The following is a 115343-nucleotide window of genomic DNA, read 5'->3' on the forward strand; positions in this document are numbered from 1 at the left end:
GGGCGGCAGCCCGGATTTGGGGACGGGGAGGCCGTGAGGTACAGTGGATGCAACCGAAGACCGCTGGTCGTCGTCGTGTGCGCAAGCACATGGTGATCGAAGCTCTGCAATGCAGGGGCCCGCGCAGGTGTCACGAACTTTCAGAGCTCCGTGCGCTTGCGCCGGAGCTCTTTTCATTTTCAGAGCGAGTGGTCGAGGCGGCGTCTCACCTCCGTGAGGCGCCTCGTACACACCAAGGAGTGACCATGGCGCAGAAGGATGCATCGGTTGCCGAGCTCACGAAGTCATTCGAGAACTCGTCCGCCGTTCTGCTGACCGAGTACCGCGGTCTGACGGTTGCCCAGCTCAAGGAGCTGCGCAACAGCATCCGTCAGGACGCTGAGTACGCCGTGGTGAAGAACACGCTGACCAAGATCGCCGCCAACAAGGCAGGCATCACCGCGCTGGACGACGACCTCAAGGGTCCGTCGGCCGTCGCGTTCGTGCACGGTGACTTCGTCGCCACTGCCAAGGCTCTTCGTGACTTCGCCAAGGCCAACCCGCTTCTCGTGATCAAGTCCGGCATCTTCGAGGGCAACGCCCTCTCTGCCGACGAGGTCAACAAGTACGCCGCGCTCGAGAGCCGTGAGGTTCTGCTGGCGAAGGCTGCGGGCATGATGAAGGCGACGATGGGCAAGGCTGCCGCCACCATCGACGCTCTTCGCGAAAAGCTGGAGACCGCAGAGGCCGCGTAAGCGACCAGCGTTCTCGTTCTACAAAAACCATCTATCTAGGAGATAAATCATGGCGAAGCTCACCACCGAAGAGCTGCTCGAGCAGTTCGCTGGTCTGACCCTCATCGAGCTCAACGACTTCGTGAAGGCGTTCGAGGAGAAGTTCGAGGTCACCGCTGCTGCCCCCGTCGCCGTCGCCGGTGCCGCTGGTGGCGCAGGCGCTGCCGAGGCCGAGGAGGAGAAGGACTCGTTCGACGTCGTTCTCGAGGCTGCTGGCGAGAAGAAGATCCAGGTCATCAAGGTCGTCCGCGAGCTCACCTCGCTCGGCCTGGGCGAGGCCAAGGGTGTCGTCGACGGCGCTCCCAAGGCTGTCCTGGAGGGCGCCAACAAGGAGACCGCCGAGAAGGCCAAGGCTGCTCTCGAAGAGGCCGGCGCGACGGTTACCCTCAAGTAATCTCGTCTGACGCTTCTGCGAAGGCCCCGGGTTCTCCCGGGGCCTTCGTGCGTTCCGGCAGGGTCAGGGACGAGGTGCGGATGTCGAGTTGCGCACCACGAGAGCGGATGCCGTCACCACCCGCTCGATGCCGGCATCCGGCCTCTCGATCTGCTCCTGCAGAAGTCTCACCGCTTCATGCCCCTGTTCGCGGGGCGACTGCCTGATCGTCGTGAGGCTGAACATCGCCGCATGCTGGTGGTCGTCGATGCCGACGACGCTGAGCTCGGCCGGAACGGAGATGCCCAGCCGGCGTGCGGCGATGGTGGCGCCGATCGCCGCCTCATCGCACACCCCCACGATCGCCGTCGGGCGCCGGCGTCGGTCTCCGAGCAGCTCCACAGCCGCGTCGTATCCTCCGGGCATGGTCGGGCCGGCGTCGATCAGCCGTGCGGCGTCGGCCAGGCCCGCCGCGCGCAGCGCTTCGAGATAACCGTCGGCGCGCCGCGCATCGCCGAAGCTCAGCGACGCCGCATCCGGCGCTCCGCCGATGAACGCGATATCGGTGTGGCCGAGGTCGATGAGATGCTCCGTGGCGATGCGGGCCGCGGCCGCGTCGTCTATCGAGACGGCGCTCGACCCCTCGCTGTACGGACCCACGCTCACGAGCGGGCGCTCCGATCGCTGCAGGCGCTCGAGCTCGTGAGCGCTGGGTTGGATGCCGACCGCGATGATCCCGTCGAAGCGCCGACGGGGGAGGACGGTGTCGAAGAGCCGATCCCTGGTCGTCGTGCCCTCGCGGATGCCGTACAGCGCGAGTTCGTAGTCGAGGTCGAACAGCGCCTCCTGGATGCCCGCGAGCAGTTCGGAGAAGAACCAGCGGTCGACCGCCGGCATGATCACGCCCACGGTCTGCGTGCGCCCGGTGGCGAGGCTGGTCGCCGAGGAGTGCGCGACGTACAGCAGCTCCGTCGCGGCATCCGTCACCCTCTTCCGGGTCGCCTCCGAGACGTATCCGTTACCGCTGAGAGCGCGGCTCGCAGTCGCCTTCGACACGCCTGCGCGTGCCGCGACGTCCGCGATCGTGCTCATCCGGTCCTCCTCGACCTTCTGCGACGTATGCCGTTGGACATCGTAGTGTGCGCGGGCGCAGAAGGGAACCGGTTCCACACTAAAGCCGAGGGAGCGCTCCCATAAGAACGTGCCCGATCGTGGAAGAGGATGCGAACTTGTGACCCTGAGGCATTGTGCCGGGGGTGGGGCCGCCGGTAGGTTGGCCTGGAATCGGTTCCCGATCGCGTCGCTGAGGGGCGCCGAGACTTGGGGACAGTTACTCGAAGAGGAGGAACCACATGGGTCTGTCACAGCGTTCACGGCGGCTGGTGCCGCTCGCATTCCTGGGGGTCGCGGGTATCGCGCTGGCCGGATGTGGAGCACCGGGTGGAGCGAGCGGAGGCGGTGGAGGGTCGAGCGACTCCAAGACCGTCACCATCTACGGCACGATCGTCGATGACGAGGCGAAGCTCCTCGCGGAGTCCTGGGCGGACTTCGAGAAGGAGAACGACATCACGATCAAGTACGAGGGCAGCCAGGACTTCGAGACCCAGCTCGGAACCCGTGCTCAGGGCGGGAACCCGCCCGACATCGCGATCTTCCCGCAGCCGGGATTGTTCGCCGACTACGCCTCTCGCGACCTGCTGAAGCCGGCTCCGGATGCGGTCAAGAAGAACGCGGAAGAGGGCTGGACGCAGGGCTGGGTCGACTTCGGCACGTACGACGGCACCTTCTACGGCGCGCCGCTCATGGCCAGCGTCAAGGGCTGGGTCTGGTACTCGCCGAAGAAGTTCGCCGAGTGGGGCGTCGAGGAGCCGACGAGCTGGGAAGAGCTGCTGACGCTCACTCAGACCATCAAGGAGAAGAGCGGCGCGGCGCCGTGGTGTGCCGGCTTCGAGTCGGGCGTCGCGACGGGCTGGCCCGGCACCGACTGGATCGAGGACCTCGTGCTCCGCAATGCCGGGGCTGACGTCTATGACCAGTGGGTCAAGAACGAGATCCCGTTCACCGACCCGCAGATCAAGGCGGCCTTCGACGAGACCGGCAAGCTGCTGCTGAACCCCGAGTACGTCAACGGCGGCTTCGGCGATGTGCGCTCGATCAACTCGACCGCGTTCGGCGATGTGGCGCCCAAGGTGGCCAGCGGTGAGTGCGCGCTGACCCACCAGGCATCCTTCCTCTCGGGCTTCTTCCCGAAGGAGACGAACATCGCCGAGGACGGCGACGTCTGGGCGTTCCTCCTTCCGAGCAAGAGCCCGGACGAGACGTTCATCACGGGTGGCGGCGAGATCGTCGGCGCGTTCAGCGACTCCGAGGCGACGCAGAAGGTGCTCGAGTACCTGTCGAGCCCTGAGTGGGCTGACAGCCGCCTGGCACTCGGCGGCGTGACCTCTGCGAACAAGGGCGTCAACATCGACGCCGTCGAGAACCCGATCCTGCAGGAGTCGATCAAGCTGCTTCAGGACGATTCGGTGACGTTCCGCTTCGACGGCTCGGACCAGATGCCGGGTGCGGTCGGCTCCGGCACCTTCTGGAAGGGCATGGTCGCCTGGATCAACGGGACCTCCACGGATGAGGTCCTCACGCAGATCCAGACCGGCTGGCCATCCAGCTGATCGGATGAGGAGGGCCGCCCGACGGGCGGCCCTCCTTTCTCACACCCGGTCCGCGCCTCGTCGCCCGGACTGCTGATTGGCTCCGTCTCATGAAGGGGAATCCGTGAACGCGACTGTGTTCTTCCAATGGATCGGGGCGCTCCCCCCGATCCTCCAGGCCGTCGCCGTGGTCATCGCATTCGCGGTGGTCGTGGTGGTCATCCTGTTTTTCGTCGACATCGCGCCGCGAAAGGGCGCTCTCTACACCGGCATCCGCCTGGCGATGTGCCTGCTCATCCCGTTCGCGGTGATGTGGTTCTTCAACTCCTACTACTGGGCGATGGGAGTGGCGGTCGCCGTCGGCGCTCTGTTCTTCTTCCTGGACTACCGATCCCGCGATGGCGCGGGATATCTGATCCAGCTGGTCGCTTTCATGGCTCCGGCGATGCTCCTGCTCCTGGCCGGTCTGATCCTGCCGTCGATCCAGACCGTGTACGCATCGTTCTGGAACTCGACGGGCCAGGAATTCGTCGGCTTCTCCAATTACCTCTGGATCTTCACGCAGTCCGACGGCGTCAGCTCGGTCGTGAACACGATCGTGTGGGTGCTGCTCGTCCCGACGCTCTCCACGCTGATCGGCCTCGCGTACGCGGTCTTCATCGACAAGACCCGCGGCGAGAAGGTCTACAAGCTCCTGGTCTTCATGCCCATGGCGATCTCGTTCGTGGGCGCCAGCATCATCTGGCGCTTCGTGTACGCGTACCGCGGTCCCGAGTTCGAGCAGATCGGCCTGCTCAACCAGATCTTGGTCTGGTTCGGCGGTCAGCCGCAGCAGTTCCTGCTGAACGGCCCGTGGAACAACCTCGCCCTCATCGTGGTGCTGATCTGGGTGCAGACCGGTTTCGCGATGGTGGTGCTCTCGGCATCCATCAAGGGCGTTCCCGCTGAGCTTCTCGAAGCAGCGGAACTCGACGGTGCGAACGCCTGGGAGCGCTTCCGGTCGGTGACCGTCCCGTCGATCCGGCCCGCGCTCATCGTCGTGCTGACGACGATCTCGATCGCCTCGCTGAAGGTCTTCGACATCGTCCGCACGATGACCGGCGGAAACTACGGGACGTCGGTGCTGGCGAACGAGATGTACACCCAGTTCTCGAAGTTCGAGGCGGGACGCAGCGCCGCGCTCTCCGTCATCCTGTTCATCCTGGTGCTGCCGATCGTCATCTACAACGCGCGCCAGATCAAGAAGCAGCGGGAGATCCGATGACCGACACCATGAAGTCAGACGCCGGCAGCAGCACGCGAGCGATCACGACAGGCGGCCGGTTCGAAGCATCGGCCGGACGTGCGCGCAAGCGCCTCAGCCGGCCTTGGGCCACCGTCGCATCGATCGTCATCGCCGTGGTGTGGACCATTCCGACGGTCGGGCTGTTCATCTCGTCGTTCCGCAACCGGGACGCGATCGAGACCACAGGCTGGTGGACGGTTTTCACCGATCCGCAGTTGACGATCGACAACTACGCTGCTGTGCTGCAGTCCGGCACCACTCAGCTGACGATCCTGGAGTCCTTCTTCAACTCGATCGTGATCACGATCCCCGCCACGATCATCCCGTTGATGATCGCGGCCATGGCGGCGTATGCGTTCTCGTGGATCGAGTTCAAGGGGCGCAACGCGTTGTTCATCTTCGTGTTCGCGCTTCAGATCGTGCCGATCCAGATGGCGCTGGTTCCTCTGCTGTCGTCGTTCTCTCGAGGAATCAACCTGTTCGGCGTTCAGGTGACGCTGGGCCTCGACGTCGCAGGCGGCTACGCGCAGGTCTGGATCGCCCACACGATGTTCGCGCTGCCTCTTGCGATCTATCTGCTGCACAACTTCATGTCCGAGATTCCGGGCGAGATCATCGAAGCCGCGCGCGTCGACGGTGCTTCCCGCGGACAGATCTTCTTCCGCGTGGTGTTGCCGCTCACGATGCCGGCGATCGCATCGGTGGCGATCTTCCAGTTCCTCTGGGTCTGGAACGACCTGATCGTGGCGCTGGTGTTCGCAGACGGCGCCGCCTCGCCGATCACGAAGGTGCTCGCGGAGATCACGGGCCGTGGTGAGGGCTGGTACCTGCTCACCGCCGGCGCCTTCGTGTCGATCATCATTCCGCTGATCGTGTTCTTCTCGCTGCAGCGGTATTTCGTGCGCGGCCTGCTCGCGGGATCGACGAAGGGCTGACCACCGGCGTAACCCTGGATCTCGGGTGGCGAGCGCGGACCTAGTCTGAAAGACATGTCCGATCACGCATTCGCCACCCGAGCCATCCACGCCGGGCAGGCGCCAGACCCCACGACGGGTTCGATCATTCCGCCGATCCACCAGGCCTCCACGCATGTGCAGGACGGCATCGGCGGGTTCCGCAACGGCTTCGAGTACAACCGCGGGGGCAACCCGACGCGGTCGTCGCTCGAGACGCAGCTCGCGGCCCTCGAAGGCGCCGAGAACGCACTGTCGTTCGCCTCGGGGCTCGCGGCCGAAGACGCGCTGCTGCGCGGCATCCTGAAGCCCGGCGACCATGTCGTGATCGGCAACGACGCCTATGGCGGCACCTACCGTCTCCTCACCCGGGTGTTCGCACCGTGGGGAGTCGCGACGACGACCGTGGAGATGTCGGATGCCGACGCGCTGCGCGCAGCGATCCGGCCCGAGACGAAGATCGTCTGGGTCGAGACCCCGAGCAACCCGCTTCTGAAGATCGTCGACATCGCGGCCATCGCCGAGATCGTCCAGGCCGCCGGGGCCGTGCTCGTGGTCGACAACACCTTCGCCTCGCCGGCTCTGCAGCAGCCGCTCGCGCTGGGCGCCGATCTCATCGTGCACTCGACGACGAAGTACCTCGGCGGACACTCCGACGTGCTCGGCGGCGCCGTGGTGTTCGGCGACGACAGTCTGTACGAGCAGGTCAAGTTCCAGCAGTTCGCGGTGGGCGCCGTGTCGGCGCCCATGGACGCATGGCTCACGACCCGAGGCATCAAGACTCTCGCGGTGCGGGTGCGCCAGCACTCCGCGAACGCACAGGCGATCGCCGAGTGGGCCGAGGGGCGCCCGGAGTTCGAGCGCGTCTACTATCCGGGGCTCGCCTCGCACCCCGGTCACGAGATCGCCGCCCGCCAGATGAGCGGATTCGGCGGGATGCTCTCGCTCGCTCTGGCCGGAGGAGCGGATGCCGCGCGCGGCTTCGCGGAGTCGACCGAGCTGTTCCAGCTCGCCGAGTCGCTCGGGGGAGTGGAGTCGCTCATCGGCTACCCCTCTGACATGACGCATGCCTCGGTGCGGGGCACCGAGCTCGCCGTACCCGAGAACGTCGTGCGCCTCTCGGTCGGCATCGAAGACGTCGACGATCTGATCGCCGACCTCGAGCAGGGACTCGCGAAGATCACGCGCTGAGCTGCGCCGATACGGATGTCGGCCGAGAATACGGATGTCGGTCGGCATCCGTCATCTCGGCCGACATCTGTCTTCTGAGCCGACATCTGTCAGACCGGCGCATGTGAGGTCGTGCGATCGCGGTAACATGGATGCTTCAGTCGAATCGATTCGACGGCATCCGCTCCTCTTCTGAAAGCTCTTTGTGTCTGACGCGCCCACGACCGATCCCCTCCTGACCGTTCCCGAACGCACCGCCACCGGCAGCATCCGCGTGCCCTCGGCGACAGGCGCGATCCGCACCCTCGGCTCGAACCCGGCGACCGCGCCGATCATGCTGCACCCCGGCGACTCGATCTCGAACGGGCGTCGCATCCTCTACATCGTGCTGCTGGGCGCGCTCACAGCTCTCGGCCCGTTCACGATCGACCTCTACCTTCCGGCATTCCCGGTGCTCGAGAAGGACTTCGACACCTCGGCGGCGGCGATCCAGCTGACCCTGACCGGAACCATGATCGGCTTCGCCCTCGGCCAGCTCGTCGTGGGCCCCTTGAGCGACAAGGTCGGGCGGCGCATTCCGCTCATCGTCGTGACGGCCCTGCACGTCCTGGCGAGCGTTGCCGCCGCCCTCGCGCCGACGCTGCCGCTGCTCAGCGGAGCCCGCGTGCTCATGGGCGTCGGCGCCGCAGCCGGCGGTGTCGTGGCGATGGCCGTCGTCCGCGATCTCTTCGGCGGCCGCCGGCTGGTCGTGATGCTCTCGCGCCTCGCCCTGGTCTCCGGCGTCGCGCCGGTGGCGGCGCCGCTGATCGGCTCGTGGCTGCTGACGCTCATGCCGTGGCGAGGGATCTTCGTGTTCCTCGCCGTCTACGGCGTGATCATGCTGATCTCGACGATCGTGTTCATCCCCGAGACCCTCCCCGCCGCTCGACGGCAGGACAAGGGCGGGGCGACTGTCCTGCAGCGGTACCGCTCGGTGTTCTCAGATCGCGTCTTCATCGGCGTGCTGATCATCGGCGGCATGACCTTCTCCGGACTGTTCTCGTACTTGTCAGCCTCGCCGTTCCTGTTCCAGCAGACGCACGGACTCGACGCCCAGCAATACGGCCTGCTGTTCGCCGTGAACTCCCTCGGCGTCGTCACCGGCGTGCAGTTCGCCTCGCGGCTCGCGGCGCGCTTCGGCCCGCAATGGGTCATGGCCTACTCGACCGCCGTCCTGCTGCTCGCGGGCGTCGCCATCATCGTCACCGATCAGCTGGGCCTCGGACTGTGGGGCACCGTCATCCCGCTGTTCGTGTTCATGACGGCGTGCGGCTTCACGTTCCCCAACGTGCAGGTGCTCGCCCTCGACCGCCACGGCAAGGCGGCGGGCACCGCGGCCTCCGTCATCGGAGCGACGAACTTCGGCGTCGCCGGCCTCATATCGCCCGTGGTCGGATGGATCTCGAAGGGCGCCGGTATCACCGCGACCACCATGGCCTCGGTCATGGTGGGCTGTGCTGTGATCGGCCTGCTGTCCCTGTGGCTGATCGTGCGTCCGCGCACGGTCGGCATGCTCGCACCCTGAAATAGGGAGAATGGAGCGATGAGACGACGGATGCTGTGGGGCTGGGGGGCCGGTCTGCTCACCGCCTCGGTGGTGCTGGGCGCGTTGATCGTGTTCGGCTTCTCCGAGCCGCCCGCCTTCGACGCATGGTGGAACGAGTTCGTGTCCGCCCATCGCGCTGACGCCATGGTGCACTTCGCCCTGGTGCTCAATGCGATCGGAGGCGGATGGATCGCAATCCTCGGGGTTCCTCTGCTCGCCATCACGATTCTGCTCCTCGCCGGGCGCTGGCGCGCGGCCGTGTTCGCGGCGATCTGCTTCGCGGCCAGTGCAGGGGCCGTGCAGATCCTCAAGCACCTGTTCGGCCGCGCGCGTCCTGACGACATGATCGTGGTGAGCGATTTCGGATCATTCCCCTCGGGACATACAGCGAACGCTGCGACGATCGCCCTCGTCGTCTGGGTCCTGTTCCCCCGGGTGTGGACGGCCGTCGCCGGTGCCGTGTGGATCATCGCGATGGCCCTGTCGCGCACGTTCTTGTCGGTGCACTGGGCCACAGACACTCTCGGGGGTGCACTCGTCGGCTCGGCCGTGGTGCTGCTCCTGGCCGCCGGCATGCTGCCGTGGGTGCGCGGCATCCGTACTTCGTCACACCCCCGAGGAGCTTGAGATGCCGATCATCCGTCCCTATCGCCCGAGTGATAGAGCCGCCATGTACGAGATCTGTCTCAAGACGGCCGATGCCGGGAAAGATGCCACCGGCATCCTCTCCGACGACTCCTTGTGGGGGGATCTCTTCGCGGTGCCGTACGTCGAACGCCACCCCGATCTCGCGTGGATCGTCGAGGCCGACGACGGACGGGCGATCGGCTACATCGTCGCGACGGAGGACACCGACGCGTTCTACACGTGGTTCCGCGACGAGTGGTGGCCTGGATTCCACGCGCGATATCCACGGCCGGCCGAGGCCGGCACGCGCGAGGAGCGCATGATCGAGTACGGCTACACCCGCGGTCCCGGAGCGGATCAGAACACGGCGGCCTATCCGGCGCACCTGCATATCGATCTGCTCCCGGAGACGCAGGGTCAGGGGCTCGGGCGCCGGCTGATCGAGACGTTGTTCGCCGAGCTCGAGCGACGGGGAGTGCCAGGGCTGCACCTCGGCATGGATCCCGACAACACGGGAGCCGCGGCCTTCTACGAGCGGTTGGGAATGGTGGAGCTGCCAACGGCACCGGGCGGAAAGAGCTACGGTGTCGCGTTCGGCTGATCTGCCGGCGTCCATTGCGGACCCGAACTCGCGGGCCGGGTTTGACCGTTGCCGTGCTGCGCGGCGATCATGAACATCAACGCGCCGATGGAGGCGCACGGGTGAGGAGCGGGATATGCAGCGTGGGTCGAACCTCCCTGCTGTCGGCGTCTACAACCAGGCGCTCGTCTTCGACCTCATTCGCCGGTCCGAGGAAGGGCTCAGCCGCAGCGAACTCGCCGAACGCACGGGCCTGTCGACGCAGACGCTCAGCAATGTCACGCGCCGACTCGCCAACGAGGGACTGATCGAGGAGACCGGCAAGGTCATCTCCGGGCCCGGAAAGCCCCGGACGCTCCTCGCGCTGCGGTCGGATTCGCGCTACGCGGTCGGCGTGCATCTCGACCCGGCCGTCGACACCGTGGTGGTGGTGGATGCCGCCGGCGCTGTCGTCGCTCGGACCGAGCAGACCCCCGGGGGCGCCGATGCGTCGCCAGATGAACTGGTGGCTCGTCTGGGGGACAGCGTCCGACAGCTCATCGTCGAGGCGCGCCTTCCGGCCGAGCGCGTGCTCGGGATCGGTGTGGCGGCACCGGGGCCGTTCGACCGTGACGCGGGTCGCCTGCTGAATCCGCCGCTCCTGCCCGCCTGGCACAACGTGTCGGTGCGCAAGGAGCTGGAAAGGGTCAGCGGGCTGCCGACCCTGCTCGAGAAAGACGTCGTGGCGACCGTCGTCGGGGAGCAGTGGTTCGATGCAGGGCAAGAGCTCGCCGACGCGATGTTCCTCTACTACGGCGCCGGACTCGGGCTCGGGCTCTCCGTCTCGGGGGCGCCGGTGCACGGCAGGACTGGCAACGCCGGCAATATCGCGCACATCGTCGTCGACCCCGAGGGGCCGGTCTGCACCTGCGGATCGCGCGGCTGCATCGGAGTGATCATGGAACCGCGGATGCTCCTTGCCCAGGCGGAGCGGGCGACTCCGCCGAGCGACATGGGAGATGCGCGGAGGCAGCTCGAGCTGCTGTCGTCCTTGGCCGCCGCCGGCGACGGGGGAGTGCTTGCGGCCTTGGAGCGCGCAGGGAGGCATCTCGCGACGGCGATCGTCGAGGTGAACAACCTCCTCGATCTCGGCATCGTCGTCCTGGGGGGTCCCGCGTGGTCGAGGCTCGGTGAGCGGCTTCTCCCGGTGCTGGACCACTGGGTGCACACCACTGCGGTGAGCACCTCCACGGAGCCCGTGCTTCTGCGCCCTTCGCAGATCGGCGCGGACTCCGCCGCTGTGGGGGCCGCCTGCCTCGTACTCGATGACGCGCTCACCGCGCGGGCGTCGCGGCTCATGATCAGCCACTGACGGCGGTCTGCCGTCATCGCCGAACGGCATAGCGTTCTGTGACGGAACTGTTATAGGGTCGTATCGACCTATTTATCCCATTTGATAGGATTATCCGTCTGAGGGCCTCAACAGCGAGGTCCGCATGCAAAGGAGCAAAGCAGATGCGAACGAAGCCCCTCGCCGCCATCGGCGCGATCGCCGTCGGCGCGGTCGTCCTCTCGGGATGCAGCGCGTCCGGGGACGCGGAGACGTCCGACAGCGGAGACCGCACCATCACGGTCGCCTATCAGATGACGTCCGCGTTCCACCAGCTCGACGACCTCTTCCAGAAGGTCAAACCCGAGTTCGAGGCCGCCAACCCCGGTGTGACGGTGAAGCTCCAGCCGATCGAGTCCGAGGACGAGTACTTCACGAAGCTCGCCCTGATGAACGGTTCGCCCGACACCGCACCCGACGTGATCTACGAGGACACGTTCCAGCTGCGCTCCGACGCCGCCGCCGGCTATCTGCTCCCGATCGACGACTACCTCGCCGACTGGGACGACTGGGACCAGTTCTACGACGCCGCCAAGGAGGCGGGGCTCGGTGGAGACGGCAGCACCTACGGCGTCTCGATGGGCACCGACACCCGCGCGATCTACTACAACAAGGAGATCTTCGCCGCGGCAGGACTCCCCGCAGACTGGCAGCCCACCTCGTGGCAGGACATCCTCGACGCCGCCGAAGCGGTGAAGGCGTACAACGCCGACCTGATCCCGCTGAACATCTACGGCAGCAAGAGCGCCGGTGAGCAGACGTCGATGCAGGGGCTCGAGATGCTGCTCTACGGCACCGAGTCCACCCTGTACGACGCCGACTCCGACAAGTGGGCCGTGGGCTCCAAGGGCCTCACCGACGCTTTCGGCTTCTACGACACGCTCTACAAGAACGATCTGGCGACTCCGCTCGATCTCGCCCTCGATGCGACCATCGGCAGTCGCGTCTCCACCGAGCTGCTGCCCGAGGGGAAGCTCGCCATGGCGATCGACGGATCGTGGCTGCCCGGCGGCTGGATCAGCGGCGACGGCGCCTGGGACGGCTGGGAGGACAAGATCGGTCTCGCCAAGATGCCGACGCAGGACGGCGGCGACCCCGGCTACACGTCGATGTCCGGGGGCTGGACTCTCGCGGTCGGCTCTCAGACGAAGCATCCGCAGACGTCCTTCGACTTCATCGCGATGGCGCTGAACCAGGAGAACTCCCTCAAGTACGACACGGAGAACAGCCAGATCGCCGTCCGGGAGGACGTCGCGACCGACGACGCGTACCTCTCGTACAACCCGACGTTCGCGTTCTTCTCCGACCTCGTGAAGTACACGCATTTCCGTCCGACCACACCGGACTACTCGCAGATCACCAGCGCGCTTCAGCAGGCGACCGAATCGGTGATCACCGGAGAAGCCACACCCGAGGACGCGGCGAAGACCTACGACGATGCGCTCACCCAGATCGTCGGCACGGACAAGGTCGAGTAGGAAACCCGCAGTGACCTCCGCCTCCGCAACGCGCAGCCCGGTCCCGGTGCATACCGGGCCCGGGCGGCGCGCCCGCTTCCGCGACCTGATGCGCTCCGTCCCGCTGCTGCCCGCCGTGGTGCTGCTGGTCGTGTTCCTGCTCGGGCCGATCATCTATGCGATCTGGGGCTCGCTGACCAACCGAGCCCTCACGGGCTATCGGGCGGCGAAGCCCGAGTTCGTCGGACTCGAGAACTACTTCTCGCTGTTCACCGACCCGAATTTCTGGACGGCGCTGGTTCTCACGGTCGTCTTCGTGCTGTTCTCCGCGATCATCGGTCAGAACGTGCTGGGCCTCGGCGTCGCCGCGCTCATGCGCATCGGCTCGAAGTCGGTCAACAGCGTCGTCGGCGCGCTCGTCGTCGTCGCCTGGGTGATGCCCGAGATCGTCGCCGCTTTCGCCCTCTACGCCTACTTCTCGAAGGACGGGACGCTCAACGCGCTGCTGGAGGCCGTCGGTATCCCTGCGGTGAGCTGGCTCATCGAGTACCCGATGTTCGCCGTCATCCTCGCCAACGTCTGGCGGGGCACAGCCTTCTCGATGCTCGTCTACGGAGCCGCTCTCAACGAGGTGCCGCCCGAGGTGATGGAGGCCGCGCAGATCGACGGCGCGAACGCCGCCCAGCGCTTCTTCCTCATCACCATCCCGATGATCCGCCGCTCGATCTCGACGAACCTGATGCTCACCACCTTGCAGACGCTCGGGACCTTCGGTCTCATCTGGGTGATGACCAAGGGAGGGCCGGGCGTATCGAGTTCGACCCTTCCCGTCCTCGCCTATCAGGAGGCGTTCCAGTACTCCCAGATCGGCTACGGCACGGCGATCGCCGCGGTGACTCTCGTGCTCGGCGCGATCTTCGCGATCTTCTACATCCGCATCCTCAAGCCGGAGGTCGACTGATGACCGCCACTGAAGCACTCGTCCGCCCCGTCGTCGGGCGCGGCCCGCGGATCTCCGTCGCCTCTCCCGCGAAGCGCCGCTCGACGTGGCTCGCCAACACCGTCCTGATCGTGATCGGGATCGTGTTCCTCGTGCCGATCGCGTGGATCGTGTTCTCTGCGGTGTCCCCGTCGGCCACGGTGTCGATCTCGGTGCCGGAGAGCCTCACCTTCGACAACTTCGTCTCGGTGTTCGACTGGTCCATGACGCTGCTGCCGCTGTGGAACTCGGCGCTGATCTCGTTCGGCACGGCCCTCATCACCGTCGTCGTCGGCGTGCTCGCCGCGTATCCGCTCTCGCGGCACAACTCGCGCTTCCAGCGCGGCTTCATGTACTCGGTCCTGTTCGGCTCGTGCCTGCCGATCACGGCCATGATGGTGCCGGTGTACGCACTCTTCGTGCAGTTGAAGATGCTCGACTCGCAGGTCAGCGTGATCCTCTTCATGGCCGCGACGTCGTTGCCCATGGCGATCTGGATGCTGAAGAACTTCATGGACTCGGTGCCGGTCTCGCTCGAGGAGGCCGCATGGGTCGACGGAGCCTCCGCCATGCGGGCGCTGTGGACCATCGTCCTGCCGCTCATGCGCCCCGGCATCAGCGTCGTCTTCATCTTCGTGTTCACACAGGCGTGGGGGAACTTCTTCGTCCCGTTCGTCCTGCTGTTCAGCTCGGAGAAGATGCCGGCGGCCGTCGCGATCTTCACGTTCTTCGGCAACCACGGCGCCGTCGCCTACGGGCAGCTCGCCGCGTTCGCCACCTTGTACTCCGTGCCGATCCTCGTCCTGTACCTGCTCGTGCAGCGCCTCTCCGGCAGCAGCTTCGCGCTGGCCGGCGGCGTCAAGGGCTGATCCTCACCTCCGCGCACAACCCCACGATCCAGAAAGCACCACACATGCACGACCGCACCGCGCTCATCGAGATGCGCATCGACCGATTCATCCGCGAGCGCCTCCGTCCGGCGCGTCACCGGCTGAGCCACCCGCTCGAGGTTCGCGCCTGGGAGGTGCCGGGGGAGCCGGTGCCCTTCGCCGATGCACTCCGGGCTGACTACGCGCCCACCGCAGTCGGAGCCCCGTGGGGGCGCCCCTGGGGTACGACCTGGTTCCGTGTCAGCGGGGAGATCCCGACCGAGTGGCGCACGGCATCCGGCGATCTTCCCGACGGCACCCGGGCAGAGCTCGTCGTGGACCTCGGCTTCACGGCCGGACAGAGCGGCTTTCAGGCCGAGGCTCTCGTCTGGGGTCTCGACGGGAATCCGATCAAGGGCATCTCGCCGTTCAACAACACGGTGGCCGCGGCGGTCCAGCCGGACGGCCGCATCGACGTGCTGCTCGAGGCGGCCTCCAACCCCGACGTGGGCAGCATCTTCACGTTCGACCCCACCGACCTCGGCGACCCCGAGACCGCCGGTGTCGATCCGGTCTACGTGCTCCGCGTCGTCGATGTGGCCCTGCGCGACCTGACCGTCGAGTCCCTGCTCGACGACACCGTGATCCTGCGCGGACTCGTGGCCGAGCTGGATGCCTCGTCTCCACGACGCGCGGAGATCGTGCAGGCGCTGGATCGGATGATCGACCTCGTCGACCCGCATGACGTCGCGGGCACGGCGGCAGAGGGTCGCGAGGCGCTGCGGGCGGTGCTGGCGAGCCCCGCACATGCGAGCGCACATGTGCTGCATGCCGTCGGTCACGCGCACATCGACTCGGCCTGGCTGTGGCCTGTGCGCGAGACGGCCCGCAAGGTGTCGCGGACCTTCTCGAACGTGCTCTCGCTGATGGACGAGAACCCCGACGTCGTGTTCGCCAGTTCGTCAGCGCAGCAGTTCGCCTGGATCAAGGAGCGCTACCCGGAGATCTGGGAGCGTCTGGTCGAGCGCGTGCGCGAAGGACGCTTCGTTCCGGTCGGCGGCATGTGGGTCGAGTCGGACACGAACATGGTGGGCTCCGAAGCCCTCGCTCGTCAGCTCGTCGAAGGGAAGGGGTTCTTCCTCCGAGAGTTCGGGATCGACACCCCCGAGGTCTGGCTGCCCGACTCCTTCGGGTACAGCGGTGCTCTTCCGCAGATCATCAAGGCCTCAGGATCGAAGTGGTTCCTCACCCAGAAGATCTCCTGGAACGAGACGAACCGGATGCCGCACCACACGTTCCTCTGGGAGGGACTCGACGGCACGCGCGTGTTCACGCACTTCCCTCCGGTGGACAAGTACAACTCCGATGCGTCGCAGGCCGATCTCGCGCACGCGCAACGGAACTTCCAGGACAAGGGACGTGCCCGGGTCTCGCTGCTGCCGTACGGCTACGGCGACGGCGGGGGCGGGCCGACCCGAGAGATGGCTGCGCAGGTCGAGCGCGCGGCGTCGCTGGAAGGATCGCCGATCGCCCGGCACTCCACGCCGCGGGCGTTCTTCGAGCAGGCCGAGACCGAGTACCCGTCGCCCGAGGTGTGGAGCGGTGAGCTGTACCTCGAGTTCCACCGCGGCACCTACACGAGCCAGCTGGGCACCAAGCAGGGCAACCGTCGCAGCGAGCATCTGCTCCGCGAGGCCGAGCTCTGGGCCGCCACGGCGTCGGTCCGAACCGGACGCGCCTACCCGGCCGAGCATCTCAAGCGCCTCTGGCAGCTCGTGCTCCTCCAGCAGTTCCACGACATCCTGCCGGGGTCGTCGATCGCCTGGGTCCATCAGGATGCCGAACGCAACTACGCGGCGATCGCCGTAGAGCTCGAGCAGATCATCACCGACTCGCTGCGCGCGCTGGTCGGCGAGGGCACGCGCAGCCTCGTGGCCAACGCGGCCCCGCACCGGCATGCCGCGGTCGGCGCCTTGGCGATCGGCGAGGCGGATGCCGTCGCTCCCGTCGAACCGGTCGCCGTGGACGGCGGGTTCGTGCTCGACAACGGGCTCGTGCGCGTGACGATCGACGCGCGGGGTGCGCTGACGTCGATCGTCGACCTGGCGAGCGGCCGCGAGGTCGTGCCCGCAGGGCAGAGCGCCGGGGTCTTCCAACTGCACCGGGACACCCCGACGCAGTGGGACGCCTGGGACATCGACGAGCACTACCGCCGCAACGTCACCGATCTCCTCGACGTGGACGTCATGGAGGTCGTCGACGGCGCCGTGGTGATCTCGCGCTCATTCGGAGCATCGACGCTGGTGCACAGCATCCGCCTCGATGAGGGGTCGCGGACCTTGAAGCTCGCCGTCGACATCGACTGGCACGAGCGGCAGAAGCTGCTCAAGCTCAGTGTGCCCGTCGACGTGCACACCGATCACGCCGCCTCCGAGATCCAGTTCGGGCACATCGTGCGTCCGACCCACACGAACACCTCGTGGGATGCTGCGCGCTTCGAGACCGTGGCGCATCGGTGGGTCAGAGTGGGGGAGAGCGACTTCGGCGTCGCGGTCACCAACGACTCCACCTACGGCCACGACATCACCCGGCACCCGCGTGAGACGGGCGGCACGTACTCGACCGTGCGGCTCTCGCTCGTCAGGGCGGCGCTGTTCCCCGATCCGCAGCAGGACCAGGGCCGGCACCATCTGGAGGTGGGCATCGTCATCGGCGGCGAGCTCGTCGACGCGATCGCCGAGGGATACCGCACGAACCTCGCGGAGCGCCGCATCGAGGGCGCCGACGATGTGCAGCCTCTCGTCTCGATCGACCACCCGGGCGTGGTGATCGAGGCGGTCAAGCTCGCCGAGGACGGCAGCGGCGACGTCGTCGTCCGACTGTACGAGGCCCTCGGGCGTCGTGCCGAGGCGACCGTCACCGTGGGCTTCCCGAGCGGTGACGCCAGCGAGGTGGACCTGCTCGAGCGCGAGATCGAACGGGCCGCCCTGACGAGTCAGGATGCCGATGGCATCCGGCTGGCGCTGCGTCCGTTCCAGCTCGTGACGCTGCGACTGCCGCGGGTCTGACACAGCCGAAGGGCCTCCGTCCGCGCGGGGCCCTTCGGCTGTGCAGTGGTGACGGCGGGACTCCGCTCTTCGCTGCGCTCAGGGCTCCCCGAATCCCCCAGCATCAGATAAACGTCAAACGGCCCCCGCTTCGCGAGGGCCGTTTGACGTTTGGCGGTGACGGCGGGATTCGAACCCGCGGTTGCTTGCACAACACACGCTTTCCAAGCGTGCTCCTTCGGCCGCTCGGACACGTCACCAAGGAACAACCTGAACAGTCTATCCGATCGCCCGGGCGTCCTTTGACATGGGCCTAGGCCGCGGGGACCTCATCCAGCGAGAAGTACACGGGCAGGCCGCGCTCGCGGGCGATCTTCACGTCGTTGTCGGCACCCGAGGAGGCGCCGGGAAGTCTGAGCACCGCGTCGCAGTGCTGCAGCAGTCGGGCCGCGACGTCGTACATGACGTCCGACTGCCCGGTCTCGCCCGGTGTCAGGCCGCGCAGAGTCGGCAACGCGACCCACTCGCCGATCATCGGGACATGGCCGAGGCGGTGCAGAGGCGCCGCCGCTTCTTCGAGGCGCTCGAGGTTGCGCGCGATCGCGGCGGGGTCTCCGCCGGTGCCGGAGCGATAGGGGCCGGCGATGAGAATGAGAAGTGGATTGTTCATGTCGGACACTGTAGCGTTAACCGTGCAACAACATGAAAGAACAGGAAGAAACGAGATGCTGAGCGCGCAACGCAAAGAACACCTCATGGCTCTGCTCGCCGCCGACGGCAGAGTCGTGGCCAAGGCCGTCGCCGCCGACCTCGGCATCTCGGAGGACTCGATACGCCGGGATCTGCGCGAACTGGCCGATGAGGGCCGATGCATCCGCGTGTACGGCGGCGCCCTGCCGGTGCCCGCGGCAGACGCGCCCGTCGCCCAGCGACTGGGCATCGCCACCGACAGCAAGGACCGTGTGGCCCGAGCGGCGGTCGCGCTGATCGGGCCGGCATCCACGATCATCCTGGATGCGGGAACGACGACGCTCACCATGGCGCGGATGCTCCCAGACGACGTCACCGTCCTCACGCCGAGCCCTGCTGTCGCGCTCGCCGCGATGGAGAGCTCGAGAGCCCGAGTGATCATGATCGGCGGCGAGCTCAGCCGGCACTCGGCGGTCGTCGGAGGAGCCTTCGCGCAGGAATCGATAGCCCGGCTCGCCGCTGACGTCCTCTTCCTCGGCGTCACCGGCATCCACCCCGAGCACGGACTCACCACAGGAGAGCTCGATGATGCGGTCACCAAGCGTGCGCTCGCCGCGCGCAGCGCCGACACCTACGTGCTCGGCAGCGCGGAGAAGATCGGTGCGGTCTCGCGCTTCCCCGTGCTCTCCCTCGACGAGGTCTCCGGCATCATCACCGATCGCGAAGACCGCAACCCGCTCATCTCACAACTGCGCACCGCGTAAAATCCTTGGGTGGCAACACCCAAGATCATCCTCTTCTACGTCTTCACCCCGCTCGCCGATCCCGAGGCGATCCGGCTGTGGCAGCGCGACCTCGGCGAATCGCTCGGGCTCCGCGGGCGTCTGCTCATCTCGAAGGACGGGATCAACGGCACGCTCGGCGGCGATGTGATCACGCTGAAGAAGTGGGTGCGCAAGTTCCGCGGATACGCGCCCTTCAAAGACGCCGACATCAAGTGGAGCGAGGGCACCGGAGTGGATGCCGAGGGCCGCAGCCTCGACTTCCCCAAGCTCAGCGTCAAAGTGCGCGACGAGATCGTGTCGTTCGGCGCACCGGGTGAGCTGCAGGTCGACGAGAACGGCGTCGTCGGCGGGGGCACCCGGCTGACCCCGGAGGCTCTGCACGAGCTGATCGACGAGCGGGGCGACGAGGTGGTCTTCTTCGACGGCCGCAACGCGCTCGAGGCGCAGATCGGCCGGTTCCGCAACGCGGTGGTGCCCGATACCGAGACCACGCGCGACTTCGTGTCGCTGCTCGATTCCGGGGCCTACGACGACCTCAAAGGCAAGCCCGTCGTGACCTACTGCACCGGAGGGATCCGCTGCGAGGTGCTGTCGAGCCTGATGACCTCCCGGGGGTTCGGCGAGGTGTACCAGCTCGAGGGCGGCATCGTCCGCTACGGAGAGCAGTACGGCGACGACGGCCTGTGGGAGGGATCGCTGTACGTCTTCGACAAGCGCCGCTCGATGGACTTCTCCGACCACGCCGCCGTCATCGGGGTGTGCGCGGGATGCGGCGCGGCGACGAACCGCACGGCCAACTGCCCCGATCCTTCGTGCCAGACTCAGGCCGTCGTATGCGAGTCCTGCGAGGCCGTGCGCTGCAACGCACACGCTGCCTGACCACCGGGCACGCCGGCCTGACCACAGCGACAGGAGTCAGGCCAGCAGAGGAGCGTCACCGGCGCGTCCGGCGACGAGTGACCTCGGCATCAGCAGCGCTCTGACTCGCGCGGGCCGGTCGACGCTCGCGCGCAGACGATGCAGCACGTCTCCGAGCGCCGGCGCCAGATCGGCCGGCTCGGCCGATCTCGCGTAGCTCGCCCGCTCGACGGCATCCGTCAGCGTCTTCATCGCCTGCCCGTCAACGCCGTTCTCCGTCACGAGCCCGCGGGCTCGTCGACGCGGCGAATCGGCATCCGAGACCGCGATCTGCAAGTCGATCAAGGTCGCACGCAGCTCGGTCCAAGCCGCTCCCGCGTCTCCACGGCGCGCTCGTCCGAGCCGCATCGCACGGACCGCGAGGCGGATGAGCATCGGCAGCAGGACGATCAGCAGCACACCGAAGCCGCCGAGGACCACGGGCGTCGGGTCCAGACGCCGCAGTCCGTCGGCACCCGTCGCGCCGCCGCCGGCGTCGTTCCGATCGACCTCGGGAGCCGGGGTCTCCTCGTCGTCGGGTCGTGTGGTCGGCGCGGGCGTCGCCGAGCCTCCTGTTCCTCCGGAGGTCGCGGCGGAAGAGAAGGCCGTCGGCGTGCCCAGGGTCGCGGTCGGCTCGAACGGCACCCACCCGATGCCGGGGAACAGCACCTCGGGCCAGGAGTGCAGCTGATCGCTGGAGACCGAGTAGACGGCCTCGTCTCCGCGCTTCTCCTGCGTGCGTGTGCCGGGCAGATAGCCGACGACGATGCGGGTCTCCATGCCCAGGCTCTGCGCCATGAGCGCGAACGCTCCGGCGAAGTGGACGCAGTAGCCCGAACGCACCTCGAGGAACTTCGCCACGGCCTGCGCCCCGGTGCCGTCGAAGTCCTCCTCGACCGGAGTGTCGAGCGAGTAGATGAACTGCGTGCGGAACCAGCTCTGCATGGCGATCAGCCGGTCGTAGTCCGTCGTCGCCGTGGCCGTGACCTCCGCAGCGGTCTGCGGGATGATCTCGGGCAGCTCGACCTCGTCGTCGGCGGCGGACGTCTCCGCTGCCGACAGCGCCCGGATCTGCTCGAGCGACGGGGTGATGCTCGAGGACGCGACCGTGTAGTCGTTGCCGACGGCATCCGCGTTGCGCGAGACGAGCGTGCGGTTCTCGGGCATCACCATCCACGCGGCCCCCACGCCCTGCACGCTCGTGGCCGGATACGGCACCGGCAGCCACGAGCTCGACATGCGCAGCACCCTGATCGACGTGGTCTGCTCGGCGACCGAGACGTCCTCGCCCCATTCCGCAGGACCGAAGCCGGTGCTGGTCGACTGCAGCTCACCGCGATCGGGTACCCAGGTGCGGCCGTTGAAGTCCGACAGCGTCGTCAGGCGCAGGTAGGGGGCGGTCTTGCCGCTCGTCGCGAGCGTGAGCACCTCGACCGGGTTCGGCTGGCGCAGGTCTTCACCCAGGCGCAACGAGGCGTCGACCGTGACGCCGATGCCGCTGCCAGCCAGTGTCGCCGACACCGGGACGGCGGGGGCGACGACGAGAGCGGCCACGACGGCCGCGGCTCCCGCTGCGATGGCGGTGAAGGACGAGTCTCGGCGCGGTGCATCGGGGTGACGGCGGGCCGTGCTGCGGAACAGGAGGAGCACGACGATCGCCAGCAGCACGAACCAGACGATGTTGGCTTCGCCGAGCGTCACGATCATCGGGACCGCGCCCACCACCGCGACGAGCAGACTCGCGAGCACGGCTCCGCGTGTCGCGATGAGCTGATCGAGCAGGATCGTCAGGATCGCGAATCCGGCACCCATCAGGAGGCGGAGCCCCGGAGTGCTGTCGAGGGGCGCCGATCCGAAGAGCACCTGCTCCCAGGCCGTCGCGGTGAGCGATTCGAACATCCTCAGGGAGGTGGGCGTGGGCACGAGTCCGAACACGGCGGTGTCGCCGGCGACCAGCAGCGTCACCACGCCGATCGAGGCGAGCACCTGTGCGACGAGGGCCGAGAGCTCGCGGACCCACATGGGTCGGTAGCGCAGCGCTATGCGCATTCCGAAACCCACGAGCGCGACCGTGAGCACGACAGAGAGGACGGTGAACGACCATGTCCCGGGCGAGATCACCGAGGTGTAGGGCCACAGCGCAACGAGAGCGGATGCCGTCGCGAGCACAGCCGGGGCGAAGAACGCCTCGTGGCGCTCGTCATCACCGTGCCAGCTCAGGGTGGGCGGCCGTCGGCGCCGTCGCGGTCCGCTCGAGCCCAGTGCGACCAGCGCATCGAGGGTCTGTGCGGCCTCTGCAGCCGGCTCGGCGATCGTGTCAGTGCGGGACATCGCCGACTCCGATCCCCTCGGGAGAGGCTTCGGCCCAGGCGTCGGCGACGTCGGCGCCGAGTGTGGCGACGCGCCACCCACGGCGGGCGGCGGCCTGTGCGGCGCCGTCGCCGAGCCCCGTGGCGAACAGCATGGCGGCCGCGGCGCCGGCCGGACGCAGGGTCTCGGCGCCGTCTTCATCGAGGGCTCCCGTGATGTAGACGAGGGGGCCGGGTGGCGTGCCGCCGACGAGCGTGGTGATGTCTCGTGCACCGCCTCGGGGAGACACCATCGCGAGCGCCACGAGCAGCCCTTCGCGGTCGTCTTCGTGTCCACGCAGGGTGCCCAGCGCGTTGCCCGCGCTGTCGATCACGTCGACGCCGTAGCCCTCCTGCACCAGGTGCACGGCGACGGAGGCACACAGCGACACCGCCGCCTCGAACGCGGGATCCGCGTCGTCGCCGGGATTCTCCCAACGAGGGGAGCTCCGATCCAGGATGACGAGAGCGTCGGGGCTGGACTCCTCTTCCTCCTGCCGGACCATAAGCTGTCCGCGGTGCGCAGTGGCCCGCCAGTGGATGCGGCGCATCGAGTCCCCCGAGACGTAGCGACGCGGGGAGAGGTTGTCGCTGCCCTGCCCGAGTCGGCTCGACGACGTGTGCGCCGTGCCGCCCGAGGCGCCCACCTTGACGGCCAGCGGGGCGAGGGCGAAGACCTCAGGCACGACGGTGATCGTGCGCGTCTCGCCGAAACTCTGCTCGCGCTGCGCGAGGCCGAAAGGATCGACCGTCCGCAGCATCAGAGGGCCGATCGCCCAGACCCCGCGCCGAACGCCCGTGATCGGATAGCTGAGCCGCCCGTCCTCGCCCGGGTACTCGCCCGCCGCATCACCCGACACAGCGTCCGGCAGCACATCGCGCCAGAGACCGTGGGGGACCCGCAGCGCTCGCAGGTCGAATCGCACCGTCACCAGCGAGGTCTCGGACACCGTGAGCAGGTCGGTGGAGATCTGACGCGCGACGCTGCCGCTGCGACGGGGAAGCCGCACGACGAGCAACGCGATCAGCGTGACCGCGACGAGCAGGATGCCCACGTAGACGAGGATCGGCGCGCCGATGAGGTTGGCCGCGATCAGGCAGCCGATGCCCGCGAGCAGCGCACCGGTGCCTCGGAAGGTGAGGGCACGTCGACGTCGCATGAGATGACCGCTTCAGACGCGTGCGGCGACCGGGACTCGCACGCGCACCGCGATCTGCCGCAGCGCGGCCTCGACGGGCTGGGCTCCAGCTCGGTGTGCACCCCGCGCCGGAAGCAGACGGTGCGCGAAGACGGGGATCAGCAGCGAGGAGACATCGTCGGGGATCACGAAGTCGCGGCCGTCGAGCGCGGCCCGCACCTTGGCGGCACGGATCAACTGCAGGGTGGCTCGGGGGCTCGCGCCGAGGTGCAGACTGGGGTCGGCCCTGGTCGCCTGCGAGAGAGCGACCGTGTACTCCTCGATCGCCGGGGCGACGTGCACGGAGCGGGCGAAGGCGATGAGCTCCGAGACCGACGCCGCGTCGGTGACGGCCGCGACGCCGGCGAGCGGATTCACGGTGTCGCGCTGCCGGATCATGAGGGCCTCGGCAGCGGCATCCGGGTATCCCATCGAGATCCGCATCATGAAACGGTCGCGCTGTGCTTCGGGCAGCGCGTAGGTGCCCTCCATCTCGAGCGGGTTCTGAGTCGCCACCACGAGGAACGGCTCGGGCAGCATGTGGGTCGCGCCGTCGACCGTGACCTGGGCCTCTTCCATCGCCTCGAGAAGCGCCGACTGGGTCTTGGGGGAGGAACGGTTGATCTCGTCGGCGATCACGATGTGCGCGAACACGGCACCCGGCTTGAACACGAACTCCTGGTCGACGGGGTTGTAGACGCTCACCCCTGTCACGTCTCCCGGCAGCAGATCAGGGGTGAACTGGATGCGGCGGACCGTCGCGTCGATGCTCGCCGCGAGGGCACGGGCGAGCATGGTCTTGCCGACGCCCGGCACGTCTTCGATGAGCAGATGCCCTTCGGCGAGCAGGCAGATGAGGGCGCTGCGCACGGCTTCGGGTTTGCCGTCGATGACCTGGCTGATCGAGGCGGCGATCGCGTCGGTCCGCGCGGCGAACTGATCGGCCGTCATCGGAGACGAGTGGGAGATCTCTGACATGCGTTGCCTCTCGCGTGGGCGCAGCGGTGCGCGCGTGAACCGATCGTAACCCGATCGGGTGCGTGTCACCCCCAGATTCGGGTGCGGGATTCGGTCCCGTCGAGGCGGCCCTCGCTGCTGCGTGCGACGCGCAGGAGCGCGAGTCCCGCTGCGCCCTGGAGTTCGTGCAGCGCGCACGGGCCGATCAGGCGCTGCCAGTGCCGGTGCAGGAGTTCGGCGTCCGCTCGACGTCGGGCGATCGCGCGGGGGATGGGGAGCAGCGTCCGCCCGGGGGAGAGACGGTCGGCGATGCGCTCGGACAGGCGCATCCTGCCGGATTCCGCGCGTCCGGTCTGCAGCAGGAACCGGGGTGTGCGCACCGGTCCGAACAGCTCCTCGACGGCGCCGGCGACCATCGCCCGATCCCGTTGCTCTCCGCCCACTTCGATGCGTACACGATCACCGTCCTGGCGGAGGGCACGGATCGTTGACTCGTCGATCGGACTGATCCGGCCGGCTTCATGCAGGGTGCGCGCGATCGCGACCGCCGCGTTCCGGTACACCTCGGCCGGTCTGCGACGATCGCGCAACGCCCGACCGAGCACCGGCACCGCGGCGGCCACGGCCGCCCCGACACCGCAGAGGAGCGCGAGTGCGAGGCCGCCGACGAGCGGGATGCTCAGGGCGCCGAGAACGTCCACCAGCGCGACGAGCCCTCCGGCGATCGCCGTGCCCGTGATGAAGGCGCCGATGGAGCCGGCGCCGGCCGCCCGAGCGGTGTGCAGCAGCGGCGCGTGCGGGACGCGCTGAATCCTCACGCTTTCGCGCTCGTGAGAGAGGTACGGCTCGCCGATGCGCCATTGCCGCCGCGTCTGCGTGCGCGTCGGCCGGCTCTCGGCGAGGAACGCCTCGACGTCGGCGACGGACGCGGCCGGGTCCTTGTCGAGGACGCGGTCGAACGCCTGCATGGCGGACGGCGGGAGCGCGTGTCCGAGACCGCTGACGATGCTGCCGTCCCCGTCGGCGCTCGGCCCCCACAGATGGGAGTGCTTGCGACGGAGCCGTCGCGGCTCTGTCGTGTCGTCCAGGTCGACCTGCGAGGGAATGAGGCATGCGACGGACCAGTTGTGAGCGACCTTGTCCGGCCACTCCGGATCGAGACGCAGCGTGCGTCCGCGCAGCTGCTGAGTGGCCGACGAGGTCGCGACGGCCGTGAGGTCGATGAGGGTGTTCACCGCCGGGCAGTCCCAGCCCTCGCCGAGCAGCCCGCGGGTGCCGACCAGGAGCCTGATCCGGCCTCGTCGGATCAACTCGGAGAGCGCGGCGACCATCCGTCCGCTCCCGATGCCGGGGCCGCGCAGTTCGCGCGTCGGGCCCGAGCCCTCCCGCACCAGGACGGGTTCGGCGAGCAGGTCGGTGAGCTCTGCGGCGAGATCCGCGGCATCACCTGCCGAGGCGCGCAAATGCTGCGCGGTGACGAGCACCGGGTTCAGCCTCACCGTCACGGGGTCGGCGGCGAGGAGTTCGAATGCGCGCAATGCGCCTGCCGCAGCATCCCCGATCATCCCGCGGCTGTTGCCGTGCTCGACGAAGTCGGTGACCACGACCGCGCGGACGCGGTCGGCGTCCTCGGACTCGAGCTCGAGGCGGAGGATCTCCACGGCGGCATGATCCTTCGCGGCCGAGTAGGCGAGCGTCGTGTCGAGGGGATCGCGTCCGCGGCGCAGCCCCCGGTCGGTGAGCATGTATCCGAAGTCGGCGAGGGCGCGGCGCACGTAGTCCCACTGGCGATGCGCATCCGGATCCCCGAGCAGTCGGGTCTGCGCGAAACGGGTGAGCACGGTGAGCAGGTCTTCGCTCGTGCAGCGGTCCAGCAGCAGAGGCGGAATCACGGCGAGCAGCGGATGCTGCGGCTGCACGACACGGAGCACCACCGCGCACGAGCGCGTCAGCGGGAAGTCGTTCGCGAAGGCGCGCTCGAGCAGGGCCTCCGCGCCTGCACCCTGCTCGTCCTCGTCTTCGTCTTCGGGTTGCAACTGCCTCTCGAGGTACGACACGGCGTCGGGGGTGGTGAGCAGCTGCATGACGAGGTCGTGCAGTCGTTCCTCGTGGTGACGGATGAACGAGATCTCGGCCGGCGTCGGCTCGATCACCATCACGTGGTCGCGGTAAGGGGCGAGATGGCCCTCCTTCACGACGGCCGGAGTCGGTACCTCATAGTCGACCTCGCCGAGGAGCTGGGTGTAGTTCTCGTACTCCGCCTCGTCGTCGGGCGAGGGCAGCGTCGCCGTGAGCCCGATCAATCGCGGCGATCCGCCTCGCTCGCGGATCCGTCCGGCCAGATAGGCGACGACGAGAGCCCAGTGATCGAGCAGATGGTGGCACTCATCGAGGATCACGGTGCGGACGCCGGCGTCGACGAGCCGGTCGATGAGTGCGACGGCATTCGGGTGCAGCACGCGGGCGAGTTCGTCGGGGTTGCGTCGGGCGAATCGCCTGCGCAGCCGGCGGACCCGGCTGCGGATGCCCGAACGGTAGGCGGCGGGACTGTCGACGGCGAGTTCGGCGAGCCAGGTCGCGGCATCCGCTTCGGTGCGGCCGGTCGCGATGAGCTCCTCGGCCCAGACGGCCCTCGCCAGATCGTCGAAGGGCGAGCCGTCTCCCGTCACACTGAGCAATTGGTACGTCATCACGGTGAGGTCCGAGATCCGCTCCGGGTCGTCGGACACGCTCGCCGGCGTCGGGGCCAAGGACTCCGCCGTGCGCACCCACTGTTGACGGATCGTCACGGTGGGGGCGAGCACGAGAGCGCGATCGCCCTCCCGCGTCGCGAGGAGCAGACCGAGCAGCGTCTTCCCCGAGCCGGGAGGGGCGACGACATGCAGAGGACCGACCGTGCCCACGGGGATCCGCTCGAGCACCTCGGTCTGATAGGTGCGCAGAGTCCCGTCGAACGTCCATCCGAGCAGCGGGGCGGAGGTCGTCGGCAGGTCCATGGCTTCCCCAGTCTGTCAAAGAGCAGGTCCCGGGATCGGCTAGACTTGTCGACGGCTCTCCGCGTGGCGGCATCCAGGCCAATTCCCCCAGGGCGGAAACGCAGCAAGGGTAACCGGGCTCTGCTGGGTGCGCGGAGGGTCATTTTCTTTGCCCACGGGTTTCCGAGCCTGTCGCCTGTGGGCGTCTGAGCCTGTCGAGGGACTCACAGACGCCCCTGGAAGAATCGACCCGTGACCGTCACCGAGCAGCAGGCAACGCCGAGCGCACTCCGCAGATTCGGTGCGCCGATCGCCCTGCTCGCGGTGATGTGGGCCGTGCAACTGGCTGACAGCATCCTGCCCGGGTCCTTCTCCGGCTTCGGGATACGCTCCTGGGATCCGGCCGGTCTGGTCGGCATCCTGTTCGCTCCGCTCCTGCACGCGAGCTGGCCGCACCTGATCGGCAACTCCGTGCCGTTCCTCGTGCTCGGCTGTCTCGTCGCGGCAGAGGGCGCACGTCGGTTCTGGGCCGTGACGGGGATCATCGTCGTGATCGGCGGGGTCGGCACCTGGGTGGTCAACGCCCCGGGGACGCTGACGGTCGGGGCTTCCGGGCTCGTGTTCGGCTACTTCGGCTATCTCGTCGCACGAGTCTTCGCACCGGGGCGGGTCGCGCACCGCGTCCTCTACGCGATCGTCGCGCTCGTGGTCATCGGCGTCTACGGCGCCACCATGCTCACCGGGGTCTTCGCGGCCGGTGCAGGCGTCTCCTGGCAGGGGCACCTGTTCGGTGCGATCGGGGGCGGTTTCGCCGCCTTCGCCGCTCGACGCGCGCCACGACGGGAATGACGGCGCGTCGGCGCCGGGCCGTGAGCAGGCGAAGGCGGCCGAGCAGCCGGCAGCGGGCGCGGAAGCGGATGCAGAGGCGCCGGATGCTGCGTCGCATCGGCGTGTCCGCCGCCGTGGTCGCCGTCGTCGCGGGCGTCGCGGTGCTCGCGGCACCGGGACTGGCATCCTGGGCTCCGGAGCTGATGGCGGCGCCGACCTATTGCGCCGCCGACCCCGCCGAGCTCGCCGACGCCGACATCGAGGGCTGGGGCGGCGAGCAGCTGCAGAACGCCGCAGCGATCATGACGACGGCATCCGCTCTGGGCTTCGGGAGGGACGGACAGATCCTCGGCGTGATGACCGCGATGGGCGAGAGCAGCCTGCGCAACATCGACTACGGCGACTGGGAGACGACAGGGTTCACGAACCCCGACGGCTCCCGGACCACGAGCATCGGCCTGTTCCAGCAGCAGGACTGGTGGGGGAGCGTCGAGGAGCGGATGGACCCCGCGACGGCGGCCACCCTGTTCTACCGGAAGCTCTCGACCCTGCCCGACTGGCCGCAGCTGCCGCCTTCGCACGCGATCCACCGCGTGCAGGTGAACACCGATGCCGACTACTACTCGCGGTACCAGGATGACGCGGCGGCCGTGGTCGACGCGCTGACGAGCGGATGCTGAGCCCCCGCAGGCCTTCCGGGCGCAGTTTCTGCCGCTCGCACAGCCAATCGGCGGCGCGAACTGCGACCGGAACGCTGAGGAATCCCGCGACGGCGGCACGACGTGCGACGGGAGCGTCGCAGGGCCGGGCCGCCTAGGCTGAACCCATGGCGCGGAGCATCTACATCACCTCGGCCGAAGGTCACACCGGCAAGTCGACGATCGCGCTCGGAGTGCTCGACGCGCTCATGCGGGTGACACCGCGAGTCGGCGTGTTCCGCCCGATCGCCCGGTCGGTGGTGGAGCGCGACGAGATCCTCGAGCTGCTGCTCGCCCACGACGGCGTGCAGCTCGACTACGACGACTGCGTCGGCGTGAGCTACGACGACGTGAGAGACGACCCCGACCGCGCGTTGTCGACGATCGTCGCTCGTTTCAAGGCCGTCGAAGCCCAGTGCGATGCGGTCGTGATCGTCGGCAGCGACTACACCGATGTCGCGAGCCCCGCCGAACTCGGATTCAACGCGCGCATCGCCGCGAACCTCGGGGCCCCGGTGCTGCTGGTGCTCTCCGGCCGAGACCAGCAGCGGCAGGCCGAGCAGCTCGGCACCACGACGGCGCGCACAGCATCCGCCGTCGGCCAGATCGCCTCCCTCGCGCTCGCGGAGCTCGAAGCGGAGCGCGCCGAGCTCTTCGCGGTCATCGTGAATCGGGCGGCCCCTGATGCGCTCGCCGAGGTCTCCGCCGCGGTGGCGTCCGTGCGTCCCGCCCGCGACATGTCGGTGTGGGCGATCCCCGAAGACCGCACGCTCGTGGCGCCCTCGATCCGCGGCATCCTGGCGGCCGTGGACGGCCGGCTCCTGAAGGGCGATCCCGACCGACTCGACCGCGAGGCTCTCACGATCGTGGTCGCCGGCATGTCGATGGTGAACGTGCTGCCGCGCATCACCGAGGAGGCTGTCGTCGTGATCCCCGCCGACCGCACCGAGGTGCTGCTGGCGACGCTCCTCGCCGATGCCTCCGGCACCTTCCCCCGCGTCGCGGGCATCATCCTCAACGGTCCGTTCCCGCTGCCGGAGCCCATCGTGCAGCTCCTCGACGGGTTCGCCTCCACCGCCCCGATCATCACGACCGATCTCGGCACCTACGACACCGCCGTCCGCGTCATGAACGCCCGTGGCCGCATCTCGCCCGAGTCGCGCACCCGCTACGACCGGGCGCTCGGTCTCTTCCAGGCGCACGTCGACATCACCGATCTCACCACGCAGCTGGGCCTCGCCGAGTCGACCGTCGTGACGCCGCTCATGTTCGAGTACGGCCTGATCGAGCGCGCCCGCGCCGATCGACGGCGGATCGTGCTCCCCGAGGGCGACGACGACCGCATCCTGCAGGCTGCGGCCACGCTGCTCGCCCGAGAGGTCGCCGACCTGACGATCCTCGGCGACGAGGCGGCGATCCGCGCGAGGGCGGTCGAGCTGGGGGTCGACATCAGCGCGGCGCAGGTGCTGAGCCCCAACGACCCCGCCATGGTCGAGCGCTTCGCCGCCGAGTATGCGCGGCTGCGAGCGCACAAGGGCATCACTCTCGCTCAGGCCGCCGACACCGTCACCGACGTCTCGTACTTCGGCACGATGATGGTGCACCTCGGGCTCGCCGACGGCATGGTCTCGGGTGCCGCGCACACCACCGCGCACACGATCCGTCCCTCGTTCGAGATCATCAAGACGAAGCCGGGCGTGAACGTCGTGTCGAGCGTGTTCCTGATGGCGCTCGCCGACCGCGTGCTCGTGTACGGCGACTGCGCGGTCATCCCCGACCCGACCAGTGAGCAGCTCGCCGACATCGCGATCTCGTCGGCGGCGACCGCTCGGCAGTTCGGCATCGAACCACGGGTCGCGATGCTGTCGTACTCGACGGGGGAGTCGGGAACGGGAGCCGACGTCGACAAGGTCAGGGCGGCGACCGCACTCGTGCACGAGAGGGCGCCCGAGCTCCTGGTCGAAGGGCCGATCCAGTACGACGCCGCCGCAGACGCGGCCGTCGCCAAGGCGAAGCTCCCCGGATCCGAGGTCGCCGGACGCGCGACCGTGTTCGTCTTCCCCGATCTCAACACCGGCAACAACACGTACAAGGCGGTGCAGCGGTCGGCCGGGGCCGTCGCGATCGGGCCGGTGCTGCAGGGACTCAACAAGCCGATCAACGACCTGTCGCGCGGCGCTCTCGTCGACGACATCGTGAACACCGTGGCCATCACCGCCATCCAGGCACAGGGGCAGGAATCGTGAGCGCCATCCTCGTCATCAACAGCGGTTCGTCCTCGTTGAAGTACAGCCTGATCGACATCGCGCACGAGCACGAGCTCGCGAACGGTCTGATCGAGCGGATCGGCCAGGACCTCAGCCCGGTCGAGCACAAGGTGCGACCACAGGCGGGGGCGGATGCCGTCGTCACGATGCTCGATGCGACGTACCCCTCCGAGCGCGCGGTCGCCGATCACGATGCTGCCTTCGCGGTGATGCTGGAGCAGTTCGCAGAACACGGGCCCTCGCTCGAGGAGCATCCGCCCGTGGCCGTCGGGCATCGCGTCGTGCACGGCGGGGCGCGCTTCTTCGCTCCCACCCTCATCGACGACGACGTCGAGCGCCAGATCGCGGAGCTCTCGGTGCTGGCCCCGCTGCACAACCCCGCCAACCTCGCGGGTATCGTCGCGGCACGAGCGGTGTTCGGCGACGTGCCCCACGTCGCCGTGTTCGACACGGCGTTCCATCAGACGCTGCCGCCCGCCGCCTACACCTACGCGATCGACGCCGAACTCGCCCGCGAGCACCGGGTGCGTCGCTACGGGTTCCACGGCACCAGCCATCAGTACGTGAGCGAGTCGGCCGCCGCGTTCCTCGATCGCGATCTCTCCGAGCTGCGCCAGCTCGTGTTCCATCTCGGTAACGGCGCTTCGGTCACCGCGATCGACGGCGGCCGCTCGGTGGAGACCTCGATGGGGCTCACTCCGCTGGAGGGATTGGTCATGGGCACGCGGTCGGGCGACATCGACCCCGCAGCCTTGGTGCATCTCTCCCGCCGTGCGGACCTCTCGATCGACGATCTCGACGCGCTTCTGAACACGAGCAGCGGGCTCAAGGGCCTCGCCGGGCGCAGCGACATGCGAGACATCCTCGCCGGGCGAGAGCAGGGGGATGCCGCTGCGACGCTGGCCTTCGACGTCTACGTCCACCGGCTGCGCGCATACGCCGGCGCGTACATCGCTCAGCTGGGCGGGGTGGACGTCATCTCGTTCACGGCGGGGGTCGGCGAGAACGCGGCAGCCGTGCGTGCGGAGGCTATGGCGACGCTGGGCTTCGCCGGCGTGGAGATCGATCACGACCGCAACACGGCGCGAGAGCGCGGAATCCGCAGAATCTCGACCGATGCCTCGCGCGTGACCGTGCTCGTCGTGCCGACCAACGAAGAGCTGCAGATCGCCCGGCAGACCGCTTCGCTGCTCTGATCGCGCGGCATGGTGCCTCCGCCACTGGTGCGACTGCCTTCGGTGGGCGGTTGCGCGTGAGGCGGGGTCGACTCGCGGATGCTCGCCTGAGGCGCGACCGCGCGGCCGGGTCGGTCACAGAAGTGGTGGAATGCGGGGTACGAAGTCGCCACTCATGTGACCGCGCAGCGAGGCTGGTCGCGAAAGTGGTGGGGATGCCGGGCGTAGGGCCGCCGTTCATGTGACCACATGGGGTTACCTCCGCACGCGCCGCGCGACTACGCTTGCACCGTGGCACGGAGAGGTGCCGAACCCCCCTCGTCCTTCTCCCGGAGGTTCCTGTGCCTGACGCTCTTCCCGATCTGCTCGGCGCCGAGGGCGTGCTCTTCGATCTCGACGGTGTGCTCACGCCCACTGCCGAGGTGCACATGCGAGCGTGGAAGGCCGTCTTCGACGACGTCTTCGCCGCCTGGCAGATCGAGCCCGCCTACACGGATGCCGACTACTACGACTACGTCGACGGCAAGAAGCGCTACGACGGCGTCGCGAGCCTGATGCACAGCCGCAACGTCGAGGTGCCGTGGGGGAGCGTCGACGATCCGCCCGAGGCGCAGACGATCTGCGGCATCGGCAATCGCAAGAACGCCGCCTTCGCCGCCTCGTTGCGCAGCCAGGGCATCGCCCCCTATCCCGGTTCGCTCGCGCTCCTCGAGAAGCTGCGCTCGGCCGGGGTGCCGCTCGGCGTCGTCTCCAGCTCCAAGAACGCCGAGGAGGTGCTGGCCGCTGCCGGCATCCGTTCGTTCTTCTCCGTCGTCGTCGACGGAGTGGTCGCCGAGAACGACGGGCTCGCATCGAAACCCGCCCCCGACATGTTCGCCGCCGGCGCCGCCGCGCTCGAGGTCGACCCCGAGCTCAGCGCGGCTGTCGAGGACGCGACCTCCGGAGCGGCCTCCGCGGCCGCCGCCGGCTTCGCCACCGTGGTCGGCGTCGACCGCGGCACCGGCGCCGATGCGCTGCGCGCCGCAGGCGCCACCGTGGTCGTGAACGATCTCGACGCCTTCCTGACCGCATCCGACTCCGCATCCGACTCCGAGGAGACCGCATGATCGACCGCGACCGCTTCCCCGTCGACCCCTGGCGCCTGATCGAGACGCGCTACACCGAAGACGGGGTCGGCGAGACGCTGTTCGGCGTCGGCAACGGCTACCTCGGGCTCCGCGGCAACCACATCGAGGGCCGCGGCGCGCACGAGCACGGCACCTTCATCAACGGCCTGCACGAGACCTGGCCCATCCGCCACGCCGAGCAGGCCTACGGCTTCGCCGAGGTGGGGCAGACGATCGTCAACGCCCCTGACGCCAAGGTCATGCGCGTGTACGTCGACGACGAGCCGATCTCGTTCGACGATGCGGACGTGCGCGAGTACCGCCGAACCCTCGACATGCGCACGGGAGTGCTCGAGCGCGTCGTCGTGTGGGAGACGCCGTCTGGCAAGCGCGTGCGCATGCGCGACGAACGCATCGTCAGCTTCGCCGAGCGGCATCTGGCCGTCCTGAGGCTGGAGGTCGTGGTCGAGAACTCCGACGCCCCTGTGACGATCAGCTGCCAGCTGCTGAACCGTCAGGACGGCGCGGGCGTCTACGCCGGCACGCCCGTCGAGGCCCAGGGAGCCGGGTTCGACCCGCGGAAGGCAGAGAAGATCGCCGACCGCGTGCTCCAGCCCGCCGAGCACTGGCAGGACGGCCTCCGCTCGGCTCTGTCGTATCGGGTCGCGGCATCGGGGATGACGGTGGCGGTCGTCGCCGATCACGTCATCGAGACCGAGAACGAGTACAGCGCCCGCACCCTGATCGAGGCGGACATCGCGAAGAACGTGTTCCGTGTGCAGGCGAAGGCCGGCGTGCCGATCACGGTCACCAAGCTCGTCAGCTATCACACCTCGCGCGGTGTGCCGCCGCGGGAGCTCGTCGACCGCTGCCGCCGCTCCCTCGACAGGGTCGTGGTCGAGAGCGTCGACGTGCAGTTCCAGCGCCAGGCCGAATGGCTCGCGGAGTTCTGGGAGCGCAGCGACGTGCAGATCGACGGCCACGACGATCTGCAGCAGGCGACCCGCTGGTGCCTGTTGCAGCTCGCGCAGGCCTCCGCCCGCTCGGACGGCACCGGAGTGGCGGCCAAGGGCGTCACGGGTTCCGGCTACAGCGGACACTACTTCTGGGACACCGAGATCTACGTGCTCCCGTTCCTCACCTACACGTCGCCGCAGTGGGCGCGCAACGCGCTCCGCGCCCGGGTGCTGATGCTGCCGGCCGCCAGGCGACGTGCGGCGCAGCTGAACGAGGCGGGGGCCCTGTTCCCGTGGCGCACGATCAACGGCGAAGAGGCCTCGGCGTACTACGCGGCGGGCACGGCTCAGTACCACATCAACGCCGACGTGAGCTTCGCGCTCGGCAAGTACGTGCGGGCGACCGGCGACGAGGAGTTCCTGCGCCGCGAGGGTGCGGAGATCGCGATCGAGACCGCCCGGCTGTGGGCGACCCTCGGATTCTGGCGCACCTCGAGGGATGTGACGAACCGAGCGGATGTCGACGGCATCTCGACGTTCCACATCCACGGCGTGACCGGCCCCGACGAGTACACGACGGTCGTGAACGACAACCTGTACACGAACGTGATGGCGCGCTACAACCTCCGCTACGCGGCCAAGGTCGTGCACGAGATCGCGGAGAGGCACCCGGAGGACTTCGCCCGGCTCGTGGAGCGCACAGGGCTCCGCCCCGAGGAGGCCGACGAGTGGGAGCGGGCGTCCGAGGCGATGTTCATCCCGTACAGCGAAGCCCTCGGCATCCATCCGCAGGACTCGCTGTTCCTCGAGCGCGAGGTGTGGGATCTCGCCCACACGCCCGACTCGCAGCGCCCGCTGCTGCTGCACTTCCACCCGCTCGTGATCTATCGCTTCCAGGTGCTCAAGCAGGCCGACGTCGTGCTCGCGCTCTTCCTGCAGGGCAACCACTTCACGGCTGAGGAGAAGCGTGCCGACTTCGACTACTACGACCCGCTGACCACGGGCGACTCGACCCTGTCGGCTGTCGTCCAGTCGATCCTCGCGGCGGAGGTGGGCTACCAGGATCTCGCCCTCGAGTACTTCGCCCAGTCGATCTTCGTCGACCTGCACGACCTGCACCACAACGCCGCAGACGGTGTGCACGTGGCATCGGCCGGCGGCGTGTGGACCGCGCTGGTGAGCGGGTTCGGCGGCATGCGCGATTACGCGGGGGAGCTCAGCTTCGATCCGCGCCTTCCCGCCGACTGGCCGAGGCTGTCTTTCCCGCTGCAGTGGCAGGGCTCGGCCGTGCAGGTCACGGTGACCCGCGGCGCGCTGACGGTCGAGGTGCGCTCGGGGGAACCGGTGCCGTTCACGGTGCGCGGAGACGCCTACATCGCCGTCGCGGGCGACCCCCTGGTCGTCCCGCTCGCAGACCAGGGTCCGGTCATCCCCGGCCGTCCCACGCTGCGCCAGTTCGAGGACGCGCTGCGCGAGGACGGCACGCCGCTGTCGGCATCCGTCCCCGTCATCACGACCGCGATCCCGATCATCGGGGCTGACCCGATCGACTGACCTGCCATGTCGCCGAGACCCCGTCCTGTGGCCGAGACCCAGTCTCAGCAACGCCACAAGGGCGGGGTGTCGGCGCCGACCAGGGGTTTCGGCGAGGTGGTGGGAACTGTCGTCTCCCGGGCCGACCGCAACGTCGGCGGCACGCCGTAGGCTGTCATGGTGACTACAGCCCTCTACCGCCGCTACCGGCCCGAGTCCTTCGGCGAGATGATCGGGCAGTCCCAGGTGACCGATCCGCTGATGACCGCGCTGCGCGGAGACAGGGTCGGTCATGCGTACCTCTTCTCGGGCCCTCGCGGCTGCGGCAAGACGACCTCGGCGCGCATCCTCGCGCGGTGCTTGAACTGCGCCGAAGGTCCGACCGACGTGCCCTGCGGCACCTGCCCGAGCTGCGTCGAGCTCTCACGCGCCGGTGGCGGATCGCTCGACGTGGTCGAGATCGATGCCGCGAGCCACAACGGCGTCGACGACGCCCGCGACCTGCGCGAGCGGGCGACCTTCGCCCCCAGCCGTGATCGCTACAAGATCTTCATCCTCGACGAGGCTCACATGGTGACGCCGCAGGGATTCAACGCCCTGCTGAAGCTGGTCGAAGAGCCGCCCGAACACGTCAAGTTCATCTTCGCGACGACCGAGCCCGAGAAGGTGCTCGGCACCATCCGCTCGCGCACGCACCATTATCCGTTCCGGCTGGTGCCGCCGGCAGCGATGCTCGAGTACGTCGAGAAGCTGTGCACTGAAGAGGGCGTGGTCGTCGAGCAGGGCGTGCTGCCGCTCGTCGTGCGCGCCGGTGGTGGCTCTCCCCGTGACACCCTGTCTCTGCTCGACCAGCTGATCGCAGGTTCCGATTCGCCCGCAGGTTCCGACGTCGTCGAGGTCAAGTACGAGCGCGCAGTCTCTCTGCTGGGGTACACCCACGCGACCGTGCTCGACGAGATCGTCGACGCGCTCGCTGCCGGCGATGCCGCCGCGGCGTTCCCCGCGATCGACAAGGTCGTGCAGACCGGTCAGGACCCGCGGCGATTCGTCGACGACCTGCTCGAACGGCTGCGCGACCTCATCGTCATAGCCGCCGTGGGGGCAGGCGCCGCCGCCGTTCTGCGCGGTGTCGCCGCCGACGAGCTCGAGCGCATGCGCGGGCAGGCGGCGGTCTTCGGAGGTGCGCGGCTCTCGCGCACAGCCGACATCGTGAGCGCCGCGCTCGACGACATGTCGGGGGCCACGTCGCCGCGCCTGCATCTGGAACTGCTGGTCGCGCGCGTGCTCGCCTCGGGAGCAGATGCCTCCTCCGCGCCTGCTGTCGCCTCTTCCGGGGTCACCTCTCCCGTCGACGCGCCTGCTGCCTCTCCGGTCGCCCCGCGAGGGAGCGCAGCGACCGATACGGAACGCGCCGTTCCTGCCGCGACTCCCTCGTCGACGGCTCCGGCATCCGCGTCCGGTGAGCCCTCACCCGCTTCGCCTGCACCGGCACCGGCTCCCTCCGGCCCGGTGACGCTCGACCGCATCTCGGCGTCGTGGTCGGCCATCCTCAAGCGCCTCGAAGACATCAGCCGCACGTCATGGTTGCTGGCGACCGCGGTTCAGCCGCTCGCGTACGACACCGAAGGCGAGGTGCTGACGCTCGGATTCACGAGCCAGCACGACGTCCAGAAGTTCAAGGGCACGGTCCCGGGTTCCGGGCCATCCGATCACCTGCGCACCGCGATCGAGCACGAGCTCGGCATCAAGGTGAAGTACCGTCCGGCCCCGATGCCGGCCGGGGGCGCACCGCGCCAGCCCTCGGCGTCCGCGCCCTCCACAGGTGACGCGCCCTCCACATCGGAGCCTGCGTCAGCGCGGTCTCCCCGCCCGCAGTCCCGTTCCGAGTCTTCAGCGCCCGTGACGGAGTGGGCGGTCGCGTCGATACCGGCGGCCATGCCGACTGCCGCGACTTCCGGGCGGTCGGCGGAGCCCAGCGCCGACTCTGCACCGATTGCAGGCGCGGAATCCGGCGTGCCTGTCAGCACGTCTGCGGGTTCGGGGTCCGCGTCTGCGCCGGAGACCTCGCTCCCGTCGGGCACCGCTGTGCGGTCGGATGCTTCCGCCCCGGCCGCCCCGCGGAGTGGCGAACAGGCCGCGGCGCAGCCTGCCTCCGTCGTCGTCGACGATGCGCCGCCCTTCGACGATGAACCGCCGTACTTCGACGACGAGCCGCCATACGATCCCGCATACGAGCCGGCTGCCGTGCCATCCGCTCCGGCGGCCTCTGTTCGGGCGGCGGCTTCGACACCAGCATCCGCTCCGGCGACAGCATCCGCCCCTGCGCCTTCTGCGCCGGCCCGCCCGCAGTCCGCTCCGGTGCTGACCGAGCGCACCCCGGCAGGGGGAGTGCAGCGTTACGGCGAGGCCGTGATCCGCCAGGTGCTCGGCGCGACCTTCGTGCGCGAAGAGCCCTACGAGCCCCCGACGAGGTTCTCCTGATGTACGACGGAATCGTCCAAGAGCTGATCGACGAGTTCGGCCGGCTCCCCGGCATCGGACCGAAGTCGGCACAGCGCATCACGTTCCACATCCTGCAGACTCCGACGTTCGATGTCGCGCGTCTCGCCGAGCTCCTCTCCGACATCCGCACGCGCGTGCGGTTCTGCGAGGTGTGCGGCAACGTCGCCGAGCAGGACCGGTGCGCGATCTGCCGTGATCCTCGGCGCAACCCCGCACTGATCTGCGTCGTCGAGGACGCGAAGGACGTCGCGGCGATCGAGCGGACCCGCGAGTTCCGCGGGCTCTACCACGTGCTCGGCGGCGCGATCAGCCCGATCGCGGGCGTGGGCCCCGACGATCTGCGCATCGCCCAGTTGATGACGCGCCTGGCCGACGGAACGGTGCAAGAGGTCATCCTGGCGACGAACCCCAATCTCGAGGGCGAGGCGACCGCGAGCTACCTCAGCCGCCTGCTGACCACCATGCAGATCACGGTCTCCCGACTGGCATCCGGACTCCCCGTCGGCGGCGATCTCGAATACGCCGACGAGGTCACCCTCGGCCGTGCCTTCGAGGGCCGGCGCGTCCTGTGATCGCGCAGTCCGGCTTCACGCGCCGAGGCTGGTTGCTCTTCGCGGCCATGTGCCTGCTGTGGGGCGTTCCGTACCTGTTCATCAGTGTGGCCGTCGAGTCGTTCTCGCCGCCCGCCATCGTCGCGGGCCGTACTCTCATCGCCGCCCTCCTGCTGCTGCCCTTCGCGATCCGTTCCGGGGCGCTGCGGCCTGCTCTCAAGATGTGGCCCTGGGTGCTCGCCTTCGGACTGGTCGAGATGGCCGGACCCTTCGTGCTGCTCGGGCACGCCGAGATGACTCTGCCCTCGGGTATGACGGGACTGCTCGTCGCCACCGTGCCGTTGTTCGCGGCGCTGATCGCCCTCGGGGGCGGCGACAGGGCAGTGCTTCGCCCGGCTCGCGCGATCGGCCTGGTGATCGGCTTCATCGGCGTCGCGATCGTCGTCGCGGGCCCCGGACTGTTCGGCGGAGATGTGAGCCTGCTCGCGGCCGGAGAAGTCCTGCTCGTCGCCGTGCTCTACGCGATCGCGCCGTTCATCGTCGCTCGCAAGCTCGGCGACGTGCCCTCGCTCGGCACGATCACGCTGTCGCTGATGATGATCGGCATCCTGTATCTGCCCATCGGCCTGCTCACCCAGCACCAGGTGCCCACTCTGCCGTCGATCGGAGCGATGCTCACGCTCGCGGTGATCTGCACGGCCGTCGCGTTCCTCGTGTTCTTCGCCCTGATCCGCGAGGTGGGGCCGGTGCGCGCCCCGCTGTTCACATACGTCAATCCGGTCGTCGCGATCATCCTCGGCGCGATCGTGCTCGCCGAGCCGCTGACACCGGGCCTCCTGATCGGATTCCCGCTGATCATCGCCGGATGCTGGTTCGCCGGCACCGGCGGACGGCTCCGCCCCACAGCATCCGCTCCGGCACCGCTGCCGCCCGCGCCCTGACGCGCGACGCCGCGCACCCGTTCGCCCTCGGGCCCGCAGCCCCCGCCGTCATGCCTGCCCACCGTCACATGCGCATCGACGCATATGCGGCCTCCGTAGAATGAGCGTGGGCGGATCCGCCCGACATCCCAGGGAGTGAACGTGGCCCTCATCGTGCAGAAGTACGGCGGCTCCTCCGTCGCCGACGCAGAGAGCATCAAGCGCGTCGCCAAGCGCATCGTCGACACGCGTCGCGCCGGTCACGACGTCGTCGTCGCCGTGAGCGCGATGGGCGACACCACCGACGAACTGCTCGACCTCGCGAACGAGGTCGCGCCGATCCCCGCCCCGCGTGAGCTCGACATGCTGCTCTCCAGCGGTGAGCGCATCTCGATGGCGCTGCTCGCGATGGCGATCCACTCGATGGGATTCGAAGCACGCTCCTTCACGGGCAGCCAGGCCGGAATGATCACCGACTCGCAGCACGGCGCCGCGCGCATCGTCGATGTGACCCCGGTGCGCCTGCGCGAGGCTCTCGACGAGGGGGCGATCGTCATCGTCGCCGGTTTCCAGGGCTTCAACCGCGACACCCGCGACATCACGACCCTCGGCCGCGGCGGTTCCGACACGACCGCCGTCGCGCTCGCGGCGGCCCTCGACGCCGATGTCTGCGAGATCTACAGCGACGTCGACGGGATCTTCACCGCAGACCCCCGCGTGATCCCGAAGGCGCAGAAGCTCGATCACGTCTCGAGCGAAGAGATGCTCGAGCTCGCCGCGAACGGCGCCAAGGTGCTCTACATCCGCGCCGTCGAGTACGCACGCCGTCACGGCGTCCTGATCCACGCCCGTTCGACGTTCTCGTCGTCCGAGGGCACCTACGTTCTGGGTGAGGGCATGAAGAACCCTCGCGAATCCAAGGGAGCAGCCATGGAAGAACCGATCGTCGCCGGCGTCGCCACCGATTTCGGCCAGGCGAAGATCACCGTCGCCGGAGTCCCCGATGTGCCGGGCAAGGCCGCAGAGATCTTCAAGATCGTCGCGAAGTCCGGCGCCAACGTCGACATGATCGTGCAGAACGTGTCGGCGACCGGGCGAACCGACATCTCGTTCACGGTTCCGAAGGCTGACGCTCCGGCGGCGCTGAAGGCTCTCGCGGGTGAGCAGACCGAGGTCGGCTTCGCCAGCCTCGTGCACGACGATCAGATCGGCAAGCTCTCGGTGGTCGGTGCAGGAATGCGCACCCACTCCGGCGTCTCCGCGACGCTGTTCGAAGCGCTGTCGGATGCAGGAATCAACATCGAGATGATCTCGACCTCCGAGATCCGCATCTCCGTCGTGCTGCGCGATTCCGACCTCGCTGACGCCGCTCGCACGGTGCACACCGCGTACGGGCTCGACGGCGAGGCCGAGGCGACTGTGCACGCCGGCACCGGTCGCTGAGGGTCGTCACCACGACCCAGGCGCCGTTCGCGGCACGGTAGACTCACCGAAACCCTGACATCGGCGCCAGGCGCGGCATCCGCACCCCGACGTCGCGCCTCGCGTCTCGCAACGCAGCATTCGTTCGACGCCAAGGAAAAACCTCATGACCCGCATCTACGACTCAGGACTCTCCGTCGCCATCGTGGGCGCCACCGGCCAGGTGGGCACCGTGATGCGCGAGATTCTCGCCGAGCGGTCGTTCCCGATCCGTGAGCTGCGGCTGTTCTCGTCGTCGCGCTCGGCGGGTACGGCGATCGAGTTCGGGGGAGCGACCGTCATCGTCGAAGACGTCGAGACGGCGGATGCCGCGGGCATCGACATCGCCCTCTTCTCCGCCGGTGCGACAGCCAGCCGCGCGTATGCCCCGCGCTTCGCCGAGGCCGGCGCCGTCGTGGTCGACAACTCCAGCGCATGGCGCAACGATCCCGAGGTTCCGCTCGTGGTCAGCGAGGTCAACCCGCACGCGATCGACGATCGCCCCAAGGGCATCATCGCGAACCCGAACTGCACCACGATGGCCGCGATGCCGGTGCTCAAGGCGCTGCATGCCGAGGCCGGCCTCGAGCGGCTCATCGTGTCGACGTACCAGGCCGTCTCCGGCTCAGGGCTCGCCGGCGCACAGGAGCTCCTCGGCCAGGTCGAGGGCGTGCTCGCTCAGGGCGACACCCTCCGTCTCGTGCACGACGGCTCTTCCATCGACTTCCCGCAGCCCGAGAAGTACGTCGCTCCCATCGCCTTCGACGTGATCCCGTTCGCGGGCAACCTGGTCGACGACGGCGACAACGAGACCGACGAGGAGAAGAAGCTCCGTAACGAGAGCCGCAAGATCCTCGAGCTGCCGGGCCTCCGCGTGGCGGGCACCTGCGTGCGCGTCCCGGTCTTCACGGGCCACTCGCTCTCGATCCACGCCGAGTTCGCGAACGACATCACGCCCGCTCGCGCGACCGAGATCCTCGCCTCTGCTCCCGGAGTCGAGCTCGAAGAAGTCCCCACGCCGCTGTACGCCGCAGGCAAGGACCCGAGCTTCGTCGGCCGCATCCGTGCAGACCAGTCCGCACCCGAGGGCAAGGGTCTCGTGCTGTTCATCAGCAACGACAACCTGCGCAAGGGCGCTGCGCTCAACGCGGTCCAGATCGCGGAGATCCTCGCGGAGCGCCTGAGCGTCACCGTCTGAGCGTCATAGCCGGAGCGCATCCGCCCGATGCGGATCCGCTCTGGTGGCGCCTGTGGGCGTGGTCAGTCGTGCCGTGCCCTCGAACTAGAATGGTGCGGTGACTGAAAACGTCGATGTCGTCCTGATCGGCGGTGGCATCATGAGCGCCACCCTGGGTACGCTGCTGCACGCTCTGCAGCCGGATTGGAAGATCGTCGCCTTCGAGCGGCTCTCCGATGTGGCGCAGGAGTCGTCCAACCCGTGGAACAACGCCGGCACCGGTCACGCCGCCCTGTGCGAGCTGAACTACATGCCGCAGGTGAAGGGCGAGCCGCTCGACCCGGCCAAGGCCGTCAGCATCAACGAGCAGTTCCAGCAGAGCCGTCAGTTCTGGTCGTCCCTCGTCGAGAAGGGCGTGCTCGACGAACCCAAGACGTTCATCAACGCGACTCCGCACATGACGTTCGTGCGTGGTGAGAAGGACGTGGCGTACCTCAAGGACCGCTACGAGGTGCTCAAGAAGCAGCCCCTGTTCGAGGGCATCGAGTACAGCGAAGACTCTCGCGTCATCAACAAGTGGGCGCCGCTGCTCATGCAGAAGCGCCGCAAGGGCGAGCCGTTCGCAGCCACTCGCGTGCCCGCGGGCACCGACGTCGACTTCGGAGCCCTCACTCACCAGCTCTTCGACCACCTCACGGCCTCGGGTGTCGATCTGCGCCTGAACCACGAGGTCAAGAACCTCAAGAAGCAGAAGGACGGCGGCTGGCTGCTCAGCTACCGCAACACGCTCGGTCACACCCCGAACCAGATCAAGGCGCGCTTCGTCTTCGTCGGCGCGGGCGGCTGGGCGCTGAAGCTGCTGCAGCGCTCGGGCATCCCCGAGATCAAGGGCTATGGCGTCTTCCCGATCGGCGGCCAGTTCCTCAAGACCACGAACCCGAAGGTCGTCGCGCAGCACAAGGCCAAGGTGTACTCGCAGGCGTCGGTCGGCGCTCCGCCCATGTCGGTGCCGCACCTCGATACGCGCGTCGTCGACGGCGAATCGTCGCTCATGTTCGGTCCGTTCGCGACGTTCAGCCCGAAGTTCCTGAAGAAGGGGTCGATGCTCGACATCGTCACCCAGGTGCGCCCGCACAACCTGTGGCCGATGCTGCGGGTCGCGTTCGCGAACCCCGACCTGATCACGTACCTGGTCAGCGAGCTGCTGAAGAACCATCGCAAGAAGGTCGATAGCCTTCGCACCTTCATGCCGACCGCGAAGGACGAGGACTGGACCCTCATCGACGCCGGTCAGCGGGCGCAGGTCATGAAGAAGGACCCGAAGAAGGGTGGCGTCCTGCAGTTCGGCACCGAGGTCGTCTCTTCGGCCGACGGCTCGATCGCAGGCCTTCTGGGCGCATCGCCGGGCGCGTCGACGGCAGTGCCGATCATGCTCGATCTGCTGAAGAAGTGCTTCCCGAAGGAGTACCCGAGCTGGGAACCGGAGTTGCGCTCTCTCATTCCGACCTTCGGCAAGAAGCTGAATGCGGATGCTGCCGCAGCCGCGACCTCGACCGCGGCCACCGCCGAGGTCCTCGGCATCAACGCCTGACCGCATCGTGGCCAAGCTCTATTTCCGCTACGGAGCGATGAACTCGGGCAAATCGACGTCGTTGCTGCAGGCGGCGTACAACTACGAAGAGCGCGGCCAGCACGTGCTGCTCGCGAAGCCCGCGATCGACACCAAGGGCGCGTCCGAGATCTCCAGCCGTCTGGGCATGACGCGAGAGGTCGACTTCCTGGTCGAGGCGGATGCTGACGCCAGAGTGCTCTTCGCCGAACACGCCGAGGGCAAGGACATCGCGTGCCTGCTCATCGACGAGGCGCAGTTCCTCACGCCCGCCCAGATCGACGATCTCTTCCGCATCGCGGTGGAGGACGGCATCCCGGTGATCGCCTACGGCATCCGCAACGACTTCCTCACGCACGCCTTTCCCGGCTCGGCGCGGCTGCTCGCGATCGCCCACTCGCTCGAGGAGCTGAAGACGATCTGCCGCTGCGGCCGCAAGGCCGTGTTCAACGGCCGCGTGGTCGGAGGGCGATTCGTCTTCGACGGCGATCAGGTCGCGATCGACGAGGGTGCCGAGGGCGAGGCGGCCCCCGAGGTCACCACCTACGAGTCGCTCTGCGGCTCGTGCTACCTGCAGGAATCCGGCGGCCGTCTGGGCTGAGCCCGCCAACCCGCGCCGACGGGTACGGTAGCCGGTCCCGCGCCCGGTCGTTGAGCGAGGAGCGGAGCGACGAGACGAAACGCGGAACCGATCTCTCGACTTCTGTCGTACGGTCGATCGCGCGTTTCGTCTCGCTGCGCTCGCTCAATGACCAGAGACTGTTGCGTGGTCTGACCACACACGCTACTGTGGTCAGACCACAGAGTCGAGGGGGAGCGGATGCCGGAGCAGCCCCGTGCATGGCGCATCGTGCTTGAGCACATCGAGCGCGACCTTCTCGCCGGCCGGCTCGGACCGGGCGACCGTCTCGCCTCCGAGCGCGATCTGTCGGCCGATCTCGGCGTCGGCCGCTCCAGCGTCCGGGAGGCGCTGCGGGTGCTCGAGGTCATGGGTCTCATCCGCACGGCGACCGGTTCCGGACCGCAGTCCGGGGCGATCGTCATCGCCACACCCTCCGGTGGCATGTCCGCCCTGCTGAGGCTCCAGATGGCCGCTCAGGGATTCCCGCTGACCGACGTCGTGCAGACACGACTCGTGCTCGAAGACGCGGTCGTGACCGCGCTGGCGCAGTCCGTCGATCGAGACACGTCGAGCGTCCACCGTCTGCTGGATGCGATGGATGCAGAGGGTCTCGCGCCAGAGGAGTTCCTCGCCCTCGATGCGCAGCTGCACCTCACCCTCGCCGAGGCCAGCGGCAACTCTGTGATCTCGGCGATGATGGCGGGGCTGCGCACGGCGATCGAATCCTACGTGCAGGCGGGCGCGGCATCCGTCGTCGACTGGGAGGCCATGGCCGCCCACCTGCGGGCTGAGCACCGCGCGATCGTCTCGGCCGTCGACGCCGGCGAGGCCGAGGTCGCCGGCACTCTGGTCCGACGCCACATCACCGGCTATTACACCGCCACGGGCCTGACCCGAGAAACCCCCACCACGCACTGAAGGAGCGCCATGGTCCAGCGCCAGGTACCCAATCCCGCTGAGCTGCTCGAACTGATGAAGTTCAAGAAGCCCGAGCTGAACGGCAAGAAGCGCCGTCTCGACGCCGCCCTGACGATCGCCGACCTCCGCACGATCGCCAAGCGTCGCACGCCCAAGGCCGCCTTCGATTACACCGACGGTGCGGCCGAGGGAGAGCTGTCGCTGTCACGCGCCCGCCAGGCTTTCCAGGACGTGGAGTTCCACCCCGGCATCCTGCGACCGGCGCCTCATGTCGACACCTCCGTCGACATCCTCGGCGGACCATCGGCGCTGCCCTTCGGCATCGCGCCGACCGGTTTCACCCGCCTCATGCAGACCGAGGGCGAGGTGGCTGGCGCGGGAGCCGCGGCCGCTGCCGGCATCCCGTTCACCCTGTCGACGCTCGGCACGACGTCTATCGAGGGCGTCAAGGCCGTCACCCTTCGAGAGCCTCAGGGACCCATTCCAGGAAGGAACTGGTTCCAGCTGTACGTCATGCGCGATCGCGAGATCTCCTACGAGCTCACCCGGCGCGCTGCGGCAGCCGGTTTCGACACCCTGCACTTCACGGTCGACACTCCGGTCGCCGGTGCGCGTCTGCGCGACAAGCGCAACGGGTTCAGCATCCCGCCGCAGCTGACCCTCGGCACGATCGTCAACGCGATTCCGCGGCCGTGGTGGTGGTACGACTTCCTCACCACTCCGAAGCTGGAGTTCGCCTCGCTCAGCACCACGGGCGGCACCGTCGGCGAACTGCTCGACGCCGCCATGGATCCCACGATCAGCTACGACGACCTCGCCGTCATCCGCGACCTTTGGCCCGGCAAGATCGTGATCAAGGGCGTACAGAACGTCGAGGACTCGCTGCGATTGAAAGACGCCGGTGTCGACGGCATCGTGCTGTCGAACCACGGCGGGCGGCAGCTCGATCGCGCGCCGATCCCGTTCCACCTCCTGCCGAAGGTCCGCGAAGCGGTCGGCGGCGACTTCACCGTCATGATCGACACCGGAATCATGAACGGCGCCGACATCGTCGCCTCGGTCGCGCTGGGCGCGGACTTCACGCTCATCGGCCGGGCATACCTGTACGGCCTGATGGCCGGCGGACGCGAGGGAGTCGACCGGACGATCGCGATCCTGCGCGGCGAAATCGAGCGCACCATGCGCCTGCTCGGCGTCTCGTCCCTCGCAGAACTCGAGCCCACGCACGTCACGCAGCTCACCCGACTGGTGCCGGTGTCGCGTTCGGTGTCGGAGATCGCGGCGCGCTGATCCGGCAGGAGAGCCGTCAGGCGTCTCGGGATGCAGCCCGGCGTGGCAGCCAGGGCACCAGCATCGATGTGGTGCGCCGGTAGGACGCGTAGTCGGGGTACTTCGACGACGTGATCGACTCGGTGAAGATCGTCGAGCCGATGAAGAGCACTGACAGCAGCGCGGGGCCGACGATCGTCGGGTTCACGACGCCGAGGGCGCCGGCCCCGGAGACGACCGCCGCTGTCGCACCGATCGCGTACAGCGCCCACCACTGGGCTTGCTCGAAGAAGAAGTTGGGGTGGCGGCTGTAGCGGAACAGCCCCTGAGTGGCGAAGCCGGGCGGGAGAACGCCTCCCGCCTGCTTCTTGCGCTGATGGAAACTCCATTGCTGCTGGTCGGCCACCGTCTCGCCCAGGAGGAACAAGATAAACGCGGCGGCGAACAGCAGATCCCAGATCGTCAATGCGCTCGGGTGCCGCGCGGCGACATCGACCGGCAGGGTGATGAGCACCAGGAGCGTCATCTGGTACCCGACGATGAAGAGCAGGTTGAAGATCTGGAACTGCCAAGGCCTCATCCTTTTGCGCAGGATCGCCCAGCGGTAGTCCTCCATGCCCGTGTAGCCGCCCTTGCGCGCGAAATTCGCGGTGAGGCGGATGCCCCAGGCGGTGATCAGCACGGCCATGACCACGATGCGGGCCGACCCGTCACCGCGGGAGAACCCGCCGACGACGAAGATCCAGGCGTAGACGACCGGAACGATCGACCATGCGCGATCGACCCATGAGGTGTCTCGGGTGATCAGAGAGAGCACCCAGCAGGCGATGCTCGCGACGGCGGCTGTGATGACGACGATGAGCAGAGCATCCATGACGCCATGCTAGAGGTCGAGGCCCCTACGAGTTCAGAGGGCCTTCAGCAGCTCGTCGAGCTTGTCGGCCGTGTCTTCCCAGCCGTCGACCGCCACCGAGGGCACGCCGAGGGCGAGCACCGGATAGTCGTTGCCGCCCTCATCGAGACGGTCGCCGTAGAACAGCATCGAGGAGAGGGGGATGCCGGTGAACTCGGCCAGCTGCGTCATACCGTAGGCTTTGTCGATGCCCGCGCGGGTGATGTCGATCGACGTCGAACCGCCGGCGCGCACCTCGAGGTCGGGTACGCGGGCCGCGACGGCGTCGCGCAGAGTCAGACGCTTGGCGCCGCTGGGATCCCATGCGTGCTTGGCGTCGCCCGGGGCTTTCTGCCCGAGGGCCGAGAACGTGATCTGTGAGCCGCGGTCCTCGAGGATCTCGCCCCAGGGCTCCGTCTCCCACAACCCCAGCCGATCGGCTTCCTCGCGCAGTGCGGTGAGTGCTCTCGTCTTCTCGTCGTCGGTGAGATCGTGCGCATAGAGCGGTGCGAACGAGGTGCCGTCGTGGCGCAGATAGCGTGTGCCGCAGGTGGGGAGCAGGTGCAGGCGGCCGAGGCGCGCGGCATCCGTCTCTCCGAGCTGAGCGATGACCTGTGTGCGGAACTGGGCCTCGTTGCCGCCCGAGATGATCGCGACTTCGACCTGATGCAGCAGCGCACGCAGCAATTCGGCAATGCGGGGGCTGATGGGACTCTTCGAGAGAGCGAGCGTGTCATCGAGGTCGAAGGCGACGAGGGCAGGCGTAGTCATGATGCTTCCAGAGTAGGAGATGCGGATGCGGGGGAGTTGAGAACTCTGCTCGCCAGTGCGCACAGGGCGACGCCGATCGTCGCCCCGAGCACGTTCTCGGCGACGTCGGCGATCGAAGGGACGCGGTTCGGCAGCGCGAGCAGCTGGACGAGCTCGATGGACACGGATGCTGCAGGACCCGCCAGCAGCGCCAGCCACCGGAGTCTGCGCGGTGCGAAGACGTAGGCGATGATGCCGACCGGGATGAACACGAGAACGTTCGCGAGGATCTCGAGGGTCATGAAATCGAGAGACGTCCAGCCGAGTCGATGCGCGGTCGCGAGCACCAGGTCGAGCACGTTCGGGATGCGCTCCTCGATGCGCCGTGGAGTCAGGGCGAGGAAGGCGATCACGGCGAGGAACGGAACGCCGATGGCGATCGTCGCGATGCGGACGAAGCGTCGTCGTGAGCTCATCGCCACGTTCTCCTCTCACACATCCCGGTACAGAGAAGGCCGCCCCTGAGGGCGGCCTTCCGGTCTTACTGGTCGGGGTGACAGGATTTGAACCTGCGACCTCTTCGTCCCGAACGAAGCGCGCTACCAAGCTGCGCCACACCCCGTTTTGCAACCCTCCGAGTCTACAAGAGAGGAGGGCGAAAGGGCGAATCGGGGGAGAGGATGAGAGTCGGAGCTCGTCCGCCGAGGTTAGTAGCAGGCGTAGGAGAAAGCCCAGTTATAGTCGTTGATCAAGCTTTGCGTCGGAGCGTAGACACCACCGTTGCAGAGCTTGTACCATGTGTTGGCGCCGACTATCCCGTCGGCAGTAAGTCCGTTGTACGACTGGAATCGGACGACTGCGTTACGAGTCGCGGGTCCGAAGGAACCATCCCGCGTAATTGGTGCTCCGATGTCGATTCGGCCAGGAGTCCCGCTGTGATTAGACGTACTGATCAGCGCCTGAATCGCCTTCACACAGTCGCCGTTGCCTCCCTGACTGTAGTTGTACTGACGGCAAGCGGCTTGTGGAGCCGCCTGCGCAGGCTCCGCCGCGACGCCGCCTGCTAATGCTGCGCTTGCCAGCGCAACTCCTGCGACCAGCAGGGCAACCTTGCGTCTGATACGGGCAATACTCATTTTTGCTCCTCCGAGGGTTACGCACGGTTCGAATCGGCGTTGTTTTCGAATCCGTTCGTAAAGCTACCGGCGCGGATAGGCCCTGTCTGTAGGTACTTCGGGGGACAATCGATTGAGGACGCGGGATGCTTGTGCGCCTCAGGGCAAGCGCAGACAACAGCCAGGGATAAGCCACGAAGGTTCAGCGGTCGGTCAGTGTCAGCAATGTCGCTTCTGGTCGGCATGCGAAGCGCACGGGGGCGTAGATCGAGTGACCGCAGCCGGCGCTGACGTTCAGCGGCACGGTGCGGTGCTCGTGGGTCCAGGTGCTGAGGCCCTTCGCCTGCTTCAGCGGGATGTCGCAGTTCGCGACGAGGGCACCGATACCGGGGAGGCACACCTGGCCGCCGTGCGTGTGGCCGCCGAAGATCGCCTCGGCACCGAGATCGATGAACCTGTTCAGCACCCGCTGGTATGGCGCATGCGTCACGCCGATGACCGAGGCGCCGTCGGGACGAGGGCCGAGAGCATCGATCGCGGCGGGAAGATCGTCGAGGCGATCCCAGTCACGATGCGCGTCGTCGACGCCGAAGAAGTCGACGGTGTTGCCGCCGACCTGTAGGCGGGCAGCCGTGTTGTTCAGACCGGTCCACCCGAGCTCGTCGGTGAAGAACGCGTCCATCGCGGCGGTGTCGAGTTCGGGGGCCTTGTGGTGCTTCTTCGAGGGGCCCGAGAAGTACCGCAGGGGATTGCGGGGAGACGGCTCGGTGACATCGTTCGATCCGTGCACGAACACGCCGGGGATGCCGGCGAAGGGCTCGAACGCCCGACGGATTCCCTCGAGCCCGTCACGATGCCCGAGGTTGTCGCCGGTGTTGACGATCAGATCCGGCTGCAGCTGCGCCAGCGACGCCAGCCAATCCTGCTTGCGGTGCTGCCAGGGCGCCATGTGTGCGTCGGAGATGTGCAGCACCTTGATCGGCGTCGAGCCGGGAGCCAGAGCGGATGCCGTCGCCTCCCGCACCGTGAACAGGTAGCGCTCGATGCCGATGCCCCAGACCGCAGCGGCAGCGCCAGCGGCCCCCACCGCGCCGAGCGCGATGAGGGCCGGGTGGGCCGAGCGGGTCGAGGTCACTGGCACGTGATCTGGATCGTCGTGCTCTTGTTCGCGGCGGTGCCTGCGGCGGGATCGGTCGTCGCCACCTTCGCGTTCGGCGGGTTGCACGAGTTGTCGAACGCTATCGAGGTGAAGCCAGCCCCGAACAGGGTGTTCTGCGCGGCTGCCTTCGATTCTCCGATGACGGATGCCGGGATGGTCGCGCCGGAGCCGTTGCTCGGCGAGATCGTGATGGTCGTCCCGGTGGCTGCCTGGCCTGACGGGTCCTGCGCGACGATGATGTTCGTCGGCTGGTCGCTGTCGACCGGGGCGCCGACCGTGGCGGTGAAGCCTGCGCCCTCGAGCGTGGCGGTCGCCTGCTCGATCGTCTGCCCTCTGACATCCGGCACGTCAGCCATCACGGTCTTGGTGAGCTTGTCGTCGGGCTTCGGGAACGCGTTGCCGCCGTAGACCGCGTTCGCAGCTGTCTGCACGGCCCTGGCGAGGCCGTAGCGGATGTTGTTCAGCGGGGTACCCTCGTTGTTGCGGAAGCGGCTGAGGTTCTCGAGGCCGGTGATGTTTCCGACCCAGACGGCGGTGGCCACGTTCGTGCTCGACTCGACGAGCATCGTGTGCTCCTTCTCGGCGGTACCCGTCTTGCCGATGACGGGGATCCTGTCGTTGGGATGGGCGTTGGCGCCGGTGCCGCCGCCCTCCATCACTCCGCGCAGGGCGTACGCGGCGGTCGCCGCCACCTCGGGGCTGATGACTCCGGGGGTGCACTTCGTCTCGGGGATCCGGCGGTCCTGCCCGTCGCTGCCGACGACCCGGTCGATAGCCTTCGGTTCGCAGACGGTGCCGCCGTTGGCGACGGTGGCATAGGCGCCGGCCATCTGCAGAGGGGCGACGCCCTTCGACCCGAGCACGCTGCCGAACACGCCGTTAGGGTCGGGGCTGTCAGGGCCGCCGACGGTGATGTCGTCACCGTTGCCGTAGTGCACGCCCAGGCTCTTCGCGGTTTCGTTGATGTCGCAGAGGTCGAGCTGCTGCGCCATCGCCAGGAATCCGGTGTTCAGCGATGCGGCGGTGAACTCCCGCACGCTACCGATCCGTCCGCCACCGTTGCCAAAGTTCTCGATCTTCTTTTTGACGACGACCTTGTCACCGCACGCCGTGAAGGGGCTGATCAGCCGGGAGCGGCCGTCGAGGACCTGGTTCACCGAGTGCCCCGTCTTCAGCCACTCGAGCAGGGTGAACAGCTTGTACGTCGATCCGGTCTGCACACCGAACGTCGTCCCGTTGTGAGCCTTGTCGGCGGCGAAGACCTGCGAGGTCTCGCCGGCGGCGAGATTGGCGGTCTGAGTCTCATTGAAGGCGGTGTTCTGTGCCATCGCGAGGATGCGCCCTGTTGTCGTCTCCACCGACGTCACCGTCCCGCCGACGTAGATGCCGGGGATCGACTGAGGAACCTGCGCGTGCACTGCGTCGATCGCGGGCTGCTGCACGCGCATGTCGAGCGTCGTGTAGATCTGCATGCCGCCGCGGCGGAGGTTGGCGCGGCGCTCTTCGACGCTGTCACCGAACACCGGGTCGTTCTCGATGACCGACTTCACGTACTGGCAGAAGTACGCGTTGTCGCCGGCCGTGGTGCAGCCCTGCGTCGTCGTCTTGATCGCCGGTGTGATGGGCGTCGCGTAGGCCTCGTCGTACTGGGCCTGGGTGACCTTGCCGTCGATAAGCATGCGCTCGAGCACGTAGTTGCGGCGCTCGAGAGTCTTGGCATAACCGTCGGCTGCGCTGTTGTGCGCAACGCCGTCCTTGTCGGTCCAGGTCCCATCGGGCAGGTCGATGCGGAGGGTGTTCGGCTCCTGGACCATGCCGGCGATCGTCGCCGCCTGCGCAAGGGTGAGGTTCGCAGCCGTGGTCGAGAAGTAGCGGTTGGCTGCGGCTTCGATGCCGTAGACCTGGCCGCCGAAGCTCGAGATGTTCAGGTAGCCGAGCAAGATGTCGTTCTTCGAGTAGTCCTTCTCGATCTGCAGCGCGTAGCGCATCTCCCGCAGCTTGCGCTCGATGCCCTCGCTGCCGGTGGCGACGGCGTAGTCGCTCCAGCACTTTCGGACCTGCGCGTCGTAGTTCTCGGCGTTCTTAGAAGAGGTGTCGACGTTCTGCTCGCACTCCTGGATCTGCACGTTCTTCACGTACTGCTGCGTGATCGTCGAGGCGCCGCGGTCGGTGGAGCCGACCACGTTGCCGAACGCGGCCTTGATGGTCGCGCCGAGGTTCACGCCGCCGTGAGAGTAGAAGTTCTTGTCCTCGCTGGAGAGAATCGCGTCGAACATCACGGGAGCGACCTGGTCGAAGCTCAGCGGGACGCGGTTCTGCTCGTAGAACGACGCCAGTGCGACGGGATTGCCGTCGGTCCCTGTGGCGTAGATCGTGGACTGCTCCATCGGAGCGTTGACCTTGAGGTTCTCCGGCAGCTTCTCGAAGAGCGAGAAGGCGGTCGAACCGGTGATGCCCGTCATTGCGAGGACGGGGGTGACGCTGGCCGTGACGAGGAGTCCGGCGACGACGCTGAGGCCGACGAGCCCGACGAGGCCGCCGAGCACGCTCTTCACCGTGCGATTCTTTTGGGGCATACGCTTGATCGTAAGGGAGTTCCCTGAGTAACCGCTTTCGACGGACCGACCGCGCATAGGAGTGCCATGACCACGTGGGAATACCTCACCACGCCCCTGCTGATCCACAACACGGCTGCGATCCTCAACAACTGGGGCAAGCAGGGCTGGGAGCTCGTGCAGGTCGTGACCGGACCGGAAGGCGGACTGGTCGCCTACTTCAAGCGCCCCGTGGTCGCGGATTCTTCGGCCAACGCGGGGCTCGCGGCCGCCGCCGAGGCGGCTCGTCAGTTCGAAGGCGGTGCGGCATGACCACCGTCTCCGATCGTCTCGCCGAGCTCGGCATCGAGCTGCCCGCTGTCGCGGCGCCCGTCGCCGCCTACGTTCCCGCGGTCGTCCACGGCGACCTCGTCTACACCTCCGGGCAGCTGCCCTTCTCCGGTGGATCATTGCCGACCACCGGCAAGGTCGGCGCCGAAGTCTCCGCAGAAGACGCGAATCTCTACGCTCGCACCTGTGCGCTGAACGCCCTCGCCGCCGCCGCAGATGCCGCCGGAGGCCTCGACCGCATCGCCGGTGTGCTGCGCGTCGGCGGCTTCGTGGCGTCCACTCCCGACTTCACCGGCCAGCCCGGCGTCATCAACGGCGCCAGCACCGTGCTCGGCGAGATCTTCGGCGACGCCGGTCGGCACGCGCGTGCGGCCGTCGGGGTCTCGGCGCTGCCGCTCGACAGCCCGGTCGAGGTCGAGGTCACCTTCATCCTCGCCTGACAGCATCCGAGATCCAGACGAAACGCCTCATGTTCTACGGAACATGAGGCGTTTCGTCTCGCTTCGCTCGCTCGACGACCGGTGGTCGAGCGGTGGCGGCTACTTCACCTGCGCCGAGATGATGCTCATCACCGCGGTGTCGGCGAGCGTCGTGGTGTCGCCGACCTCTCGTCCCTCCGCGACGTCGCGCAGCAGGCGCCGCATGATCTTGCCCGAGCGCGTCTTCGGCAGCTCGCCGACCACGTACACGTCGCGGGGGCGGGCGATCGCGCCGATCTGCTCACCGACCCATAGCCGCAGCTGCTGCGCGAGGCCCGCAGGGTCGTGCGCGGCGAGGTAGCTCTCCTTGATGATGACGAAGGCGACGACCGCCTGCCCGGTGGTCTCGTCAGATGCCCCGACCACAGCGGCCTCTGCCGTCGCCTCGTGCGCGACCAGCGATGACTCGATCTCGGCGGTCGAGAGCCGGTGCCCTGAGACGTTCATGACGTCATCCACACGTCCGAGCAGCCACAGGTCGCCGTCGTCGTCGAGTCGCGCGCCGTCTCCGGCGAAGTAGTAGCCCTGGTCCTCGAACTTCTCCCAGTAGGTCTCCTTGTAGCGCTCGGGGTCTCCCCAGATGCCGCGGAGCATGCTGGGCCACGGCTCGGTGATCACGAGCAGCCCGCCGTTGCCGTTGCCGACCTCTGAACCCGACTCGTCGACCACATCGATCGAGATTCCGGGAAGGGGGACCTGAGCGGATCCCGGCTTGGTGGCGGTCACACCCGCGAGAGCCGACACCATCATGGCGCCGGTCTCGGTCTGCCACCAGGTGTCGACGATCGGCGTCTTGCCTGCGCCGATGACCTCGCGGTACCACATCCACGCCTCGGGGTTGATGGGCTCGCCCACCGAGCCGAGCACGCGCAGCGACGTCAGATCGAACTTGTTCGGCACCGCCCGCCCGATCTTCATGAACGAGCGGATCGCGGTCGGGGCGGTGTAGAAGATCGACACCTTGTACTTCTCGATGATCTCCCACCAGCGACCGGGGTGAGGAGCATCCGGCGTGCCTTCGTAGAGCACCTGGGTGGCGCCGTTCGCGAGCGGGGCGTAGGCGACGTAGCTGTGTCCGGTGATCCAGCCGATGTCGGCCGTGCACCAGTAGACGTCGGTCTCGGGGTGCAGATCGAACACGTACTTGTGCGAGTAGGCAGCCTGAGTCAGATATCCGCCGGACGTGTGCAGGATGCCCTTCGGCTTCCCGGTCGTGCCCGAGGTGTAGAGGATGAAGAGCGGGTTCTCAGCGGGGAACGGCTGCGCCTCGTGATCGGCGGATGCCGTCGGCACCACGTCGTGCCACCACAGATCGCGATCGTCGTTCCATTCCACCTCGTTGCCGCCGCGCTTGACGACGAGGACGTGCTCGACGGTCTGCTGCTCTCCTTCCCCGCGGTCGGCGAGCGCCTGATCGACCGCCGGCTTGAGGGGCGACACCTTGCCCTTGCGGTAGCCGCCGTCTGCCGTGATCACGACCTTCGCCCCGGCGTCGTCGATGCGGGAGCGCAGGCTGTCGGCGCTGAAGCCGCCGAAGACGACCGAATGGATGGCGCCCAGCCGCGCGACGGCGAGCATCGAGGCGATCGCCTCGGGGATCATCGGCAGATAGATCGCGACGCGGTCGCCCTGACCCACCCCGAGACCCTGCAGGACGTTGGCCACGCGCTTGACCTCGTCGGTCAGCTCGGCGTAGGTGATGGCGCGCGAGTCACCCGGCTCGCCCTCCCAGTGCAGCGCGATCCGCTCGCCGTTGCCCGCCTCGACGTGCCGGTCGAGGCAGTTGTACGAGACGTTCAGCTCGCCGTCGTCGAACCACTTCGCGAACGGCGGTGCCGACCAGTCGAGGACCTGCGTGAAGGGCTTGTGCCAGTGCAAGAGCTCGCGGGACTGGTCAGCCCAGAATCCTTCGCGATCCGCGGCGGCGCGCTCGTAGAGCGCGGGCGAGGCGATGGACTGCGCCACGAACTCCTCCGACGGCGGGAACTGACGGGTCTCATCGAGAAGATGATCGATCTGGCTGCTCATCGGCAGGCGCTCCTTTGCGGCGATGGGGTGTCGTGCGCGCCGGACCACGAGGAGATCGGGTCCCGGCAGGCGCCAATCTAGTCTCGGGCGCGGGAGTCGCATACTGCCGAAAGTAGGTAGTGCTGCGGGTTTTGTCAGGACGGTCGCCTTGCGTACACTCGACCACAGCCGAATTCTCATTCCGGCCTTGGCGCGCCCGATTCCCCCGATCGGCAGCCGCCGTGGGCGGCATCTCGTTCCCCCCGCGAGGTGCCGCCCTTCTCTATGTGGGAGCGGTCCCCGGGCTCGGCCTGCACAATCAGTCTCGATGAGAAGTTGTGCACACGTCGGGGGATTCGCGGCCGATCTCCTGACGCCGTGAGAGTCCATCCGCCTACCGTCAGGGCATGCCCGAATCCTTCGTCATCCGACCTCGAGGGCAAGGCCCTGACCTCGCCCAGACGAACGCACCGCTCACCGTCGATCCCGCGTTCGGCCCGCTCGCCGTGCACTGCGCAGACGACGAGGTGACGGACATCTTCGTGAACGGCGCCGCCGGACTGTTCATCGACCGCGGCCACGGTGCCGAAGCGGTGACCGACTGGGCGGCATCAGAGCGCGAGGTGCGCGATCTCGCCGTCGCACTCGTGGGACTCGGCGGGCGGCACCTCGATGATCAGGCCCCGTGCGTCGATGTGCGGCTCGAGTCGGGCATCCGCGTGCACGCCGTGCTGGCGCCGGTGTCGACCTCCGGGACGGCGCTGTCGATCCGCATCCCGCGGGTGCGCGCGGCCGATCTCGACGCGCTCGCCGCACTGGGCGCGTTCGACGCTCGACAGCAGGCGTGGCTCCTGCAGCTGGTCGCCGAGAGGGCGAACATCCTGATCACCGGAGGGACCGGTACGGGCAAGACCACTCTGCTGTCGGCGCTGCTGTCCGAGGCGCCGACGGCGGAGCGGATCGTCACGATCGAAGATGTCGCCGAGCTGAGACCGCGCCATCCCCACCACGTGGCGCTGGAGGCGCGACAGGCCAACCTCGAGGGCGCCGGAGGGATCAGCCTCGCGCGGCTCGTCCGCGAATCTCTGCGCATGAGGCCCGATCGGCTGATCGTCGGCGAGTGCCGGGGCGAAGAGGTGCGCGAACTCCTGACCGCTCTGAACACCGGACACGACGGGGGAGCCGGCACGCTCCATGCCAGCGGCCTGCTCGACGTGCCAGCCCGGCTCGAAGCGCTGGGTGCGCTCGCCGCGATGGACGCGACGGCTCTCGCCCGGCAGGTGGTCAGCGCGTTCACGATCGTGCTGCACCTGGCGCGGGCACCCGGTGGCACGCGCCGCATCGCCCAGGCGGGGCGGTTCACCCTGGTCGGAGACCGGCTCGGCATCGAAGAGGTGCAGCCGTGGTGAGGCTGCGTCGTCGCGCCGCGGTCGACCAAGGGGCGGATGCGGCGACCAGCGTGCAGACCCTCGCCGTGCTGCTTCAGGCCGGAGCGGTGCCGCTCGTCGCCTGGAAGCACCTGGCCGAGACCGGAGATGCCCATGCGGCAGCCGTCGTCTCCCGCGCGCAGGAGGGGATGCCACTGACGGCCGCGATCGAAGCCGAGGGTGGAGCATGGCTCGATCTCGCCGCCGCCTGGGAGATCGCGACGACGGTGGGTGCGCCGCTTGCGGAGGTGCTGCGCATGATCGCCGAAACGCTGCGCGACGCGGCCTCGGCCGCCGACGATGTGCGCATCGCGCTGGCGGAGCCTGCGGGTACCGCGCGGCTGCTGCTGCTGATGCCGTTCGCCGGGCTCCTGCTTGGGTTCGCACTCGGGTTCGACACGATCAGCGTGATCGTGGGCAACCCGATCGGCGCCGTATGCGTGGCGCTGGGACTCCTGCTCATGCTCGCCGCGCGGATGTGGACGAAGAGGCTGCTCGATCGCGCGAAGCCCGCCCCCGGTACTCCGGGCATGCAGGCCGAGCTGGTCGCGGTGGCGCTGGCCGGCGGGGCGTCAGTCGAGCGCGCGCTGCGCCTGGTCGCCGAGAGCCCGGCGTCGCGGCACGGCGGACGAGAGCGCATCGACACCGTGCTCGAGCTGTCTCGTGCCGCCGGTGTTCCCGCGGGCGAGCTGCTGCGCGCATCGGCCGCCCAAGATCGGCACGCAGCTCGCATCGCCGGACGGATGCGGGCCGCCGCTCTCTCGACTCGCCTGCTGATCCCGTTGGGCGTGTGCACGCTGCCGGCCTTCATGCTGCTCGGCGTGGCTCCGCTGCTGCTCAGTGTGCTCACCTCCACCTCCCTCCCGCTGTAACCGACCGGAACCACCCACATAAGAAAGAAGGAACGACCATGAACACCATCCCCACCCTCACCCGCCGTCGTGCCGCACAGCTGTTCGGAGACGACACCGGGGCAGCGACCGCCGAGTACGTCATCACGACCATGGCGGCAGTGGCCTTCGCAGGCGCTCTCGTCTTCGTCCTGCGCTCCGACGAGGTGCGAGGCATCCTCACCGACATGGTGCGCCGGGCTCTCACGGTCTCATGATGCGCCGTCGCGTCGGGTGCGACAGAGGATCGGTCGCGGCCGAGCTCGCGCTCGCGCTGCCCGCCGTCGTCCTCACGCTCCTGCTCGGCGCGGGCGCCCTCGGCGCGGCCTCGCGCCAGGTATCGCTGCAAGACGCAGCGGCAGACGCCGCGCGCCTCCTCGGACGAGGGGAGGGGGCGGATGCCGCATCGGGAGTGGTCGCGGCAGCGGTGCCCGGTGCGGGCCTCAGCAGCCGCAGCGAGGGCGATCTGGTCTGCGTCACTGCGAGCGTCGACATCGCGATCGGCGGGCTCATCACGCTGCCGATGCGAGCGTCGAGCTGCGCGCTCAGCGGAGGACTCTGATGGCGGGCTCGGCGCTCGCCGCCGGAGTCCTCGTCGTCGCCGGGGCGCTGTCGATCGGTCTCGCGGCTGTCGGCGGAGCGGCCGTCACCGCACAGCGCGCGGCCGGTGCGGCGGATGCGGCGGCCCTGGCGGCGGCGGATGCCGCGAGCGGCGCGATCGCCGCATCCGACGACCCCTGCGTGCTCGCCGCCAGGGTCGCCGCTGCCTCAGGAGCCTCGCTCACCGGCTGCGTGCTCGAGGGCTTCGTGGCGACCGTGCAGGTCGAGGCGGCGTACGCTGGACTCGCTGCCGTCTCCCGAGCCCGAGCAGGGCCACCCGAGGGGAACTGACGGCGGCTCGTACACGGATCACTGCGGCAGGCCCATCACAGTGGTGTGTATGGTGTGCTTCGAAGAAAGGATGCACCCTTGGCTCAAGGCAAGAAACTCGTCATCGTCGAGTCCCCGACGAAGATGCGGTCTATTCAGGGGTACCTCGGCGACGGCTACGAGGTGCTGAGCTCGGTCGGGCACATCCGCGACCTCGCAGACAAGAAGGACATCCCGGCCGCCGACAAGGAGGCCTACGGGAAGTACTCGATCGACGTCGAGAACGGCTTCGATCCTTACTATGTGGTGTCCGATCGCAAGACCAAGACCGTCGCCGAGCTCAAGCGCGCACTGAAGAGCGCCGACGAGCTCCTGCTCGCCACTGATGAGGACCGCGAAGGCGAGGCGATCGCCTGGCACCTGCTCGAGACGCTGAAGCCGAAGGTCCCTGTGAAGCGCATGGTCTTCCATGAGATCACCAAGGACGCGATCCAGGCAGCGGTCGGCAACACCCGCGAACTCGACATCGACCTGGTCGACGCGCAGGAGACCCGACGCATCCTCGACCGTCTCTACGGCTGGGACGTCTCGCCGGTTCTCTGGTACAAGGTGAAGACCGGCCTCTCCGCCGGACGCGTCCAGTCTGCAGCCACGCGCATGATCGTCGACCGTGAGCGCGAGCGCATGGCCTTCGTCTCGGCCGAGTACTGGGACGTCGAGGCTCTCGCGTCATCGGCCTCCGCCTTCAAGGTCCGTCTGGTGCGCGTCGACGGCGGACAGCTGGCCCGTGGCACCGACTTCGACGACCTCGGAAAGCTGAAGAAGGCCGTCGTCATCCTCGACGAGAAGAAGGCGGCAGCCCTTGCGCACGCCGTCGAGGCGACCGGCGTCGGCACGGTCACCAAGGTCGAGGCGAAGCCCGGCACGCGCAGCCCTTACGCCCCGTTCACGACCTCCACGATGCAACAGGAGGCAGGCCGCAAGCTCTCGATGAGCGCGAAGCAGGCGATGAGCGTCGCCCAGCGCCTCTACGAGAAGGGGTACATCACTTATATGCGCACCGACTCCACGGCGCTGAGCACCCAAGCGGTGCAGGCGGCGCGGAGTCAGGCCGTATCGCTGTACGGCGACAGCGCGGTGCCGCTGAAGCCGCGCGTCTACAAGTCGAAGAGCAAGAACGCGCAGGAGGCCCACGAGGCGATCCGTCCGTCGGGCGAGAAGTTCCGCACCCCGGCATCCGTCTCCTCCCAGCTCGATCGCGAAGAGATGCGTCTCTACGACCTGATCTGGAAGCGCACCGTCGCCAGCCAGATGGCAGATGCGAAGTACGAGACCACGACGGTCACGATCTCCGTCGACGCCGCCGGGCAGAACGTCGAGTTCACGGCATCCGGAACCGTCTACACCTTCAAGGGCTTCCTCGAGGCGTACGAAGAAGGACGCGACGAGAAGCGCAACTCGCAGGACGCGTCGGACGACCAGTCGCTGCCCATCGTCGCCGTGGGCGACGAGCTGCGGATGTCGGATGCCGAGGCCAAGGGCCACCGCACGACTCCGAAGCCCCGCTACACCGAGGCGTCGCTGGTGAAGGCATTGGAAGAGCACGGCATCGGCCGTCCGTCCACGTTCGCCAGCATCATCGGCACCGTCATCGACCGCGGCTACGCCACCAAGCGCGGGCAGGCCCTCGTGCCGACCTGGCTGGCCTTCAGCGTCGTACGTCTGCTCGAGGAGCACTTCGCCGATCTCATCGACTACGACTTCACCGCCGCTCTCGAAGACGACCTCGACGCGATCGCCCGGGGCGAGCAGAAGCGCGTGGAATGGCTCAAGTCCTTCTACTACGGATCCGACTCACACGTCGGGCTGCGTCAGGTCGTCGACAACCTCGGAGAGATCGACGCCAGGGCGTTGAACTCCACGCCGATCACCGAGACCGCGACCCTGCGCTTCGGCAAGTACGGGCCGTACCTCGAGGTGGCCAACCCCGACGCGCCCGACGAGAAGCCGCGCATCGTCAACGTGCCCGAAGACCTCGCTCCCGACGAGCTCACCGCCGAGAAGGCGCAGGAGCTCATCGATGCTCCGGTCGCTGGCGACCGCGTGCTCGGCGAGAACCCCGAGAACGGCAAGATCATCGTCGTCAAGGACGGCCGATTCGGGCCGTACGTGCAGGAGAACGACCCCGTCTCCGACGACGCGGCTGTCGACGAGACCACGGGCGAGGTCGTCGAGGCGCCCAAGCCGAAGCGAGGCGCGAAGAAGGAAGCGGCCCCCAAGCCGCGCACGGGCTCGCTGTTCCGCTCCATGTCGGTCGACACGATCGACCTCGAGACCGCGCTGCAACTGCTCAGCCTGCCGCGGGTCGTCGGCAAGGACCCCGAATCGGGGGAGGAGATCACCGCGCAGAACGGCCGGTACGGTCCCTACCTGAAGAAGGGCACCGACTCCCGTTCTCTCGAGAGCGAATCCCAGATCTTCGACGTCACGCTCGAACAGGCACTCGAGATCTACGCGCAGCCGAAGTACGGCGCCGGCTCTCGTCGTGCGTCGAGCGCGCTCGCCGAGTTCGAGGCAGACCCGGTGAGCGGCAAGCCGATCCGCATCCGCGACGGGCGCTTCGGCGCCTACGTGACCGACGGCGAGACGAACGTCACGATCCCGCGGGGCCAGCAGGTCACCGACATCACGTTCGAGATCGCGGCGCAGATGCTGGCTGACAAGCGTGCGAAGGGGCCGGCCCCCAAGCGCGGAGCCGCAGCCAAGAAGGCTCCCGCGAAGAAGGCTCCCGCGAAGAAGGCGCCTGCGAAGAAGGCTCCCGCCAAGAAGGCGGCTGCGAAGAAGGCGCCGACGGATGCCGAGAAGGCCGCGGCCCGCTCGGCGGCGGCCAAGAAGGCCGCAGCGACGCGTGCGGCCAACGCTGCGGCGAAAGCCGGCTCGTGACGCCGAGCCGCGGTTCGTGGATCACGCTCGAGGGTGGAGACGGCTCGGGGAAGACGACGCAGGCGAACCTGCTCGCGGACTGGTTGACGGATGCCGGACGCACCGTCGTCCGCACGCGTGAACCCGGCGGCTCCGAGGTCGGCCAGCTCATCCGCGACATCGTGCTGCACCACCGCGGCGACATCGCACCGCGAGCGGAAGCACTGCTGTACGCGGCCGATCGCGCGCACCACGTCGCGACGGTCGTCCGCCCCGCGCTGGAACGCGGCGAGATCGTGCTGCAGGATCGCTACCTCGATTCCTCGGTCGCGTACCAGGGAGCAGGTCGCGTGCTCGACGGCACCGAGATCCGCGACTTGTCGCTCTGGGCTGCAGAGGGTGCGCTGCCCGACCTGACGCTGCTGCTCGACCTCGACCCTGCCGCGGCCCGCGAACGACTGGACTCGGCCGATAAGCCTTTCGATCGTCTCGAAGCCGAGAAGGCCGAGTTCCACGGGCGCGTCCGAGACGCGTACCTCGCCCTTGCGGACGCCGAACCCGAGCGGTTCCTCGTGCTGGACGCGGCCTCGTCCGTCGAGGACATCGCCGCCGCGATCAGAGCCCGGGTCGAAGCGCTCCTGAGCTGAGACGGGCGCCTGCGGGTCGCAACGCCCGGTCCCGGCCGCCAGCTGTTTCGGCACGCCACCACGATCTCGGCGCGCCACCATGTTCTCGACGTCGCAAGCGGGGTGGCGCGTCAGCAACGTGGTGGCGGACCACGCCCGCACGGGCGCAGCTTCCCGCGAGAGGCGACGTCCGTCCCGCAGGTTACGCTGGGTGCATGACCCAGACCGTCGCCGCCGCATTCCCGTGGGGCGATGTCTGGGGGCAGGATGCCGCTGTCGAGACGCTGCGCGACGCAGCATCCGATCCCGCGGCTCTCTCGCATGCGTGGCTGATCACAGGCCCTCCCGGGTCGGGACGGTCGACCCTCGCGTACGCCTTCGCGGCCGCGCTGGTCGCCGATCGACCGGACGATGAAGCGGCGATGCGCCAGGTGCTCGCGGGCACTCATCCCGACGTCACGGCGCTGCGCACCGACAAGGTCATCATCACGATCGCCGAGGCCCGCTCGCTCGTCGAGCGCTCGTATTTCGCTCCTTCAGCCGGCCGGTACCGCGTGATCGTCGTGGAAGACGCCGACCGCATGGTCGAGCGCACCTCGAACGTGCTGCTGAAGGCCCTCGAAGAGCCGCCGGAGCAGACCGTGTGGATCCTGTGCGCTCCGAGCGAAGCCGATCTGCTCCCGACTATCCGCTCGCGGGTCCGTTCGCTGCGACTGCGTGAGCCCGATGTCGCCGACGTCGCGCGGCTGATCAGCCTGCGCACGGGCGTCGACGAGGAGGTCGCCGAGCAGGCGGCGCGTCACGCGCAACGGCACATCGGCATGGCGCAGCGGCTCGCGACCGATGATGCGGCCCGCCGTCGCCGGGATCAGACGCTCCGCTCCGTCATCGGGGTGCGCGGAGTCGGCGACGCCGTCGAGGTCGCGGGGCAGATCATCCAGGCCGCGACCGAAGACGCGAAAGCTCTCACCGCCGAACGCGACGCCTCGGAGCGGGCATCTCTGCTGCGCACGGTCGGCGTCGCCGAAGGCCAAGCCGTGCCACCCGCGCTGCGATCGCAGCTGTCGGCTCTCGAAGATGATCAGAAGAAGCGGGCCACGCGCAGTCTGCGCGACGGCATCGACCGCGTTCTCACCGATCTGCAGTCGATGTTCCGCGACGTCGTGATGCTGCAGTTCGGACGCCCAGAAGATCTGATCAACCGCGAGCTTCGCGCCGAGCTGAGTTCGCTCGCCGATGCCTGGTCGCAGACCCGTACTCTTGTCGTACTTGATCACCTTGCCGAGACGCGCCAGTCGCTGGAGCGCAACGTCGCACCACTGCTCGCCCTGGAGAGCTTGCTCGTGACTGTCACGAGCGGGAGGACCCCGTGAACACTCGACCGACTTCCCGCCTTCGCCGCGCCGTGGCGGTGATCGCCGGCCTCGCCGCGGCATCCGTCGCCCTGACCGGCTGCCTGTACTCGATGATCCCCGAGCAGAGGCCTTCGGCGACCAACGCGCCCGACACCGACGGCGTCGCCGACGACCTCCTTCCGTTCTACGGGCAGGCGCTCGCGTGGGAGAACTGCGGCGCCGGCCTCGACTGCACGGAGGTGACCGCTCCGCTCGACTGGGAGAACCCTGCCGACGGCGAGATCACCCTCGCCGTGGTACGCCACCAGGCCTCGGGTACCGCGAAGGGCTCTCTGCTGACCAACCCCGGCGGGCCGGGCGCGAGCGGCTACGATCTCATCCACGACAGCCTCACGTTCGCGGTCGGCCAGGACCTGATCGACAACTTCGACGTGATCGGGTTCGACCCGCGCGGGGTCGGTCGATCGACCGCCGTGAAGTGCTACGACGCGGCCGACATGGACGAGTACCTGTACTCGATCCCGTCTTCGCCGCGAGGATCGGCGGAGTGGGAAGCCGAGCTGCTCGATGCCCACAAGAAGTTCGCAGAGGCCTGCGACGCGAACAGCGGAGGCATCCTTCCGCACATCACGACCATCAACTCGGCGCGCGACATGGATCTGATCCGCGCGGTGCTGGGCGACAAGAAGCTCAACTATCTCGGCTACTCCTACGGCACCTTCCTCGGCGCGACCTATGCCGAGCTGTATCCCGACCGCGTCGGCAGCCTGGTGCTCGACGGAGCGATCGACCCGGCGGTCTCCGGGCTCGAGGTCGGCACGACGCAGGCGCTCGGCTTCGAATCGGCACTGCGCGCCTACATGCAGAGCTGTCTCGATTCCGGTGACTGCCCGTTCAGCGGCACGGTCGACGAGGCTATGACCGATCTCGGAGCGCTGCTCGCGAGCGTCGACGCGACGCCGCTCAAGAACGGCGACGGACGGATGCTGGGAGCCGATGCCCTCATGACGGGCATCATCGCCGCGCTCTACTCCGAAGACAGCTGGTCGTACCTCACGCAGGCGCTCGACGAGGCGCTCCAGGGCGACCCGTCGACGGCGTTCGTGCTCGCCGACTTCTACAACGGCCGCGAGAACGGCGCCTACACCGACAACTCCAGCGAGGCGTTCCGCGCATACAACTGCATGGACTATCCGGTCGAGGACGACCCCGACGCCGAGGCCGCCCAGAAGGCGAAGATCGCCGAGGGCGCGCCGACGATCGCCCCGTACTGGGAGGGCCCCGACTCCTGCGAGGTGTGGCCGTATCCGCCGACGGGAACGCGTGGGGAGATCCACGCCACGGGCGCGGATCCCATCGTGGTGGTCGGGACGACGAACGACCCGGCGACGCCCTACGAGTGGTCGGAATCGCTCGCAGGACAGCTCGACGAGGGTGTTCTGATCACCCGCGTCGGCGAGGGCCACACCGGCTACAACAAGGGCAACACGTGCGTGGACAGCGCCGTCGAGGCCTACCTCGTCGAGGGCACGGTGCCCGAAGACGGCTTGCGTTGCGAGTGACCTCGGCTCGATTCGCGAGCACGCTCCGAACCATGTAATATCGGAGATCGCGCCGCTTTAGCTCAGTCGGCAGAGCATTTCACTCGTAATGAAAAGGTCGTCAGTTCGATTCTGACAAGCGGCTCCAGCAGGCCCCGTGATGAAGATCACGGGGCCTTTTGGTTTCCCCCGGAATGGCCCCGTCCGGGCGTACGCTCGAAGCATGAGCAGAGCGCTTCTCATCGTCGACATCCAGAACGACTTCACCGAAGGCGGCGCCTTGGGCGTCGCAGGCGGAGATGCCGTGGCATCCGCCGTGTCCGCCTTCCTCGAGGTCCACGCCGCCGACTACGAGGTGATCATCGCCTCGCGTGACTGGCACGACGCGACGGGCGACAACGGCGGGCATTTCGCCGAGAACCCCGACTACGTCGACACCTGGCCGGTGCACTGCGTCGAGGGCACCGACGGAGCCGACTACGACCCGCTGCTCGTGACCGACGCCGTCACCCACCACGTCCGCAAGGGACAGGGGAAGCCCGCTTACTCGATGTTCGAGGGCGTGACGGATTCCGGTGGCAAGGTGGGGGCGGTGCTGACGCAGGCGGGCGTGCTGAGCGCCGACGTCGTCGGCATCGCGACGGACCACTGCGTGCGGGCCTCCGCACTGGATGCGCTCGCGCACGGCGTGCGGGTTCGAGTGCTGACCGACCTCATCGCGGGTGTCGCCCCCGAGCCCAGCGAGGCCGCTCTTGCCGAGCTTGCACACGCCGGGGCAGAGCTCGTCGAGAGCTCGGAGGCATGACCTCTGAGCGCTGCGCGCTGCTGCTGCGCGCGGTGAACGTCAGCGGGCGCAACCGGGTCCCGATGGCCGAGCTGCGCACGCTGCTGAGCGAGCGCACTGCGCTCACGGGGGTGTCGACCTTCATCGCGAGCGGCAACATCATCTGCGATGACCCGGGAGACATCGACAGCGCCCGGTCCGAGGTGCGAGCGTTGATTGCTGCTGCCTTCGGAGTGGATACGCCGGTGATCGCGCGCACCCACGCCGAGCTGGTCGCGGCCCTCGAAGAGAATCCGTTCCCGGATGCCGCGGCCGACAAGCTCCTGCACGTGATGTTCCTCGAGGGCCCTGCCTCGCCGGGTGCGATCGAGGCGCTCGAGCAGCGGCTGCTGCCGGGGGAGAGGATCTCTCTCGTCGGCGATGACCTCTGGATCGACTACGCCGAGGCGGGTGTGCACAGCTCGAAGCTCACGAAGGCCGTGCTCGACAAAGCGCTGGGAGTGGCAGGAACCGCGCGCAACCTGCGCACGGTGCGGACACTGGCAGAGCTCACGGAGTGAGAGGGCGGCTCAGCGCAGTCGGCGGAGCCATCGGATGCTGTTGCACGTCGATGCGGCGGACGCCGCAACCTCCGCAACGGACGTAGAGCACCGTGCCTTCGCTCGCCGGATGCCTCGACTCGACCGACCATGCATGCTCGTGCGCGGAGGCGGCCTGGTGGGGGATCGGGCGAGTGTGCAATGCGGTCATGTGTCCAGCGTGATGTAATGGCCTTATGCATCTCAACCCTTACGGCGAGTATGCGGTCCTGCTGGCCGCATCCCTCGCCAACGACTGGCCCGCCGACCGCGACGGGATCGAGGCGCGAACACTCGACGGTGGCATGACGATGGTGTTCCCGCCCGAGCCGCACGATCACGCGCAGGTCCGCGAGGTCATCGACGACTGGTTGCGGATCGTGGACGAGAGCGATCCGGCGCGGCGGGCTGAGATGCTCAACCTGCAGATGGCATCGGTGGGCGCTTACCCGCGGCTCACCGATCACGATGGTGAAGGCTGGCACCTGCACTACCGCGACGACGTGCAGTCGCTGCCGCACGTTCTGCGAGCGGTCATCAACGTCGGAACATCACTGCACCTGGTCACGCGTGGCATGGACCGCTTGTCGCGCTGCGAGGCCTCTCCGTGCACGAACGTCGTGGTCGACGTGACGCGGAACGGCCGACAGCGGTTCTGCTCCGTCCGCTGCGCGAACCGAGCAGCCGTGCGCCGACATCGCGCGCGCGCCGCGGATCATTCAGCTGTTTGAGCTTCACACGCGGCCGACCGCCAGTTCGCCCCCATGCGAGCGTAGGTGACGATCGCATGGCAGTTCCGGCATCGCACATCGCATTTCTCGACCTCGCTCGTGATGACGGCGATGCTGTGGCCGTTGCGCACGAGCCGCATCACGTCGTCTCGCTTGGGTGAGCCGGGGCGATGATCGAAGTCCAGAACACGGAGGTCCGCTTCGCCGCAGTCCACGCACGGATGCGCGGACAGGTACTCGGACACGAAGGAAATGCTCGCCGCCTGCTGCGCCCTGGTGCGCGCACGGATCACGGCGATGTGATGCTCGCGATTTCGCGCGTAGTAGCGACGAGAGGATTCTTGATTGCAGTCCCGGCACACGGCTTGACGCCCGTCGGCGCTCGAACTCTTCCGATTGAACTCATCGAGCGGCTTGCTGACACCGCATGTTCCGCAGCGTTTCATGGATCGAAACCTAGCTGCCGGTGCCGACATCCTGCTCTTCACGGTGGGCCCCGAGGGGCTCGAACCCTCGACCCGCGGATTAACTTGCCACTTCGGCTTTCGCCGCCGCCCCGAAGGGCGTTCGTGGTCTGGACTGTCCCTTCACCATGGCTTTCGCTGTAGGTGCCACCCGTCCAGTCTCTACACCTTCCGGACTCGCGTCCGGCTTGGCTCGGGATTGCCAACTGGTCTCCCAGCGAGGGTTCCCCGACTTTGAGTGGTGTCATCCTCGGGGTTTCCCCCGAGGCGCTCCTATTTTGTTGAAGTCCGATGCTCTGCCAACTGAGCTAGAGGCCCGTGTGGTTCCAGTCTAGTGGGAGAGAAAAGTGCCGTCAGCGACACGATGGTCGCCGACGGCACTCTTTCCCTCTCGCCGTCATCCCCCGATGGGCGAGATCGCCGAGCTCCCCAGCCCGGCACCCCGCCTCACTGGGCCGGGGGCATGAGCACGGTGTCGATGAGGTACACCGTGGCGTTCGCGGTCTGTACGCCGCCGCAGACGATCTTGGCGTCGTTCACCATCCAGTCGTCTCCGCTGCCGGTGACCTCGAGATCGGCTCCTTGGACTGTGGTGTGCGTCCCTGCGATGTCGGAGGGCTCGATCTGACCGGGCACCACGTGATACGTGAGGATCGAGCTCAGGGTCGCGCTGTCGGTCTTGAGAGCCTCGATCGTGGCGGGATCGATCTTCGCGAACGCGTCGTCGACCGGCGCGAACACGGTGAACTCGCTGCCGTTGAGGGTGTCGACGAGGTTCACGTCGGGGTTGAGCTGCCCGCTCACCGCAGCGACGAGCGTCTTGAGCATCGGGTTGTTGGATGCTGCGACCGCCACCGGGTCCTGCGACATGCCCTGGATCGAACCGGCGCCGTCCGGAACAGCCTCCGCGTACGCCGCGCACCCGGGGCCGATGAGGTTCGCGGCCGGGTCCATCGTCTCCGGTGTCGCTTCAGACGACTCGGCAGCCGACGGCTTCGGCGACTCCGCCGACGGGGCTCCGCCCATCGAACACGCGGACAGCAGGAATGCGCTCGCCAGCGTGAGTGTGAGTGCCGCAGTGACCTTCTTCTTGGTGCTGAACATCTCGAGCTCCTTCAGAACTGAGCCACGGCCTCTCCGTGGCGTCGACCTCTGTTCGGAGCCCCCGACGCATCGGATGGGAAATCCCTGAATCCAATCCGTCCGGCGGTCGGACGCGAACAGGAGAGGACAAGAAGCGAGGACCTCATGGACCTGATCATCATCGGCCTGCTCGGCGGGCTCATCACCGGAATCTCGCCGTGCATCCTGCCCGTGCTCCCGGTCATCTTCCTGACCGGGGGAGCCCAGTCGGCGAAGTTCGACGGACAAGTCGTGCCGGCGAAGCGCAGCCGGCCGTACCTGGTGATCGCGGGACTCGTCCTGAGCTTCACCCTCGTGACCCTGGGCGGCTCGCTGCTTCTCGGGCTGCTGAACCTGCCGCAGGACATCATCCGCTGGGTCGGCATCGCGGTGCTGGTGATCATCGGCACGGGACTGATCGTGCCTAGGCTCGAGCGAATTCTGGAACGGCCCTTCCAACGCTTCGGTCAGCGCGAGGTGAAGAACCGGGGAAGCGGATTCGGTGTGGGCCTGGCCCTGGGCGCCGTCTTCGTCCCCTGCGCAGGTCCGGTGCTCGCCGCGATCATCGTCGCAGGGTCCACGGGGCGGATCGGTCTCGGCACGATCGCGCTCACGGTGTCGTTCGCGATCGGAGTCGCTGTGCCGCTCCTCGTCTTCGCGCTGGCTGGGCGGGGAGTGATCGAGCGCATCCGCGCCTTCCGCTCCAAGGAGCGCGCGTTGCGCATCGCCGCAGGCATCGCGATGATCGCTCTCGCCGTCGGGCTCGTCTTCAACGTGCCGCAGGCACTGCAGCGTCTGCTTCCGGACTACACCTCTCCGTTGCAGCAGGAGCTCGCGGACTCGGAGGAGGTGTCGGACGCCCTCGATCTCGGCGGACTGGTCACCGACGAGAACAAGGACCTCGACAAGTGCACCAACGGCGCAGAAGAGCTCGAATCCTGCGGCACGGCGCCGTCGATCAAGGGCATAGAGCAGTGGCTCAACACTCCTGACGGCCAGGCCGTCGATCTGGCGAGCCTGCGCGGAAAAGTCGTGCTCATCGACTTCTGGGCGTACTCGTGCATCAACTGCCAGCGCTCTCTCCCGCACGTCGTCGCCTGGGATGAGACCTACCGTGACCTGGGGCTGGACGTCATCGGCATCCACTCGCCCGAATACGCCTTCGAGAAGTACCCGGGAAACGTCGCCGCGGGGATCGCCGACTTCGGAATCGAATATCCGGTCGCACTCGACAACAACCTCGCCACCTGGACGAACTATCGCAACAGGTACTGGCCGGCGCACTACCTCATCGATGCGGAAGGCACGGTGCGGCACATCTCGTTCGGCGAGGGCAACTACGCCGCCACAGAGCAGCTGATCCGCGAACTGCTCCAGGACGCCGATCCCGATGTGCAGTTGCCGGGCGCGACGGACGTCGTCGATGAGACGCCCGACGTGGGGTCGACCACGAGGGAGACCTTCCTCGGTTCGTCCAAGGACATCAACTTCGGCGGCGAGGCGGCGTATCGCGCGGGCACTCACGAGTATTCGTTCCCGCAGGCGCAGCCCGATGACAGCTTCGCCCTCGACGGCGAGTGGACGGTCGAGACGCAGTTCGCCACTCCCACGGAAGGCAGCGCGAGGATCAGGCTGAACTACCACGCCGCCGAGGTGCGGATGGTCGTCGCGGGAGAGGGCGAGGTGATCGTACGCGATGAGAACGGCCGGGAGCAGAGCATCCGCGTCGACGGGACGCCGCGGTCGTACGGTCTGCAGCAGGCCGATGCGGTCGCCGCAGGGTCGTTCACACTCGAGATCCCCGCGGGTGTGCAGGTCTATTCCTTCACCTTCGGGTGACGCCTGCAACGGATCGTGAGGGGATGCGGCATGCTGGTGGAGATGGTCATCGACGGGATGGACGTACCCGAGGACGGCACGGCGCGCGACGCCGTCGCCGATCTCCTCGTCGGCATCGCCTCGGGTGATCAGAGCGCTTTCGCCCGGCTCTACGACATGATGTCCTCCCGCGTGTTCGGTCTCATCCTGCGGGTGCTCGTCAACCGCTCTCAGAGTGAAGAGGTGCTGCAGGAGGTCTTCCTGGAGATCTGGCAATCCGCTGACCGCTTCGCTCCGAACAGAGGACAGGGAAGAAGCTGGGTGATGACCATCGCCCACCGCCGGGCAGTGGACAGGGTCCGCGCCTCGCAGTCCAGCACCGATCGCGATGTGCGAGCGGGGCTCAAGGACATCGGGGTGGCGCACGACAGCGTCGCGGAACAGGTGGAGCTGGGCATCGAGGGTGAGAAGGTCGTCGATGCGCTGGCGGGGCTTCCCGAGGCGCAGAGGGAGGCTCTCGTCCTCGCCTACTACGGCGGATACAGTCAGAACGAGATCGCGGTGCTCGTAGGGGCGCCGCTGGGAACGATCAAGACGCGGATGCGGGACGGACTGATTCGTCTCCGCAGTGCGATGGGGGTGACGGCATGAACGAGCAGGAGTTCGCGGAGCTCTCCGCAGGGGCGGCGCTGCACGCGCTGTCGCCTGACGACGAGCGCCGGTTCCGCGCGGCGCTGGCCGTTCACCCCGAATGGCGAAGCGTGGCAAGACACGACGCGGATGCCGCAGCTGCTCTCGCTTCGGTCGTCGAGCCGGTGTCTCCGCCCGACGGCATCCGCTCCGCACTGCTCGCCCGCATCGCAGAGACTCCCCAGACCGACGGGGAGTCACCGACCGCCGACGGCGAGGCGCCTCGCGGGTCGGTGCGCCCGATCCCGAAGGACGACGACCGAGACGCCGGCGCCGGGACTCTGAGCACGAGCGGCGTCGCCGAACCGGCTGCACCATCTCCCTCCTCGTCGGACATCGACAGCGCGCCTGCAGGAAGCCGTCGAGGACGCCGACTTCTCTTCGTCCTCGCCGCCTGCATCGTGCTTCTCGTCGGAATCGGGGTGGGAACGGTCGTTGTGAACGGAATACTCGACCGGCCGGCTCCGGTTGTCGCTCTCGAGCAGATCGAGGGCTCGGACGATGCGCAACAGGCCTCCGTCTCGCTCGACGGGGGAGGGACCGCGATCGCCCATTGGTCGGCCTCGCTGGGCAGAGCGGTGCTGGTCACCGAGGACATCGCCGCTCCTGCCGACGGCCACACCTACGAGCTCTGGTTCGTTCGGGGCGACGGAGCCGTCTCCGCCGGCACCTTCTCCGTCGAGGGCGGCCATGCGATCGCCGAGCTGAAGGGCGAGATGCGACCGGGCGATGCGATCGCGGTGACGGTCGAGCCGGACGGCGGATCGCCGACGGGACGGCCGAGTTCCGACCCCTTCATCGTCATCCCCACGGCCTGACTCCTCGTAACGCGCGTACCCTGGTGTGATGCCTGAGCACCACCGCCCGATCCGCCGACCGACCACGGCGTTCGACAACATCGTCGGCTCGCACGACCCCGCCGAGGAGACGCGGATCGCGCATGCCACTGCATCCGCTCTGCTCACCCGTGTCCGCGCGGACGACAGCGGTGCGAGCGCTGACCGTCTGGTCGCCTTCACGGCCGAGCACGGCATCGACGAGATCGCGGAACTGTGGTCGAAGGCTCCCTCGCGCACACTCCCGGGAGCCCTCTGGCGCCTGTACGTGCTGCAGCTCGCGATCCACAGCGATCCCCAGACGGCTGCGCTGCTGTACGAGCGCGGGCGGGTCGAGTTGACGTCACCGGATGCCGTCGTCGCCGGCGCTCCGGTGCCTGCCGACCCCGACGAGCTCGTCGTGCTGATCGACACGATCCTTCGTGGCGCGTTCCGCGGAGATTTCGCCGTGGCCCTCGACCGGGCTGCGGCCTTCTGCCGCGTGCAGGCGTCCGGCGCGACGCACGTGGCCGACGACTACGAGGCGACCGAGCCTCGGCGGGCGAGCGAGTTGACCACACGCGCCCTGCGGCTCAGTTCCTTCGCGCAGGACCTGTCGGCAAGCGCAGTCCTGTGGCGCATCGACGGCCTGGTCTGAGTCCGACGACACTACCGAGCCGGACATGGAAAGACCGGGCCGCAAGAACGCCTCTCGGCGGAAGGCCGCTCGCAGCGGCAAAAATTGGAGCCCGGGGTTATGCGGCCCGGCCACTCAATTGTAACGCGATCATGCCGAGGCTATTCCCGACCTCTAGGCTCGGAACATGACCCGGCGCTTTGCTCTGATGATCGATCCCGTGGCCGCCTTCGAGGAGCGGGCGGACTTCTCCGGCACGTTCACGATGGTGGATGCCGCCGCTCCGGCTCTCAGCGTCGGCGAGCTCAGCACTCAGCGCGGAGACGGTGTGTTCGAGTCGATCGGCGTGGTCGATTCGCACGCGCAGGAGGTCGTTCCGCACCTCGAACGTCTGGCGCACTCCGCGCGGCTGTGCGATCTGCCCGTGCCGCATCAGGAGCAGTGGCTCCAGGCGATCGCAGTCGGTGCGGCCGAGTGCGGCGAGGGGGAGTGGGTCATCAAACTGATCCTGAGCCGCGGTGTCGAGCACGGCCCCAGCCCGACGGCCTGGGTGACGGCGTCGCCGGCATCCGACTTCACCGCCGCTCGGGTCGACGGCATCCGCGTCGTGACGCTCGACCGCGGCTACGATCTGCACGTCGCCGAACGGGCGCCCTGGCTTCTGCTGGGCGCCAAGACGCTCTCGTACGCCGTGAACATGGCCGCCTTGCGCGAAGCGCATCGCAGGGAGGCGGATGACGCCATCTTCCTCTCCAGCGACGGATTCGTGCTCGAGGCGCCGACCGCGTCGCTCATCCTCCGCGTCGGCGACCGGTTCGTGACGCCCGCGCCGAACGGCGGAATCTTGCACGGCACCACGCAGCTGAGCGTCTACGAGCACCTCTCCGCGCGCGGGTTCGAGGTCGGATATGCAGAGATCCCTGCAGCCGAACTGCCGAAGGCGGATGCCGCGTGGCTGGTCTCGAGTGTGCGCCTCGCCGCTCCGATCACCACCGTCGACGGTGCGGCCCTGCCCGTCGACCACGTCCTGACCGCCGAGCTCAACGCCTACCTACTCTCGCCGCGCGACTGAGGCGCTCCCGCTCCGGCCCCGCCCGGCGTGCCCGCCCCATCCCGGCCCCGCGTGCGCGAAAAGTCGGAGCCTCGGGCCGACACGCCGTGCCGTGGCATCCGCCACCGGCGTGTCGTCGGGAGACTCCGACTTTTCACACGAGAAGTGCTGCAGGGGAAGCCCCCGGCCGTTACCCGAAGCGGCCGGAGACGTAGTCCTCGGTGGCCTGAACGCTCGGGGTCGTGAAGATGCTGGTCGTGTCGCCGTATTCGATGAGCTTGCCGGGCTTGCCGGTGCCGGCGATGTTGAAGAACGCGGTCTTGTCGGAGACGCGGCTCGCCTGCTGCATGTTGTGCGTCACGATCACGATCGTGTACTCGCTCTTCAGCTCGCCGATGAGCTCCTCGATCGCGTAGGTCGAGATCGGGTCGAGGGCCGAGCACGGCTCGTCCATCAGGAGCACGTCGGGGGAGACGGCGATCGCGCGGGCGATGCACAGACGCTGCTGCTGACCGCCGGAGAGGCCGGATCCGGGCTTGTCGAGGCGGTCCTTGACCTCGTTCCACAGGTTCGCACCCTGCAGCGACTTCTCGACCAGCGCGTCGGCATCCGACTTCGTGATGCGGTTGTTGTTCAGCTTCACGCCGGCCAGGACGTTCTCGCGGATCGACATGGTCGGGAACGGGTTCGGGCGCTGGAAGACCATGCCGACCTGACGGCGGACGGTCACCGGGTCGACGGACGGACCGTACAGGTCGTCGCCGTCGAGCAGCACCTGGCCCTCGACGCGGGCGCCGGGGATGACCTCGTGCATGCGGTTGAGGGTGCGCAGGAATGTGGACTTGCCGCAGCCCGAGGGGCCGATGAACGCGGTGACGCTGCGCGGCTCGATGTCGAGGGAGACGCCCTCGACGGCGAGGAAGTCGCTGTAGTAGACGTTGAGGTCGTTGACTTCGATGCTCTTGGACACAGGATGATCCTTCGGGTTGTGGCTCAGCGGCCGGTCTTCGGGGCGAACACTCGGGCGACGAAGCGCGCGACGAGGTTCAGCACCATGACGATGACGATCAGGGTGAGGGCGGAAGCCCAGGCGCGGTCGACGTAGGCCTCGGCGGGGATGCCCTGATAGGCGTACTGCGAATACGTGAACACGGGAAGCGTCTGCATCCGACCGCTGAACAGGTTGTAGTTCATCGCGTCGGTGAAGCCGGCGGTGAGCAGCAGCGGCGCGGTCTCGCCGATGACGCGCGAGACCGCGAGCATGATGCCGGTCGTGATGCCCGCGATCGACGTCGGCAGCACGACCTTGACGATCGTGAGCCACTTCGGCACACCCAGGGCGTACGACGCTTCTCGCAGGTCGTTCGGCACGAGCCGCAGCATCTCCTCGGTGGAGCGGACGACGACCGGGATCATCAGCACCGACAGCGCGACGGAGCCCATGATGCCCATGCGCACGCCCGGTCCGAAGATCAGCGCGAACACCGCATAGGCGAACAGACCGGCGACGATCGAGGGGATGCCTGTCATCACGTCCACGAGGAAGGTGATGATGCGCGACATCCGCGTGCCTTGCCCGTACTCGATCAGATAGACGGCGGTCATCAGGCCGATCGGGACGGAGATGACTGTCGCGGCGAGCGTGACCATCAGCGTGCCGATGATGGCGTGCAGCGCTCCGCCGCCCTCACCGAGCACACCGCGCATCGACGAGTTGAAGAACAGCGGATCGATGCGCGCGATGCCGTTCGAGATCACGGTCCAGCCGACCGACACGAGCGGGACCATGGCGATGAGGAACGCCGAGGTGACGATGCCGGTGACGAAGCGATCGAGCGCCTTGCGCGACCCCTCGACGATCCGCGAGGTCACGTAGATGATGACGAGGTACAGCAGGGCGCCGACGATGAGGCTGCCCGCGATGTTGAACTCGGAGCCGGATGCTGCGGCCGACAGGCCGAACGGCGCCGCAGCGATGAGGAGAGACACGCCGAGGAGCGCCCAGGGCGCCCAGCGCGGAAGATGGCCGGACGACAGGGGGGCGCGCGACGTGGAGATCGTGAGCGGTGTTTCGGGGGCGAGAGTGGTCATGTCAGTTCGCTCCCGAGAATTCCTTGCGGCGGTCCACGAACCACCGCGCGATAGCGTTCACGGCGAAGGTCACGACGAAGAGGATGAGACCGGTCGCGATGAGGACGTTGATGTTCGTCTTGTAGGCCTCGGCGAAGGTGAGCGCGATGTTCGCGGCGATCGTCGAGGGGTTCGCCGAGGTGAGCAGCTCGATCGTGATGGTCTTGCTCACCGAGAGCACCATGGCGACGGCCATGGTCTCGCCGAGCGCACGACCGAGGCCGAGCATTGCGCCTGAGACGATGCCGGAGCGGCCGAACGGCAGCACGGCCATGCGGATCATCTCCCACCGGGTGGCCCCGAGGGCCAGGGCGGCTTCTTCGTGCAGGCGTGGTGTCTGCAGGAAGATCTCACGGCAGATGGCCGTGATGATCGGCACCACCATGACCGCGAGCACGATCGCTGCGGTCATGATCGTGCGACCGGTCGGGGAGACGACGCCGCCGAAGAACGGGATCCAGCCGAGGTTGGCGTTCAGCCAGACGTAGACCGGCTGGACAGCGGGGGCGAGCACGAAGATGCCCCACAGGCCGAAGACCACAGACGGCACCGCGGCGAGCAGGTCGACGATGTAGCCGATGGTCTGCGCGAGCCTGCGCGGCGCGTAGTGGGTGATGAAGAGTGCGACGCCGAGCGACAGAGGCACGGCCATCACGAGAGCGAGCAGGGCGGCCCACAGGGTGCCGAAGAGAAGCGGACCGACGTAGTCCCAGAAGTTGCTCGTCAGCAGCGACGCGGTCTCTTTGTCGGCGGTGAAGGCGGGGATGGACTGCACGATGAGGAAGATCGCGACCGCGGCGAGCGTGATCATGATCATGGAGCCGGCGGCGACCGCCGTGCCGGAGAACCAGATGTCTCCCGCGCGCCTCTTCGCGACGATGGGAGCCTTGGCCTCCACTGTCGTGGCTGTCATTGGAGCTGCTTCCTGCTCGATGGATCGGGTATCGGGTGCGGACAGACGGTGTCCGGGGAGCGGATCGCACCCCGGACACCGTCCACAGGAACTACTTGATCAGGTCGATCGCGGCCTGCGCCTTGGTACGCAGGTCGTCCGAGATCGGGGCGCTGCCGGCGTTGGTCGCGGCGGCGTCCTGGCCCTCGGCGCTGATGGCGGTGGTGAAGAACGCCTTGGTCAGAGCGGCGACGTTCTCGTCCTCGTACTCGGCGCAGGCGATGAGGTAGCTGACGAGCAGAACCGGGTATGCGCCCTTCTCGGTGGTCGTGCGGTCGATCGCGAATGCGAGGTCGCCCTCGGTGCGGCCCTCTTCGACCGTCGAGGCGTCGAGTGTGATCGCAGCGCCCTCGGCCGAGTGACCGACGAACTCGTCGCCGACCTTCACGTTCACAGCCGAGAAGTCGGCGGCCTGCGAGGAGTCGATGTAGCCGATGAGGCCCTGGCCGCCCTTGACGGCGTTCGCGACGCCCGAGGTCTTCTCAGCGGACTCGCCACCCAGCTCGCCCGGCCACTCCTCGACGCTGCCGAAGGTCCATGCGTCGGGAGCCGTCTGTGCGAGGTAGTCGGTGAAGTTGCCCGTGGTGCCCGATTTGTCGGAGCGGTGCACCGGCGAGATGGCGAGGTCGGGGAGGTCGACGCCGTCGTTGGTGGCGGCGATCGCCGGGTCGTTCCACTTGGTGATCTTGCCGGCGAAGATGCCGGCGATGGTCTCGGCGTCGAGGTCGAGCGAGTCGATCCCGTCGAGCGTGAAGACGATCGCGATCGGCGAGACGTACGCGGGGACCTCGACCAGGTCCGAGCCGTCGACACAGGCGCCGAAGCCGCCGGCCGAGATCTCGTCGGTCTTGAACGCGCGGTCGGAGCCGGCGAAGTTCACAGCGCCCTGCTGGAACGACTCGCGTCCGGCGCCGGAGCCTGCGGGGTCGTATTCGATGACGGCGTCAGGGTTGGTCTTCTGGAACTCCGCCGTCCACGACTGGATGGCGACCTGCTGCGCCGACGAGCCGGAGCCGACCAGCGAGCCCGAGAGGGCGGCTTCGGAAGAGGGAGCGTCGGTGGAACCGCCGGTGCCGCCTTCGTTCGCGGCACAGCCGGCGAGAGCGAGGGCAGCGACGGCGCCGATGGCGCCGATACGGGCGATGCGGGAGATCTTCACTGTGGATCCGTTCGATCGGGAATGGGAATGGGCCCGGTGCAGGGCACACAGTGACGCTATGCGCGGCGGTTAACGAGATTCTCCCGGTCAGGTGAACGGAAGGTGAACGACGGACGTCTCTCTGGATTCGCCTGCCGGCGCGCCTGAGGCGCATCGGAGCACGCCGTCGCCCGAGCGGGACCTCCGCCGCGAGGGTCAGACCTTGGGGATGTGCGTCTCGATCGCGATGATCCCGGAGCCCGGGTTGGAGGCGGACAGATGCACGACCGAGAACGCGGCGGGTTCGAGATCTGCGGCGCTGTCGATGTAGGAGCCGTGGATCGTGCCGGTGGCGAGCGCGAGCTCCGAGAGGATGCCGGGAAGCACCGGGCCGTGGCTGCACACGACCGCCGCCTTGCCGCTTCTCACCCGTCGGCCGATCACCGAGCGCAGGTCAGCTGCGTCGTCGTCCCACGAATCCTGGCTGATCTTCGTGGTCTGAGTGATCTTGCGACCCAGCGCACGCGACAGCGGGACGACGGTGTCGACGCACCGCACCGCGTCGCTCGTGACGATCCGTCTGACTCCGAAGGCGCGGAGCGGGCCGACGATCGACTTGGCCTGCCGGCGCCCCCGCTCGGCGAGCGGGCGAGCGGCATCCGCTCCCTCCCAGTCCGAGCGCGAAAGCGCCTTCGCGTGCCGCAGCGCGATCACGGGGAAGGTGCGCAGGACACCGTCGTCGACGAGATTCTGGAAGAAGTCGATGATCTCGAGATCGACGGGGTAGCTCAGCCGCGCGCGGGCCTTCTTGAGGCTCACCCATTCGAGTGCCGCGATCTCGCGGTTGGGAACGAACGTCGACTCCCGGATCGCGTCGTCCGTCGCCTCGGCCGCCCAGTAGTGCACGACCTTCTGCTTGTTCGAGGCCATGTGGTAGCGGCTGACTCCGACCGGAACGCCGAGGACCACGCGGATGCCGGTCTCCTCGTGCACCTCGCGCACCGCCGTCTCGGCGAGCATCTCGCCGGGATCGACCTTGCCCTTCGGCAGGGTGACGTCACGATATTTGCCACGGTGGATCAGCAGGATCCGCAGTTTCCCGTCGACGATGCGCCACACGACGGCCCCGGCCGCGTACACGGCCTTGTCCGTCCATTTGGCGCGCGACGCCTGGTCTTCTCGCTTCGCGCGCTCGGGGGCCGCGCCGGTCGTCGAGGTCATCGCACCGCCCGTGCGCGGCGCCGCCGCTGGATCAACCCCATGGTCTTATCCTGCAGGTCGACGAGGGGGTTGCCCTCGGCGTCCTCGGCGTGGCGGTACCAGACGCCCTCGGCACCGAGGTGCCACGAGCTCGTACCCGGGTCCATCGCGAGGTCGAAGAACGACAGGAGCTCCTGCAGGTGGCTCGGATCCGTCACGCGCACGAGGGCCTCGACGCGGCGATCGAGGTTGCGGTGCATCATGTCGGCGCTGCCGATGTATACCTGCGGGTCGCCGTCGTTCTCGAAGGCGAAGATGCGGGAGTGCTCCAGATAGCGTCCGAGGATGCTGCGTACGGTGATGTTGTCGCTGATGCCCTCGAGGTCGGTGCGCAGGCTGCAGATGCCGCGCACCCACACTTCGACCTTCACGCCCGCCGCGCTCGCACGGTACAGCGCGTCGATGATCTCCTCGTCGACCATCGAGTTCACCTTGATGCGGATGCTGGCGGGCTTGCCGGCCTCGGCGTTCTTGCGCTCGTGGTCGATCTGTCGGATCAGTCCCTTGCGCAGGTGGAGCGGCGCGACGAGCAGACGCTTGAACTTCTTCTCGATCGCGTACCCGCTGAGCTCGTTGAACAGGCGGGTGAGGTCTTTGCCGACCTGCGCGTCCGCGGTGAACAGACCGAAGTCCTCGTAGATCCGGCTCGTCTTCGGGTTGTAGTTTCCGGTGCCGATATGCGAGTAATGACGCAGCATCCCGTCCTCCTCGCGGATCACGAGAGCGAGCTTGCAGTGCGTCTTCAGGCCCACCAGACCGTACACGACGTGCACGCCTGCCTTTTCGAGCTTGCGGGCCCAGACGATGTTGTTCGCCTCGTCGAAACGGGCCTTCACCTCGACCAGCGCGAGCACCTGCTTGCCGGATTCGGCGGCGTCGATCAACGCCTGCACGATGGGGCTGTCGCCCGAGGTGCGGTACAGGGTCTGCTTGATGGCGAGCACGTGCGGATCGCGGGCCGCCTGCTCGAGGAAGGCGACGACGCTGGTCGTGAACGACTCGTACGGGTGGTGCACGAGCACGTCGGCCTTGCGGATCGCCTTGAACATGTCAGGGCGGGAGTTGCTGTCTCCCGGCTGGAACGACACCGAGGTGGTCGGCAGGTGCGGCGGGTAGCGAAGATCGGGGCGGTCGATCCGCCCGAGGTCGAATAGACCGCGCAGGTCGAGCGAACCGGGGAGGCGGTAGACCTCCTGGTCGGTGATGTCGAGTTCCCGCACCAGCAGGTCGAGGGTCAGGTCGTCCATGTCGTCGGTGATCTCGAGTCGGATCGGCGGGCCGAAGCGGCGTCGCATGAGCTCTGCTTCGAGGGCCTGGATGAGGTTCTCGGACTCGTCCTCCTCGATCACCATGTCTTCGTTGCGGGTGAGGCGGAAGGCGTGGTGGTCGAGCACCTCCATGCCGGGGAACAGATCGCCGAGGTGGTTCGCGATCAGATCCTCGAGCCGGATGAATCGCGTGATCTTGCTGGTTCCGCGGACCTCGACGTAGCGGGGGAGCATCGGCGGCACCTTGAGGCGCGCGAACTCCTGGCGTCCGGTGCGGGCGTTGCGGATGCGGATCGCGAGGTTGAGCGACAGGCCGGAGATGTACGGGAACGGGTGGGCGGGGTCGACCGCGAGCGGCATGAGCACGGGGAAGACCTGCGCCTGGAAGTACTCCGACAGCGCGGCTCGCTCGTCTGTCGTCAGAGCGTCCCAGTCGGTGATCTCGATGCCGGCATCCGCCAGAGCGGGGCGCACCTTGCTGGTCCAGGCATCCGCATGACGCAGCTGCAGCGCGTGCGCCTCGCGAGAGATGTCCGCGAGCGCGTCCCCGGGGGAACGGCCGATGTTCGTGGGAACGGCGAGGCCGGTCATGATGCGGCGCTTGAGTCCGGCGACGCGGACCATGAAGAACTCGTCGAGGTTGCTCGCGAAGATCGCGAGGAAGTTCGCCCGCTCGAGTTCGGGAAGACTCGGGTCCTCCGCGAGCTCCAGCACCCGCTGGTTGAAGGCGAGCCAGCTCAGCTCACGATCGAGATAGCGGTGGTCGGGGAGCAGAGCGTCGGGGGCCTCGACGGCATCGAAGTCGTCGTCTTCGGCGTCACCGAGACCTGCATCGGCGAGTGCGGGATCGATCATGGGGTACATCTAAGCACCGCAAGGTGTCACGTGTGTGAACGGCCGCGGTTCCGTTACCGCGATGCGACGGTCTCGTCCTCGTAGACGTTGAAGCGGTAGCCCACGTTGCGCACGGTGCCGATGATCTGCTCCTGATCGCCGAGCTTGGCGCGCAGTCGTCGCACGTGCACGTCGACCGTCCGCGTGCCGCCGAAGTAGTCGTACCCCCACACCTCGCTGAGCAGCTGCTCCCTGGTGAAGACACGGGAGGGGTGGGTCGCGAGGAAGTGCAGGAGCTGGAACTCCTTGTACGTGAGGTCCAGCGGGCGACCGTGGAGCTTGGCCGAATACGACTGCTCGTCGATCGTGACGCCGGACGCCTGCACGCGGGAGGGCTCTGCCGCCGCCTCGTGGCGAGCGAGCGCGAGCCGCAGCCTCGCGTCGATCTCGGCGGGTCCCGCCGTGGCGAGCAGCACATCGTCGATGCCCCATTCGCCCGAGACCGCGCTCATGCCGCCCTCCGTGACCACCAGCAGCAGCGGAGCATCCTGCCCCGCGGCACGCAGCAGCCGGCACAGCGACTTCGCCCCGACCAGGTCGGTCCGCGCATCCACGATCACGATGTCGTACTCCGGGGCGTTCACGAGCTGAGCAGGCTCCGCGGGAATCTGGCGGACGCCGTGGCTGAGCAGCTCGAGCGCGGGGAGCACCAGTTCCGTGATCGGAGCGTTGGTCAACGCCAGCACCTGGGCCACACGCTCTCCTCTCGGCCGACGGATGTCGCCGTGACGCAATGATACCGGCACCGGATAGGTGACAATGGAGACATGTCGGAACCCGCACTCGCCCCGCGCAACGCCTTCGTCGGTGTTTTCGTCGTGTGGGCCGTGGCATTCCTCGCCTCGATCGCCGTCGGAGTGTTCGTCCCTGAGGAGTGGCGCGTCTCGTGGATGCTCGTCGTCTTCGGCGGTCTGGTACTGCTCTCGTTCGCCGTACAGCTCTGGTACGGCAGCACGCAGGGATTCATCTTCCGGGTCGCTTGCAGTGTCACGGGCGCCCTCGTGCTGACCGGGCTCATCGCGACGGGGTTCGGCCTCGCCGCTCTCATCCCCGCCTGACCACCCGCATTCGGGGGGTAGGCTGGAGGCATGGATCTCGTCGCCCTCGAATTCTTCTTCATCGGCCTGCTGGGTCTCGCGAGCCTCTCGATCGCCTTCGTCTCGGTCGTGGTGCTGCGCAACCTCTTCCGCGGCCAGCGCTGAGCGCATGCTCGAGCTTCCTGCGGATCTTCCCGCAGACCTCGCCCCTCTCTCCTGGCTGATCGGCGTCTGGGAGGGCACCGGGGTCATCGACTACCCCGTCGGCGACGAACGGCTGCAGGGCGAGTTCACGCATCGGGTGAGCTTCAGCCACGACGGCGGCCCCTTCCTCAACTACGCGGCCACTGCGACGTTCGTCGGCGATGACGGATCAGCGTCCGTTCCCCTGGTCGCGGAGAGCGGATTCTGGCGCCTGTCGCGCCCTGCGGGGGAGTCGGATGCCGGTCCCGCTCTGCTTCCTCCCACCGCCCCCGCCGTGATCCGCGACGTCCACGACGTCGAGGCGCTGCGCAGCACCGCGGGGGGATTCCCTCTCGAAGTGTCCCTCGCGCACGCCGACGGCACCCTCGAGCTGTACCTGGGGGAGATCAACGGTCCGCGCGTCGACATCGCCTCGGATGCGATCGTGCGTCCGGCGGGCGGCAAGGCCTACGGCGCAGCATCACGCATGTACGGCCTGGTCGACAACCACCTGCTCTGGGCGTGGGACATCGCCGCGCTCGGCACGCAGCTGCGCTCGCACGCCTCGGCGCGCCTGGCGAGGGTCTGATGGCCGGGTTCGCGGACATCGACGGCGCCGTCTCGAGCGACGGCGTCATCTCGCACTTCGGCGACGTTTTCCGCGAGCAGCGTCGACTCGCTGCGGCTGAGGCGCTCGTTCCGCTCGGCGACCGTGCCGTGATCGAGGTCGCCGGCCCCGAACGACTCGGCTGGCTCGACTCGATCACCTCGCAGGCCGTCGGTCACCTGGCCCCGGGCGAGAGTACGGAGCTTCTGGTTCTCGACCCGCAGGGACGCGTCGAGCACGCCGCGGCCGTTCTCGACGACGGCGCGTCGACCTGGCTGATCGCGGACGCCGCGGACGTCGAGCCACTGGCCGCCTGGCTCACCCGCATGAGGTTCCGCACCCAGGCGACAGTCGCGGTCCGCGACGACCTGCAGCTGATCGGCTTCGTCGACGGCGGTTCGGCGGCCGAGCTCGCGGGCGCGGCGGCATCCGCTCCTCACGGCGTCGCCCTGGTGTGGAGCGACCCCTGGCAGCGGGTGAGCGCGGGCGGGCATCAGTACGCCGAGGTCGCCGAGCACCCCGGTTCGGCTCTCGCGTGGCGGGTCGCCGTCGTGACGGCTGATGCTGCTGCGGCGCTCGCCGCGTCGACGCCTGTCGAATCGCTCGCGGGCCTTCTCGCCGCCGAGGCTCTCCGCGTCGCGGCGTGGCGTCCGCGCTGGGCCGCGGAAGTGGACGATCGCTCGCTGCCGCACGAATCCGACTGGATCCGCACCGCCGTGCACCTGAGCAAGGGCTGCTATCGCGGCCAGGAGACCGTTGCGAAGGTGCACAACCTCGGTCATCCGCCACGGCGGCTCGCCGCTCTGCATCTCGACGGCAGCGATGCGGTCCTCCCCGCGCCGGGGGATCCCGTGCTCCTCGGCGACGACGAACTCGGGCACATCACGTCCGTGGCACGGCACTTCGAGGACGGCCCGATCGCACTCGCGATCCTGTCGCGACGTGCACCGGAGGGCGACCTCGTCGTCCGCACGGCCGAAGGCGACATCGCCGCAGCGCAGCAGGTGATCGTGCCTGCGGACGCCGGCGCGACCGCCGACATCCCTCGACTCACTCGGCTTTCGCGACGCCCCTCCGCCCCCGATCCTCGCGGTTAGGCGAGCGGCGCCACCGCGTCCCACGGCAGGCTGAGCTCGCCGAGCTTCCACCGCGTCCGGCCGCCCTGCACGGGCCACCCCTGAGCCTTGAGCCCCGCGACTGCGGCGAGGAAGCGCTGGGTCGCGCCGAAGGCGGACAGAGGTGAGGCGCGCTCCCATTCCCGGTCGAGGTCGACGAGCAGCGCGTGGATGCGCTCCCCGGGCACGTTCCGATGGATCAGCGCCTTCGGCAGCCGCTCGGCGACGATGCCGGGCCGATCGAGGTCGGCGAGCCGCAGCGAGAGCGTGAAGCGCACCGGCGTACCGTCGGGTCCGACGTCGACCCAGCTGGAGATGCGACCGATCTCGTCGCACGTCCCCTCGACGAGCAGACCCCCCGGCGCCAACCGTGCCGCCGTCGTGCGCCAGGCTCCTGCGACCTCGGACTCGTCATACTGGCGCAGCACGTTCATGGCGCGGATGACGGCTGCCCGCCGTCCTGTCGGAAGAGGCACCTCGAAACCGCCGCGGGCGAAAGACACTCTCAGATCCGGGGGAAAGGGCGTCCTGCCCGCCCGGACCTCCTCGAGCTGCGATGTGGCGAGCGCGACCCGAGCGGGGTTGATCTCGAGACCGAGCACTTCGGCATCCGGCCTGACCCGGCGGAGCCGGGCGGCGAGCTCGAAGGCGGTCACGCCGCTCGCCCCGTACCCCAGGTCGACGACGAGGGGGTCGGCAGCGGTGCGCAAGGGTTCGGATGCCGCGATCCAGCGGTCGTTGCGCCGCAGCCGGTTCGTCCCCGTGGTGCCGCGCGTGGGCCTGCCGAGGGGAGATGACGCCATATGTCAATCCTTGCAGTCCTTCGCCCTGCTAAGGACGCCCAGGCCGAACGGCCGACGCCTCTGTCGATAAGCTGGGACCATGACCCGCACCCTGATCCTGCTCCGCCACGGCCGGAGCGAGTGGAACGAACTGAACCTCTTCACCGGCTGGGTGGACGTCCGCCTGAACGAGCAGGGCAAGGCCGAGGCCCAGCGCGGCGGCGAGCTGCTCGCCGAGGCAGGCCTCCTTCCCGACGTCCTGCACACGTCGCTGCTGAGCCGTGCCATCCAGACCGCGAACATCGCCCTCGACGCCGCCGACCGGCTGTGGATCCCGGTGACCCGCTCATGGCGACTCAACGAGCGTCACTACGGTGCCCTGCAGGGCAAGGACAAGGCCGAGACGCTCGAGGAGTTCGGCGCCGAGCAGTTCCAGCTGTGGCGTCGGTCGTTCGACGTGCCGCCGCCCGTGCTCGACGATGCGAGCGAGTTCAGCCAGGTGAACGACCCGCGCTATGCAGGCATCGACGGCGAGGTTCCGCGCACCGAGTCGCTCAAGCTCGTGATCGACCGCCTGCTGCCGTACTGGGAGAGCGCGATCGTCCCCGACCTGGAGGCCGGCAAGACGGTGCTCGTCACGGCGCACGGCAACTCGCTGCGCGGCCTGGTGAAGCACCTCGAGGGCATCAGCGACGACGACATCGCCGAGCTGAACATCCCCACCGGCATCCCGCTGGTCTACGAGCTCGACGACGACAACGTCCCGACCCGACCCGGTCGCTACCTCGACCCTGAGGCCGCGGCCGCCGGCGCGGCAGCGGTCGCCGCGCAGGGCAAGAAGTAGCCGATACGCAGAACGGGGCGGATGCTGACAGCATCCGCCCCGTTCTGCGTATCAGGCCGGGGTTCAGGCGTGCCCGTGCTCCTGCTGACCGAGCTCCTGCTGCTCGACGGCGAGGGCGATGTCCTCTTCGTCGACGTGCCAGTCGCCGGTGGCGAGGTAGACGACCTTCTTGGCCACCGCGACCGCGTGGTCGGCGAAGCGCTCGTGGTACCGGCTGGCCAGAGTGGCGTCGACCGTCGCGGTCGCCTCACCCTTCCAGTTGTCGCTGAGGACCTTCTCGAACACGCTGGCGTGCAGCTCGTCGATGTCGTCGTCGGTGTTGCGGATCGCATCGGCGAGTCGCAGATCCTGCGTGCGGAGCAGGGCCGACAGCGTGCGGGCGATCTCGACGTCCAGCTCGCCCATCTTCGTGAAGGTGCCCTTGAGGCCCTTCGGGACGGCCCGCTCGGGGAAGCGCAGGCGCGCGAGCTGGGAGATGTGCTCCGACATGTCGCCCATGCGCTCCAGGGAGGCGCTGACACGCAACGCCGTGACGACGATGCGCAGATCGCGGGCGACCGGCTGCTGGCGGGCGAGGATCTCGATGGCCTGCTCGTCGAGGGCCACAGCCAGTTCGTCGATCTTCGCGTCGTCTGCGATGACCTCCTCGGCGAGGGCGACGTCGCTCGTGGCGAACGCGCGGGTCGCCTTGTCGATCGAGACCGTGACGAGGTCCGCGATCTCCACGAGGCGGTTCTGCAGGTCCTCGAGGGACTGGTGGAAGACTTCGCGCATGGTGGGCGCAACCTTTCATTCGGATCTCGTCGGAAAGGTCCGCGAGAGGGTAGGGCCGCGCTCCGCACAGGCCCGATGCGATTGTGTGCCCCGAAGGTTAACGAACGGTGCCCAGCACGTGAATAGTACTTCGCGGGATGCCGCCGAGCACCGGAAACCCGCCGGAGCGCAGGTGAACGCACTCTACTCTTGAGGCATGACCCTGCCCCAGATCGCTCTGATCTCGCTCGCCATCGGCCTGCTGATCGGCATCGCGCTCTCGCTGGTCGTGGTCTGGGCGTACCGGGCGCGGGCGCGGTTGGACGAGGAGACCTCGACGATCGTCCCTGAAGGCGTGACGGATGTGCTCGGCAGCATGGATGACGCCGCGTGCGTCATCGACACCTCCGGCCTCGTGCTGGCGGCGTCGCTCGCGGCTGCCCGCTTCGGCATCTCGGTCGGCTCGACGCTCGACAACCCCGAGCTGCGTCAGCTGGTGCGCGGCGTGCGCGCGACGGGCGGCACCGCCACCGAGTCGCTGCGCATCACCAGGGGAGGGCTGAGCCTCGACCCGCGGCTCGTCTCGGCCCGTGCCAGCGTGATCAGCCCTCGTATGGCGCTCCTCATCATCCGGGACGTGACCGAGCAGGAACGTCTCGACCAGATGCGCCGCGACTTCGTGGCGAACACCAGCCACGAGCTGAAGACGCCGGTGGGCGCGGTCACGCTGCTCGCCGAGGCGATCGAGTCGGCCGCCGACGACCCCGCGCAGGTGCGCATCTTCGCCGCCCGCATCTCGGCGGAGGCCGCCCGGCTCGGCCAGCTCACGGGGCGCATCATGAGCCTCTCTCGCCTGCAGGCCGACGACGGGCTCGGCGACGTGCGCCCGGTGTCGATCGACGAGGTCATCGCGGCGTCGATCGAAGCCCACGCGGTGCAGGCCGACTCCGCCGGAGTCGATCTCGCCCGCGGCGGCGACCGCGGCGTATGGGTGCGCGGCGACGCGCAGATCCTCATCGAGGCGATCGGCAACCTCGTCGCGAACGCGATCGTGTATTCGCCGAAGGGATCCCGCGTCGGCATCGGCGTGCGGGCAGACGGAGACCTCGTCGAGATCGCCGTGTCCGATCAGGGCATCGGCATCGCAGAGGCCGACCGGGAGCGCATCTTCGAGCGCTTCTACCGCGCAGACGAAGCCCGCTCGCGCCGCACCGGTGGTACGGGGCTCGGCCTCTCGATCGTCAAGCACGCCATACAGCGTCACGGCGGCGAGGTGCTGCTGTGGTCGCGCCCCGGTCGTGGATCCACTTTCACCGTCCGACTTCCCCGCATCGACTCGCCGGTCGCAGGCGAGGGCAAGAAGGAGAAGAAGCGCAAGAAGAAGCGCGAGAAGAAGGCGGCCAAGACGGCCGTCGCTGCTCGCGTCCGAAACGGAGAGACAGCATGACCCGCATCCTTCTCGTCGAAGACGAGCCCGACCTCGCCGACCCGCTGGCGTACCTGCTGCGCCGAGAGGGATACGAGGTGGAGATCGCCGAAGACGGACCCGGCGCGCTCGCGGCGTTCAGGGAGCGCGGGGCCGACATCGTCCTCCTCGACCTGATGCTCCCGGGTATGCCGGGAACCGAGGTGTGCCGCCAGATCCGCTCGACCTCCGCCGTGCCCATCATCATGCTGACCGCCAAGGACTCGGAGGTCGACATCGTCGTGGGGCTGGAGCTCGGCGCCGACGACTACATCACCAAGCCGTACTCTTCGCGAGAACTGCTGGCGCGCATGCGCGCCGTGCTGCGCCGCGTGGTGCAGGCCGACAGCGAGCTCGACGAGCGCGTGCTCGACGGCGGACGCGTCTCTCTCGACATCGACCGCCACACGGTCTCGGTCGACGGCGAGCAGATCAACATGCCCCTCAAGGAGTTCGAGCTTCTCGAGGTGCTCATGCGCAACTCGGGCCGCGTTCTCACGCGCGGGCAGCTGATCGACCGCGTGTGGGGGAGCGACTACTTCGGCGACACCAAGACGCTCGACGTGCACATCAAGCGCATCCGCTCGCGCATCGAGCAGAACCCGGGTGAGCCCGTGATGCTCGTGACCGTGCGGGGTCTCGGCTACCGCTTCGAGGGCTGACCCCTCCAGGCCGGCCCGGGGGCCGCACGCGAAGAAGGCCAGCACCCCTCGGGGTGCCGGCCTTCTTCGTATGAGGTCAGTTCGACGGCGCGGGAGCTGCGGTGTCGGTCGGAGTCGGTTCCGGCGTGGCCGTGGGCTTCGGCTTCTCCTCCGACGGCACCAGATCGGCGTAGTAGGGGAGGGCGCCGTCGAGCACGGGGACGCTGGCCTTCACGCCCGAGCTGTCGCCCGACTGGAAGTGCACCTCGACCGTGGCGCCAGGCATCGTGTCGAGATCGACGAGACGCAGCGGAGCCTCGTCGGCGCCGAGGCTCACGGTTCCGCCTGCGGGCACCGTCACGGCCATCGGGTCGATGCCCTCGACCGTGATCGTGAGGGTGGCCTTCTCGTCGCTGGGGTTCACGATCGCGGCGACGAAGTTGCCCACAGAGCCGTCTTCGTTCGCGACGATGAACGCGTTGCGGACGACGACAGGGCCGGATTCATCGGAGACGTTCACGCCGTCGGACGCCGAGTAGTTGATCGTCGTCGCCTGGGGCGAGATGAAAGTGCATCCGGTCGTGCCCAGCAGCACGAGGGCGCTGACGGCAGCAGCTGCGACGAGGCGCGAATTCACTGGTCCTCCTGAGGTCCGGCGGGATATCCGCATCCATTCTATGGGTACGGGCGCGCGACTCCCGGACGCAGGGGCGCGAACCTTAGCGCATATCCCCTGTGGTATCCTTGAGGTTGCCGAAAGGACACGTTTTTATGCTTTTTGAGGTTGGCGAAACAGTCGTCTATCCGCACCATGGCGCTGCGACCATCATCGAGGTCAAGGAGCGCATCATCAAGGGCGAGGCGAAGAAGTATCTGAAGCTCAACGTCACCCAGGGCGATCTGATCATCGAGGTTCCGGCCGAGAACGTCGACCTGGTCGGCGTTCGCGATGTGATCGGCAAGGAGGGCCTCGATCACGTCTTCGAGGTTCTGCGTGCGCCGTTCACCGAGGAGCCCACCAACTGGTCGCGTCGCTACAAGGCGAACCTTGAGAAGCTCGCCTCGGGCGATGTCATCAAGGTGAGCGAGGTCGTCCGCGACCTCTGGCGTCGTGACCAGGACCGCGGCCTGTCCGCGGGTGAGAAGCGGATGCTGGCGAAGGCTCGCCAGATCCTCATCTCCGAGCTGGCTCTCGCCGAGAAGATCGACGAGGACAAGGCGGGCGCACTGCTCGACGAGGTCCTCGCTTCCTGAGCGCCGCGCCCTGCGCGCTGAGAGCTCAAGATCCTGGAGAAGGCGGATGCTTCGGCATCCGCCTTCTTCGTGCGCCCGGTAGCGTGTGTGCATGCTTCCCGTTCCGCACACCGCGATCATCGTCGTCGCCGCCGGGTCCGGCACCCGCCTGGCCGGCGGAGCGCCCAAGGCGTTCGTCGGCATCGACGCCCGCTCGATCCTGCGCCATGCGCTCGACGGCGTGTTCGCCGCGGCGCCCATGCAGGTCGTCGTCGTCGCCCCGTCCGGATTCGAAGGGCAGGCCGAGAGCGATCTGCGCGCGGCCGCGGGTGACCGCGCCGATCTCGCCCGTGTCGTCACGGGCGGTGCGACTCGCCAGGAGTCGGTGAAGGCCGGGATCACCGCGCTGTGGGGCGACATCGACACGGTGCTCGTGCACGACGCCGCCAGGGCACTCACCCCGCCCGCCGTGATCGACGCCGTCTTCGACGCGGTCGACGACGCCACCGGCGTGCTCCCCATGCTCCCGGTCGTCGACACTCTGAAGCGGGTCGACGGCGAGGCCATCGTCGCCGCCGTCGACCGTGCCGAGCTGGCCGCCGCGCAGACCCCGCAGGGGTTCCCGCGCGCGCTTCTCGAGTCGGCGTACGCGGCGGCGGGCGAAGCGGGTGTCGAATACACCGACGATGCAGCACTCTTCGCCGCGGCAGGGCACCCGGTGCAGCGGATCCCCGGCTCCGAGCGCGGGTTCAAGATCACCACGCAGTCCGATCTCGAGCGCGCGCGGCACCTGCTCGCCGCGTCCGCTGCTGCTCCCGCGCTGCCGCGCGTGGGCATCGGCACCGACGTGCATGCTTTCGGCGGCGAGGGGAATCTGTGGCTGGCCGGCCTCGAATGGCCGGGGGAGCAGCCCCTGTCGGGACACTCCGACGGCGACGCCGTGGCCCACGCGATCGTCGATGCGCTGCTGGGAGCGGCGGGTCTCGGCGACATCGGCGAGCATTTCGGCACTGTCCACCCCGAGTACGCCGGTGCACATGCATCCGTCTTCCTCGCCCGTACCCGGGAGATCCTCGCCGAGAACGGCTTCGCGATCGGCAACGTATCCGCGCAGTTCCAGGGGAACCGGCCCAAGTTCAGCCCGCGGCGGGCTGAGGCGCAGGCCGTGCTGACCCAGATACTCGGAGCGCCAGTGTCGGTCACGGCCACGACGACCGACGGATTGGGTTTCACCGGTCGGGGCGAAGGGATCTCGGTCACCGCGATCGCGATGGTCGTCCCCGTCTGACCTCGACGTCGCCTCGCGGGAATGCCCCGCCGTGTCGCCTCGTTGCCTGATGGGGTGACCACGGAAGAAGGAGTCGAGTTGAAGATCCTCATCATCGGAGCGACAGGACACGTCGGGCGGGCGGCGGCCGCCGCGCTGGAAGGGCACGAGATCGTCGCCGCGTCCCGCAGCGGCCGGACGCAGGTCGACGTGACGGATCCCGCGTCGATCGAGCGCCTGTTCGCCGAGGTCGGCACCGTCGACGCCGTCATCGCCGCCGTCGGGAGCGTGCCGTTCGCGCCGCTGGGCGAGCTCGGACGCGACGCGTACGAGTCGGCGTTCCGCGGCAAGGTGCTCTCGCAGCTCGACATCGTGCGGATCGGGACGCCCCACGTCCGCGACGGCGGGTCCTTCACTCTGACCAGCGGCATCCTCGCGAGGGAGCCGATCGCCACAGGGGCCGCCGCCTCTCTCGCCAACGGCGCGCTCGAGGCATTCGTCCTCGGAGCAGCTCCGGAGCTGCCGCGCGGCATCCGCATCAACGCCGTCAGCCCCTCTGTGCTGGCGGATGCGCCGTCGTATCATTCCTCATTCCCCGGCTTCATTCCGGTGTCCTCGCACCGGGTCGGTCAGGCGTACGCGAAGAGCGTCCTCGGCGTGCAGACCGGACGTGTCCTTCCGGTCGACTGAGCACGCACACGACCCGGGTGCGTAGCAAAGCGGCGTGCCCAGGCTTCGCGGGCGGTCGCCCGGTAGTCTTGAGCAGTGACGCTCCGCCTCTACGACACCCGCGCTGCGACCCTGCGCGACTTCGTGCCTCTCGACCCCGAGAACATCACGATGTACGTGTGCGGACCCACCGTGCAGTCCGGCCCGCATATCGGCCACGTGCGGGCGGCGCTGAGCTTCGATCTTCTCCGGCGCTGGCTCGCTCTGCGGTACGGACGCGTCACATTCGTGCGCAACGTCACGGACATCGACGACAAGACCCTGGCGAACGCGACCCCCGCCGAACCATGGTGGGCGCTGGCCTACCGGATCGAGCAGGAGTTCACGGCGGCATATGCCGCCGTGGGCATCCTTCCGCCGACCTATGAGCCGCGGGCAACCGCCTCGGTGCCGCAGATGCAGGAGATCATCGCGACGCTCATCGAGCGCGGCCATGCCTATCCCGCGTCGGACGGCTCGGGCGACGTGTACTTCGACGTGCGTTCATGGCCGGAGTACGGCTCGCTGACGCACCAGTCCATCGATGCGATGGAACCGGCGGAAGACGCCGATCCCCGTGCCAAGCGCAACCCGCAGGACTTCGCTCTCTGGAAGGGTGCCAAGGCGGATGAGCCGGCCGACGCCGCCTGGCGCTCGCCGTGGGGCACGGGCCGCCCGGGTTGGCACATCGAGTGCTCGGCGATGGCCAAGCGCTACCTCGGTGCGGAGTTCGACATCCACGGCGGGGGTCTCGACCTGCGTTTCCCGCACCACGAGAACGAGCTCGCCCAGTCGAGCGCGGCCGGCGACGGCTTCGCGCAGTACTGGGTGCACAACGGGTTGGTCACCGTCGGCGGGCAGAAGATGTCGAAATCGATCGGCAACTTCACCCTCGCCGCAGACGTGCTGAAGGCGCACGATCCGCAGGTCGTGCGTTACGCGCTCGCTGCCGCGCACTACCGTTCGAGCCTCGACCTCACCGAGTCGTCGTGGGCGGAGGCGGAGGCCGCACTGGGCCGCATCCGGACCTTCTTCGAGCGCGCGGAACGAGCCTCCGAGCGGAACGAGGATCGGCGCGCCCGGTTCGAGGCGCCCGCGGGGGAGTGGGAGTACATCCCCCTGCTCCCCGAGGAGTTCGGTCGCGCGATGGATGACGACCTCGGAGTGCCGCAGGCCCTCGCCGTGCTGCACGACCGCGTCCGAAGCGGCAACCAGGCGATCGACGACGGAGACGATGCGGCCGCCGAGCGGGCGCTGTATGAAGTACGCGCGATGGTCGGCGTGCTCGGCCTGGACGATGGGCCAGGGGGAGCCGAGAACGAGGGGGCTGCGGCATCCGCTCTCGACGCTCTCGTGCAGACGATGATCACCCAGCGTGCGCAGGCGCGCGCTGACAAGGACTGGGCGGCGGCGGATCGCATCCGTGACGCGATCGCCGCCGCAGGAATCACGCTGGAGGACACTCCGGCCGGAACTCATTGGAGTATCGATGGCTAAGCCAGGCAACCCCTCAGCGGGCAAGGGCAAGAAGAAGGGGCCCAGCAAGGGCACCGGTGGACTCGGACGCAAGGCGCTCGAGGGACGCGGACCGACTCCGAAGGCGGAGGACCGCGCCTGGCACCCGGCCGGCAAGCGCAAGGCCGCAGCCGAGCGCTTCGCCGCCGCCGGCGGCAAGGGCAGGCCGGGTCAGCAGCGGAACTCGGGCGGCAACCCGAACCGCTCGGCTCGGGCGAAAGACAACACCACGGACACCGAGATCGTCACGGGCCGAAACTCGGTGCTCGAGGCGCTTCGCGCGAAGATCCCCGCAACCGCGTTCTACATCGCTCAGCGCGTGGAGATGGACGACCGCACCAAGGAGATGCTCGCGATCGCGACGCACCGCGGCATCCCCGTGCTCGAGGTCACCCGTCAGGAACTCGACCGCATGGCCGGGTTCGACGGCGTGCACCAGGGCGTAGCCATCAAGGTGCCGCCGTACGAGTACGCGCACCCGCAGGACCTGCTCGAAGCGGTCATCGACAAGGGCCAGGTGCCTCTGTTCGTCGCACTCGACGGCATCACGGACCCCCGCAATCTCGGTGCGATCATCCGCTCGACGGCCGCCTTCGGCGGACACGGGATCATCCTGCCGCAGCGTCGTTCGGCGGGCGTGAACTCGGCAGCGTGGAAGACCAGTGCCGGCGCAGCAGCGCGGGTTCCGGTGGCGCTGGCCGTGAACCTCACCACGCAGCTCAAGGAGTTCAAGAAGCAGGGCGTTTTCGTCCTGGGGCTCGACGGCGACGGCGATGTGCTCCTGCCCGAGCTGCAGCTCGCCGATCGTCCTGTCGTGATCGTCACGGGTTCCGAGGGCAAGGGACTCTCGCGTCTCGTCGCCGAGACCTGCGATCAGATCGTGTCGATCCCGATCTCTGCGGCGACCGAGTCGCTCAACGCCGGCATCGCCACCTCGGTCGCGCTGTATCAGGTCTCCACCGTCCGCAACGCAAAGAAGTAGGAAGGCACGTCATGACCCGCATCGTCGTTCTCGGAGGGACCGGCTATGCCGGTCGTCACATCGTCGCCGAGGCGGTGAGCCGCGGGCACGAGGTCGTCGCCGTGTCTCGCTCGCTCCCGTCCGACCAGGTCATCGGGGCGGAGTACGTGCAGGGTTCGGCCCTCGACCTCACTCCGCTCGCGGACACGCTGACCGGCGCGGATGCGGTCGTCTCGGCGCTCTCGCCGCGGGGCGACATGACGGACAGAGCCCTCGAAGCGGTGACCGACGTCGCAGAACTGCTCAGCGGCACCTCCACGCGTCTCGGCGTGGTGGGCGGTGCCGGCGGAAGCCTCGTCGCCGCCGGAGGGCCTCGCCTGTTCGACCAGGGCTTCCCCGAGGAGTACAAGCACGAGGCGCAGGTCGGCATCGATTCGCTCGCGATGCTCGAGGCGACGGATGCCGGCCTCGACTGGTTCTTCGTGCACCCCGCCGAGGTGTTCGGTCCGTGGGCCGAGGGCGAGCGCACCGGGCATTACCGCGACGGCGGCGACGTGCTCGTCCGCGACGCCGAGGGCAAGTCGTACATCTCCGGCGCAGACTTCGCGGTCGCCGTGGTCGATGAGATCGAGCAGGGCAACCACCATCGCGAGCGGTTCACGGTCGGGTACTGATCACGATCCAAGGCCTGACCCGACTCCCGAGGGTGGAGCCGGGTCAGGCCTTTCACGTATCCGGCCCGTGCCGCGTTCATTACGCACCAGGAGCGGTTTGACCCCTGAGAGAGGTCGAGAATCGAGCGCTTCTGCCGAGTCATCTCGCGCGCTTCCAGACTGAGAACCAGAGGGGACTCCGTTGAAACGGGGAGTCTTCTGGGGGAGCGCGGCGTGAGCCTGCGCACACGGGAGAAGGGCTGAACTGACAATGAAGAGGATCGAACCGCCGCGCGCGAGGCGGATGGGGCGGGCTGCGGCCGCGCTCCTGCTCGCCGCCGCCGCCATCGTTCCCGCCGCACTCACGGCTCCGGCCGCCGCGGCGACCGTCGAGCCCGGTGACGCGGTGTGGGTCGGCCCGGGGGTGGGCTACCCCGGCACGAGCATCCATCCGGTCTACTCGCCTGTTCCCGCCGACACGGCGAACCCCGGGACGCCCGACCTGTGGTCCTACTGCATCGAGCACGACATCAGCGTCCGTCCGGACGCGGTCGCGGTCGCGGGCGACTACGCCAGCTACCTCGGCTCGAACCACTTCACGGATCCCGTGATCCAGGCGAAGGTGCACTGGGTGATCACCCACGCGTATCCGGCCGTGAGCCTCGCCGACCTCGCGGTTGCGGCCGGCGCGACGGGCCTCGCCGCGAACGACGCGATCGAAGGCGCGCAGTACGCCGTCTGGCGCTACACGGACCTGACGTTCGACGCCAACTGGGCATTCGAGACGCCCGCCTCCGCGGCGGTGTACTGGTACCTGGTGAACGGAGCGAACGCCGACACCGCGACGGCGCCGCCGGCGACCACCGACGTCGAGGTGTCGGTCAGCGCTCCCGCCGTGTCAGGAGCGGCCGGCTCCCTCGTGGGACCCTTCACAGTGTCGACGAACCAGGCGACGGTCACGCTGTCGTCGAACCCGATGCATGCCTTCACGGACGCGGCGGGCGGCGCGATCGACCCTGCGGCCGTCGTGAACGGCCAGCAGGTCTACCTGGATCTGCGCGACTCCACAACGGCCGGGTCTGCCACGGTCACCGCCACCGCGAACGGCGCCTCAGGCACCGGGCTCGTCATCTCGACGCCTGAGGAGGGCAGCGCGACAGCGACGCCCGGGTCGCACCGCCAGTCGCTGATCCTCGTCACGGCGGAGAACGCGACCACGGCTGCCAGCGCGACGGGGACGTGGGTCGTCGCCGCTGCGCCGTCGATCGGGACGACGCTGGTCGACGCCGCGGATGACGATCACACGTTGGTCTGGAACGGTGGCAGCTTGGTCGACACGATCGCGTACTCGGGCCTGACGGTTGGGCAGGAGTACACGGTCGCCGGTGAGCTGATGGTGCAGTCGGATGGTTCTGCCACGGGCATCACGGGTTCGACGACCTTCACGCCGACCGCATCCGACGGCACGGTCGAGGTGACGTTCACGGTTCCCACGGGGTACGCCGGTGAAGCCCTGGTCGCGTTCGAGACGCTGTACTCCGGTGGCACTGCGACGGGCACGCCTGTTGCGGAGCACAAAGACATCGATGACGTGAACCAGACGGTCACGGTGGAGGAAGTGCTGCTTGTTCCGACGATCGGCACGACCCTCGTCGACGCCGCTGATGAGGATCACGTCCTCACATGGAACGGTGGGTCGCTGGTCGACACGATCGCGTACTCGGGCCTGACGGTTGCTCAGGAGTACACGGTCGCCGGTGAGCTGATGAGGAAGTCCGATGGCACCGCCACGGGCATCACGGGTCAGACCACGTTCACGCCGACCTCGTCGAGTGGCACGGTCGAGGTGACATTCACGGTTCCGACCGGGTACGCCGGTGAAGCCCTCGTCGCGTTCGAGACGCTGTATGCGGGTGATACGGCGACGGGCACTCCGGTGGCCGAGCATAAGGACATCGACGACGTGAACCAGACGGTCACGCTGGAGGAGCAGCCGGTCATGCCGGCGATCGGCACCACCCTGCTCGACAGCGCCGACCAAGATCACACCCTGGCCTGGAACGGCGGCACGGTGATCGACACGATCGCCTACACCGGGCTGACCCCCGGAATCGAGTACACCGTGTCGGGCGAGCTCATGCGCAAGTCCGACGGCTCCGCCACCGGTATCACGGCGACGGCGTCCTTCACTCCGACCTCGACGAGTGGCAGCATCGCGGTCAGGTTCACCGTGCCGAGCGGCTATGCGGGCGAGTCCCTCGTCGCGTTCGAGACGCTCTACACGGGTTCGACGGCATCTGGCACTCCGGTGGCCGAGCACAAGGACATCGACGACGCGGCGCAGACCGTCGCGGTCGAAAAGCAGCCGGCCGGGACCGCTCCGACCGTGACTGGCCTGGCAAGCACCGGCAGCGCGCTCCCGGTGGGATTGACCGCCGTAGCGGTGACTGCCGTGCTGCTCGGGGCGATGTTCCTCATCAGACGCCGAAGGGCGCACAGCGAGCTCTGATCGACTGACGGGGAAGGGCCGGCCGCGAGGGATCTCGGCCGGCCCTTCTCGGTCGTCGTACGCCCGCTCAGACGAGGTCGCGCCAGTCGACATCCTCGTCGTCATCCGCCACGGGGGTCACGCCCGTGATCACGGGAAGGCTCATGGTCTCGGTGGGAGGCCCCATGATCGTGGCCTCGTCGCGGCGGTGCCGGAGCACCTCGTTGATGTAACTGGTGAGCACCTCGGCGAGCGGCACGGACCGCCCCTGATTCTGCGACAGGTACCAGCGGTGCTCCAGCACCTGGTGGAAGACCTCGGCGGGCTCGAGCTTGGCGCGCAAGTCGTAGGGGATCGCCCGCACCACGGGCTCGAAGACGCGCGTGAGCCATTCGTGCGCGTACATCTCCTCGTCGGCCCACTGCTTGGTGGAGCGAGCGCGGAACTCGTCGAGGTCGTTCAGCAGACGACGGGCCTGGTTCTCCTCGACGTCGAGGCCCGTCAGCCGGATCAGCCGGCGCTGATGATGACCCGCGTCGACCACCTTCGGCTGGATCTCGACCACGGTGCCGTCGGACGTGGTCGACATGGACATCTCGTCGATGTCGAACCCGAGAGCGTTCAGCCTTTCGACCCGCTCGGTGATACGCCAGGTCTCCGCGGCCGAGAACGACTCCTGCGCGGTGAGCTCGGCCCACAGGGAGCGGTAGGAGGAGACGATGCCGTCGGCGATCGCGATCGCATCGACGCCGCGCTCGAGCCTGCCGCCTGCGGCGAGATCCATGACTTCGCCGGCGATGTTCGTTCGTGCGAGGTCGAGGTCGTATGCGCGCTGTCCGTCGGTGAGCCCCTCCTCGTGCAGCTCGCCGGTCTCGGCGTCGACGAGATAGGCCGCGAAGGCGCCGGCGTCTCGACGGAAGAGCGTGTTCGACAGCGACACGTCGCCCCAGTAGAAGCCGACGTTGTGCAGACGAACGAGCAGGAGAGCCAGCGCATCGACGAGACGCGTGGCGGTGTCGGGGCGGAGGACGCGCGTGAACAGAGCGCGGTACGGCATAGAGAAGCGCAGATGCGAGGTCACGAGAGCAGCGGGAAGAGGATCGCCCGCGGCATCCGTCCGTCCGGCGATCACCGCGACCCGATCGACGCAGGGGACGGCGAGGCGGGCGAGGTTTCCGAGCATGTCGTATTCGCGCTTGGCCATCTCGTCCGTCGTCTCCTTGACCGCCACCACCCGACCCGAGAGGTCGGCGAAGCGCACGAGATGCCGGGAGAGACCCTTCGGCAGCGACACGATCTGCTCGGACGGCCACTTCGCGAGAGTCGTCGACCAGGGCAGCGTCAGCAGACCAGGGTCGACCGTGCTGGCGGTGATGCGGAGTGCGTCCTGCATGGTTCTCCTGAAGTGATGGATGCCGGGGGAAACGACGCGGCGCGGGACGACCAGAAAGGTCGACCCGCGCCGCGATGCTGCAGAACTCAGGAAGCCGAGACCACCGGCTTGTCGTTCAGGCGCTCGCCCGACTCGATGTCGAAGGCGTGCACGTGGCCCGCGTTCGCCGCCAGGGTGACGGTCTCGCCCGCGTTCGGGTGGCTGCGACCGTCGACGCGTGCGACGAGGTCGGCGCGCTTGCCGTTGATCTCCGTGTGGCCGTACAGGTAGCCGTCGGCGCCGAGCTCCTCGACCAGATCGACCACGACCGAGAGGCCCTTGCCGTCGGCGGGGCCGACGGTGATGTCCTCAGGGCGAACACCCACCGTGACCTGCGAGCCGTTCGCGCGGCCCACGGTGTCGCGGTCGAGCGCGACGATCTCGGTGCCGAACTTCACGCCGCCGTCGGCGAGGTCTGCGGCGAACAGGTTCATGGCCGGCGAGCCGATGAAGCCTGCGACGAAGACGTTGTTCGGCTTCTCGTACAGGTCGCGCGGCGATCCGACCTGCTGGAGCAGGCCGTCCTTGAGGACCGCGATGCGGTCGCCCATGGTGAGCGCCTCGGTCTGGTCATGCGTGACGTACACGGTGGTGACGCCCAGGCGACGCTGCAGCGATGCGATCTGCGTACGGGTCTGGACGCGGAGCTTGGCGTCGAGGTTCGACAGCGGCTCGTCCATGAGGAACACCTGCGGCTGACGCACGATCGCGCGGCCCATGGCGACACGCTGACGCTGGCCGCCCGAGAGCGCCTTCGGCTTGCGGGTCAGGTACTCCTCGAGGTCGAGGAGCTTGGCGGCCTCGAGAACGCGGGTGGCGCGCTCTTCCTTGCCGACGCCGGCGATCTTGAGGGCGAAGCCCATGTTCTCGGCGACGGTCATGTGCGGGTACAGCGCGTAGTTCTGGAACACCATCGCGATGTCGCGGTCCTTCGGGGGCACGTCGGTGACGTCGCGGTCGCCGATGAGGATGCGGCCGGCGTTGACCTCTTCGAGACCTGCGAGCATGCGCAGCGACGTGGACTTACCGCAACCGGAGGGGCCGACGAGGACGAGGAACTCGCCGTCCGCGACCTCGAGGTTCAGCTTGTCCACGGCGGGACGGGTGCCGCCGGGATACAGGCGGGTGGCGTCATCGAAAGTGACAGATGCCATTGTGTTTCTCCTTCACCGGCAGGTACGTGCCGGACGATCCGTAGTGATAGAGCGGCGGGGAGCACCCGCCGTGACCCATCATTGGGTCGGGTTCAGTATGGCAGAGCAGACGCCGATCGGTAAACGTCGCACCTGGGTATTTCTCAGACTGTCTGGCTAGCATCGAACCCGGCCGCGTTTCGCGGCGTTCGCCGCGTCGAGCGGCGTCCGGGGCCACCCTGCCCCCGTGAGACGGCAAGAGGAACGATGTCGAGCGACGAGACGCCGAACGTCCCCACCCCTCGCAATTCGCGCGAGGCCGTGCGGGAGAAGGCACAGCAGGTGCACGCCCAGCAGTCGAGGGCGCGTCTGATGCGACGGATCATCATCGGAGCGGTGGCGATCGTCGCCGTCGGTGCGATCGGCACGGCGGTGACCCTTGCGGTGTCGGCGCAGGTGACCAAGCCGCAGCTCTCCCCGAGCGGGATGGATGGCGACGGCATCCTCATCTCCGACATCTCGGCGACCGCGTCGTCCGACGAGGTTCCCGCGACGCCCAGCGCCGAGCCCACAGACGCCGCCACCGAGCCGACGGCGACGCCTGAGCCCACCGCGACGGGGAACGCCGTCGACATCCACATCTACGTGGACTACCTGTCGCCCGACGCGGGCACTTTCGAGCGCGCGAACGCACGCCAGCTGGTGAACTGGATCACCGAGGGCGCGGCGACCGTCACGTACCACCCGGTCGCGCTTCTCACGGCGAGCTCCAACGGCACGAAGTATTCGCTCCGCGCCGCAGCTGCGGCCGCGTGCGTCGCGACGCACTCGCCTGATCAGTTCTACGCCTTCAATCACGATCTGCTCGACGACCAGCCGGAGATCAACAGCGACGGACGCAGTGATGCCGACCTCGCGAATGCCGCAGTAGCGGTCGGCGTGAGCAACGCCAAGGACGTGAAGTCGTGCATCGAGGATCAGGACTACGTCGCCTGGGCGAAGGAAGCCACCAACCGCGCACTCGCCGGACCGCTGGTCGGATCGGATGAGCTCGTTCTGACGTCGGCGCCGATGGTGGTCGTGAACGGCGAGCAGTACGTGGGTGCGCTCGACGACGCCACCGAGTTCTCGCAGTTCGTGCTCACGGTCGCCAGCGACGCGTACTACGAGGCGACGCCCACTCCCACTCCCACGCCGACCGAGACTCCCGCGCAGTAGTCGGAGCGGGTTTCAGGGCGCCCCGCCACCATCGCTATGCTGGTGGCATCCGCCGACTTAGCTCAGCTGGTAGAGCACCTGTCTTGTAAACAGGATGTCACGGGTTCGAATCCCGTAGTCGGCTCCACGACGGATCCGCAATACGGCGTCATCCGGGGAATGCAGCGGGACCATCCGCACGTTGTCCCGAGCATGACCCGCATCGGAAACAGTGATCTCGACGTCTTCCCGCTCTCTCTCGGCGGCAACGTGTTCGGCTGGACGGCCGACCGCGATGCTTCCTTCGCCGTACTCGACGCGTTCGTCGCCGGAGGCGGCGACTTCATCGACACCGCCGACGCCTACAGCGCGTGGGTGCCCGGAAACCACGGTGGCGAGAGCGAGACGATCATCGGCGAGTGGCTCGCTTCGCGCACGCCGAAGAACGTCGTCGTCGCGACGAAGGTGAGTCAGCACCCCGACTTCAGGGGTCTCTCGGCATCGAACGTGCGCGCGGCGGCCGAGGCATCGCTCGCACGACTCGGAGTCGACGCCATCGACCTCTACTACGCGCACTTCGATGACGAGACCGTTCCGCTCGAGGAGACCGTCGCCGCCTTCGGGCAGCTGGTGGCCGACGGCCTGGTTCGCCACGTCGCCGTGTCGAACTACAGCGCCGACCGCATCCGCGAGTGGGTGGAGATCGCGGACCGTCTGGGCGTCGCACGCCCGGTCGCTGTGCAGCCGCACTACAACCTCGTGCACCGCAACGACGTGGAGGAGACGATCATCCCCGTGGCCGAGGAGTTCGGTCTCGGACTCGTTCCCTACTACTCGCTCGCGAGCGGCTTCCTGACGGGCAAGTACCGCTCCACGGATGCGGCCGATCAGTCGTCTCCGCGCGCCACCGGTGCCGCCAAGTACGCGACCGAGGCGGGCCTGCGGATCATCGATTCGCTCGAGGAGATCGGCGCAGCGCACGGCGCATCGATCGCCGCGACCTCGCTGGCCTGGCTCCGTGCGCAGCCGACGGTCGTCGCCCCGATCGCCAGCGCGCGCACAGTGGACCAGGTGCCCGATCTGCTCGCCGGAGCGCGTCTCGAGCTCACAGCCGATGAGATCGCCGCGCTCGACCGCGTCTCGGAGTGGACTCCCGCTCGAGGCTAGGCGCCCGCCGGCGAGTCGTCGCCGTAGCCGAGCCGGTGCGCGAGGATGACGGCGTGAATGCGGTCGCGCGCACCGAGCTTGGCGAGCACGCGGCTTACGTGCGTCTTGACTGTCGATTCGGACACGAACAACGTCTCGCCGATCTCGGCGTTGCTGAGTCCTCGTGCGATCGCGAGGAACACGTCGTGCTCGCGGTCGGTGAGCGTCTCGATCAGTTCGGCGCCTTCGGGTGCCGGCGTGTGCAGCCGCGATGACACGTGGTCGAGCAGCATCCTGGTGATCCGCGGTGACAGCGCGGCATCTCCGCGATGCACGGCGCGCACCGCGGAGATCATCTCGTGGCGCTGCGCGTCTTTGAGCAGGAACCCGCTCGCCCCCGCGCGGATCGCGCCGAACGCGTACTCGTCGAGATCGAAGGTGGTGAGCACGAGCACCCGCGTTCCCGGATGCTCGCGCACGATCGCCTCTGTCGCGGCGATGCCGTCGAGCCCCGGCATCCGGATGTCCATCAGGACGAGATCGGGCTGCAAGGCTCCGGCCTGTGCGATCGCCGCGTGACCATCGCTCGCCTCGCCGATGACCACCAGATCGCTTTCGGCTTCGAGGACCATGCGGAACCCGAGCCGGATGAGCTCCTGATCGTCGACGAGAAGGATCCTGATCTGTTCTGTCATGACTGCTCCAGTTCCTGCTCCACGCCGGGCTCGCCACCGGGGATCGTCGCGCGCAGCCGCCACCGCGAGACCTCCGTGCGCCCGTATTCGATGTCGCCGTTCACGTGCGCGACGCGCTCGGCGAGCCCCTTGAGGCCGAAGCCCGACGGGCCGCTCGCATCGCCGACTCCGTCGTTCACGATCTCGACGACGACTCCGCGTGCGGACCGCTCGAGCCGCACGGCGATCGCGGTCGCGGCGGGCGCGTGCCGGATCGCGTTCGTCACTCCCTCCTGAACGATGCGCGCGACGGCGTGCTCGACGCCGGGGCCGAACGTCGTTCCCCCGGTGCTCGAGAGGCTGACCGGGAAACCGGCCCGCTGGGCGTTCATCACGGTGTCGTGCGGCGTCGGCGCCGACATCGGCGACAGGGGGAGGGGGGCGCCGTCGTCGCGGAGCACGCCGAGCATCGATCGCATCTCTCCGAGGGCCGAGCGGGCGGTGGCGGCAGCGGCGGTCGCGGCCTCGCGGGCCCGGGCAGCATCCGACGTCGCCGCCGCACCCTCTGAGAGCGCGACGATCACGGTGAGCGAATGCGAGACGATGTCGTGCATCTCTCTGGCGATCCGGGCGCGCTCCGCGGCGGCGGCCAGCTGCGCCTGCTGATCGCGCTCGATGAGCAGTTGCCGGGATCGGTCGATGAGCGCGGCCAGGTAGCGCTTGCGTCCGCCCACGTTGATGCCGATCAGCACGCCGATCAGCCCGACCACGAGATTGCCGATGAGACCGTTCGCGGCCATCTGAAGAGTGATCGTCCCGACCGCCATGAGCGCTGCCGACAGAGCTGCGAGGGCGCCCAGGCCTATTCCGAGCCCCAGCCATGCGGCGCGGCTCGAGGCGTACACGGCGAGAGAGTATGCCGCCACCGTCACCATGGGCGTGCCGCCGGGCGCCCCGAGGAAGAGGAAGAACGCCTCGGCGAGGAAAGCAGCGACGAACGGGACGAGCGGATGCCGTCGGCGCAGCAGCAGGGTTCCGCAAGCGGCGACGACGGAGATCGGGACGAGGACCGCCAGCAGGATCGCGGTCGGCTCGGGGAGATCGTGCTCGCCGGCCCGCACCGGCGTCAGCGACAGGACGAGGCAGAAGAGAGCGATCAGGATGTCGCCGAACAGCGGATGCCGGGCCCAGAACCTCCGGAACACCCCGGGGGGACGCGGCAGCCGCAGACCGTCGTCCTCGAGGGCGACGGCGCTGCGGCTGCGCGGCTTGCTCACGGAGCGACTCTACGCGTCACGCGTGCGCAGCACGGCCCAGGCGCCGAGCATTCCCGCGATCACCCAGGCGCCCAGCGTCAGGTAGGCGACAGGCGTGTCCAGAGCGGCATTCTCGGTGAGGATCGCACTCTGTGCTGCCGCCACCGGCAGGTAGCCGGCGGCGTCCGTGACCCAGGCCCAGGATTCTCCGGCCAGCATGAAGAAGTTCGCCACGATCGGCAGCACGAACAGCAGGCCGACGGTGGCGGCGATCGCCCCCGCGCCCGAGCGGAGGATGAAACCGAACGCCACTCCGATCAGCGCGAACACTGCCATCGCCAAGGACGACACGACGACAGGGAGGACGGACGCCGACGGCTCGGACCAGTCGATGCTCTGGTCACGCGATGCGACGACCGCCGTGACGGCGAGAGCCGCCGCGAAGAAGATCACCAGGGACGACACGAACATGAACAGGGCGATGACGACGGCCTTGGCCGCGAGGACCGACCCACGTACTGGATTCGCAGCGAGAGTGGAGCGGATCATCCCGGTCGAGTACTCGCCGGTGACGGAGATGGCGCCGAGGATGCCCGCGAGCAGCATCGTGAACTGGATCGGCATGACGACGGCCTGGATCGGATCGAAGCCCGGCTGTTCGACCGCCTGAGCGATCAGCACGGCGATCCCGATGGTGAGCACGGCGACGATGCCGATCGACCACCAGGTCGACCGCAGCGTGGCGAGCTTGATCCACTCGCCGTGCAGTGCACGCGGGAAGGAGGGTCGGTGACCCGTGTCGACTCGCGGTCGGGTGAGGGGAGGGGCCTGGATGGTCATGAGATCTCCTTGGTGCGGTACTCGACGGAATCGCCGGTGAGTGCGAGGTAGGCGTCTTCGAGCGAGCCGGTGGTCGGGGTCAGCTCGTGCAGGGGGATGCCGCGCTCGGCGGCGAGGTCTCCGATGCGCGCGGCCGGAAGGCCGACGATGTCGAGCAGATCGGGGGCGGTGCTCACGATCTCGACGGCCGGGCCGCCCACCGCCGCTGCCAGATCGGCAGCGCGCGGCGTCCGCACGCGCACCGTGTTGACTGTCCAGGCGCGCACGAGCTCTTCGAGAGGCGCATCGGCGAGGACCTGGCCGCGTCCCATCACGATGACGTGGTCGGCGGTCTGCGCCATCTCGCTCATCAGGTGGCTCGACAGCAGCACAGTGCGTCCTTCGGAAGCCGCGTGCCGTACGAACTGGCGCACCCACCGGACTCCCTCGGGGTCGAGGCCGTTGACCGGCTCGTCGAGGATCAGGGTGTGCGGGTCGCCGAGCAGGGCGGAGGCGATGCCGAGTCGCTGCCCCATGCCCAGTGAGAACTTGCCGGCGCGTTTGCGGGCGACGGGGCCGATGCCTGCCAGGTCGATCACCTCGTCGACGCGGGACGCGGGGATGCCGTGCGTGGCCGCCATCGCCCGCAGATGGTTGCGGGCGGTGCGACCGGTGTGCACGGCTTTGGCGTCGAGCAGCACGCCGACTTCGGTCAGCGGGGCGCGGAGTCTGCGGTACTCGCGACCGCCGACGGTCGCACGACCCGAGGTCGGGCGGTCGAGGCCGACGATCATGCGCATGGTCGTGGACTTGCCGGCGCCGTTGGGTCCGAGGAAGCCCGTGACGCTTCCGGGCTTGACGGTGAACGACACGTCCTGGACGGCGGTCTTGTCTCCGAATCGCTTCGTGAGGCCTTCAGCTGTGATCATGCCTCCACGCTAGGCGTGGGCATCCGCCGGGCGCGTCCTCCTCAGGTACCCATCTCGGGTGCTCCGGCATCCCCCGATCGGCGGACTGCGGGTCTACGGGTCGACGAACTCGAAGATCATCTCTTCTGGCGACGGTCCCCACGGATCGAAGATGATCTCGGGGTCGTAGACGTCGAGAGGATGTTCGTAGGCGGGTCCCCAGTACCCGTCCGCATCGAGGGCTCGGAAGTAGAACCAGTACCAGCCACGGGAGTTCATCCGCAGCCGCTTGACCGCGTGTCCGGCTGAGTCCAGAGTGATGACCGCCGTGTGGCCCGTCATCGACGACACAGAGATCGTGCCGTTCGCCGGACCTGTGACGTCGATGACGAGTCCGGTCGTGCTCGCCTCCGTCACCTGCATGTCCCAGTTGCCGGTGATGTCCTCGAATCCCTTGACGGCCGGCGACTCGATCGTGAACGAGCCGATGGTGGCCGTGGACTGCGTCGTCCCGTCATCCGCCCACACCTGATAGTCGTAGGTTCCCGCCGGCAGCTCGAGACCACGCGGATCGAAGGACCAGCTGCCGTCGTCGCCGACGGCGGGCGTGTAACGTCGGCCGTTCAGCTCGACGGCGACGGCAGATCCCGGTGTCGCGGTGCCCGCGATCGCGGGGGCGATGTAGCCGGCGGACGCCGCCGGAGTCGTCACACCGGGAGTCAGCGGGGCATCCGGATCATCGCCCGGATCGGCCACCGGCTGTGTCACAGGTTGAGGCCGCGTCGGGTAGCCCGGAAACGCGTCCGGATCATCGACGAGGTCCACCGACTCGATGCCGGGATCGGAGTTCCATCGCCCGAGTCGGGGTGGATCCGGCTGCGCCGGAGCGGTCGTCGAGGGTGGCGAGGTCGCACCCGTCTGGCCGGTGGATGGCCCACCGGGGGCGGGTGAGGCCGTCGCGACACTGCTCCTCGCATCGGTGAGCGGTGCCCCGTCGGCCTCGCCCGGGTGCACGAGGAAGGAGCCGAGCAGGATCCCGCCGACTGCCAGGACGCCGACGCCGCCCGCGAGCAGACTCGCGATGCCTGCTCCGGCGCCGGTGAGGAGTGCACCTGCGGCCACGGCCGTTCCCGGTGCGAGTGCGCTGGTGGCAGGAAGAGCGACGCCCAGTGCGCCGAAGCCGACCGCGGACAGCGTGACGCCTTGCAGACGCCGTGCGTCGGTACGGAGGACGAGGAGAAGATCGCTGCACATCATGCAGTTCTCCAGATGCGTCGTGACCTCGACGTTGACGTCCAGATCGTCGGGGACCGACAGGTACCGGGGGAGGAGACGCGCGGCATGGGACTCGTCCTCGCGCAGGGGGACCGGCACCTGCCGGGTCAACCACTGCACCTTCAGGCCCGTGCGCGCCCTGCGGTGCAGCGCGGATACGGCGTTCGGCCTGATGCCGAGTTCGCGGGCGATCTGCGGGCGTGCGACGTCTGCGACTTCGGACAGCCAGAGCACCTTCTGCCAGCGTTCAGGGAGGTCCTGGAAAGCTCCGAGCAGTTCGTTGGCGTTCGACTCCCGCTCGACCAGGCTCAGCGCATCGCGGAAGTCGACCGTATCCGCCTCCACCGTGTCGTCGAATCGGCTGGCCTCCTTGCGCCAGCGGATCGCAGTGTTGCGGATCACAGCCTTGAGATACGACCGGAACGCGAAGTCGGGTCCGCCGCCGTTCGTCGTCACCTGCTGATAGATCGCGAGGAACGACTCCGAGGCGAGATCCTCGGCACGAGAGGGGAGCAGCCGGCGAGAGTAGCGCAGAGCCGCGCCGATGTGACGCTCCCACAGGATGACGTACGCCTCGCGCTGTCCGTCGCGAAGTTCGCGGAGCAGCTCGGCGTCGCTTCGAGGATCCTCCACGCGAATCGAGCCCCCCATACCGGTATACACAGCCAATGATAGACGCGAGGTAGAGGACTCGCCTTCGGAGGCGCCCCTCGTCCTGGGCCATGCGCGCGGGGAGGCGGCTCGAGAGGCGACGCCCCCTTCGCGCGGACTCCGGCACCGACGGGTGCGACCTGTGTCTGAAGCGACGCGGTGCAGAGCGATCGCGATCGGCGTCGGCGGCGCGGCGGGAGTCCGTGACGCACAGTCGGGTTCTGGCCCCATTTGGGGGTCAGAACTGCGGATTTCTCACCGTTCGCACGGTCCACCCGCCAATCTGAACGGGTCGCAGCGGAGCGATCGACTCCGAGGAGCGCCTCTCCCGCGACGATCTCGCCCGGTGAGACGCCGTCCCCGGCACCACCTCCCCTCGGGGCCGGGGACCGCGCCGCGCGACGGACAGGAACCCTCGATCGATTCGATCGAGGGTTCTTCCTTCTTGACCCCCGCCGGGGGTCAAGAAGGAACCCGACTGCTGTCAGCGGTCTCCTGCCGCGGCTCGACTCGACCGTTCCGTCTCGGAGATGATGTAGCCGTCGGCCCACGCGATCCTGGCGAGGTCGAGCTTGGTGCGAGCGGGACGGCCGGCGACGGTGAACTTCGTCCGGACGCGCTGCAGGTACTTTCGCGCCGTGTCCTGCTTGACTCCGATGCGATCGGCGACGTCGGCTATCGACAGTCCGCTGGCGTACAGAGCGAGTGCGCGTTCCTCCTGTCTGCTGAGCTGCGGAGCATCGGCAGGCCCATGGATGGCGGTCTGTGCGCGCGCCGTGATCGTTAGCCTGCCTGCAAGCGCGCTCTCCGCCGCCGACACGAACATCTCCTCGCTGTCGGTCGTCGACACGATGCCGTCGATGCCGATGGAGATCACGTGCCGGGCGGTGTGCCGGGAGCGCAACGACGAGAGGATGAGAACCCGCATGCCGGCGTCGCGCAGTGCGCTGATCACCCCGACCTGTCGGAGCGCTTCCGCATCGGCAGGCAGATCGAGGATCAGCAGGTGCGGCCAGCGTGTCCGGTCCGTGCGCTGCAACCACGCCACGAACGGCCGCAGCGATCCGCCGACGTGCACCACATCGAGGCCGACCTCGTCCCGCAGCAGCTGCACCGTTCGCGAGCGCTGCATGACGAACTCCTCGACGACTGCTGCGCGGCGCACTCGCCGCACATCGACACGGTCTTTCCGCATCGCGCACCTCCACTGTTCTCGGAGGCATCAGGAGCTCCGTCATAGACGAAGTGCATCTCGGAGGCGAAAAGTGACGCGGGGGTCGTGTCCGACCTCCGTCCGATCAGGATGGAGGGCGCCCGAAGAGTTCCGGATCGACCGGGCGCACGGCCCGAGGCAGCTTCTCGACGACGAGAAGATACGACTCGGTCACGAGCTCGGCCACCAGCTCCGTCTCGAGCGTCGGGCCGGGCGTCAGGGTGATCCAGTGCTTCTTGTTCATGTGGTACCCCGGCGCGATGTCGGCGAAGGCCTCCCGCAGCGCGGTCGCATCATCGGGGTGGGACTTGAGGGTCACGCGACCCGTGCCGTCGAGCGGGATGAGCAGGAACACGCGCCCGCGCACTTTGTAGACGTCCCACTCGGGGCCGAAGGGATTGTCCCGTGTCGCTCCCGGGAGCTCGTCGGCGCGCTCCGCGGCGAGGGAGATCAGATCTGCGGCATCCATCCTCAGAACAGCCGCTCGGCGCCCTTGTCATCCGCGCGGGGCACCGTGACCACTCGGTCGTCGAGGGAGGCCGCGGCCAGCAGCGCCTCGTCGATGAGCTCGCGGTCGCCCTGCGCGCTCAGCCAATCGCGAGCGAAGGCGGTCGGGATGAGCACCGGCATCCGATCGTGGACCTCTGCCAGGTGGGCCGGGGCCGGACGCATGACGATCGAGTAGCAGGTGAACCACTGGCCGTCGGGCGTCCGGCCCCGCTGGGTCACAGCGGCCATGCCGAAAAGGGCTGAGGTGTCGAGCCCGAACTCGTGCCACACCCGTTCGGGCTTCTTCAACTCGTACCACCCGGTCGCCGGGACCAGCGCTCGTGACTTCAGCGCGCCCGGCCGCTCCTGCAGTCGCTCCGAACGGGTGTTGATCGACGGGAACTTCGCCGGTTCCCCGTTCACGAGGAAGCCCCACCACGCCGGCTCGAGCGTCGCCTCCCCGCCGTCGTCGACGACGATGGGGCTGAGGTTGCGCAGGTTCTTGCCTGTGGGTCGCAGCGTCTCGCCGGCGTTGGCCGCGGCCCACTCTCGCAGACCTTCCAGCAGGGCCTCATCGGCCTCGGCCAGGAGCTCGTCGTCGGTGAACCGGGGATCCAGTCCGTAGCTCGCGCACATGCAGACAGATTAGCCCGGGTCAAGTGACGCGTCGCGTGAAGATGACCTCCTCACGGGGGTCATCTTCGCCGCGACCCGCAGCGGCGGGGGTCTCAGCCCATACAAATGAGACGAGTGCGGCGGTGACTCCAGCAAGGCCGCGCTCGAGCCACATGCGATTGTGAGCGCGACCCCAGCGCGTCGTCACCGCCTTCCCCAGGCAGATGGCGCTGGTGCGCGCGTGCACCAAGAGGGAGAAGAATGTCAGACCTGAATCCGAGAACCACCAATCGAGCCCGGACACCGCTCCTGCTCAGCGGCGCGATGGCGATGCTGATCGTCCCGGCCCTGGTTCCGATGGCCGCCCAGGCGGCGCCTGCAGCGGATGCCGAACCCACCACGATCACGCGCGCTGGGGCCTTCACGCAGGTCGTGCCCGACGGCGTGTGCTCCGTCGACGTGCGCGTCGCGGGAGCACCGGGTGGCAGCGCGGTCTCCGCCGGAGACACGGAGCCGGATCCCGAGGGGGATCCGGGCGATCTTCGTGGCCCGAACGGCTCCGGAGCGCTCTTCAGCGCGAGGCTCGCCGTGCAGGCGGGGCAGACGCTCACCGGCGCGGTGGGCGGCGCCGGTGCGAACGGAGGTGCGGCGGGCCTGCCTGGCGGCGGCGTCGGCGGCACCGGCACCCACCGCGGTGCAGGCGGTGGCGGATACAGCGAGGTCAGCCTCGGTGGTGAGCTGCTGCTCCTCGCCGGCGGTGGCGGCGGCACCGGTGGTGGTCACACCGCAGACTTCGGCAGCGGTGGCGACGGTGGATTCGCCCTCGGCGGCGGGGTCGCGCTCGACGGCGGATTCGTCTATGCCGGAGGAAACGGCCAGAACGGGCAGGACGAAGGCGTGCTCGAGGATGTCCAGACCGCGCCCGGCGGAGGGCAGGGCGGCTCGACCGTCGGGGGCGCGGCGGGAACGAACCCGCGCAGCCAGACCGACGCGGAACTGCCCGGGTTCGACTGGAACGGTTTCGCCGGATCCTCCCTGCTGGGCGGCAACGGCGGTCCAGACAACTTCGCCGACGCCGGCGGAGCCGGCGGTGGCGGGTACTTCGGCGGTGGCGGCGGCGCTGCGACCGACGGCGAGGTCGGCAACGCCACGACCGGCTACTTCGTCGGCGGTGGTGGCGGCGGTGGCGCCAGCTACTCTGCCGACGACGCACTGATCAGCGCCCTCGGTCTGGACAAGAACCGTGACGCCGAGAGCGGTGCTGCGCTCGCCGCATTCGTCGAATTCGACTGGGTGATGTGCGACTACGACCTTGCAGTCTCGAAGAGCGTCGTGGGCGCACCCGTCTTCGAAGACGGCGCGATCGTGCGCTACTCGGTGACCGTCACCAACAACGGCCCTGACGACATGGCCGTGGGCGACACCGTCTCTCTGTCGGACGAGCTCGTCGTGGGCGGAACCCTGGTCTCGGTCGACGGGCTGGGCGCGAGCGAGCCCGCTGTCGGCGAGGCGATCACGGGCGACATCGAGGCCTACGATCTCGTCGACCTCGGCGAGGAGCTGGGCGAGCGCCCTGTGGGTCTTTCCGCGGGGGCGAGCGCGACCTTCGTGTACGACGTCGTCGTGGCCGGGAGCGAACCCGTGACCAACACCGTGACGATCTCCGACCGTGCGACGGACGACACCGATGATGAGGCCAGCGCGACGGTCGATCCCGCAGCCCCGTCTCTCTCATTGGTGAAGACGGCCGACCTCGTCAAGGCGACGCAGGTCGGTCAGAAGGTCACCTACTCTTTCGTCGTGACCAACACGGGCAACATCGATCTCCGTGAGATCGCGATCGATGAGGGATCCTTCAGCGGCAAGGGCGACCTGGCCGACCCGACCTGCCCGGCCGAACCCGTGAGTCCGGGCGCGAGCGTCACCTGCACCACGGTCTACACCGTGCTCGCGGAAGACCTCACCGGCGACGCGATCACCAACACGGCGTCCGCCTCGGCGGTGACCCCTGGTGGGGCCGCAGTCGAGAGTGCTGACGCCGCAGCCCAGGTGCCGACGGTCAAGCCCGTCGTGGCCACCGGCCTGGCGAGCACGGGTGGCGAGCTGAACAGCGTCTGGGTGCTATCCGGCGCGGCTGCTCTGCTCACGGGTGCGGCAGTGCTCATCATCGCCCGCCGTCGGATGAGCTGATCCGAGGCTGACACGACGAAGGCTCTCACCCCTGGGGTGAGAGCCTTCGTCGCGTCAGGAGCCGGAGTCAGCGGATGAGGAAGCCTTCGTCGTACGCGAGGCGGGCGAGTTCGAGCTTCGTCCGAGCCTGGTAACCAGCCGCAGTGTATTTGTCCCTGATCCGAGCGAGGTACTTCCGGGCTGCGTTGTGACGGATGCCGATACGGGCCGCTGCGTCCGCGATGCCCAGCGCACGCGCGATCGTCCGCGAGCCTGGTTGGGTGACCGCCAGTACCCGCACGCCCGCGGAACGCAGTGCGCCGATCACTGCCAGGGCTTCGGATATCGCTCGTTCCGACAGCACGGCGATCACCATCGCGTGCGGCCATCCGGTCTGGTCGACGGTCTGCATCCAGTCCGTGTGCTGCCGGGGCGTGGCACCTGCGAACACGACCTGCGCCCCCTGGGCGACCAGAAGCTCCTCGGTTCGGGGTCCTGGCCGTGGACAGCCGCTCGGCTAGGGTCGAGAGGTGATCGAGAAGCGCCCGCTGCCCGCCCCCGTCGCGCTCGGCGGCGCGGTGGCGATCGGGGTCATGACGGCCGTGCAGGCGCGCGTGAACGGCGTCCTCGGCGTCGAGGTCGGCAACGGGATCGTGGCGGGCTTCATATCCTTCGCGGTGGGACTTCTGATCCTGATCGTGGTCATCCCGTGCATCCCCTCGGCGAGGCAGGGTGCTGCGCGGCTGTGGCGAGGAGTGCGCGGAGGGACGATCCCGTTCTGGATGCTCCTGGGCGGAACGTGCGGCGCGCTCACCGTCTCCACGCAGGGGATCACTGCCGGAGTGCTCGGGGTGTCGCTGTTCACGGTGGGAGTCGTGGCGGGTCAGACTCTGCACGGCCTGGTGCTCGATCGGCTGGGCGTCGGCCCTGCGGGTGTCGTCGCCGTGACGGTCGGACGTGTGCTCGGGGGAGTCTTCGCCCTCGCGGCGGTCGCGATCTCGCTCTCCGGCGACGTGCTCGCCTCTGCGCCGCTGTGGATGCTGCTGCTGCCGTTCGCTGCCGGGGTCGGCATCGCCTGGCAGGCGGCGGCCAACGGGCGGCTCGCCCAGAGGGTGCAGTCGCCGATGGCGGCCACGCTGATGAGCTTCGTCGGCGGAGTGATCGCACTAGCGGTCGCCGCAGGGGTGAGCGTCGTGCTCCGAGGGCCGGCGCAGCCACCGCCTCCCGAGCCCTGGCTGTATCTCGGAGGTCTCCTCGGCTTCGCATACATCCTCCTCGGCGCCTTCATCGTGGCGCACACCGGGGTGCTGCTGATGGGGCTGGGGTCGGTGCTCGGTCAGCTCACGGCATCCGTCCTGATCGATCTGCTCTGGCCTGCCGAAGCGGGCCCGCAGCTGTGGCAGCTGATCGCGATGATCGCCGTCGCGGTGCTCTCGGTCGTCGTGGCGGTTCCGTGGCGGCGAGGCCGCCGCGAGAATGGTTGACCTGCATCGATAGTTGCCTTATTGCAACTAATGGCGTATGGTTGATGGAGATCAACTATTTACGCAGGAGTCTTCCACTGTGACCACCACTTCTTCCACGCCCCTCGAGACCGCGCGCTCGGCGCGCGAGGTCTTCACGGCGATCTCCGGCCTCATCGTCGGAATGTTCGTCGCGGTGCTCTCGGGCACCGTCGTGTCGACCTCGATGCCCGTCATCATCGCCGACCTCGGCGGCACCCAGTC

106 protein-coding genes, 4 tRNA genes and 1 other RNA gene (1 of these 111 running past the window's edge) are annotated in these 115343 nt (G+C 68.2%); 72 read left to right on the forward strand and 39 right to left on the reverse strand.

The annotated features are described in order from the left end of the window. Positions 1-245: 245 nt before the first annotated feature. A complete protein-coding gene (rplJ, locus tag ACI3KT_RS07025) occupies positions 246-734 on the forward strand; it encodes a 50S ribosomal protein L10 (protein ID WP_045255761.1) in 489 nt (162 codons plus the stop codon). Positions 735-783: 49 nt separating this feature from the next. Continuing rightward, positions 784-1167, forward strand: coding sequence for a 50S ribosomal protein L7/L12 (gene rplL / locus ACI3KT_RS07030; RefSeq protein WP_292909382.1), 384 nt, complete (start codon positions 784-786; stop codon positions 1165-1167). Between the two features lie 63 nt (positions 1168-1230). On the opposite strand, the gene ACI3KT_RS07035 is transcribed toward rplL, so the two are convergent. After that, positions 1231-2238 (reverse strand): LacI family DNA-binding transcriptional regulator, encoded by a 1008-nt coding sequence (locus tag ACI3KT_RS07035; protein ID WP_307298509.1) that lies wholly within the window; start codon positions 2236-2238, stop codon positions 1231-1233. A gap of 260 nt (positions 2239-2498) precedes the next feature. Here ACI3KT_RS07035 and ACI3KT_RS07040 point away from each other — a divergent pair, with 260 nt between their 5' ends. The 12 genes from ACI3KT_RS07040 (at position 2499) to ACI3KT_RS07095 (ending at position 17736) form a co-directional block, all read left to right on the forward strand. Next, positions 2499-3815 carry an ABC transporter substrate-binding protein gene (locus ACI3KT_RS07040; RefSeq protein ID WP_404903335.1) on the forward strand — a complete coding sequence of 439 codons (1317 nt, stop codon included), beginning with the start codon at positions 2499-2501 and terminating at the stop codon, positions 3813-3815. A 103-nt stretch (positions 3816-3918) separates the two neighbouring features. After that, positions 3919-5058 (forward strand): carbohydrate ABC transporter permease, encoded by a 1140-nt coding sequence (locus ACI3KT_RS07045; protein WP_404903337.1) that lies wholly within the window; start codon positions 3919-3921, stop codon positions 5056-5058. Continuing rightward, on the forward strand, positions 5055-6014 hold the full coding sequence (locus ACI3KT_RS07050) for a carbohydrate ABC transporter permease (RefSeq protein ID WP_404903339.1): 960 nt from the start codon (positions 5055-5057) through the stop codon (positions 6012-6014). Before ACI3KT_RS07045 ends, ACI3KT_RS07050 begins: the two co-directional genes overlap by 4 nt. A gap of 54 nt (positions 6015-6068) precedes the next feature. Beyond that, positions 6069-7223, forward strand: coding sequence for a cystathionine gamma-synthase (locus ACI3KT_RS07055; protein WP_404903340.1), 1155 nt, complete (start codon positions 6069-6071; stop codon positions 7221-7223). Between the two features lie 184 nt (positions 7224-7407). Next, complete coding sequence (locus ACI3KT_RS07060) at positions 7408-8766, forward strand: multidrug effflux MFS transporter (protein ID WP_373426301.1); 1359 nt, start codon at positions 7408-7410, stop codon at positions 8764-8766. Between the two features lie 18 nt (positions 8767-8784). After that, entirely contained in the window at positions 8785-9414 is a 630-nt protein-coding gene (locus ACI3KT_RS07065; RefSeq protein WP_404903342.1) for a phosphatase PAP2 family protein, read from the forward strand. Between the two features lies 1 nt (position 9415). Continuing rightward, positions 9416-10015 carry a GNAT family N-acetyltransferase gene (locus tag ACI3KT_RS07070; RefSeq protein WP_404903344.1) on the forward strand — a complete coding sequence of 200 codons (600 nt, stop codon included), beginning with the start codon at positions 9416-9418 and terminating at the stop codon, positions 10013-10015. 115 nt (positions 10016-10130) lie between these two features. Beyond that, positions 10131-11345 (forward strand): ROK family transcriptional regulator, encoded by a 1215-nt coding sequence (locus ACI3KT_RS07075; protein WP_292910193.1) that lies wholly within the window; start codon positions 10131-10133, stop codon positions 11343-11345. 143 nt (positions 11346-11488) lie between these two features. Next, a complete protein-coding gene (locus ACI3KT_RS07080; protein ID WP_292910195.1) occupies positions 11489-12841 on the forward strand; it encodes an extracellular solute-binding protein in 1353 nt (450 codons plus the stop codon). Between the two features lie 10 nt (positions 12842-12851). Then, entirely contained in the window at positions 12852-13781 is a 930-nt protein-coding gene (locus tag ACI3KT_RS07085) for a carbohydrate ABC transporter permease (protein WP_373426300.1), read from the forward strand. Next, positions 13781-14668 carry a carbohydrate ABC transporter permease gene (locus ACI3KT_RS07090; RefSeq protein ID WP_292910197.1) on the forward strand — a complete coding sequence of 296 codons (888 nt, stop codon included), beginning with the start codon at positions 13781-13783 and terminating at the stop codon, positions 14666-14668. Before ACI3KT_RS07085 ends, ACI3KT_RS07090 begins: the two co-directional genes overlap by 1 nt. A gap of 44 nt (positions 14669-14712) precedes the next feature. Continuing rightward, positions 14713-17736, forward strand: coding sequence for an alpha-mannosidase (locus tag ACI3KT_RS07095; RefSeq protein ID WP_404903345.1), 3024 nt, complete (start codon positions 14713-14715; stop codon positions 17734-17736). 151 nt (positions 17737-17887) lie between these two features. Here the strand turns inward: ACI3KT_RS07095 and ACI3KT_RS07100 are convergent. After that, positions 17888-17975, reverse strand: a tRNA-Ser gene (locus tag ACI3KT_RS07100). Positions 17976-18028: 53 nt separating this feature from the next. Further along, a complete protein-coding gene (locus tag ACI3KT_RS07105; protein ID WP_404903347.1) occupies positions 18029-18385 on the reverse strand; it encodes a DUF4406 domain-containing protein in 357 nt (118 codons plus the stop codon). 55 nt (positions 18386-18440) lie between these two features. On the opposite strand from ACI3KT_RS07105, the gene ACI3KT_RS07110 reads away from it, so the two are divergent. Next, complete coding sequence (locus tag ACI3KT_RS07110; RefSeq protein ID WP_404903349.1) at positions 18441-19169, forward strand: DeoR/GlpR family DNA-binding transcription regulator; 729 nt, start codon at positions 18441-18443, stop codon at positions 19167-19169. A 9-nt stretch (positions 19170-19178) separates the two neighbouring features. Beyond that, entirely contained in the window at positions 19179-20069 is an 891-nt protein-coding gene (locus ACI3KT_RS07115; RefSeq protein WP_404903351.1) for a rhodanese-related sulfurtransferase, read from the forward strand. Positions 20070-20105: 36 nt separating this feature from the next. On the opposite strand, the gene ACI3KT_RS07120 is transcribed toward ACI3KT_RS07115, so the two are convergent. From ACI3KT_RS07120 to ACI3KT_RS07135, 4 genes are all read right to left on the reverse strand, one after another. Continuing rightward, positions 20106-22418: a transglutaminaseTgpA domain-containing protein gene (locus ACI3KT_RS07120; RefSeq protein ID WP_404903352.1), complete on the reverse strand. Its 2313-nt coding sequence runs from the start codon at positions 22416-22418 to the stop codon at positions 20106-20108. After that, the gene (locus ACI3KT_RS07125) at positions 22405-23595 is read right to left on the reverse strand and encodes a DUF58 domain-containing protein (protein WP_307298483.1); all 1191 of its coding nucleotides are present in this window, start codon (positions 23593-23595) and stop codon (positions 22405-22407) included. Before ACI3KT_RS07125 ends, ACI3KT_RS07120 begins: the two co-directional genes overlap by 14 nt. 12 nt (positions 23596-23607) lie before the next feature. After that, positions 23608-24591 (reverse strand): MoxR family ATPase, encoded by a 984-nt coding sequence (locus ACI3KT_RS07130; RefSeq protein WP_307298481.1) that lies wholly within the window; start codon positions 24589-24591, stop codon positions 23608-23610. A 65-nt stretch (positions 24592-24656) separates the two neighbouring features. Further along, the gene (locus tag ACI3KT_RS07135; protein ID WP_404903354.1) at positions 24657-27566 is read right to left on the reverse strand and encodes a DEAD/DEAH box helicase family protein; all 2910 of its coding nucleotides are present in this window, start codon (positions 27564-27566) and stop codon (positions 24657-24659) included. A 50-nt stretch (positions 27567-27616) separates the two neighbouring features. Here ACI3KT_RS07135 and ffs point away from each other — a divergent pair. The 17 genes from ffs to ACI3KT_RS07220 all read left to right on the forward strand — a co-directional run bounded on the left by ffs (position 27617) and on the right by ACI3KT_RS07220 (position 47158). After that, an RNA gene (ffs, locus tag ACI3KT_RS07140) (signal recognition particle sRNA small type) lies at positions 27617-27713 on the forward strand. An 84-nt stretch (positions 27714-27797) separates the two neighbouring features. Further along, positions 27798-28394: a rhomboid family intramembrane serine protease gene (locus ACI3KT_RS07145; RefSeq protein ID WP_404903356.1), complete on the forward strand. Its 597-nt coding sequence runs from the start codon at positions 27798-27800 to the stop codon at positions 28392-28394. Positions 28395-28477: 83 nt separating this feature from the next. Then, a complete protein-coding gene (locus tag ACI3KT_RS07150; protein WP_404903357.1) occupies positions 28478-29053 on the forward strand; it encodes a hypothetical protein in 576 nt (191 codons plus the stop codon). Positions 29054-29199: 146 nt separating this feature from the next. Further along, complete coding sequence (gene pta / locus ACI3KT_RS07155) at positions 29200-31317, forward strand: phosphate acetyltransferase (protein ID WP_404903359.1); 2118 nt, start codon at positions 29200-29202, stop codon at positions 31315-31317. Beyond that, the gene (locus ACI3KT_RS07160) at positions 31314-32534 is read left to right on the forward strand and encodes an acetate/propionate family kinase (protein WP_404903361.1); all 1221 of its coding nucleotides are present in this window, start codon (positions 31314-31316) and stop codon (positions 32532-32534) included. Before pta ends, ACI3KT_RS07160 begins: the two co-directional genes overlap by 4 nt. Positions 32535-32854: 320 nt before the next feature. Next, positions 32855-33619 (forward strand): beta-phosphoglucomutase family hydrolase, encoded by a 765-nt coding sequence (locus ACI3KT_RS07165; RefSeq protein WP_292910219.1) that lies wholly within the window; start codon positions 32855-32857, stop codon positions 33617-33619. Next, positions 33616-36129 (forward strand): glycoside hydrolase family 65 protein, encoded by a 2514-nt coding sequence (locus tag ACI3KT_RS07170; protein WP_292910221.1) that lies wholly within the window; start codon positions 33616-33618, stop codon positions 36127-36129. The genes ACI3KT_RS07165 and ACI3KT_RS07170 overlap by 4 nt, the downstream gene beginning before the upstream one ends. 6 nt (positions 36130-36135) lie before the next feature. After that, positions 36136-36279, forward strand: a complete 144-nt coding sequence (locus tag ACI3KT_RS07175; RefSeq protein WP_404903362.1) for a hypothetical protein — start codon at positions 36136-36138, stop codon at positions 36277-36279. A gap of 6 nt (positions 36280-36285) precedes the next feature. Continuing rightward, positions 36286-38589: a DNA polymerase III subunit gamma and tau gene (locus tag ACI3KT_RS07180; RefSeq protein WP_404903364.1), complete on the forward strand. Its 2304-nt coding sequence runs from the start codon at positions 36286-36288 to the stop codon at positions 38587-38589. Further along, positions 38589-39182, forward strand: coding sequence for a recombination mediator RecR (gene recR / locus ACI3KT_RS07185; RefSeq protein WP_292910227.1), 594 nt, complete (start codon positions 38589-38591; stop codon positions 39180-39182). The genes ACI3KT_RS07180 and recR overlap by 1 nt, the downstream gene beginning before the upstream one ends. Then, positions 39179-40102 carry a DMT family transporter gene (locus ACI3KT_RS07190; protein WP_404903365.1) on the forward strand — a complete coding sequence of 308 codons (924 nt, stop codon included), beginning with the start codon at positions 39179-39181 and terminating at the stop codon, positions 40100-40102. The genes recR and ACI3KT_RS07190 overlap by 4 nt, the downstream gene beginning before the upstream one ends. A gap of 141 nt (positions 40103-40243) precedes the next feature. Beyond that, positions 40244-41524, forward strand: coding sequence for an aspartate kinase (locus tag ACI3KT_RS07195; RefSeq protein ID WP_292910231.1), 1281 nt, complete (start codon positions 40244-40246; stop codon positions 41522-41524). Between the two features lie 145 nt (positions 41525-41669). Next, positions 41670-42740 (forward strand): aspartate-semialdehyde dehydrogenase, encoded by a 1071-nt coding sequence (locus ACI3KT_RS07200; RefSeq protein ID WP_404903367.1) that lies wholly within the window; start codon positions 41670-41672, stop codon positions 42738-42740. 139 nt (positions 42741-42879) lie between these two features. Further along, complete coding sequence (gene mqo, locus ACI3KT_RS07205; protein ID WP_404903694.1) at positions 42880-44310, forward strand: malate dehydrogenase (quinone); 1431 nt, start codon at positions 42880-42882, stop codon at positions 44308-44310. A 7-nt stretch (positions 44311-44317) separates the two neighbouring features. Further along, positions 44318-44929 (forward strand): thymidine kinase, encoded by a 612-nt coding sequence (locus tag ACI3KT_RS07210; RefSeq protein ID WP_404903369.1) that lies wholly within the window; start codon positions 44318-44320, stop codon positions 44927-44929. A gap of 219 nt (positions 44930-45148) precedes the next feature. Next, positions 45149-45868, forward strand: coding sequence for a FadR/GntR family transcriptional regulator (locus tag ACI3KT_RS07215; protein WP_404903370.1), 720 nt, complete (start codon positions 45149-45151; stop codon positions 45866-45868). A gap of 9 nt (positions 45869-45877) precedes the next feature. Beyond that, positions 45878-47158, forward strand: a complete 1281-nt coding sequence (locus ACI3KT_RS07220; RefSeq protein ID WP_307298452.1) for an alpha-hydroxy acid oxidase — start codon at positions 45878-45880, stop codon at positions 47156-47158. 16 nt (positions 47159-47174) lie between these two features. On the opposite strand, the gene ACI3KT_RS07225 is transcribed toward ACI3KT_RS07220, so the two are convergent. The 7 genes from ACI3KT_RS07225 to ACI3KT_RS07255 all read right to left on the reverse strand — a co-directional run bounded on the left by ACI3KT_RS07225 (position 47175) and on the right by ACI3KT_RS07255 (position 53629). Then, positions 47175-48011 (reverse strand): DUF1295 domain-containing protein, encoded by an 837-nt coding sequence (locus tag ACI3KT_RS07225; RefSeq protein ID WP_292910239.1) that lies wholly within the window; start codon positions 48009-48011, stop codon positions 47175-47177. A 33-nt stretch (positions 48012-48044) separates the two neighbouring features. Continuing rightward, positions 48045-48800, reverse strand: a complete 756-nt coding sequence (locus tag ACI3KT_RS07230; protein WP_404903371.1) for an HAD-IIB family hydrolase — start codon at positions 48798-48800, stop codon at positions 48045-48047. Further along, positions 48797-49255: a VanZ family protein gene (locus ACI3KT_RS07235; RefSeq protein WP_404903373.1), complete on the reverse strand. Its 459-nt coding sequence runs from the start codon at positions 49253-49255 to the stop codon at positions 48797-48799. The genes ACI3KT_RS07230 and ACI3KT_RS07235 overlap by 4 nt, the downstream gene beginning before the upstream one ends. Positions 49256-49324: 69 nt before the next feature. After that, positions 49325-49401: transfer RNA gene (locus ACI3KT_RS07240), tRNA-Pro, on the reverse strand. A gap of 85 nt (positions 49402-49486) precedes the next feature. Next, positions 49487-49915 (reverse strand): peptidoglycan-binding protein, encoded by a 429-nt coding sequence (locus ACI3KT_RS07245; RefSeq protein WP_404903375.1) that lies wholly within the window; start codon positions 49913-49915, stop codon positions 49487-49489. 181 nt (positions 49916-50096) lie between these two features. Further along, on the reverse strand, positions 50097-51029 hold the full coding sequence (locus tag ACI3KT_RS07250; RefSeq protein WP_404903695.1) for a metallophosphoesterase: 933 nt from the start codon (positions 51027-51029) through the stop codon (positions 50097-50099). After that, positions 51026-53629, reverse strand: a complete 2604-nt coding sequence (locus ACI3KT_RS07255) for a transglycosylase domain-containing protein (RefSeq protein WP_404903377.1) — start codon at positions 53627-53629, stop codon at positions 51026-51028. The genes ACI3KT_RS07250 and ACI3KT_RS07255 overlap by 4 nt, the downstream gene beginning before the upstream one ends. 66 nt (positions 53630-53695) lie before the next feature. Between ACI3KT_RS07255 and ACI3KT_RS07260 the strand changes: the two genes are divergently transcribed. Next, entirely contained in the window at positions 53696-53920 is a 225-nt protein-coding gene (locus ACI3KT_RS07260; protein WP_292910249.1) for a hypothetical protein, read from the forward strand. Further along, on the forward strand, positions 53917-54378 hold the full coding sequence (locus tag ACI3KT_RS07265) for a RidA family protein (RefSeq protein WP_404903379.1): 462 nt from the start codon (positions 53917-53919) through the stop codon (positions 54376-54378). The genes ACI3KT_RS07260 and ACI3KT_RS07265 overlap by 4 nt, the downstream gene beginning before the upstream one ends. A 99-nt stretch (positions 54379-54477) precedes the next feature. Here the strand turns inward: ACI3KT_RS07265 and acs are convergent, their stop codons facing one another. Beyond that, complete coding sequence (acs, locus tag ACI3KT_RS07270) at positions 54478-56445, reverse strand: acetate--CoA ligase (RefSeq protein WP_404903380.1); 1968 nt, start codon at positions 56443-56445, stop codon at positions 54478-54480. Positions 56446-56831: 386 nt separating this feature from the next. Here acs and ACI3KT_RS07275 point away from each other — a divergent pair, with 386 nt between their 5' ends. The 12 genes from ACI3KT_RS07275 to ACI3KT_RS07330 all read left to right on the forward strand — a co-directional run bounded on the left by ACI3KT_RS07275 (position 56832) and on the right by ACI3KT_RS07330 (position 67399). Then, positions 56832-57833, forward strand: coding sequence for a TadA family conjugal transfer-associated ATPase (locus tag ACI3KT_RS07275; RefSeq protein ID WP_404903381.1), 1002 nt, complete (start codon positions 56832-56834; stop codon positions 57831-57833). Next, positions 57827-58723 carry a type II secretion system F family protein gene (locus ACI3KT_RS07280; RefSeq protein ID WP_404903383.1) on the forward strand — a complete coding sequence of 299 codons (897 nt, stop codon included), beginning with the start codon at positions 57827-57829 and terminating at the stop codon, positions 58721-58723. The genes ACI3KT_RS07275 and ACI3KT_RS07280 overlap by 7 nt, the downstream gene beginning before the upstream one ends. A gap of 38 nt (positions 58724-58761) precedes the next feature. Further along, positions 58762-58959, forward strand: coding sequence for a DUF4244 domain-containing protein (locus ACI3KT_RS07285; RefSeq protein ID WP_292910259.1), 198 nt, complete (start codon positions 58762-58764; stop codon positions 58957-58959). Further along, entirely contained in the window at positions 58956-59303 is a 348-nt protein-coding gene (locus ACI3KT_RS07290) for a TadE family type IV pilus minor pilin (protein ID WP_404903384.1), read from the forward strand. Before ACI3KT_RS07285 ends, ACI3KT_RS07290 begins: the two co-directional genes overlap by 4 nt. Next, positions 59303-59632 carry a helicase gene (locus ACI3KT_RS07295; protein WP_307298425.1) on the forward strand — a complete coding sequence of 110 codons (330 nt, stop codon included), beginning with the start codon at positions 59303-59305 and terminating at the stop codon, positions 59630-59632. The genes ACI3KT_RS07290 and ACI3KT_RS07295 overlap by 1 nt, the downstream gene beginning before the upstream one ends. Positions 59633-59710: 78 nt before the next feature. Beyond that, complete coding sequence (gene topA, locus ACI3KT_RS07300) at positions 59711-62554, forward strand: type I DNA topoisomerase (RefSeq protein ID WP_404903385.1); 2844 nt, start codon at positions 59711-59713, stop codon at positions 62552-62554. Then, positions 62551-63180 carry a dTMP kinase gene (tmk, locus tag ACI3KT_RS07305; protein WP_404903387.1) on the forward strand — a complete coding sequence of 210 codons (630 nt, stop codon included), beginning with the start codon at positions 62551-62553 and terminating at the stop codon, positions 63178-63180. Before topA ends, tmk begins: the two co-directional genes overlap by 4 nt. Before the next feature lie 194 nt (positions 63181-63374). Further along, positions 63375-64532, forward strand: a complete 1158-nt coding sequence (locus tag ACI3KT_RS07310; protein ID WP_307298417.1) for a DNA polymerase III subunit delta' — start codon at positions 63375-63377, stop codon at positions 64530-64532. After that, the gene (locus ACI3KT_RS07315) at positions 64529-66076 is read left to right on the forward strand and encodes an alpha/beta hydrolase (protein ID WP_404903389.1); all 1548 of its coding nucleotides are present in this window, start codon (positions 64529-64531) and stop codon (positions 66074-66076) included. Before ACI3KT_RS07310 ends, ACI3KT_RS07315 begins: the two co-directional genes overlap by 4 nt. A 51-nt stretch (positions 66077-66127) precedes the next feature. Next, positions 66128-66203: transfer RNA gene (locus ACI3KT_RS07320), tRNA-Thr, on the forward strand. 75 nt (positions 66204-66278) lie between these two features. Then, entirely contained in the window at positions 66279-66860 is a 582-nt protein-coding gene (locus ACI3KT_RS07325) for an isochorismatase family protein (RefSeq protein ID WP_292910863.1), read from the forward strand. Further along, complete coding sequence (locus tag ACI3KT_RS07330; protein WP_404903390.1) at positions 66857-67399, forward strand: DUF1697 domain-containing protein; 543 nt, start codon at positions 66857-66859, stop codon at positions 67397-67399. The genes ACI3KT_RS07325 and ACI3KT_RS07330 overlap by 4 nt, the downstream gene beginning before the upstream one ends. Here ACI3KT_RS07330 and ACI3KT_RS07335 read toward each other — a convergent pair. Then, positions 67389-67589: a hypothetical protein gene (locus tag ACI3KT_RS07335; protein ID WP_404903391.1), complete on the reverse strand. Its 201-nt coding sequence runs from the start codon at positions 67587-67589 to the stop codon at positions 67389-67391. The two genes, ACI3KT_RS07330 and ACI3KT_RS07335, sit on opposite strands and share 11 nt — an antisense overlap. Positions 67590-67614: 25 nt before the next feature. On the opposite strand from ACI3KT_RS07335, the gene ACI3KT_RS07340 reads away from it, so the two are divergent. Further along, on the forward strand, positions 67615-68148 hold the full coding sequence (locus tag ACI3KT_RS07340; protein WP_292910857.1) for a CGNR zinc finger domain-containing protein: 534 nt from the start codon (positions 67615-67617) through the stop codon (positions 68146-68148). Here the strand turns inward: ACI3KT_RS07340 and ACI3KT_RS07345 are convergent. Further along, positions 68133-68594, reverse strand: coding sequence for a hypothetical protein (locus tag ACI3KT_RS07345; RefSeq protein WP_404903393.1), 462 nt, complete (start codon positions 68592-68594; stop codon positions 68133-68135). The genes ACI3KT_RS07340 and ACI3KT_RS07345 overlap by 16 nt on opposite strands. 465 nt (positions 68595-69059) lie before the next feature. Then, on the reverse strand, positions 69060-69716 hold the full coding sequence (locus ACI3KT_RS07350; protein ID WP_404903395.1) for a fasciclin domain-containing protein: 657 nt from the start codon (positions 69714-69716) through the stop codon (positions 69060-69062). Between the two features lie 144 nt (positions 69717-69860). Between ACI3KT_RS07350 and ACI3KT_RS07355 the strand changes: the two genes are divergently transcribed. The 5 genes from ACI3KT_RS07355 (at position 69861) to ACI3KT_RS07375 (ending at position 74766) form a co-directional block, all read left to right on the forward strand. Then, positions 69861-71573 (forward strand): cytochrome c biogenesis protein DipZ, encoded by a 1713-nt coding sequence (locus ACI3KT_RS07355; RefSeq protein WP_404903397.1) that lies wholly within the window; start codon positions 69861-69863, stop codon positions 71571-71573. Between the two features lie 30 nt (positions 71574-71603). Beyond that, entirely contained in the window at positions 71604-72203 is a 600-nt protein-coding gene (gene sigK, locus ACI3KT_RS07360; RefSeq protein WP_404903399.1) for an ECF RNA polymerase sigma factor SigK, read from the forward strand. Then, positions 72200-73060: an anti-sigma factor domain-containing protein gene (locus ACI3KT_RS07365; RefSeq protein ID WP_404903401.1), complete on the forward strand. Its 861-nt coding sequence runs from the start codon at positions 72200-72202 to the stop codon at positions 73058-73060. The genes sigK and ACI3KT_RS07365 overlap by 4 nt, the downstream gene beginning before the upstream one ends. A 28-nt stretch (positions 73061-73088) precedes the next feature. After that, entirely contained in the window at positions 73089-73715 is a 627-nt protein-coding gene (locus ACI3KT_RS07370; protein ID WP_404903402.1) for a DNA-directed RNA polymerase subunit beta, read from the forward strand. Positions 73716-73881: 166 nt separating this feature from the next. Beyond that, positions 73882-74766, forward strand: coding sequence for an aminodeoxychorismate lyase (locus ACI3KT_RS07375; RefSeq protein WP_404903403.1), 885 nt, complete (start codon positions 73882-73884; stop codon positions 74764-74766). Between the two features lie 169 nt (positions 74767-74935). On the opposite strand, the gene pstB is transcribed toward ACI3KT_RS07375, so the two are convergent. The 7 genes from pstB to ACI3KT_RS07410 all read right to left on the reverse strand — a co-directional run bounded on the left by pstB (position 74936) and on the right by ACI3KT_RS07410 (position 83082). Then, positions 74936-75715 carry a phosphate ABC transporter ATP-binding protein PstB gene (gene pstB, locus ACI3KT_RS07380; RefSeq protein WP_292910841.1) on the reverse strand — a complete coding sequence of 260 codons (780 nt, stop codon included), beginning with the start codon at positions 75713-75715 and terminating at the stop codon, positions 74936-74938. Positions 75716-75738: 23 nt separating this feature from the next. Next, positions 75739-76836, reverse strand: coding sequence for a phosphate ABC transporter permease PstA (gene pstA, locus ACI3KT_RS07385; RefSeq protein WP_307298384.1), 1098 nt, complete (start codon positions 76834-76836; stop codon positions 75739-75741). A gap of 1 nt (position 76837) precedes the next feature. Next, complete coding sequence (gene pstC, locus ACI3KT_RS07390) at positions 76838-77788, reverse strand: phosphate ABC transporter permease subunit PstC (RefSeq protein ID WP_292910837.1); 951 nt, start codon at positions 77786-77788, stop codon at positions 76838-76840. A 91-nt stretch (positions 77789-77879) separates the two neighbouring features. Then, entirely contained in the window at positions 77880-78986 is a 1107-nt protein-coding gene (gene pstS, locus ACI3KT_RS07395) for a phosphate ABC transporter substrate-binding protein PstS (protein ID WP_292910835.1), read from the reverse strand. A 195-nt stretch (positions 78987-79181) separates the two neighbouring features. After that, the gene (locus tag ACI3KT_RS07400) at positions 79182-80186 is read right to left on the reverse strand and encodes an NUDIX domain-containing protein (RefSeq protein WP_292910833.1); all 1005 of its coding nucleotides are present in this window, start codon (positions 80184-80186) and stop codon (positions 79182-79184) included. Beyond that, positions 80183-82348 carry an RNA degradosome polyphosphate kinase gene (locus tag ACI3KT_RS07405; protein ID WP_292910831.1) on the reverse strand — a complete coding sequence of 722 codons (2166 nt, stop codon included), beginning with the start codon at positions 82346-82348 and terminating at the stop codon, positions 80183-80185. The genes ACI3KT_RS07400 and ACI3KT_RS07405 overlap by 4 nt, the downstream gene beginning before the upstream one ends. A 53-nt stretch (positions 82349-82401) precedes the next feature. Beyond that, a complete protein-coding gene (locus tag ACI3KT_RS07410; RefSeq protein ID WP_292910829.1) occupies positions 82402-83082 on the reverse strand; it encodes a response regulator transcription factor in 681 nt (226 codons plus the stop codon). Positions 83083-83154: 72 nt separating this feature from the next. Between ACI3KT_RS07410 and ACI3KT_RS07415 the strand changes: the two genes are divergently transcribed. The 3 genes from ACI3KT_RS07415 to ACI3KT_RS07425 all read left to right on the forward strand — a co-directional run bounded on the left by ACI3KT_RS07415 (position 83155) and on the right by ACI3KT_RS07425 (position 85311). Further along, positions 83155-83445 (forward strand): hypothetical protein, encoded by a 291-nt coding sequence (locus ACI3KT_RS07415; protein WP_292910827.1) that lies wholly within the window; start codon positions 83155-83157, stop codon positions 83443-83445. A 148-nt stretch (positions 83446-83593) separates the two neighbouring features. Continuing rightward, positions 83594-84196, forward strand: a complete 603-nt coding sequence (locus ACI3KT_RS07420) for an FABP family protein (RefSeq protein ID WP_292910825.1) — start codon at positions 83594-83596, stop codon at positions 84194-84196. After that, entirely contained in the window at positions 84196-85311 is a 1116-nt protein-coding gene (locus tag ACI3KT_RS07425; protein ID WP_404903405.1) for a YgfZ/GcvT domain-containing protein, read from the forward strand. Before ACI3KT_RS07420 ends, ACI3KT_RS07425 begins: the two co-directional genes overlap by 1 nt. On the opposite strand, the gene ACI3KT_RS07430 is transcribed toward ACI3KT_RS07425, so the two are convergent. Then, positions 85308-86132 (reverse strand): class I SAM-dependent methyltransferase, encoded by an 825-nt coding sequence (locus tag ACI3KT_RS07430; protein ID WP_404903407.1) that lies wholly within the window; start codon positions 86130-86132, stop codon positions 85308-85310. The genes ACI3KT_RS07425 and ACI3KT_RS07430 overlap by 4 nt on opposite strands. Before the next feature lie 79 nt (positions 86133-86211). Between ACI3KT_RS07430 and ACI3KT_RS07435 the strand changes: the two genes are divergently transcribed. Beyond that, complete coding sequence (locus ACI3KT_RS07435) at positions 86212-86955, forward strand: phosphoglyceromutase (RefSeq protein WP_404903408.1); 744 nt, start codon at positions 86212-86214, stop codon at positions 86953-86955. Between the two features lie 63 nt (positions 86956-87018). Here ACI3KT_RS07435 and phoU read toward each other — a convergent pair whose 3' ends face one another. Then, complete coding sequence (phoU, locus tag ACI3KT_RS07440; RefSeq protein ID WP_292910817.1) at positions 87019-87729, reverse strand: phosphate signaling complex protein PhoU; 711 nt, start codon at positions 87727-87729, stop codon at positions 87019-87021. A gap of 196 nt (positions 87730-87925) precedes the next feature. Between phoU and ACI3KT_RS07445 the strand changes: the two genes are divergently transcribed. Beyond that, on the forward strand, positions 87926-89155 hold the full coding sequence (locus ACI3KT_RS07445) for a cell wall metabolism sensor histidine kinase WalK (protein WP_307298363.1): 1230 nt from the start codon (positions 87926-87928) through the stop codon (positions 89153-89155). Beyond that, a complete protein-coding gene (locus ACI3KT_RS07450; protein ID WP_292910813.1) occupies positions 89152-89835 on the forward strand; it encodes a response regulator transcription factor in 684 nt (227 codons plus the stop codon). The genes ACI3KT_RS07445 and ACI3KT_RS07450 overlap by 4 nt, the downstream gene beginning before the upstream one ends. A 76-nt stretch (positions 89836-89911) precedes the next feature. On the opposite strand, the gene ACI3KT_RS07455 is transcribed toward ACI3KT_RS07450, so the two are convergent. Continuing rightward, complete coding sequence (locus tag ACI3KT_RS07455; protein ID WP_307298360.1) at positions 89912-90451, reverse strand: DNA modification methylase; 540 nt, start codon at positions 90449-90451, stop codon at positions 89912-89914. Between the two features lie 134 nt (positions 90452-90585). Here ACI3KT_RS07455 and ACI3KT_RS07460 point away from each other — a divergent pair, with 134 nt between their 5' ends. The 7 genes from ACI3KT_RS07460 to ACI3KT_RS07490 all read left to right on the forward strand — a co-directional run bounded on the left by ACI3KT_RS07460 (position 90586) and on the right by ACI3KT_RS07490 (position 98660). Next, positions 90586-91068, forward strand: a complete 483-nt coding sequence (locus ACI3KT_RS07460; RefSeq protein WP_045255828.1) for a CarD family transcriptional regulator — start codon at positions 90586-90588, stop codon at positions 91066-91068. A gap of 91 nt (positions 91069-91159) precedes the next feature. Next, complete coding sequence (gene ispD / locus ACI3KT_RS07465; protein WP_404903410.1) at positions 91160-92335, forward strand: 2-C-methyl-D-erythritol 4-phosphate cytidylyltransferase; 1176 nt, start codon at positions 91160-91162, stop codon at positions 92333-92335. Positions 92336-92389: 54 nt separating this feature from the next. Continuing rightward, positions 92390-93004 (forward strand): short chain dehydrogenase, encoded by a 615-nt coding sequence (locus ACI3KT_RS07470; RefSeq protein WP_404903411.1) that lies wholly within the window; start codon positions 92390-92392, stop codon positions 93002-93004. 75 nt (positions 93005-93079) lie between these two features. After that, the gene (gene cysS, locus ACI3KT_RS07475) at positions 93080-94519 is read left to right on the forward strand and encodes a cysteine--tRNA ligase (protein WP_404903413.1); all 1440 of its coding nucleotides are present in this window, start codon (positions 93080-93082) and stop codon (positions 94517-94519) included. After that, positions 94512-95519, forward strand: a complete 1008-nt coding sequence (rlmB, locus tag ACI3KT_RS07480; protein ID WP_292910803.1) for a 23S rRNA (guanosine(2251)-2'-O)-methyltransferase RlmB — start codon at positions 94512-94514, stop codon at positions 95517-95519. The genes cysS and rlmB overlap by 8 nt, the downstream gene beginning before the upstream one ends. Before the next feature lie 11 nt (positions 95520-95530). Beyond that, complete coding sequence (locus ACI3KT_RS07485; protein WP_404903414.1) at positions 95531-96172, forward strand: NAD(P)-dependent oxidoreductase; 642 nt, start codon at positions 95531-95533, stop codon at positions 96170-96172. A gap of 250 nt (positions 96173-96422) precedes the next feature. Further along, complete coding sequence (locus ACI3KT_RS07490; protein ID WP_404903415.1) at positions 96423-98660, forward strand: VaFE repeat-containing surface-anchored protein; 2238 nt, start codon at positions 96423-96425, stop codon at positions 98658-98660. A 67-nt stretch (positions 98661-98727) separates the two neighbouring features. Here the strand turns inward: ACI3KT_RS07490 and ACI3KT_RS07495 are convergent, their stop codons facing one another. Continuing rightward, the gene (locus tag ACI3KT_RS07495; RefSeq protein ID WP_292906449.1) at positions 98728-100032 is read right to left on the reverse strand and encodes a DUF4032 domain-containing protein; all 1305 of its coding nucleotides are present in this window, start codon (positions 100030-100032) and stop codon (positions 98728-98730) included. 86 nt (positions 100033-100118) lie between these two features. Further along, positions 100119-101225, reverse strand: coding sequence for an ABC transporter ATP-binding protein (locus ACI3KT_RS07500; protein ID WP_292906447.1), 1107 nt, complete (start codon positions 101223-101225; stop codon positions 100119-100121). A gap of 246 nt (positions 101226-101471) precedes the next feature. Here ACI3KT_RS07500 and ACI3KT_RS07505 point away from each other — a divergent pair, with 246 nt between their 5' ends. From ACI3KT_RS07505 to ACI3KT_RS07515, 3 genes are all read left to right on the forward strand, one after another. Then, complete coding sequence (locus tag ACI3KT_RS07505; RefSeq protein WP_307298348.1) at positions 101472-102422, forward strand: thioredoxin domain-containing protein; 951 nt, start codon at positions 101472-101474, stop codon at positions 102420-102422. A gap of 51 nt (positions 102423-102473) precedes the next feature. Further along, positions 102474-102549: transfer RNA gene (locus ACI3KT_RS07510), tRNA-Thr, on the forward strand. A gap of 65 nt (positions 102550-102614) precedes the next feature. After that, positions 102615-103568 (forward strand): aldo/keto reductase, encoded by a 954-nt coding sequence (locus tag ACI3KT_RS07515; protein ID WP_404903416.1) that lies wholly within the window; start codon positions 102615-102617, stop codon positions 103566-103568. On the opposite strand, the gene ACI3KT_RS07520 is transcribed toward ACI3KT_RS07515, so the two are convergent. From ACI3KT_RS07520 to ACI3KT_RS07555, 8 genes are all read right to left on the reverse strand, one after another. Next, positions 103565-104242, reverse strand: coding sequence for a response regulator (locus tag ACI3KT_RS07520; RefSeq protein ID WP_404903418.1), 678 nt, complete (start codon positions 104240-104242; stop codon positions 103565-103567). The two genes, ACI3KT_RS07515 and ACI3KT_RS07520, sit on opposite strands and share 4 nt — an antisense overlap. Next, positions 104239-105498 (reverse strand): sensor histidine kinase, encoded by a 1260-nt coding sequence (locus tag ACI3KT_RS07525; RefSeq protein ID WP_307298342.1) that lies wholly within the window; start codon positions 105496-105498, stop codon positions 104239-104241. Before ACI3KT_RS07525 ends, ACI3KT_RS07520 begins: the two co-directional genes overlap by 4 nt. Positions 105499-105507: 9 nt before the next feature. Continuing rightward, entirely contained in the window at positions 105508-106317 is an 810-nt protein-coding gene (locus ACI3KT_RS07530) for an ABC transporter permease (protein WP_292906437.1), read from the reverse strand. Next, the gene (locus ACI3KT_RS07535; RefSeq protein ID WP_292906435.1) at positions 106314-107225 is read right to left on the reverse strand and encodes an ABC transporter ATP-binding protein; all 912 of its coding nucleotides are present in this window, start codon (positions 107223-107225) and stop codon (positions 106314-106316) included. Before ACI3KT_RS07535 ends, ACI3KT_RS07530 begins: the two co-directional genes overlap by 4 nt. Positions 107226-107318: 93 nt before the next feature. Next, on the reverse strand, positions 107319-109112 hold the full coding sequence (locus ACI3KT_RS07540; protein WP_404903419.1) for a sigma-70 family RNA polymerase sigma factor: 1794 nt from the start codon (positions 109110-109112) through the stop codon (positions 107319-107321). A gap of 502 nt (positions 109113-109614) precedes the next feature. Continuing rightward, on the reverse strand, positions 109615-110325 hold the full coding sequence (locus ACI3KT_RS07545) for a helix-turn-helix transcriptional regulator (protein WP_404903421.1): 711 nt from the start codon (positions 110323-110325) through the stop codon (positions 109615-109617). Between the two features lie 103 nt (positions 110326-110428). After that, entirely contained in the window at positions 110429-110812 is a 384-nt protein-coding gene (locus ACI3KT_RS07550; RefSeq protein WP_404903423.1) for an MmcQ/YjbR family DNA-binding protein, read from the reverse strand. Positions 110813-110814: 2 nt separating this feature from the next. Then, positions 110815-111468, reverse strand: a complete 654-nt coding sequence (locus ACI3KT_RS07555) for an SOS response-associated peptidase family protein (RefSeq protein WP_404903424.1) — start codon at positions 111466-111468, stop codon at positions 110815-110817. A 240-nt stretch (positions 111469-111708) separates the two neighbouring features. On the opposite strand from ACI3KT_RS07555, the gene ACI3KT_RS07560 reads away from it, so the two are divergent. Then, entirely contained in the window at positions 111709-113637 is a 1929-nt protein-coding gene (locus ACI3KT_RS07560; protein ID WP_404903426.1) for an LPXTG cell wall anchor domain-containing protein, read from the forward strand. A gap of 67 nt (positions 113638-113704) precedes the next feature. On the opposite strand, the gene ACI3KT_RS07565 is transcribed toward ACI3KT_RS07560, so the two are convergent. Then, positions 113705-114028, reverse strand: coding sequence for a hypothetical protein (locus ACI3KT_RS07565; protein ID WP_404903428.1), 324 nt, complete (start codon positions 114026-114028; stop codon positions 113705-113707). Between the two features lie 121 nt (positions 114029-114149). Between ACI3KT_RS07565 and ACI3KT_RS07570 the strand changes: the two genes are divergently transcribed. Continuing rightward, positions 114150-115100, forward strand: a complete 951-nt coding sequence (locus tag ACI3KT_RS07570) for a DMT family transporter (RefSeq protein WP_404903697.1) — start codon at positions 114150-114152, stop codon at positions 115098-115100. A gap of 79 nt (positions 115101-115179) precedes the next feature. Beyond that, positions 115180-115343, forward strand: partial view of a DHA2 family efflux MFS transporter permease subunit gene (locus ACI3KT_RS07575; RefSeq protein ID WP_292906421.1) — the 5' portion only. Its footprint extends 1495 nt past the window's final position; the window shows 164 of its 1659 coding nt (coding positions 1-164); its start codon is at positions 115180-115182; the stop codon falls past the right edge of the window.

This window comes from Microbacterium sp. ZW T6_19 (assembly GCF_044987465.1).
GTDB lineage: Bacteria > Actinomycetota > Actinomycetes > Actinomycetales > Microbacteriaceae > Microbacterium > Microbacterium natoriense_A.

Coding starts and splice junctions, on each gene's coding strand:
- rplJ (WP_045255761.1), top strand. CDS start 246: ATGGCGCAGAAGGATGCATCGGTTGCCGAGCTCACGAAGTCATTCGAG.
- rplL (WP_292909382.1), top strand. CDS start 784: ATGGCGAAGCTCACCACCGAAGAGCTGCTCGAGCAGTTCGCTGGTCTG.
- ACI3KT_RS07035 (WP_307298509.1), bottom strand. CDS start 2,238: ATGAGCACGATCGCGGACGTCGCGGCACGCGCAGGCGTGTCGAAGGCG.
- ACI3KT_RS07040 (WP_404903335.1), top strand. CDS start 2,499: ATGGGTCTGTCACAGCGTTCACGGCGGCTGGTGCCGCTCGCATTCCTG.
- ACI3KT_RS07050 (WP_404903339.1), top strand. CDS start 5,055: ATGACCGACACCATGAAGTCAGACGCCGGCAGCAGCACGCGAGCGATC.
- ACI3KT_RS07055 (WP_404903340.1), top strand. CDS start 6,069: ATGTCCGATCACGCATTCGCCACCCGAGCCATCCACGCCGGGCAGGCG.
- ACI3KT_RS07065 (WP_404903342.1), top strand. CDS start 8,785: ATGAGACGACGGATGCTGTGGGGCTGGGGGGCCGGTCTGCTCACCGCC.
- ACI3KT_RS07070 (WP_404903344.1), top strand. CDS start 9,416: ATGCCGATCATCCGTCCCTATCGCCCGAGTGATAGAGCCGCCATGTAC.
- ACI3KT_RS07075 (WP_292910193.1), top strand. CDS start 10,131: ATGCAGCGTGGGTCGAACCTCCCTGCTGTCGGCGTCTACAACCAGGCG.
- ACI3KT_RS07080 (WP_292910195.1), top strand. CDS start 11,489: ATGCGAACGAAGCCCCTCGCCGCCATCGGCGCGATCGCCGTCGGCGCG.
- ACI3KT_RS07090 (WP_292910197.1), top strand. CDS start 13,781: ATGACCGCCACTGAAGCACTCGTCCGCCCCGTCGTCGGGCGCGGCCCG.
- ACI3KT_RS07095 (WP_404903345.1), top strand. CDS start 14,713: ATGCACGACCGCACCGCGCTCATCGAGATGCGCATCGACCGATTCATC.
- ACI3KT_RS07105 (WP_404903347.1), bottom strand. CDS start 18,385: ATGAACAATCCACTTCTCATTCTCATCGCCGGCCCCTATCGCTCCGGC.
- ACI3KT_RS07110 (WP_404903349.1), top strand. CDS start 18,441: ATGCTGAGCGCGCAACGCAAAGAACACCTCATGGCTCTGCTCGCCGCC.
- ACI3KT_RS07120 (WP_404903352.1), bottom strand. CDS start 22,418: ATGTCCCGCACTGACACGATCGCCGAGCCGGCTGCAGAGGCCGCACAG.
- ACI3KT_RS07125 (WP_307298483.1), bottom strand. CDS start 23,595: ATGCGACGTCGACGTGCCCTCACCTTCCGAGGCACCGGTGCGCTGCTC.
- ACI3KT_RS07130 (WP_307298481.1), bottom strand. CDS start 24,591: ATGTCAGAGATCTCCCACTCGTCTCCGATGACGGCCGATCAGTTCGCC.
- ACI3KT_RS07135 (WP_404903354.1), bottom strand. CDS start 27,566: ATGGACCTGCCGACGACCTCCGCCCCGCTGCTCGGATGGACGTTCGAC.
- ACI3KT_RS07150 (WP_404903357.1), top strand. CDS start 28,478: ATGCTGCGTCGCATCGGCGTGTCCGCCGCCGTGGTCGCCGTCGTCGCG.
- pta (WP_404903359.1), top strand. CDS start 29,200: ATGGCGCGGAGCATCTACATCACCTCGGCCGAAGGTCACACCGGCAAG.
- ACI3KT_RS07170 (WP_292910221.1), top strand. CDS start 33,616: ATGATCGACCGCGACCGCTTCCCCGTCGACCCCTGGCGCCTGATCGAG.
- ACI3KT_RS07175 (WP_404903362.1), top strand. CDS start 36,136: ATGTCGCCGAGACCCCGTCCTGTGGCCGAGACCCAGTCTCAGCAACGC.
- ACI3KT_RS07180 (WP_404903364.1), top strand. CDS start 36,286: ATGGTGACTACAGCCCTCTACCGCCGCTACCGGCCCGAGTCCTTCGGC.
- recR (WP_292910227.1), top strand. CDS start 38,589: ATGTACGACGGAATCGTCCAAGAGCTGATCGACGAGTTCGGCCGGCTC.
- ACI3KT_RS07200 (WP_404903367.1), top strand. CDS start 41,670: ATGACCCGCATCTACGACTCAGGACTCTCCGTCGCCATCGTGGGCGCC.
- mqo (WP_404903694.1), top strand. CDS start 42,880: ATGAGCGCCACCCTGGGTACGCTGCTGCACGCTCTGCAGCCGGATTGG.
- ACI3KT_RS07215 (WP_404903370.1), top strand. CDS start 45,149: ATGCCGGAGCAGCCCCGTGCATGGCGCATCGTGCTTGAGCACATCGAG.
- ACI3KT_RS07220 (WP_307298452.1), top strand. CDS start 45,878: ATGGTCCAGCGCCAGGTACCCAATCCCGCTGAGCTGCTCGAACTGATG.
- ACI3KT_RS07225 (WP_292910239.1), bottom strand. CDS start 48,011: ATGGATGCTCTGCTCATCGTCGTCATCACAGCCGCCGTCGCGAGCATC.
- ACI3KT_RS07230 (WP_404903371.1), bottom strand. CDS start 48,800: ATGACTACGCCTGCCCTCGTCGCCTTCGACCTCGATGACACGCTCGCT.
- ACI3KT_RS07235 (WP_404903373.1), bottom strand. CDS start 49,255: ATGAGCTCACGACGACGCTTCGTCCGCATCGCGACGATCGCCATCGGC.
- ACI3KT_RS07245 (WP_404903375.1), bottom strand. CDS start 49,915: ATGAGTATTGCCCGTATCAGACGCAAGGTTGCCCTGCTGGTCGCAGGA.
- ACI3KT_RS07255 (WP_404903377.1), bottom strand. CDS start 53,629: ATGCCCCAAAAGAATCGCACGGTGAAGAGCGTGCTCGGCGGCCTCGTC.
- ACI3KT_RS07260 (WP_292910249.1), top strand. CDS start 53,696: ATGACCACGTGGGAATACCTCACCACGCCCCTGCTGATCCACAACACG.
- ACI3KT_RS07265 (WP_404903379.1), top strand. CDS start 53,917: ATGACCACCGTCTCCGATCGTCTCGCCGAGCTCGGCATCGAGCTGCCC.
- acs (WP_404903380.1), bottom strand. CDS start 56,445: ATGAGCAGCCAGATCGATCATCTTCTCGATGAGACCCGTCAGTTCCCG.
- ACI3KT_RS07275 (WP_404903381.1), top strand. CDS start 56,832: ATGCCCGAATCCTTCGTCATCCGACCTCGAGGGCAAGGCCCTGACCTC.
- ACI3KT_RS07285 (WP_292910259.1), top strand. CDS start 58,762: ATGAACACCATCCCCACCCTCACCCGCCGTCGTGCCGCACAGCTGTTC.
- ACI3KT_RS07290 (WP_404903384.1), top strand. CDS start 58,956: ATGATGCGCCGTCGCGTCGGGTGCGACAGAGGATCGGTCGCGGCCGAG.
- ACI3KT_RS07295 (WP_307298425.1), top strand. CDS start 59,303: ATGGCGGGCTCGGCGCTCGCCGCCGGAGTCCTCGTCGTCGCCGGGGCG.
- ACI3KT_RS07310 (WP_307298417.1), top strand. CDS start 63,375: ATGACCCAGACCGTCGCCGCCGCATTCCCGTGGGGCGATGTCTGGGGG.
- ACI3KT_RS07325 (WP_292910863.1), top strand. CDS start 66,279: ATGAGCAGAGCGCTTCTCATCGTCGACATCCAGAACGACTTCACCGAA.
- ACI3KT_RS07330 (WP_404903390.1), top strand. CDS start 66,857: ATGACCTCTGAGCGCTGCGCGCTGCTGCTGCGCGCGGTGAACGTCAGC.
- ACI3KT_RS07335 (WP_404903391.1), bottom strand. CDS start 67,589: ATGACCGCATTGCACACTCGCCCGATCCCCCACCAGGCCGCCTCCGCG.
- ACI3KT_RS07340 (WP_292910857.1), top strand. CDS start 67,615: ATGCATCTCAACCCTTACGGCGAGTATGCGGTCCTGCTGGCCGCATCC.
- ACI3KT_RS07345 (WP_404903393.1), bottom strand. CDS start 68,594: ATGAAACGCTGCGGAACATGCGGTGTCAGCAAGCCGCTCGATGAGTTC.
- ACI3KT_RS07350 (WP_404903395.1), bottom strand. CDS start 69,716: ATGTTCAGCACCAAGAAGAAGGTCACTGCGGCACTCACACTCACGCTG.
- ACI3KT_RS07355 (WP_404903397.1), top strand. CDS start 69,861: ATGGACCTGATCATCATCGGCCTGCTCGGCGGGCTCATCACCGGAATC.
- sigK (WP_404903399.1), top strand. CDS start 71,604: ATGCTGGTGGAGATGGTCATCGACGGGATGGACGTACCCGAGGACGGC.
- ACI3KT_RS07365 (WP_404903401.1), top strand. CDS start 72,200: ATGAACGAGCAGGAGTTCGCGGAGCTCTCCGCAGGGGCGGCGCTGCAC.
- ACI3KT_RS07370 (WP_404903402.1), top strand. CDS start 73,089: ATGCCTGAGCACCACCGCCCGATCCGCCGACCGACCACGGCGTTCGAC.
- ACI3KT_RS07375 (WP_404903403.1), top strand. CDS start 73,882: ATGACCCGGCGCTTTGCTCTGATGATCGATCCCGTGGCCGCCTTCGAG.
- pstA (WP_307298384.1), bottom strand. CDS start 76,836: ATGACCACTCTCGCCCCCGAAACACCGCTCACGATCTCCACGTCGCGC.
- pstC (WP_292910837.1), bottom strand. CDS start 77,788: ATGACAGCCACGACAGTGGAGGCCAAGGCTCCCATCGTCGCGAAGAGG.
- ACI3KT_RS07400 (WP_292910833.1), bottom strand. CDS start 80,186: ATGACCTCGACGACCGGCGCGGCCCCCGAGCGCGCGAAGCGAGAAGAC.
- ACI3KT_RS07405 (WP_292910831.1), bottom strand. CDS start 82,348: ATGATCGATCCCGCACTCGCCGATGCAGGTCTCGGTGACGCCGAAGAC.
- ACI3KT_RS07415 (WP_292910827.1), top strand. CDS start 83,155: ATGTCGGAACCCGCACTCGCCCCGCGCAACGCCTTCGTCGGTGTTTTC.
- ACI3KT_RS07420 (WP_292910825.1), top strand. CDS start 83,594: ATGCTCGAGCTTCCTGCGGATCTTCCCGCAGACCTCGCCCCTCTCTCC.
- ACI3KT_RS07425 (WP_404903405.1), top strand. CDS start 84,196: ATGGCCGGGTTCGCGGACATCGACGGCGCCGTCTCGAGCGACGGCGTC.
- ACI3KT_RS07430 (WP_404903407.1), bottom strand. CDS start 86,132: ATGGCGTCATCTCCCCTCGGCAGGCCCACGCGCGGCACCACGGGGACG.
- ACI3KT_RS07435 (WP_404903408.1), top strand. CDS start 86,212: ATGACCCGCACCCTGATCCTGCTCCGCCACGGCCGGAGCGAGTGGAAC.
- phoU (WP_292910817.1), bottom strand. CDS start 87,729: ATGCGCGAAGTCTTCCACCAGTCCCTCGAGGACCTGCAGAACCGCCTC.
- ACI3KT_RS07445 (WP_307298363.1), top strand. CDS start 87,926: ATGACCCTGCCCCAGATCGCTCTGATCTCGCTCGCCATCGGCCTGCTG.
- ACI3KT_RS07450 (WP_292910813.1), top strand. CDS start 89,152: ATGACCCGCATCCTTCTCGTCGAAGACGAGCCCGACCTCGCCGACCCG.
- ACI3KT_RS07460 (WP_045255828.1), top strand. CDS start 90,586: ATGCTTTTTGAGGTTGGCGAAACAGTCGTCTATCCGCACCATGGCGCT.
- ispD (WP_404903410.1), top strand. CDS start 91,160: ATGCTTCCCGTTCCGCACACCGCGATCATCGTCGTCGCCGCCGGGTCC.
- rlmB (WP_292910803.1), top strand. CDS start 94,512: ATGGCTAAGCCAGGCAACCCCTCAGCGGGCAAGGGCAAGAAGAAGGGG.
- ACI3KT_RS07485 (WP_404903414.1), top strand. CDS start 95,531: ATGACCCGCATCGTCGTTCTCGGAGGGACCGGCTATGCCGGTCGTCAC.
- ACI3KT_RS07490 (WP_404903415.1), top strand. CDS start 96,423: ATGAAGAGGATCGAACCGCCGCGCGCGAGGCGGATGGGGCGGGCTGCG.
- ACI3KT_RS07495 (WP_292906449.1), bottom strand. CDS start 100,032: ATGCAGGACGCACTCCGCATCACCGCCAGCACGGTCGACCCTGGTCTG.
- ACI3KT_RS07500 (WP_292906447.1), bottom strand. CDS start 101,225: ATGGCATCTGTCACTTTCGATGACGCCACCCGCCTGTATCCCGGCGGC.
- ACI3KT_RS07505 (WP_307298348.1), top strand. CDS start 101,472: ATGTCGAGCGACGAGACGCCGAACGTCCCCACCCCTCGCAATTCGCGC.
- ACI3KT_RS07515 (WP_404903416.1), top strand. CDS start 102,615: ATGACCCGCATCGGAAACAGTGATCTCGACGTCTTCCCGCTCTCTCTC.
- ACI3KT_RS07520 (WP_404903418.1), bottom strand. CDS start 104,242: ATGACAGAACAGATCAGGATCCTTCTCGTCGACGATCAGGAGCTCATC.
- ACI3KT_RS07530 (WP_292906437.1), bottom strand. CDS start 106,317: ATGACCATCCAGGCCCCTCCCCTCACCCGACCGCGAGTCGACACGGGT.
- ACI3KT_RS07535 (WP_292906435.1), bottom strand. CDS start 107,225: ATGATCACAGCTGAAGGCCTCACGAAGCGATTCGGAGACAAGACCGCC.
- ACI3KT_RS07545 (WP_404903421.1), bottom strand. CDS start 110,325: ATGCGGAAAGACCGTGTCGATGTGCGGCGAGTGCGCCGCGCAGCAGTC.
- ACI3KT_RS07550 (WP_404903423.1), bottom strand. CDS start 110,812: ATGGATGCCGCAGATCTGATCTCCCTCGCCGCGGAGCGCGCCGACGAG.
- ACI3KT_RS07555 (WP_404903424.1), bottom strand. CDS start 111,468: ATGTGCGCGAGCTACGGACTGGATCCCCGGTTCACCGACGACGAGCTC.
- ACI3KT_RS07560 (WP_404903426.1), top strand. CDS start 111,709: ATGTCAGACCTGAATCCGAGAACCACCAATCGAGCCCGGACACCGCTC.
- ACI3KT_RS07565 (WP_404903428.1), bottom strand. CDS start 114,028: ATGCAGACCGTCGACCAGACCGGATGGCCGCACGCGATGGTGATCGCC.